The 110,476-nt window shown below is 67.6% G+C and carries 111 protein-coding genes, 2 tRNA genes and 2 pseudogenes (2 of these 115 cut by a window edge); 57 read left to right on the top strand and 58 right to left on the bottom strand.

The features are described 5' to 3' along the window. Positions 1-2,854: the 5' portion of a hypothetical protein gene (locus AC3IS2_RS01670; RefSeq protein WP_489198941.1), read on the bottom strand. It extends 356 nt beyond the left edge of the window; 2,854 of the gene's 3,210 nt are visible here — the first part of the coding sequence; its start codon is at positions 2,852-2,854; the stop codon falls past the left edge of the window. 433 nt (positions 2,855-3,287) lie between these two features. Here AC3IS2_RS01670 and AC3IS2_RS01665 point away from each other — a divergent pair, with 433 nt between their 5' ends. Genes AC3IS2_RS01665 through AC3IS2_RS01645 form a run of 5 tightly spaced genes read left to right on the top strand, consistent with a single transcriptional unit; the run spans position 3,288 to position 7,754 of the window. Next, entirely contained in the window at positions 3,288-3,959 is a 672-nt protein-coding gene (locus AC3IS2_RS01665; RefSeq protein WP_489198940.1) for a PepSY-associated TM helix domain-containing protein, read from the top strand. Between the two features lie 24 nt (positions 3,960-3,983). After that, positions 3,984-4,496 carry a DUF2271 domain-containing protein gene (locus AC3IS2_RS01660; RefSeq protein ID WP_489198939.1) on the top strand — a complete coding sequence of 171 codons (513 nt, stop codon included), beginning with the start codon at positions 3,984-3,986 and terminating at the stop codon, positions 4,494-4,496. A gap of 11 nt (positions 4,497-4,507) precedes the next feature. Beyond that, positions 4,508-5,302 carry a DUF4198 domain-containing protein gene (locus AC3IS2_RS01655; RefSeq protein WP_489198938.1) on the top strand — a complete coding sequence of 265 codons (795 nt, stop codon included), beginning with the start codon at positions 4,508-4,510 and terminating at the stop codon, positions 5,300-5,302. Next, positions 5,272-6,378 carry an FAD:protein FMN transferase gene (locus AC3IS2_RS01650; protein WP_489198937.1) on the top strand — a complete coding sequence of 369 codons (1,107 nt, stop codon included), beginning with the start codon at positions 5,272-5,274 and terminating at the stop codon, positions 6,376-6,378. The genes AC3IS2_RS01655 and AC3IS2_RS01650 overlap by 31 nt, the downstream gene beginning before the upstream one ends. A 2-nt stretch (positions 6,379-6,380) precedes the next feature. Further along, entirely contained in the window at positions 6,381-7,754 is a 1,374-nt protein-coding gene (locus AC3IS2_RS01645) for a sulfite reductase subunit alpha (RefSeq protein WP_489198936.1), read from the top strand. 33 nt (positions 7,755-7,787) lie between these two features. On the opposite strand, the gene AC3IS2_RS01640 is transcribed toward AC3IS2_RS01645, so the two are convergent. The 4 genes from AC3IS2_RS01640 to AC3IS2_RS01625 form a co-directional block, all read right to left on the bottom strand. Further along, positions 7,788-8,465, bottom strand: a complete 678-nt coding sequence (locus tag AC3IS2_RS01640) for a Fe2+-dependent dioxygenase (protein WP_489198935.1) — start codon at positions 8,463-8,465, stop codon at positions 7,788-7,790. Positions 8,466-8,556: 91 nt separating this feature from the next. Next, positions 8,557-10,842 carry a TonB-dependent receptor gene (locus tag AC3IS2_RS01635; RefSeq protein ID WP_489198934.1) on the bottom strand — a complete coding sequence of 762 codons (2,286 nt, stop codon included), beginning with the start codon at positions 10,840-10,842 and terminating at the stop codon, positions 8,557-8,559. A gap of 137 nt (positions 10,843-10,979) precedes the next feature. Beyond that, entirely contained in the window at positions 10,980-12,191 is a 1,212-nt protein-coding gene (locus AC3IS2_RS01630; protein ID WP_489198933.1) for an NAD(P)/FAD-dependent oxidoreductase, read from the bottom strand. 102 nt (positions 12,192-12,293) lie between these two features. Continuing rightward, positions 12,294-12,473, bottom strand: coding sequence for an endonuclease domain-containing protein (locus AC3IS2_RS01625; RefSeq protein WP_489200073.1), 180 nt, complete (start codon positions 12,471-12,473; stop codon positions 12,294-12,296). A gap of 249 nt (positions 12,474-12,722) precedes the next feature. On the opposite strand from AC3IS2_RS01625, the gene AC3IS2_RS01620 reads away from it, so the two are divergent. The 12 genes from AC3IS2_RS01620 (at position 12,723) to glk (ending at position 24,932) form a co-directional block, all read left to right on the top strand. Then, positions 12,723-13,022, top strand: coding sequence for a YerC/YecD family TrpR-related protein (locus AC3IS2_RS01620; protein ID WP_489198932.1), 300 nt, complete (start codon positions 12,723-12,725; stop codon positions 13,020-13,022). A gap of 9 nt (positions 13,023-13,031) precedes the next feature. Continuing rightward, entirely contained in the window at positions 13,032-13,913 is an 882-nt protein-coding gene (hisG, locus tag AC3IS2_RS01615; protein ID WP_489198931.1) for an ATP phosphoribosyltransferase, read from the top strand. Further along, positions 13,913-15,220, top strand: a complete 1,308-nt coding sequence (hisD, locus tag AC3IS2_RS01610; RefSeq protein ID WP_489198930.1) for a histidinol dehydrogenase — start codon at positions 13,913-13,915, stop codon at positions 15,218-15,220. The genes hisG and hisD overlap by 1 nt, the downstream gene beginning before the upstream one ends. Continuing rightward, on the top strand, positions 15,217-16,650 hold the full coding sequence (hisB, locus tag AC3IS2_RS01605; protein WP_489198929.1) for an imidazoleglycerol-phosphate dehydratase HisB: 1,434 nt from the start codon (positions 15,217-15,219) through the stop codon (positions 16,648-16,650). Before hisD ends, hisB begins: the two co-directional genes overlap by 4 nt. Before the next feature lie 166 nt (positions 16,651-16,816). Continuing rightward, positions 16,817-17,434 (top strand): imidazole glycerol phosphate synthase subunit HisH, encoded by a 618-nt coding sequence (gene hisH / locus AC3IS2_RS01600; RefSeq protein ID WP_489198928.1) that lies wholly within the window; start codon positions 16,817-16,819, stop codon positions 17,432-17,434. Continuing rightward, complete coding sequence (gene hisA / locus AC3IS2_RS01595) at positions 17,431-18,165, top strand: 1-(5-phosphoribosyl)-5-[(5-phosphoribosylamino)methylideneamino]imidazole-4-carboxamide isomerase (protein ID WP_489198927.1); 735 nt, start codon at positions 17,431-17,433, stop codon at positions 18,163-18,165. Before hisH ends, hisA begins: the two co-directional genes overlap by 4 nt. Next, positions 18,162-18,929 (top strand): imidazole glycerol phosphate synthase subunit HisF, encoded by a 768-nt coding sequence (hisF, locus tag AC3IS2_RS01590; protein ID WP_489198926.1) that lies wholly within the window; start codon positions 18,162-18,164, stop codon positions 18,927-18,929. The genes hisA and hisF overlap by 4 nt, the downstream gene beginning before the upstream one ends. 148 nt (positions 18,930-19,077) lie before the next feature. Next, entirely contained in the window at positions 19,078-19,719 is a 642-nt protein-coding gene (gene hisIE, locus AC3IS2_RS01585) for a bifunctional phosphoribosyl-AMP cyclohydrolase/phosphoribosyl-ATP diphosphatase HisIE (RefSeq protein WP_489198925.1), read from the top strand. Between the two features lie 46 nt (positions 19,720-19,765). Beyond that, positions 19,766-21,217: a glucose-6-phosphate dehydrogenase gene (zwf, locus tag AC3IS2_RS01580; RefSeq protein WP_489198924.1), complete on the top strand. Its 1,452-nt coding sequence runs from the start codon at positions 19,766-19,768 to the stop codon at positions 21,215-21,217. A gap of 183 nt (positions 21,218-21,400) precedes the next feature. Then, entirely contained in the window at positions 21,401-22,129 is a 729-nt protein-coding gene (gene pgl, locus AC3IS2_RS01575) for a 6-phosphogluconolactonase (RefSeq protein WP_489198923.1), read from the top strand. Next, positions 22,129-23,964: a phosphogluconate dehydratase gene (gene edd, locus AC3IS2_RS01570; RefSeq protein WP_489198922.1), complete on the top strand. Its 1,836-nt coding sequence runs from the start codon at positions 22,129-22,131 to the stop codon at positions 23,962-23,964. The genes pgl and edd overlap by 1 nt, the downstream gene beginning before the upstream one ends. Further along, positions 23,964-24,932: a glucokinase gene (gene glk, locus AC3IS2_RS01565; RefSeq protein WP_489198921.1), complete on the top strand. Its 969-nt coding sequence runs from the start codon at positions 23,964-23,966 to the stop codon at positions 24,930-24,932. The genes edd and glk overlap by 1 nt, the downstream gene beginning before the upstream one ends. A gap of 38 nt (positions 24,933-24,970) precedes the next feature. On the opposite strand, the gene AC3IS2_RS01560 is transcribed toward glk, so the two are convergent. From AC3IS2_RS01560 to AC3IS2_RS01540, 5 genes are all read right to left on the bottom strand, one after another. After that, positions 24,971-25,354 (bottom strand): hypothetical protein, encoded by a 384-nt coding sequence (locus tag AC3IS2_RS01560; protein ID WP_489198920.1) that lies wholly within the window; start codon positions 25,352-25,354, stop codon positions 24,971-24,973. Continuing rightward, complete coding sequence (gene hmgA, locus AC3IS2_RS01555; RefSeq protein WP_489198919.1) at positions 25,351-26,658, bottom strand: homogentisate 1,2-dioxygenase; 1,308 nt, start codon at positions 26,656-26,658, stop codon at positions 25,351-25,353. The genes AC3IS2_RS01560 and hmgA overlap by 4 nt, the downstream gene beginning before the upstream one ends. A gap of 87 nt (positions 26,659-26,745) precedes the next feature. Continuing rightward, a complete protein-coding gene (locus tag AC3IS2_RS01550) occupies positions 26,746-27,879 on the bottom strand; it encodes an acyl-CoA dehydrogenase family protein (protein WP_489198918.1) in 1,134 nt (377 codons plus the stop codon). Positions 27,880-27,883: 4 nt separating this feature from the next. After that, complete coding sequence (locus AC3IS2_RS01545) at positions 27,884-29,068, bottom strand: acyl-CoA dehydrogenase family protein (RefSeq protein WP_489198917.1); 1,185 nt, start codon at positions 29,066-29,068, stop codon at positions 27,884-27,886. Positions 29,069-29,129: 61 nt separating this feature from the next. Next, positions 29,130-29,387, bottom strand: coding sequence for an Lrp/AsnC ligand binding domain-containing protein (locus AC3IS2_RS01540; protein ID WP_292035696.1), 258 nt, complete (start codon positions 29,385-29,387; stop codon positions 29,130-29,132). 48 nt (positions 29,388-29,435) lie between these two features. Here AC3IS2_RS01540 and AC3IS2_RS01535 point away from each other — a divergent pair, with 48 nt between their 5' ends. Together AC3IS2_RS01535 and AC3IS2_RS01530 are read left to right on the top strand one after the other, a co-directional pair. Then, entirely contained in the window at positions 29,436-30,266 is an 831-nt protein-coding gene (locus tag AC3IS2_RS01535; protein ID WP_489198916.1) for an alpha/beta hydrolase, read from the top strand. Positions 30,267-30,350: 84 nt separating this feature from the next. Next, positions 30,351-31,034, top strand: coding sequence for a bifunctional 4-hydroxy-2-oxoglutarate aldolase/2-dehydro-3-deoxy-phosphogluconate aldolase (locus AC3IS2_RS01530; protein ID WP_489198915.1), 684 nt, complete (start codon positions 30,351-30,353; stop codon positions 31,032-31,034). Between the two features lie 200 nt (positions 31,035-31,234). On the opposite strand, the gene ppa is transcribed toward AC3IS2_RS01530, so the two are convergent. Then, positions 31,235-31,792: an inorganic diphosphatase gene (gene ppa, locus AC3IS2_RS01525; protein WP_489198914.1), complete on the bottom strand. Its 558-nt coding sequence runs from the start codon at positions 31,790-31,792 to the stop codon at positions 31,235-31,237. A 138-nt stretch (positions 31,793-31,930) separates the two neighbouring features. Here ppa and AC3IS2_RS01520 point away from each other — a divergent pair, with 138 nt between their 5' ends. Further along, positions 31,931-32,617 (top strand): DUF599 domain-containing protein, encoded by a 687-nt coding sequence (locus AC3IS2_RS01520; RefSeq protein WP_489198913.1) that lies wholly within the window; start codon positions 31,931-31,933, stop codon positions 32,615-32,617. A gap of 314 nt (positions 32,618-32,931) precedes the next feature. Here the strand turns inward: AC3IS2_RS01520 and AC3IS2_RS01515 are convergent, their stop codons facing one another. After that, the gene (locus AC3IS2_RS01515) at positions 32,932-33,771 is read right to left on the bottom strand and encodes an N-formylglutamate amidohydrolase (RefSeq protein ID WP_489198912.1); all 840 of its coding nucleotides are present in this window, start codon (positions 33,769-33,771) and stop codon (positions 32,932-32,934) included. A 126-nt stretch (positions 33,772-33,897) separates the two neighbouring features. Here AC3IS2_RS01515 and cpdR point away from each other — a divergent pair, with 126 nt between their 5' ends. Next, the gene (cpdR, locus tag AC3IS2_RS01510) at positions 33,898-34,254 is read left to right on the top strand and encodes a cell cycle two-component system response regulator CpdR (protein WP_105562479.1); all 357 of its coding nucleotides are present in this window, start codon (positions 33,898-33,900) and stop codon (positions 34,252-34,254) included. Between the two features lie 114 nt (positions 34,255-34,368). After that, a tRNA-Val gene (locus tag AC3IS2_RS01505) sits at positions 34,369-34,443 on the top strand. Between the two features lie 160 nt (positions 34,444-34,603). Here AC3IS2_RS01505 and AC3IS2_RS01500 read toward each other — a convergent pair. Beyond that, entirely contained in the window at positions 34,604-34,774 is a 171-nt protein-coding gene (locus tag AC3IS2_RS01500; protein ID WP_489198911.1) for a helix-turn-helix domain-containing protein, read from the bottom strand. Between the two features lie 144 nt (positions 34,775-34,918). Here AC3IS2_RS01500 and AC3IS2_RS01495 point away from each other — a divergent pair, with 144 nt between their 5' ends. Then, positions 34,919-35,653, top strand: coding sequence for a hypothetical protein (locus tag AC3IS2_RS01495; protein WP_489198910.1), 735 nt, complete (start codon positions 34,919-34,921; stop codon positions 35,651-35,653). Positions 35,654-35,761: 108 nt separating this feature from the next. Here AC3IS2_RS01495 and AC3IS2_RS01490 read toward each other — a convergent pair whose 3' ends face one another. Further along, entirely contained in the window at positions 35,762-36,349 is a 588-nt protein-coding gene (locus AC3IS2_RS01490; RefSeq protein WP_489198909.1) for a hypothetical protein, read from the bottom strand. Between the two features lie 152 nt (positions 36,350-36,501). Beyond that, entirely contained in the window at positions 36,502-37,047 is a 546-nt protein-coding gene (locus AC3IS2_RS01485; protein WP_489198908.1) for a hypothetical protein, read from the bottom strand. 65 nt (positions 37,048-37,112) lie between these two features. Between AC3IS2_RS01485 and AC3IS2_RS01480 the strand changes: the two genes are divergently transcribed. The 3 genes from AC3IS2_RS01480 (at position 37,113) to AC3IS2_RS01470 (ending at position 38,070) form a co-directional block, all read left to right on the top strand. Further along, complete coding sequence (locus AC3IS2_RS01480) at positions 37,113-37,439, top strand: helix-turn-helix domain-containing protein (protein WP_489198907.1); 327 nt, start codon at positions 37,113-37,115, stop codon at positions 37,437-37,439. 116 nt (positions 37,440-37,555) lie between these two features. Next, on the top strand, positions 37,556-37,870 hold the full coding sequence (locus tag AC3IS2_RS01475; RefSeq protein WP_489198906.1) for a hypothetical protein: 315 nt from the start codon (positions 37,556-37,558) through the stop codon (positions 37,868-37,870). After that, a complete protein-coding gene (locus AC3IS2_RS01470; protein WP_489198905.1) occupies positions 37,867-38,070 on the top strand; it encodes a hypothetical protein in 204 nt (67 codons plus the stop codon). The genes AC3IS2_RS01475 and AC3IS2_RS01470 overlap by 4 nt, the downstream gene beginning before the upstream one ends. Positions 38,071-38,184: 114 nt before the next feature. On the opposite strand, the pseudogene AC3IS2_RS01465 reads toward AC3IS2_RS01470, so the two are convergent. The 12 genes and pseudogenes from AC3IS2_RS01465 to AC3IS2_RS01410 form a co-directional block, all read right to left on the bottom strand. Next, positions 38,185-38,358: pseudogene (locus AC3IS2_RS01465) on the bottom strand (integrase); the annotation flags it as partial. 502 nt (positions 38,359-38,860) lie between these two features. Next, positions 38,861-39,526: a JAB domain-containing protein gene (locus AC3IS2_RS01460; RefSeq protein WP_489198904.1), complete on the bottom strand. Its 666-nt coding sequence runs from the start codon at positions 39,524-39,526 to the stop codon at positions 38,861-38,863. Continuing rightward, positions 39,483-39,953, bottom strand: a complete 471-nt coding sequence (locus AC3IS2_RS01455) for a hypothetical protein (protein ID WP_489198903.1) — start codon at positions 39,951-39,953, stop codon at positions 39,483-39,485. Before AC3IS2_RS01455 ends, AC3IS2_RS01460 begins: the two co-directional genes overlap by 44 nt. After that, a complete protein-coding gene (locus tag AC3IS2_RS01450) occupies positions 39,950-40,330 on the bottom strand; it encodes a hypothetical protein (protein WP_489198902.1) in 381 nt (126 codons plus the stop codon). Before AC3IS2_RS01450 ends, AC3IS2_RS01455 begins: the two co-directional genes overlap by 4 nt. Before the next feature lie 16 nt (positions 40,331-40,346). Beyond that, a complete protein-coding gene (locus tag AC3IS2_RS01445; protein WP_489198901.1) occupies positions 40,347-40,763 on the bottom strand; it encodes a helix-turn-helix transcriptional regulator in 417 nt (138 codons plus the stop codon). A gap of 350 nt (positions 40,764-41,113) precedes the next feature. Continuing rightward, positions 41,114-41,740 (bottom strand): tyrosine-type recombinase/integrase, encoded by a 627-nt coding sequence (locus tag AC3IS2_RS01440; RefSeq protein WP_489198900.1) that lies wholly within the window; start codon positions 41,738-41,740, stop codon positions 41,114-41,116. A 102-nt stretch (positions 41,741-41,842) separates the two neighbouring features. Then, on the bottom strand, positions 41,843-42,295 hold the full coding sequence (locus AC3IS2_RS01435) for a hypothetical protein (RefSeq protein WP_489198899.1): 453 nt from the start codon (positions 42,293-42,295) through the stop codon (positions 41,843-41,845). 254 nt (positions 42,296-42,549) lie between these two features. Beyond that, positions 42,550-43,302, bottom strand: a complete 753-nt coding sequence (locus AC3IS2_RS01430; protein WP_489198898.1) for a DUF4956 domain-containing protein — start codon at positions 43,300-43,302, stop codon at positions 42,550-42,552. Positions 43,303-43,324: 22 nt separating this feature from the next. Continuing rightward, on the bottom strand, positions 43,325-44,374 hold the full coding sequence (locus AC3IS2_RS01425) for a hypothetical protein (RefSeq protein WP_489198897.1): 1,050 nt from the start codon (positions 44,372-44,374) through the stop codon (positions 43,325-43,327). 11 nt (positions 44,375-44,385) lie between these two features. Continuing rightward, the gene (locus AC3IS2_RS01420; RefSeq protein ID WP_489198896.1) at positions 44,386-45,516 is read right to left on the bottom strand and encodes a metallophosphoesterase; all 1,131 of its coding nucleotides are present in this window, start codon (positions 45,514-45,516) and stop codon (positions 44,386-44,388) included. A 677-nt stretch (positions 45,517-46,193) separates the two neighbouring features. Beyond that, positions 46,194-47,099: an esterase/lipase family protein gene (locus AC3IS2_RS01415; RefSeq protein ID WP_489198895.1), complete on the bottom strand. Its 906-nt coding sequence runs from the start codon at positions 47,097-47,099 to the stop codon at positions 46,194-46,196. Continuing rightward, positions 47,099-48,469, bottom strand: coding sequence for a hypothetical protein (locus tag AC3IS2_RS01410; protein ID WP_489198894.1), 1,371 nt, complete (start codon positions 48,467-48,469; stop codon positions 47,099-47,101). The genes AC3IS2_RS01415 and AC3IS2_RS01410 overlap by 1 nt, the downstream gene beginning before the upstream one ends. Positions 48,470-48,869: 400 nt before the next feature. Between AC3IS2_RS01410 and AC3IS2_RS01405 the strand changes: the two genes are divergently transcribed. Continuing rightward, the gene (locus AC3IS2_RS01405) at positions 48,870-49,460 is read left to right on the top strand and encodes a thioredoxin family protein (protein WP_489198893.1); all 591 of its coding nucleotides are present in this window, start codon (positions 48,870-48,872) and stop codon (positions 49,458-49,460) included. Between the two features lie 239 nt (positions 49,461-49,699). Here AC3IS2_RS01405 and AC3IS2_RS01400 read toward each other — a convergent pair whose 3' ends face one another. Genes AC3IS2_RS01400 through AC3IS2_RS01390 form a run of 3 tightly spaced genes read right to left on the bottom strand, consistent with a single transcriptional unit; the run spans position 49,700 to position 51,402 of the window. Next, entirely contained in the window at positions 49,700-50,314 is a 615-nt protein-coding gene (locus tag AC3IS2_RS01400) for a DUF1190 domain-containing protein (protein ID WP_489198892.1), read from the bottom strand. Between the two features lie 5 nt (positions 50,315-50,319). Further along, positions 50,320-50,733: a DUF350 domain-containing protein gene (locus AC3IS2_RS01395; RefSeq protein ID WP_489198891.1), complete on the bottom strand. Its 414-nt coding sequence runs from the start codon at positions 50,731-50,733 to the stop codon at positions 50,320-50,322. Positions 50,734-50,754: 21 nt separating this feature from the next. After that, entirely contained in the window at positions 50,755-51,402 is a 648-nt protein-coding gene (locus AC3IS2_RS01390; protein WP_489198889.1) for a DUF2491 family protein, read from the bottom strand. 135 nt (positions 51,403-51,537) lie between these two features. Between AC3IS2_RS01390 and AC3IS2_RS01385 the strand changes: the two genes are divergently transcribed. The 4 genes from AC3IS2_RS01385 to AC3IS2_RS01370 all read left to right on the top strand — a co-directional run bounded on the left by AC3IS2_RS01385 (position 51,538) and on the right by AC3IS2_RS01370 (position 57,642). Then, positions 51,538-52,233: a YjfI family protein gene (locus AC3IS2_RS01385; protein ID WP_489198888.1), complete on the top strand. Its 696-nt coding sequence runs from the start codon at positions 51,538-51,540 to the stop codon at positions 52,231-52,233. A 16-nt stretch (positions 52,234-52,249) separates the two neighbouring features. Then, a complete protein-coding gene (locus AC3IS2_RS01380) occupies positions 52,250-52,996 on the top strand; it encodes a PspA/IM30 family protein (RefSeq protein ID WP_489198887.1) in 747 nt (248 codons plus the stop codon). A 3-nt stretch (positions 52,997-52,999) separates the two neighbouring features. Then, entirely contained in the window at positions 53,000-54,166 is a 1,167-nt protein-coding gene (locus AC3IS2_RS01375; RefSeq protein ID WP_489198886.1) for a glutathionylspermidine synthase family protein, read from the top strand. Between the two features lie 395 nt (positions 54,167-54,561). Continuing rightward, complete coding sequence (locus AC3IS2_RS01370; protein ID WP_489198884.1) at positions 54,562-57,642, top strand: DUF3857 domain-containing protein; 3,081 nt, start codon at positions 54,562-54,564, stop codon at positions 57,640-57,642. Here the strand turns inward: AC3IS2_RS01370 and AC3IS2_RS01365 are convergent. The 6 genes and pseudogenes from AC3IS2_RS01365 to AC3IS2_RS01340 form a co-directional block, all read right to left on the bottom strand. After that, positions 57,643-57,955 (bottom strand): annotated as a pseudogene (locus AC3IS2_RS01365) (IS3 family transposase); the annotation flags it as partial. It abuts the gene before it with no gap. A 135-nt stretch (positions 57,956-58,090) separates the two neighbouring features. Next, positions 58,091-58,525, bottom strand: coding sequence for a DUF805 domain-containing protein (locus AC3IS2_RS01360; RefSeq protein ID WP_489198883.1), 435 nt, complete (start codon positions 58,523-58,525; stop codon positions 58,091-58,093). A gap of 23 nt (positions 58,526-58,548) precedes the next feature. Further along, positions 58,549-61,503, bottom strand: a complete 2,955-nt coding sequence (locus tag AC3IS2_RS01355; RefSeq protein ID WP_489198882.1) for a hypothetical protein — start codon at positions 61,501-61,503, stop codon at positions 58,549-58,551. 6 nt (positions 61,504-61,509) lie between these two features. Continuing rightward, positions 61,510-61,947: a hypothetical protein gene (locus tag AC3IS2_RS01350; RefSeq protein WP_489198881.1), complete on the bottom strand. Its 438-nt coding sequence runs from the start codon at positions 61,945-61,947 to the stop codon at positions 61,510-61,512. 26 nt (positions 61,948-61,973) lie between these two features. Continuing rightward, complete coding sequence (locus tag AC3IS2_RS01345; RefSeq protein ID WP_489198880.1) at positions 61,974-62,420, bottom strand: DUF3617 domain-containing protein; 447 nt, start codon at positions 62,418-62,420, stop codon at positions 61,974-61,976. Between the two features lie 74 nt (positions 62,421-62,494). Next, a complete protein-coding gene (locus AC3IS2_RS01340; protein ID WP_489198879.1) occupies positions 62,495-63,187 on the bottom strand; it encodes a hemerythrin domain-containing protein in 693 nt (230 codons plus the stop codon). A gap of 149 nt (positions 63,188-63,336) precedes the next feature. On the opposite strand from AC3IS2_RS01340, the gene AC3IS2_RS01335 reads away from it, so the two are divergent. From AC3IS2_RS01335 to AC3IS2_RS01320, 4 genes are all read left to right on the top strand, one after another. Then, complete coding sequence (locus tag AC3IS2_RS01335) at positions 63,337-63,807, top strand: pyridoxamine 5'-phosphate oxidase family protein (RefSeq protein WP_489198878.1); 471 nt, start codon at positions 63,337-63,339, stop codon at positions 63,805-63,807. Beyond that, positions 63,807-65,147, top strand: a complete 1,341-nt coding sequence (locus AC3IS2_RS01330) for a GAF domain-containing protein (protein ID WP_489198877.1) — start codon at positions 63,807-63,809, stop codon at positions 65,145-65,147. Before AC3IS2_RS01335 ends, AC3IS2_RS01330 begins: the two co-directional genes overlap by 1 nt. Positions 65,148-65,238: 91 nt before the next feature. After that, a complete protein-coding gene (locus tag AC3IS2_RS01325; RefSeq protein WP_489198876.1) occupies positions 65,239-65,979 on the top strand; it encodes a LytTR family DNA-binding domain-containing protein in 741 nt (246 codons plus the stop codon). A 109-nt stretch (positions 65,980-66,088) separates the two neighbouring features. Continuing rightward, on the top strand, positions 66,089-66,553 hold the full coding sequence (locus tag AC3IS2_RS01320; RefSeq protein WP_489198875.1) for a YybH family protein: 465 nt from the start codon (positions 66,089-66,091) through the stop codon (positions 66,551-66,553). Positions 66,554-66,939: 386 nt separating this feature from the next. Here the strand turns inward: AC3IS2_RS01320 and AC3IS2_RS01315 are convergent, their stop codons facing one another. From AC3IS2_RS01315 to AC3IS2_RS01250, 14 genes are all read right to left on the bottom strand, one after another. Further along, positions 66,940-67,344, bottom strand: a complete 405-nt coding sequence (locus tag AC3IS2_RS01315) for a MerR family transcriptional regulator (protein ID WP_489198874.1) — start codon at positions 67,342-67,344, stop codon at positions 66,940-66,942. A 22-nt stretch (positions 67,345-67,366) separates the two neighbouring features. Continuing rightward, the gene (locus tag AC3IS2_RS01310) at positions 67,367-69,397 is read right to left on the bottom strand and encodes a TonB-dependent receptor plug domain-containing protein (protein ID WP_489198873.1); all 2,031 of its coding nucleotides are present in this window, start codon (positions 69,395-69,397) and stop codon (positions 67,367-67,369) included. A gap of 39 nt (positions 69,398-69,436) precedes the next feature. Further along, positions 69,437-70,111, bottom strand: a complete 675-nt coding sequence (locus AC3IS2_RS01305; RefSeq protein WP_489198872.1) for a cation efflux transmembrane domain-containing protein — start codon at positions 70,109-70,111, stop codon at positions 69,437-69,439. Positions 70,112-70,186: 75 nt separating this feature from the next. After that, the gene (locus AC3IS2_RS01300) at positions 70,187-70,978 is read right to left on the bottom strand and encodes a hypothetical protein (RefSeq protein ID WP_489198871.1); all 792 of its coding nucleotides are present in this window, start codon (positions 70,976-70,978) and stop codon (positions 70,187-70,189) included. A 122-nt stretch (positions 70,979-71,100) separates the two neighbouring features. Beyond that, the gene (locus AC3IS2_RS01295) at positions 71,101-72,657 is read right to left on the bottom strand and encodes a TonB-dependent receptor domain-containing protein (protein ID WP_489198870.1); all 1,557 of its coding nucleotides are present in this window, start codon (positions 72,655-72,657) and stop codon (positions 71,101-71,103) included. A 51-nt stretch (positions 72,658-72,708) separates the two neighbouring features. Continuing rightward, positions 72,709-74,775 (bottom strand): phytase, encoded by a 2,067-nt coding sequence (locus tag AC3IS2_RS01290; protein WP_489198869.1) that lies wholly within the window; start codon positions 74,773-74,775, stop codon positions 72,709-72,711. Positions 74,776-74,867: 92 nt separating this feature from the next. Continuing rightward, on the bottom strand, positions 74,868-75,557 hold the full coding sequence (locus AC3IS2_RS01285; RefSeq protein ID WP_489198868.1) for a response regulator: 690 nt from the start codon (positions 75,555-75,557) through the stop codon (positions 74,868-74,870). 10 nt (positions 75,558-75,567) lie between these two features. Next, on the bottom strand, positions 75,568-78,237 hold the full coding sequence (locus AC3IS2_RS01280; protein ID WP_489198867.1) for a DUF4118 domain-containing protein: 2,670 nt from the start codon (positions 78,235-78,237) through the stop codon (positions 75,568-75,570). After that, positions 78,237-78,824, bottom strand: a complete 588-nt coding sequence (gene kdpC / locus AC3IS2_RS01275) for a potassium-transporting ATPase subunit KdpC (RefSeq protein WP_489198866.1) — start codon at positions 78,822-78,824, stop codon at positions 78,237-78,239. Before kdpC ends, AC3IS2_RS01280 begins: the two co-directional genes overlap by 1 nt. Then, positions 78,824-79,591 carry a TorF family putative porin gene (locus AC3IS2_RS01270; RefSeq protein ID WP_489198865.1) on the bottom strand — a complete coding sequence of 256 codons (768 nt, stop codon included), beginning with the start codon at positions 79,589-79,591 and terminating at the stop codon, positions 78,824-78,826. The genes kdpC and AC3IS2_RS01270 overlap by 1 nt, the downstream gene beginning before the upstream one ends. A 32-nt stretch (positions 79,592-79,623) precedes the next feature. Further along, positions 79,624-81,687, bottom strand: coding sequence for a potassium-transporting ATPase subunit KdpB (gene kdpB / locus AC3IS2_RS01265; RefSeq protein ID WP_489198864.1), 2,064 nt, complete (start codon positions 81,685-81,687; stop codon positions 79,624-79,626). 12 nt (positions 81,688-81,699) lie between these two features. After that, positions 81,700-83,412, bottom strand: coding sequence for a potassium-transporting ATPase subunit KdpA (gene kdpA / locus AC3IS2_RS01260; RefSeq protein WP_489198863.1), 1,713 nt, complete (start codon positions 83,410-83,412; stop codon positions 81,700-81,702). 16 nt (positions 83,413-83,428) lie between these two features. Next, a complete protein-coding gene (locus AC3IS2_RS01255) occupies positions 83,429-83,515 on the bottom strand; it encodes a potassium-transporting ATPase subunit F (protein WP_327020087.1) in 87 nt (28 codons plus the stop codon). Positions 83,516-83,728: 213 nt separating this feature from the next. Then, entirely contained in the window at positions 83,729-84,607 is an 879-nt protein-coding gene (locus tag AC3IS2_RS01250) for an MBL fold metallo-hydrolase (protein ID WP_489198862.1), read from the bottom strand. A gap of 71 nt (positions 84,608-84,678) precedes the next feature. Between AC3IS2_RS01250 and AC3IS2_RS01245 the strand changes: the two genes are divergently transcribed. The 5 genes from AC3IS2_RS01245 to AC3IS2_RS01225 all read left to right on the top strand — a co-directional run bounded on the left by AC3IS2_RS01245 (position 84,679) and on the right by AC3IS2_RS01225 (position 88,651). After that, positions 84,679-84,999, top strand: coding sequence for an ArsR/SmtB family transcription factor (locus tag AC3IS2_RS01245; protein ID WP_489198861.1), 321 nt, complete (start codon positions 84,679-84,681; stop codon positions 84,997-84,999). An 11-nt stretch (positions 85,000-85,010) separates the two neighbouring features. Beyond that, positions 85,011-85,544, top strand: a complete 534-nt coding sequence (locus AC3IS2_RS01240) for a rhodanese family protein (protein ID WP_489198860.1) — start codon at positions 85,011-85,013, stop codon at positions 85,542-85,544. A gap of 2 nt (positions 85,545-85,546) precedes the next feature. Further along, positions 85,547-86,317, top strand: coding sequence for a sulfite exporter TauE/SafE family protein (locus AC3IS2_RS01235; protein ID WP_489198859.1), 771 nt, complete (start codon positions 85,547-85,549; stop codon positions 86,315-86,317). A gap of 189 nt (positions 86,318-86,506) precedes the next feature. Beyond that, entirely contained in the window at positions 86,507-87,262 is a 756-nt protein-coding gene (locus AC3IS2_RS01230) for a Crp/Fnr family transcriptional regulator (protein WP_489198858.1), read from the top strand. A 27-nt stretch (positions 87,263-87,289) separates the two neighbouring features. Continuing rightward, entirely contained in the window at positions 87,290-88,651 is a 1,362-nt protein-coding gene (locus AC3IS2_RS01225; RefSeq protein WP_489198857.1) for a transporter, read from the top strand. Between the two features lie 43 nt (positions 88,652-88,694). Here AC3IS2_RS01225 and AC3IS2_RS01220 read toward each other — a convergent pair whose 3' ends face one another. The 4 genes from AC3IS2_RS01220 to AC3IS2_RS01205 all read right to left on the bottom strand — a co-directional run bounded on the left by AC3IS2_RS01220 (position 88,695) and on the right by AC3IS2_RS01205 (position 91,260). Then, a complete protein-coding gene (locus AC3IS2_RS01220; protein ID WP_489198856.1) occupies positions 88,695-89,276 on the bottom strand; it encodes a hypothetical protein in 582 nt (193 codons plus the stop codon). Between the two features lie 5 nt (positions 89,277-89,281). After that, positions 89,282-90,016, bottom strand: a complete 735-nt coding sequence (locus AC3IS2_RS01215; protein ID WP_489198855.1) for a C39 family peptidase — start codon at positions 90,014-90,016, stop codon at positions 89,282-89,284. Then, on the bottom strand, positions 90,013-90,366 hold the full coding sequence (locus AC3IS2_RS01210) for a hypothetical protein (RefSeq protein ID WP_489198854.1): 354 nt from the start codon (positions 90,364-90,366) through the stop codon (positions 90,013-90,015). The genes AC3IS2_RS01215 and AC3IS2_RS01210 overlap by 4 nt, the downstream gene beginning before the upstream one ends. An 84-nt stretch (positions 90,367-90,450) precedes the next feature. Continuing rightward, positions 90,451-91,260 carry a hypothetical protein gene (locus AC3IS2_RS01205; protein ID WP_489198853.1) on the bottom strand — a complete coding sequence of 270 codons (810 nt, stop codon included), beginning with the start codon at positions 91,258-91,260 and terminating at the stop codon, positions 90,451-90,453. 369 nt (positions 91,261-91,629) lie between these two features. On the opposite strand from AC3IS2_RS01205, the gene lepA reads away from it, so the two are divergent. Then, positions 91,630-93,438, top strand: coding sequence for a translation elongation factor 4 (lepA, locus tag AC3IS2_RS01200; RefSeq protein ID WP_489198852.1), 1,809 nt, complete (start codon positions 91,630-91,632; stop codon positions 93,436-93,438). 206 nt (positions 93,439-93,644) lie between these two features. Beyond that, on the top strand, positions 93,645-96,497 hold the full coding sequence (locus AC3IS2_RS01195) for a M16 family metallopeptidase (RefSeq protein WP_489198851.1): 2,853 nt from the start codon (positions 93,645-93,647) through the stop codon (positions 96,495-96,497). A gap of 61 nt (positions 96,498-96,558) precedes the next feature. Here AC3IS2_RS01195 and AC3IS2_RS01190 read toward each other — a convergent pair whose 3' ends face one another. Continuing rightward, positions 96,559-96,987 (bottom strand): hypothetical protein, encoded by a 429-nt coding sequence (locus AC3IS2_RS01190; RefSeq protein ID WP_489198850.1) that lies wholly within the window; start codon positions 96,985-96,987, stop codon positions 96,559-96,561. Between the two features lie 150 nt (positions 96,988-97,137). Between AC3IS2_RS01190 and AC3IS2_RS01185 the strand changes: the two genes are divergently transcribed. The 5 genes from AC3IS2_RS01185 to AC3IS2_RS01165 all read left to right on the top strand — a co-directional run bounded on the left by AC3IS2_RS01185 (position 97,138) and on the right by AC3IS2_RS01165 (position 101,009). Further along, positions 97,138-97,470, top strand: coding sequence for a hypothetical protein (locus tag AC3IS2_RS01185; protein WP_489198849.1), 333 nt, complete (start codon positions 97,138-97,140; stop codon positions 97,468-97,470). A gap of 1 nt (position 97,471) precedes the next feature. Continuing rightward, the gene (locus AC3IS2_RS01180; protein WP_489198848.1) at positions 97,472-97,765 is read left to right on the top strand and encodes a hypothetical protein; all 294 of its coding nucleotides are present in this window, start codon (positions 97,472-97,474) and stop codon (positions 97,763-97,765) included. A gap of 47 nt (positions 97,766-97,812) precedes the next feature. After that, positions 97,813-98,085, top strand: a complete 273-nt coding sequence (locus AC3IS2_RS01175; protein ID WP_489198847.1) for a hypothetical protein — start codon at positions 97,813-97,815, stop codon at positions 98,083-98,085. A gap of 72 nt (positions 98,086-98,157) precedes the next feature. Further along, the gene (gene cobT, locus AC3IS2_RS01170) at positions 98,158-100,041 is read left to right on the top strand and encodes a cobaltochelatase subunit CobT (RefSeq protein ID WP_489198846.1); all 1,884 of its coding nucleotides are present in this window, start codon (positions 98,158-98,160) and stop codon (positions 100,039-100,041) included. Beyond that, positions 100,038-101,009: an esterase-like activity of phytase family protein gene (locus AC3IS2_RS01165; protein ID WP_489198845.1), complete on the top strand. Its 972-nt coding sequence runs from the start codon at positions 100,038-100,040 to the stop codon at positions 101,007-101,009. The genes cobT and AC3IS2_RS01165 overlap by 4 nt, the downstream gene beginning before the upstream one ends. Before the next feature lie 241 nt (positions 101,010-101,250). Here the strand turns inward: AC3IS2_RS01165 and AC3IS2_RS01160 are convergent, their stop codons facing one another. Genes AC3IS2_RS01160 through AC3IS2_RS01150 form a run of 3 tightly spaced genes read right to left on the bottom strand, consistent with a single transcriptional unit; the run spans position 101,251 to position 103,021 of the window. Continuing rightward, a complete protein-coding gene (locus tag AC3IS2_RS01160; protein WP_489198844.1) occupies positions 101,251-101,841 on the bottom strand; it encodes a demethoxyubiquinone hydroxylase family protein in 591 nt (196 codons plus the stop codon). A 22-nt stretch (positions 101,842-101,863) separates the two neighbouring features. Beyond that, entirely contained in the window at positions 101,864-102,403 is a 540-nt protein-coding gene (locus tag AC3IS2_RS01155; protein WP_489198843.1) for a disulfide bond formation protein B, read from the bottom strand. 36 nt (positions 102,404-102,439) lie between these two features. Beyond that, a complete protein-coding gene (locus AC3IS2_RS01150; RefSeq protein ID WP_489198842.1) occupies positions 102,440-103,021 on the bottom strand; it encodes a YqaA family protein in 582 nt (193 codons plus the stop codon). 192 nt (positions 103,022-103,213) lie between these two features. Here AC3IS2_RS01150 and hppD point away from each other — a divergent pair, with 192 nt between their 5' ends. The 10 genes from hppD to AC3IS2_RS01100 all read left to right on the top strand — a co-directional run. Next, positions 103,214-104,302: a 4-hydroxyphenylpyruvate dioxygenase gene (hppD, locus tag AC3IS2_RS01145; RefSeq protein ID WP_489198841.1), complete on the top strand. Its 1,089-nt coding sequence runs from the start codon at positions 103,214-103,216 to the stop codon at positions 104,300-104,302. Continuing rightward, a complete protein-coding gene (locus tag AC3IS2_RS01140; protein WP_489198840.1) occupies positions 104,303-104,488 on the top strand; it encodes a hypothetical protein in 186 nt (61 codons plus the stop codon). 147 nt (positions 104,489-104,635) lie between these two features. Further along, complete coding sequence (locus tag AC3IS2_RS01135) at positions 104,636-105,715, top strand: isoaspartyl peptidase/L-asparaginase family protein (protein WP_489198839.1); 1,080 nt, start codon at positions 104,636-104,638, stop codon at positions 105,713-105,715. Continuing rightward, positions 105,712-106,080, top strand: a complete 369-nt coding sequence (locus AC3IS2_RS01130) for a cupin domain-containing protein (protein ID WP_489198838.1) — start codon at positions 105,712-105,714, stop codon at positions 106,078-106,080. The genes AC3IS2_RS01135 and AC3IS2_RS01130 overlap by 4 nt, the downstream gene beginning before the upstream one ends. 10 nt (positions 106,081-106,090) lie before the next feature. After that, positions 106,091-106,561: a methyltransferase family protein gene (locus AC3IS2_RS01125; RefSeq protein WP_489198837.1), complete on the top strand. Its 471-nt coding sequence runs from the start codon at positions 106,091-106,093 to the stop codon at positions 106,559-106,561. Next, on the top strand, positions 106,552-106,842 hold the full coding sequence (locus AC3IS2_RS01120; RefSeq protein ID WP_489198836.1) for a hypothetical protein: 291 nt from the start codon (positions 106,552-106,554) through the stop codon (positions 106,840-106,842). The genes AC3IS2_RS01125 and AC3IS2_RS01120 overlap by 10 nt, the downstream gene beginning before the upstream one ends. 67 nt (positions 106,843-106,909) lie before the next feature. After that, complete coding sequence (locus AC3IS2_RS01115; RefSeq protein WP_489198835.1) at positions 106,910-107,917, top strand: fumarylacetoacetate hydrolase family protein; 1,008 nt, start codon at positions 106,910-106,912, stop codon at positions 107,915-107,917. A 136-nt stretch (positions 107,918-108,053) separates the two neighbouring features. Then, positions 108,054-108,138: transfer RNA gene (locus tag AC3IS2_RS01110), tRNA-Leu, on the top strand. Between the two features lie 193 nt (positions 108,139-108,331). Next, positions 108,332-108,895 (top strand): TetR/AcrR family transcriptional regulator, encoded by a 564-nt coding sequence (locus AC3IS2_RS01105; RefSeq protein WP_489198834.1) that lies wholly within the window; start codon positions 108,332-108,334, stop codon positions 108,893-108,895. Continuing rightward, positions 108,892-110,476: the 5' portion of an MFS transporter gene (locus tag AC3IS2_RS01100; protein WP_489198833.1), read on the top strand. Its footprint extends 104 nt past the window's final position; only the first 1,585 of its 1,689 coding nucleotides appear in the window; the start codon lies at positions 108,892-108,894; its stop codon lies beyond the right edge, outside the window. Before AC3IS2_RS01105 ends, AC3IS2_RS01100 begins: the two co-directional genes overlap by 4 nt.

Raw genomic sequence — 110,476 nt, 5'->3', positions numbered from 1 at the left:
GATAGATCTCGTCCTCGCGGTCGATCTGTCCGAAGCGTTCGCGCCAGCGCCCGAAGATGGCACGCGCCGCCTCTTCGTTGGTGAACATCAGGCCGATGATCGGGGGCGCTTTCGGGTCATTGCTCATGTAGAGCGCGCCGCGCCAGCCCGCCTGGTTCCAAAGATGATAGTCGATCACCGACCGCATCTGGACGTCACGGTGGCTGGCGTCCTTGACCCACGCTTTCTTCCGCTCTTCGGTCGCTTCTTCCGGCGCCGGATCAACGTCGTCTTCCTGCTCTGGCAGCTTGAGGCGTTCGATCTTGGGACGCTCGCTCTGGAGTGGATAGGTCTGCTGCACGACCTCCTGCCAGTCCGTGATGCTCGCCAGGCTCTGCGAGAACATGCGATGATAGCTGTTGCCTGTGACTGCGATCATAGAGATCCGGTCGAACACCGCCTCATCGTCCGCCAGCTTCGTGACGACATCCTTGCTGTGCATAACGCACGTCGCTGCCATCGCCATGAGCGCAACATGGGTGAAGAAGCGAATCGCCACCGCCGAGCCGTCGTAGTCGAGGTGCGACATCCCGCGCGGCCACTTCACGGTCGCGGTCAAGCGGGCTTCATCAATGCGCAGGGACGGTTTCTTGATCCGGTCGGCCTCGGCGATGGAGATTTCAAAGCGCTCTGTGTGGGGATGCACTTCGAGCTCAAAGCCTGTCGCGAAACAGGCTTCGATCGCGGCGACAACCGCCTCGGCAATGAGCGTCATGGCCGCCGAGCCATCGAACGCCACATCGACGACCATGCCCATGACGGTCGCCTGAAGGTTTCTCCGGCTACCCGTGTTCGTGATCAGCGGACCGCGGATGTCATTGGAAACCGGCTGGCTGGCGAGCATCGTGAGGGTCGCCGCCGCCCCCTTGTCGGTCTCGTCGGGTGGCAGCGATCCGTCTGCCCGTAGGACGCTCTCGTAGCCCGTGATGTAGAGCAGCGACGTGCGGGCCATGATGAGGCCGAGCGCTTCAAGGACGTCGGGGAGGCTTTCGAGCTTTGCAAGGTCCGCGGGCTCGGTATTCAGGAAATGACTGCCGAGTGCGAGGTCGAGCGTCGACAAGGCTTCTTTGAGCCGCGTCTTGGACTCCTCGTCGAGTGGAAGCGTCGCCAGGCAGCCATTCAACATCTGCACGGCGTGGAGGAAGTCGGGGATGTAGCGCAGCTCGAGGCTGATCCACGCGAGGAGTTCAAGCGCCGGAACGATCCGAACGTCGAGCTCGCTGTCGGCCTCACCCTCGATGACAATCGACGCGGTCGCGAAGATGCAGGTGGCCCGCGCCGCCCACAGAAGCCCGGCACTGCGATAGGCCCGCGTGAGTAGAAAGAGCGCAGCAATCAGCGGGCCGGCGTATTCCTTCTTCGTCAATTGGCGCGCGGCCTTGCCGAGGAGCCTGATCATCTCGAACTTATCGTCGAGGCTCAGCTTCTGCGCGCGGCGGAGAAGAAGCAGCGCGCCTTCGGCCGAGCCCGTGCGCTCGCTGATGAACGCCGCGGCCTCTTCGATTAAGGCCGTGTAGGCTGGGTCATTGCCTGCGGGGATCGCCATGACCTCGATCAGCCGGACGAACCCGCGGGCGTCGAACTCGCCGAGGGTTCGGGCACGCGCGAGAATATCGGAGTATTGCGGCCAGAGGAGGGAGAACGCATCCGGGTCGCGGGCAAGGAGCGCGGCGTTGAAGTGGCCGTGGAGTCGCAGTGACTCGCACTCGAGGGCGTTGTTCGGCCGCACCTTGTCGCCGATCAGCTCGTCGAGACGGGTGTAGAGGCGCGACAGGCGCTCATCGAGCTTGCATTCCTCCTTGGTGAAATCTTCGTGGAGGACGGCGTTGATCAGCATCTGGACGAGGTTCGACAGGAACTCCAGGTTCGCGGCGTTGTCGTCGGTGATGATCAGCGCCTCAATGGCGTCGTAGTGGGAGTTCAGGTGCGCGATGTCGTCGAACCACCAGACGGCGGTCCATAGCGCCTCGTAGCGCGCCTCCATCTTCTGCCGCGTGGTCCCGTGTGCATCCGCGAGCCTGACCGCGCGGGCGAAGCGGCCCTCGGTCTCGAACCGGGGCTTCTCCAGCGAACGGGAGAGCTTCGCTGCGACCAGCGCTTCGGCCACTTCCTGGATGCGCATACCCGCGAACGACGCCGGATCCGCGAGGGACTTCTCGATGTCTTCGAGCTGGCGGCTGCGGGAATAGTCGTTGGGGCCGAGCGGCGCGCCCGCCAAGACCTCTTGGCCGACATGGAGGTAGTTGAACGCTAGGTCCTTGCGGTCGTACTCGATGACCTGCTGCATGATCCACGACCGATCGTGGATGATGACCTCGAAGCCGTGCTCGGCAGACAAGTCCTGTTCGATCTTGGCGCGGGTCTTCGCCTTCGCGAAGCGGCTGGTGACGAAGAACACGCGCTTGTAGCCGCGCTTGGTGCCCGCGATGCCCGCGACGTCGCTCTTCACCTTCGCGGCCCAGTCAGCCTTCGCGCTGAACGCGAACGCCCATTTCTCCCGGCCCGCGTTCGGCTCGCCGACAAAGCTGCGGATCGCGATCTCGTCCGCCACGGGCAGCGTCTCGCTGTCGGCCTTGCTGTCGCCACCGCCATCCGGGCCCGTCTGAGGGCGGAGGTTGGGACAGATCGCGCGTTCGCAGAGCTTCCGGCAGAAAATCTCGAAGTCGTGGGTCTGGTTGCGGGCGGTGATGGTTTCGAGGTGATGGTCCAACACGGGGCCGTCGAGGACATAGGAGATCCGTCCAACCGTGTCGGAGTAGTTTTCCGGCCGAGCGCCGCGCATATAGGTCGACGGCGACATCTTCGGTTTTTTCATCCCGCGCCTCCCCTCCTAATGCTTCAGGCAGCTGGAACAACAGTGGAACATCCACGAGTGCCGTTTCGCAAGTCCCGGCGACATTTTGCCTGTGGACCATCCGCGCGACCTAGAGCAGGGACACCAACTTCTCGCGACACGTAGCGGGCATTCCGAACCGCCGCTTTGAGTCAGAAGCGGACGCTCCGCGCCCATTTGCAGGCGCCCCGCTGTTTCACAGGTTAAGGCTGTCGCAGAGGTATTGAGGCAACAGATCGCGGTACGACGTTGAATAAACGGCCAACCGTCGGCCCTCGTCGGCTCGGCCCCGTCCGTTTCGACAGCCTTAGCTGGAAAACATGACAGTCTTAACTTGCGGCGACATACTGAACCGCGACATTCCGACGCCCAAACGGTATTGCAAATCGTTCGCAGAATATGGCACAGCCATATTGTGACCGAAGCCGCCGCCCCCTCTCCCCGGACCGCCAAGCCTGCAAAGGCCAAGGCCGCGCTGAACGCCAAGCGGTCGTTCTGGCTGAAGCAATTGCACAGCTGGCACTGGATCTCGGCGGCGCTCAGCCTGGTCGGCATGATCCTGTTCGCCGCGACCGGCATCACCCTGAACCACGCGGCGCAGATCCCAGCCGAGCCGGTCGTGAAGGAAGCGACGGCGACCCTGCCCGCGCCGCTGCTGGCGCGTCTGGCCGACTTCCCCGCCGAGACCACCGATCCCGTCCCCGCCCCCGTCGCGCGATGGGCCGCCGAGGCCTTCAAGGTGCAGGTGGACGGCAAGCCGACCGAGACCACGGCGGACGAAATCTATGTCGCCCTGGCGACGCCCGGCGGCGACGGATGGCTGACCATCGACCGTTCAACCGGCGAGGCCGTGCACGAGAAGACCACGCGCGGCTGGGTCGCCTACCTCAATGACCTGCACAAGGGTCGGAACGCCGGAAAGGTCTGGTACTGGTTCATCGACGTCTTCGCCGCAGCCTGCGTGATCTTTTCCGTCACCGGTCTGGCCCTGCTGTGGCTGCACGCCCGCGGCCGTCCCTCGACCTGGCCCATCGTGGCCCTGGGTCTGCTCATTCCTGTCGTCATCGCCCTTCTGTTCATCCACTGACCCTTCACTGACGAGCCTCCCCAAATGCGTAAGCTTCCCCTCGTCCTGACCGCTGCCGGCCTCGCCGCCGCACCCGCCGTGGCCAGCGCCGCCGACCTGACCGTCAGCGTCGAGCTGCCGCGCATCGCCAGCGCCTCCTATCACCGCCCCTATGTGGCCGTGTGGATCGAGAAGCCGGACCAGACGACGGCGCAGACGCTGGCCGTCTGGTACCAGCAGACCCGCAACAACGAGGGCGACGGCAAGGACTGGCTGAAGGACCTGCGCACCTGGTGGCGCAAGGGCGGCCGCGCCATGACCATGCCCGCCGACGGCGTGTCCGGCCCGACCAAGGCCCCCGGCCGTCACGCGGTGACCGTGCCCGCCGCCCGCCTGCGCAACCTGCCCGCCGGCCAGTACAACATCGTCGTCGAGGCGGCCCGCGAACTGGGCGGCCGCGAGGTCGTCCGCGTGCCCTTCCGCTGGGGTGCAGCCAACACCGCCGCCGGAACCGGCTCCACCGAACTGGGCGCCGTTCGCGTCGCCGTGACCCGCTAGGACCTGAGATCATGAAAAAGACCCTCGCCTTCCTGTCGCTCGCCGCCGTCCTGGCCGCGCCGCTGTCGGCCCAGGCGCACCGCGCCTGGCTGGCTCCGACCTCGACCGTGCTGTCGGGCAATGACGCCTGGGTCGGCTTCGACGCCGGCATGTCGAACGGGGTCTTCATCCCCGACCACGCCGCCATGCGTCTGGCCGGACTGACCATCACCGCCCCGGACGGCCAGGCGGCTCAGGCCGAGAACGTCACTCAGGCCAAGTACCGCTCCAGCTTCGACCTGCACCTGTCGCAGCCTGGCACCTATCGCGTCGCCAACGTCGGCTCGGGCTTCATGGCCAGCTACAAGCAGGGCGGCGAGGCCAAGCGCTGGCGCGGCGCCGAGGCCGACTTTGCGACGGCCATTCCGGCCGACGCCACCGAGGTCGAGGCCGTCCGCACCGACAGCCGCACCGAGACCTTCGTGACGCTGGGCCAGCCCACCGACCTGAAGACGGTCGGCAAGGGTCTGGAACTGGCCCCCGTCACCCACCCGAACGACCTGGCCGCCGGCGAGGCCGCCACCTTCAAGCTGCTGAAGGACGGCCAGCCCGCCGCCAATGTCGAAGTGACCATCGCCCGCGGCGGCACCCGCTACCGCGACAACCCGGAAGAGATCACGGTCAAGACGGGCGCTGACGGCGCCTTCACCGTGACCTGGCCGGAAGCCGGTCTCTACTGGCTGGGCGCCTCGGTGCGCACGGCGGGCGTGAACGGCCAGCCCGGCTCGAACGCCTCGTGGAACGGCGCGCTGGAAGTCCTGCCCTGACCACGACACGCTCCAGCTCGACCCCGCCGCCGCTCCAGATCGGAGCGGCGGTTGAAGGCCGTCAGGACAACCGCGTCCTGATCCCGCCGACCGCGCGCGCGCCGGAACGGCCGCCCAGCGACCTGATCTGGTCGCTGGCGGGTACGAGCATGGGCACCACCTGGTCTGTGCGTCTGGTCCCGCCGCCGGGCGTTTCTCAAGAGACGTTTCAGGCGGCGATCGAGGCGGAGCTGGCGCGCGTCATCGCCCTGTTCAGCCCGTGGACGCCGAACAGCGAGATCAGCCGCTTCAACAACGCCCCGGCGGGAACGTGGGAGCTGTCGCCGGACTTCTGGTCGCTACTGAACGCGGCGCTGGATCTGGCCGACGACGTCAACGGCGCGGTCGATCCGACGCTGGGGGCGCTGGTCGATCTGTGGGGCTTTGGTCCGCCGGGACCGCGCGATCCGCTCAATCCCCTGCCCGCCGACGACGAGATCGAGGCGGCGCTGGCCGTGTCGGGCTGGCAGAGGCTGCGGCTGAACCGCGACGCGCGGGCGGCGGTGCAGGCCGGCGGGATGAAGCTGGACTTCTCGGGCATCGCCAAGGGTCACGCGGTGGACCGGGTCTCGGCCCGCCTGACCGAAATGGGCGCGACCTCGCATCTGGTCGAGATCGGCGGCGAACTTCTGGGGCGCGGCGTCAAGCCGGACGCCCAGCCCTGGTGGGTCGAGATCGAGGCCGCGCCCGGCTCGCCCGCGCCGCACACGGTCGCCGCCCTGTTCGACATCGCGGTCGCCACCTCGGGCGACTGGCGCCGCGCCTTCGTGCATGAAGAACGCCTCTATCCGCACACCCTGGACGGCTCGACCGGGCGGCCGGTGGACAATGGACTGGCGCAGGTCACGGTGTTTGACGCCTCGGCCATGCGCGCCGACGCCTTCGCCACAGCCCTGATGGTGCTGGGGCCGTTCGACGGGCCGGAGTTCGCCGAGGCCATAAAGATCGCGGCGCACTTCGTCGAACGGACCCCGCGCGGTCTGGTCGAGCGGATGAGCCCCGCCTTCGCCGCCATGATGGACGAAGAAGAAGCCTGATCGTGACTGCTGACGGAACCCGCTGGCTGTGGACGGCGCTCGCCGTCGCCCTGTGGCTGGGCCTGATCGGCCTGACGGTCTGGCGCGTGCGGGCTGCTGCACGCAAGGCCGCCGAACAGGCGCGCGCGCTGGCCGAGGCGGCGGGCGACGACGCCGTGCTGATCGCCTTCGCCAGCCAGACGGGGTTCGGCGAGGAACTGGCCTGGATGACCGCGCGGGCGCTCGGCGACGGCGGCGTCGGGGCGCGGATCACGGCCTTCAATGATCTGGATGTGGAGACGCTGAAGGGCGCGCGGCGCCTGCTGGTCGTGGCCTCGACCACCGGCGAGGGCGACGCGCCGGACGGCGCCGCCCGCTTCGTGCGGCAGGTGATGAAGGCCGAGGCCGACCTGTCGCATCTGTCCTATGGATTGCTGGCGCTGGGCGACCGGTCCTATGACGCCTATTGCAGCTTCGGCCACGCGGTCGGCGACTGGCTGGAGCGCAGCGGCGCCGAGACCCTGTTCGACCGGGTCGAGGTCGATAACGGCGACGCGGGCGCGATCCGTCACTGGCAGCATCAGTTGAACCAGCTGACCGGCTCGACCGCCGCCCCCGACTGGACCCCGCCCGCCTATGATCGCTGGCGTCTGGTCGAGCGAGCCTTGCTGAACGCGGGCAGCCCCGGCGGCGAGGCCTGGCATCTGGCCTTCGAACCCATCGACCATGCGCCCGACTGGGCCGCCGGCGACATCGCCGAGGTCGGCCTGCCCGCGCGCGACGGCGAACAGCCGGCCAGCCGTGAATACTCGGTCGCCTCCCTGCCCTCGGACGGGCGGGTCGAGTTCTGCATCCGCCTGATGACGCAGCCGGACGGCACGCCAGGTCTGGCCTCAGGCTGGCTGACGCAGGGCGCGCAGATCGGCGACGAGGTGGCCATGCGGGTGCGCGCCAACCGCGGCTTCCACGCCCCGCCGTCGGAAGCCCCCGTCATCCTGATCGGCAACGGCACGGGGATCGCGGGCCTGCGCGGGCATCTGAAGGCGCGGGCGCAGCACGCCGAGACGGGCGGGGCCTGGCTGCTGTTCGGCGAGCGGACGCGGGCGCACGACGCCCTCTACGACGCTGACCTGCAAGCCTGGCTGGCGTCGGGCGTCCTGACCCGGCTGGACCGCGCCTTCTCACGCGACGGGGATCAGAACCGCTACGTTCAGTCGCTGGTGGCCGAACACGCGCGGGAGGTGGCCGACTGGGTTGATCGCGGGGCCTATGTCTATGTCTGCGGCAGTCTGGAAGGGATGTCCAAGGGCGTTCACGCGGCGCTGGAGGCGGCCCTGGGCGAAGAACGCCTCACGCGGCTGACCGACAGCGGGCGCTATCGCCGGGACGTTTACTGAAGGAACGGCCCCTCTCCCGCCGGGAGAGGGTTGCTATACCTCAGACCAACGGCGCAGCAGGTTGTGATAGAGGCCGGTCAGTTCGATGACGGCCTGATCCTTCGGCCCCTTGTCCAGGTTCACCCGCTGGGTGGCGACGTCGAGGCGGAACAGGCTTTCGCGGTCGGCGTCGTCGCGCACCAGGCTTTGCAGCCACATGAAGCTGGAGACGCGCGCGCCGCGGGTGACGGGCGTGACCCGATGCAGGCTCTTGGACGGATAGAGGACCAGGTCGCCGGCCGGCAGCTTGACCGACTGGCTGCCGTACATCTCCTCGACGATCAGTTCGCCGCCGTCATAGTCCTCGGGTTCGGACAGGAAGAGGGTGGCCGACAGGTCGCTGCGGATGCGGACATCCCCACGCTGGCGAATGGCGTTGTCGACATGGACGCCGAACTCGCCGCCGCCCTCGTAGCGGTTGAACAGGGGCGGAAAGATCGTGTGCGGCAGGGCGGCCGAGACGAACATGGGATTGGCGTTCAGGGCCTGGACGATCAGGGCCGAGACTTCCCGAGCCGCCGCGCTGTCCTCGGGCAGTTGCAGGTTCTTCTTGGCGGCAGCCGACTGATGGCCCGAGGTCATGTTGCCGTCGGCCCAGGGACCGGCGTCGAGGGTCCGGCGCAGGGCCGCGACTTCGGCCTTGGTGAAGACGTCGGGGATGTGCAGCAGCATGGCTCTCTCACCGTAGAACGCATCGGCCCCGCCGCTCAGGAGAACGACGGGGCCGACATGATGGCGCGAAACGCGGTCGCCCAGTAGGGGCTTAGTAGCGGACGTTCAGCGTCAGGATGGCCGAACGGCCCGGCGCCGGGTCGGCGTGGTGAACGCCGTTGGTGCGCATGATGTATTCCTCGTCGCCCGCGTTCTGGACGTTCAGCTGCAGCGAGGCGCGGTCATTGATCTCATACGAGGCGAACAGGTCCACGCGGGTGTAGGCCGGCGCGTAAACGCGGTTGACGCCGCCGCCGGCCCCGCCCTGGTTGCCGCCCCAGGAATCGGAAACGTAGTAGACGCCGCCGCCCAGGCTCAGCTTAGGCAGGAGGCGGTAGGTGGTGAACAGGCTGGCGCTGTGCTCCGGCGTATTGGCCAGTTGCAGCCCCTCGTTGACGGCGCCGTTGACCAGTTCGGAATCCATCCAGGTGTAGCCGCCGAAGACCTGCCACTTGTCGGTGACATTGCCCGAGACGCCCAGCTCCAGGCCCTGAACCTCGACCTCGCCAGCCTGCTCGTACTGACCCACATCGACCAGAATCGCCGCATTCTTGCGGGTCAGGTGGAACAGGGCGCCGCTGAGGGCCAGACGGTCGTTGAACAGGTTGGTCTTAGCGCCGATCTCGAAGCTCTGGGTCTCTTCGGGGTCCAGCAGTTCAGTCGCCAGATTGCCCTGGCCCAGGCCGTTGCCGGCGTTCTGATCCCCGGCCGAGATGGTCGGCGGCGTCGAGGAGGTGGCGTAGGAGGCGTAGAGGCTGCTGCTCGCCGTCGGCTTGTAGACCAGGCCGACCTGATAGTTGACGAAGTCCCAGTCGCCGCTGCGCGGGGTCAGGGTCGGAACGGCGGGCGTGCCCACGTTCACCCAGTCGGCGCCCTCGACCGAATAGTCGTCCCAGCGCAGGCCGAGGTTGAGGATCCACTTCTCGCCGAACGCCATCGAGTCGAAGGCGTAGACGCCCAGGGTGTCGGTGGTGTTGTGGCTGACGTTGCCGCGCGTGATCGTGCCCGTCCAGGGATCGTTCGGGTTGGGGTTATAGACCGGGGTGCAGTCGAAGCCGGTCAGCGGCGCCGGGCAGGCCGTGCCGGTCAGGGTCATGACAATATAGGAGGCGTTGCGGTTCTTTTCGCGCGACAGCTCCAGGCCCATGTCGAAATTGTGCTTGATCGCGCCGGTCGTGAACGAACCGTGCAGATCGGTGACGTTGGCCAGGGTCTCGGCCGGGTTCCAGCGCGACTTGGTGCCCCGCTTCATCCACCAGACGCCGTTGACCAGCGCCGCGCCGGGGGTGGGCTTCGAATCGAACCGGCCGCCGTCGCCGGGATTGGTGACGACATAGTCGTTCAGCGTCTGCGACCAGCGGGTGACGTTGCGGATCGCCAGCGCATCGCTGAAGCGGTGATCGACGGCCAGGGTCAGGGTGTCGACCGTGTTGGTCAGATAGTCGCGCGCCTTCAGCCCGTAGAAGCTGTCGTAGGGCACGTCCAGGATGCCGCTGTCGGTCGGCCGATTGGCGGGGGCGAAGATCTTGTTGAACAGCGGGATGCCGTAGTCGGGCATCTGGTCGCTGTCGAGGTGGTAGTAGCTGGCGGTCACGGTGGTCGGCGTGCCGAGACCCGCGGCGATCGAAGCCCCCACGCCCCACTTGTCGAACTCGACCGAGTCGCGGCCGGCGACGTCGCCCTGCGAGGCCATGAGGTTCAGGCGCATGGCGGCGGTCGGGCTGACCTGCCAGTTGGCGTCCACCGTGCCGCGCGCATAGTCATCCGTGCCGGCGCCGGCCGAGCCGTGAACGAAGTTGGTCAGGCGCGGGGCCTTGGAGCCCAGGTTGATGCTGCCGCCGCCCGAGCCGCGGCCCGAGTAGACCGAATCCGGGCCCTTGATGACTTCGATCTGTTCCAGGTTGAAGACTTCGCGCTGCTGGCCGCCGCTGTCGCGGATGCCGTCGACGAAGATGTTGTTGCCCGAGGCCTGGCCGCGGATGAAGGGACGATCGGCCAGGGGCTGGCCGCCTTCGCCGGCGCCGAAGGTGATGCCCGGCGAGGTGCGCAAAATGTCCTGCAGCGAGGTGGCGGCGGTCTGTTCGATGATCTGCTGCGGGATCACGGTGACGGCGCGCGGCGTGTCGACCAGGGGGGCGACGAAGGTCGGGTCCTTGGGCTCGCGCTTCACGCGGTGGCCGTTCACGTCGATGGCGCCCAGGTTGGTGGCGTCCTGGGTCACATCCGCCGTCGCGATCGGCGCCTCGTCGGCGGCCAGAACGGGCGAGGCGCACAGCATGCCGGCGGCGCTGGAGGCGAACAGAAGCGCCTTGAGGGCGGAAGAACGAGCGTCGGACATGGGGGGAGGAACCAGTCGGTAATGTTGCGAGGCGGTCGCAATATCACCTTATTCCCACACCGCAAGTGACTCTGCGAATAAATCGCAATTGAGGCGCCAAAGTCACGCCGACCGGCCGTCCCCGGACGAAAACGTCCTCAGCTCGCCAGGGCCACGCCCTTCATCGACACGGCGGGATCGGCCAGCAGGGCGGCGTCCACCGGCGTCGCCTTGCCGATCAGCAGGCGCCCGCCCATGAATTCGGCCGGCGCATTGACCGCCTCGACGCAGACGATGCGGTCGCCGTTCAGATGGAAGACGGCGAAGGCGCCCGTCGCCGGGTCGCCGCGCACCACCTGTCGATCGGCGTCGAAGGGCAGGCCGGCGATCTGAAGTTTCACATCGTACTGGTCCGACCAGAACCACGGCACTTCCGCCGCCGGGGCCGGGCGGCCGACGATGGCGGCGGCGGCCTGCTTGGCCTGTTCCAGGGCGTTGGGCACGCTTTCCAGCCGGTGCATCCGCCCGCCGTGGGCCGGGAGGGGCCGGTGGGTCACGTCGCCGATGGCGTAGATGGCGGGGTCGCTGGTGCGGGCGGTCTCGTCGACCACCACGCCGTTCTCGCAGATCAGACCGGCGGTCCGCGCCAGGGCTTCGCGCGCCAGGGCGCCGACGCCGACGAGGATGGCGTCGGCCGCGATCAGGCTTCCGTCGGCCAGCCGGACGCCGCCGTCCTCGAATCCCGAGACCTCGGCGCCGGTCAGGATCTCGACGCCGTGCCGGCGGTGGAAGTCGGTGAAGAAGGTCGACAGGGTTTCCGACGCCACGCGCGCCAGCACCCGGTCCATGCGCTCGATCACCACCGCCTCGGCGCCCAGGGCGCGGGCCGAGGCTGCGGCTTCGAGGCCGACATAGCCGCCGCCGACCACGGCCAGCCGCTTGCCAGGGGCCAGCACGGCCTTCAGCCGTTCGGCGTCCTGGAGCGTACGCAGCTCCAACAGGTCGGGCCGGTCGGCGCCCGGGATGGCCAGTTTCCGCGCCATCGAGCCTGTGGCCAGGATCAGCACGTCGTAAGGCTCGACCGTCCCGTCGGCGAAGGCGACCGTCTTGGCCGACGCGTCGATGGCGGTCGCCGTGACGCCGGTGCGCAGGTCGATGGTCTGCTCGGCGTAGAAGCTCTCGGGGCGCAGCAGCAGGTCCTCCAGACCCGCCTCCCCCTTCAGCCAGGCCTTGGACAGCGGCGGCCGCTGATAGGGCGCCGCCGCCTCCTCGCCCGCTAGGACGATCTCGCCCTCATAGCCATACTGCCTCAGCAGCGCCGCCGCCGAGCCCCCCGCGTGTCCCGCGCCGATGATCAGAACCTTGGTCATAGCCAGACAGATAGAGCGGAGAGCAGTCAGTGGCGAGTGGCGAGATGCGCGCTTTTTCCTCCCCACTCGTGGGGAGGGGGACCGCGTAGCGGTGGAGGGGCGTTACCGCCCCGTCGCGTGCTGGATGATCACCGCCAGAACCCCGCCCAGATGATCTCGCACATCCGTCGCTCGCACGCGCATGACCTCCACGCCTTGCGTCGCCAGCCATCGCGTCCGCTGCTCGTCATGTGCGATCTGGCTTGGTTCATCGTGACTCGCTCCATCGACTTCAACCGCCAGACGCGCGGCATGACAGTAGAAGTCGACGAAACTTCAACCCTTCGAGGCCGCCCGCCTTGAGCTGCGACCACAGCCTCGCCTCCGGCGGGGTCAGGGCCCGACGCATTCCAGCAGCGCGTCGATAGGTTTCAATGCTCGGCGCCATAGCCCCTCCACCACTTCGTGGTCCCCCTCCCCACAGGTGGGGAGGAAAAGGAACCGGCTCGGACGGGTTGACCGTTCCATTGTTACAGCATAATGGAACACGCCATGAGCACCGACCCTGCCAAGATCGCCCTGCTAGACGCCCTGCTTTCGCTGCAGACGCGGGCGGAGGCTGACGCCTTTCTGGCGGACCTGTGCACCCCCGCCGAACTGCGCGCCTTTGCCGAGCGGTGGCAGGTGGCGCGGCTGCTGGACGGCGGGGACAAGACCTATCGCGAGATCGCGGTCGAGGCCTCGGCCAGCCCGACAACCGTGGTGCGCGTCGCGCGTTCCCTGAAGGACATGCCGCACCAGGGCTATCGCCTGGTGCTGGACCGCCAAAAAACGCCTTCTGGCCAAGCCTGAGTTGAGATCATGAGCACCGTGCAGGGGCGGCTACGCATCGCCGTCCAGAAATCCGGCCGTCTGGCCGAACGCAGCCTGGACCTGGTCCGCGACGCAGGGCTTCGCGTCATCAAGGGCAACAACGAACTGCTGTATCGGATCGAAAACTATCCGATCGACCTCTTGCGGGTACGCGACGACGACATCCCGACCTTCGTGGCGGACGGGGTCTGCGACCTCGGCATCGTCGGCGAGAACGTGCTGGAGGAAGGCCGCAACGGCGGGCCGAACGCCGAGGTGGTCATGCCGCTGGGCTTTGGCCGCTGCACGCTGAAGATCGCCGTGCCGCCGAGCCTGGACTACGCCGGACCGCAGTCGCTGGACGGCCTGCGCATCGCCACGTCCTATCCGAAGATCCTGCGTCGCTTCCTGAACGACCGCGACGTGCGCGCCGACATCGTCACCATGCGCGGCGCGGTCGAGGTCGCCCCCCGGCTGAAGCTGGCCTCGGCCATCTGCGATCTGGTGTCGACCGGGGCCACGCTGGAGGCCAACGGCCTGACGGCCAAGGAGACGGTGCTGGACAGCCAGGCCGTGCTGATCAAGGCGCCGGCCGCGCCCGAGGCCGGGCTGCAACACCTGCTGGACAGCATCATCGAGCGGATGGCGGGCGTGGTGTCCTCGCAGGGGGCCAAGTACGTCATGCTGAACGCGCCGCGCTCGGCGCTGGATCAGATCACCGCCATCCTGCCCGGTGCCGGGTCGCCCACCGTCATGCCCCTGTCGGGCCGAGACGACGCCGTGGCCGTCCACGCCGTCTGCCAAGAAGCCGTCTTCTGGGAGACGTTGGAGAAGCTGAAGGCGGCGGGGGCTTCGGCCATCCTGGTCCTGCCGATCGAGAAGATGATGTGATGAAGCGTATCGACTGGAACAAACTGGATGCCGCCGAGCGCAAGGCCGCGCTGGCCCGCCCGCAACGCCGCACCGAGGGCTTCGTCACCAGCGTGGTGCGCGAGATCTTCGACGACGTGCAGGCGCGCGGCGGTCAGGCCGTGACCGACTGGGCGATCAAGCTGGACGGGGCGGCCCCGCGCCGCGTGGCGATCACCGAAAAGGCCGCCGCCGAGGCCCGCGCCGACCTGCCGCCCGCCGCCGCGCGCGCCCTGCGGGTCGCCGCCGACAACGTCCGCGTCTTCCACGAGGCGACCCGGCCCGAGGACACCGCCTTCATCGAGACCACCCCCGGCGTGCGCTCCAAGCTGGTCTGGCGGGCCATCGGCTCGGCGGGCCTCTATGTGCCCGGCGGCACCGCGCCCCTGTTTTCGTCCCTGCTGATGCTGGCTGTTCCGGCGGGCGTGGCCGGGGTCCGGCGGCGCGTCGCCGTCACGCCCCCCTCGAAAGATGGGTCGGTCCACCCGGCCATGATCGTCGCCGCCGCCGAGGCCGGTCTGGACGAGCTTTGGCTGCTTGGCGGGGCCCAGGCCATCGCCGCCCTGACGTTCGGCGTCGACCTGGATGAAGGCGTCATCGAACCGGTCGACAAGCTGTTCGGACCCGGCAACGCCTATGTGGCTGAGGCCAAGCGCTATGCGTCAAGCCTGCCCGGCGGTCCGGCGCAGGACATGCCGGCGGGGCCGTCCGAGTTGCTGATCATCGCCGACCGCGACGCCGACTTCGAGATCGTCGCCGCCGACCTGCTGAGCCAGGCCGAACACGACGCCGACGCCCAGGTCATCCTGGTGTCCGACAGCGGCACGGCCCTGAACGAGATCGTCGCCGAGGTGGAGCGTCAGGTGGAGACCCTGCCCCGCGCCGCCGTGGCCCGCGCCTCGCTGGCCGAGGCCCGCGCCATCCGCGTGGCCGACATGGCCGAGGCCTGCGCCGTTGCCAACCTCTACGGCCCCGAGCACCTGTCCATCCAGGCCGAGGACGCCGAACTGCTGGTCGAGAAGATCACCGCCGCCGGGGCCGTCTTCGTCGGTCAGTGGGCAGCCGAGACGCTGGGCGACTACGCCGCCGGCCCCAGCCACGTCCTGCCGACCGACGGCGGGGCGCGGACGCTCGGAGGCATCACCACCGCCAGCTTCATGACCACCATGTCGGTGCAGACGGTGACCCAGGCCGGCGCCGCCGCCCTGGCCCCCGTCGCCGCCCGTCTGGCGCGGATGGAGGGGCTGGAAGGCCACGCCCGGGCGGCTGATCTGAGGACCGAAGCGTGACCCTGCCCGCCCCCTATCCGCCGCTGGTGTCGGGCGGCGAAGGTCTGGACCGCTATCCGGCCGATCCGACGGCGCTGGCCGCCCGATTGGCCGAGCTCTACAGCGTCGCCGCCGATCAGGTGCTGCCGCTGCGCGGCCTGACGCACGGGCTGGAACTGGTCTGGCGTCTGGCCGCCCGCGACGGACTGAAGGTGCAGGCGCCGGACGCCGAGCCCTATCAGGGGCTGGCGGCGCTCTACGCCCGTCCGACCGAAGGGGCGGACGTCGCCGCCGTGGTCATCCGCGCCCTGGGCTCGCCTGAAGCCGTGGCCGAGATGGCCGAGCGCGTCGCCCCTGCCCTGCTGGTCGTGGACGAAGGTCTGGTGGAGTTCGCCGAGGCGGCGTCCGCCGCAAGCGTGGTCAAGGACCACGCCAACCTGATCGTTCTGCGCAGCCTGTCGCTGGCCTATGGGCTGGCCGGGGCGCGGGTCGGGGCCGCCGCAGCCCAGGCCCAGACTCTGCTGCGGCTGGCGAGCGTGCTCGAACCCTACGCCCTGCCCGAGGTCTCGGTGCGGCTGGCGCTGCAGGCGCTGGACCCGTCGCGGATGATCGAGACCGCCGAGCGCATCGACGGCGTGCGCCGCGAGCGCGCCCGCGTCGTTGAGGCCCTGTCGCGGCTGATGCCGCTGGAGGCCGGGGTCGGGCCGGTGATCATCGCCCGGCCCTCCGATCCCGCAGCCGTCATCGCCGACCTGCGCCGCTTCGGCCTGAGCGCCGACGCGGCGGGCGAGCGCGTGCGCCTGCCGGTGTCGCTGAAGCCCGAGGTCAACGACCGGCTGCTGACAGCCCTGGGCGCCGTCGCGCCCAAGGTTCGCCGCACCCGCGTCGGCCAGGCCGTGCGCGATACGAAAGAGACGCGCATCGTCTGCGCCGTCGATCTGGACAGCGCCGGGCCGGTGACCATCCACACCGGCGTCGGCTTCTTCGACCACATGATCGAACAGGTGGCGGCGCACGGCGGATTTTCCATCCGTCTGTCGTGCGAGGGCGACCTGCACACCGATCCGCACCACACCATCGAGGACAGCGCCATCGCCCTGGGTCAGGCGCTGAAACAGGCGCTGGGCGAAAGGAAGGGCATCGCCCGCTACGGCTTCGTCCTGCCGATGGACGAGGCCAATGCGGCGGTCTCCATCGACCTGTCGGGCCGGCCCTATCCGGTGTTCGAGGGGACCTTCGCCACCCCCTTCATCGGCGACTACCGCACCGACCTGACGACCCACGTCATCCGCTCGCTGGCCGAGAACCTGGGCGCGGCGATCCACGTCACGGTCACCGGCGACGACGACCACCACAAGACCGAGGCCGTGTTCAAGGCCCTGGGGCGCGCGCTGAGGCAGGCCATCCGCGTCGAGGGCGACGTGGTGCCGTCGACCAAGGGGGTGCTGTGATGAGCGCCGCCTTTTCGATCCTCCCCTGCGGAGCGGGGGAGGGGGACCGCGCAGCGGTGGAGGGGGCAGGCCCCACACGCTGCGACCAGATTTCGCCCCCTCCACCATGCTGCGCATGGTCCCCCTCCCCCGTCGCTATGCGACAGGGGAGGATCGGAACCGGCTCATGAAGGAGGTCACCCTGATCGGTTACGGCTCGGGCAATGTCGCCTCGGTGCGGTTTGCGCTGGAACGGCTGGGCGCGCGGGTGCGGATCAGCGCCGACCCCGCCGACCTCGACGAGGCCGAGCGGATCATCCTGCCCGGCGTCGGCGCTGCGGGCTATGCCATGCAGCGGCTGAACGCGCTCGGTCTGGTCGAGCCTCTGCGTCAGTTCCAACGGCCGCTGCTCGGCGTCTGCCTAGGCCAGCAGCTGCTGTTCGAGACCAGCGCCGAGGACGAGGACACTGAGAACGGGGGCGCCGACCTGCTGGGCCTGATCCCCGGCCGGGTCGAGGCCATCCTTCCCGCCCCATCGCGGCCGTCGCCGCACATGGGCTGGAGCCGTCTGAGCCTCCGTCGCCCCGATCCCCTGCTGGAGGGGATCAAGGACGGCGACTGGGCCTATTTCGTGCACGGCTTCGTCTGCCCCGACGGTCCGGCGACGATCGCCGCCGCCGACTACGGCGTGCCGGTGCCCGCCGTGGTCAACAGCGCCAACCGCTGGGGCTGCCAGTTCCACCCGGAGCGGTCGGCGGCTGCGGGGGCGCGTATCCTGAAGAACTTCCTCGAGTTGCCCGCATGATCGTCTATCCCGCCATCGACCTGAAGGACGGCGTCTGCGTGCGGTTGATGCACGGGCGGTTCGATCAGGTGACCCGCTATGACGAGGTCCCGGCCGCGCGTCTGGCCGCCTTCGCCGCCGAGGGCGCCGCCTGGGTCCACATTGTCGATCTGGACGGCGCCGAGGCCGGTCGCGCCATGCAGCACGGCCTGATCGGCGAACTGGCGGCATCAAGCGCGGTCAAGATCCAGTCGGGCGGCGGCGTGCGGTCCGAGGCCGATGTCGAACGGCTGCTGGCAGCCGGCGTCAGCCGCGTCGTCGTCGGCTCGCTGGCCGTGACCCAATCCGACGCGGTGCTGGCCTGGCTGGACCGCTTCGGGTCCGAACGCATCACCCTGGCGCTGGACGTCAAGTATGAGGACGGGGTTCCGGTGCCGGCGCTGAAGGGCTGGACCCAGTCGGCGGGGGTCGATCTGTGGACCGTGCTGGAGCGCTATCCGTCCGACCTGCTGACCCATGTGCTGATGACCGACGTGGGCCGCGACGGCGCCCTGAGCGGGCCTAACCTCGACCTGCTGGGCGAGGCCCTGGCGCGTCGGCCGGAGCTGAAGATCCAGGCCTCGGGCGGGGTGGCGTCGCTGGACGACCTGACCGCCGCGCGCGATCTGGGCTGCGACGGCGCCATCGTCGGGCGGGCCATCTATGAGGGCCGCTTCACCGTGGCCGAAGCGCTGAAGGCGGTCGCCCAATGACGGCGAGACGCATCATCCCCTGCCTGGACGTCAAGGACGGGCGGGTGGTCAAGGGCGTGCGCTTCGAGGGCCACGTCGACATGGGCGACGCCGCCGAACTGGCCGCGCGCTATCGCGATCAGGGCGCCGACGAACTGGTCTTCTACGACATCACCGCCAGCCCCGAGGGGCGGACGCTGGACTATGGCTGGGTGCAGGACATCGCCCGGCTGCTGGACATCCCCTTCTGCGTCGCCGGCGGCATCCGCACGGTGGAGCAGGCGGCGCGCTGTCTCGACCACGGGGCCGACAAGGTGTCGATCAACTCCCCCGCGCTGGAGCGCCCCGAACTGATCGGCGAGATGGCCGCTCGGCTGGGTCGGCAATGCGTCGTCGTCGGCGTCGACAGCGCCTTTCAGGACGGCGAGTGGCGGGTGCACAAATACACCGGCGATCCGAACGCCCGGCGCGGCGCAGGCAAGCTGACCATGGACTGGATCGTCGAGGCGCAAGAACTGGGCGCTGGCGAGATCGTGCTGAACTGCATCGATCAGGACGGGGTGCGGCGCGGCTATGACGTGGCCCAACTGGCCGAGGCGCGGCGGCGGCTGACCATTCCGCTGGTGGCCTCGGGCGGGGCGGGCGCGGTCGAGCATTTCCGCGATGTCTTCCTTGAAGCGGACGTGTCGGGCGCCTTGGCCGCCAGCGTCTTCCACTCGGGCGCGATCGCGATTCCCGATCTCAAACGTTACCTCGATCAGGTCGGGGTGGAGGTGAGGCTATGACCGCCCTCCTCCCGCTCATCCCCGCGGAGGCGGGGACCCAGGGCTTTGGCGACAAACGCCGCCTGCTGGGTTTCGCAGACAAGGCCGCCGTCCGTCAGATGGCTCAAACCTGGGTCCCCGCCTCCGCGGGGATGAGCGGATCAAATTCATGAGCCTCGACATCAGCAAGATCGACTTCGCCCAACTGGACTTCGCCAAGGGGAACGGCCTGATCCCCGCCGTGGTGCAGGACGCCGACACCCTGCAGGTGCTGACGCTGGCCTATATGGACGAGGCGGCGCTGCGCGAGACGCTGGACAGCGGCCAGGCCACCTTCTTCTCGCGCTCGCGCGGCGGGCGGTGGAGGAAGGGCGAAACGTCCGGCGATTTCCTCAATGTGGTCTCGGTGACGCCCGACTGCGACGGCGACGCCGTGGTGGTGAAGGTGCGCCCGGTCGGCGCCGCCTGCCACCTGAACCGCGTCAGCTGTTTCGGCGACGAGGACGCGCCGGGGCTGGGCCGCATCGGTCGTCTGGAGCGCACCATCCACGTCCGCGCCCAGGCCGACCCCAACGACAGCTGGACCGCGCGCCTGATCGCCCAGGGGCCGAAGCGCGCGGCGCAGAAGGTCGGCGAAGAGGGCGTCGAGACGGCCCTGGCGGGCGCCGCGGGCGACGAGGCGGAACTCGCCAGCGAGTCGGCGGATTTGATCTATCACCTGCTGGTCCTTCTCCATGCGCGTAACATGGTGTTTCAGGAAGTGCTGGACGTCTTGGCGCGCCGCGCGCAACCGGCCAAGGACGATAGCTAGGCCGTAAGGCGAAACCCCGCGCGTCGGGGGCACGGAGGAAGCGCGAATGGCGGCTCTCATTCTGTTCGGCGGAGGCGGCGACCTCGCCATGCGGATGCTGCTGCCGTCGCTCTACTTCCTCGACCACGACGGCCTGCTGCCCGAGGGGCTGAAGATCATCGGCGCAGCGCGGTCCGAGGAAAGCGCCGAGGACTATGTCGCCAAGGTCCATGAGGCGGTGAAGGCCCGCGCCGAGGCCGACGGCGGCTGGAACGAAGCCAGCTGGGCGCGCATGGCCGCCCGCCTCGACTATCTGGCCGTGGACGCCACCAATCCCGACAGCCTGGCCCCGTTGAAGGCGAAGTGCGGCGACGAGGAGGTGACGTCGTTTCTGGCGGTCTCGCCCTCGCTCTATGGTCGCATCGTCACGGCGATGAAGGCGGCGGGCCTGGCCGAGAAGAACTGCCGCATCGTGCTGGAGAAGCCGGTCGGGCGGGACCTGGCCAGCTTCCGCGAAATCGACGACGCCGTGGCCCACGCCTTTGACGAGCGTCAGGTGTTCCGCATCGACCACTATCTGGGCAAGGAGACGGTTCAGAACCTGATCGCCCTGCGTTTCGGCAACACCATCTTCGAGCCTTTGTGGAACAACCTGACGGTCGACCACGTCCAGATCACGGTCGGCGAGACCGTCGGGGTCGGCGACCGCTGGCCCTATTACGACGAATACGGCGCCCTGCGGGACATGCTGCAGAACCACATGCTGCAGCTGTTGTGTCTGGTGGCGATGGAGCCGCCCAGCGACCTCGACCCGGACTCGGTCCGCAACGAGAAGGTCAAGGTGTTGCGCAGCCTTCGCCCCGTCACGCCGGAGGAGGTCGAACGCGTCACCGTGCGCGGCCAGTATGTCGCGGGCGAGGTCGAGGGCCGGCCAGCGAAGGCCTATCAGGACGAACGCGGCCAGCCGTCCGACACCGAGACCTTCGTCGCCGTCCGCGCCGACATCGACAACTGGCGCTGGGCGGGCGTGCCCTTCTTCATGCGCACCGGCAAGCGGCTGCGGGAGAAGCGCACCGAGATCGTCATCCAGTTCAAGCCGGTGCCGCACTCCATCTTCGGACACGGCGAGGTCAGCGCCAACCGCCTGATCATCGAACTCCAGCCCGAGGAAGACATTTCCCTGTCGGTGATGAACAAGAAGCCGGGGCTGGATCAGCGCATGCAGTTGCAGCCGATCAAGATGAGCCTGTCCTGGGGGCAGGACGGCAGGGACGCCGCCCCGCCGCGCCGCCGCATCGCCTATGAGCGGCTGCTGCTGGACGCGCTCAAGGGCGACTCCACCCTGTTCGTGCGCCGCGACGAGGCCGAACAGGCGTGGAAATGGGTCGATGAGGTGTCGGAGGCCTGGGACGGCGCCCGCTTCAAGCCGCTGGGCTATGTCGCCGGAACCTGGGGGCCGGAGACGGCGGACCTGCTGCTGTCGCGGACCGGCCGGAAGTGGAACACGCGCGATGAGTAGAATGGCACATAAGCCCTCCCCTCGAGGGGGAGGGTTGGGAGGGGTGAAGGCACGTCGCTTCCCGCTTCACGCCGGAGGGCTCTGCGGGTCGTTCAGCGCCGCCTCGCGCGCCTCTTTCTTCGCCGCCCTGCCGACACCCCGTCCCCCGACCCCTTCCCCCTCGAGGGAAAGGGGAGGCATGTCATGACCCAAACCCTCATCGAAACCTTCCCCGACAAGGCCGCCTGGGCCGAAGCCGCCGCCGCGCGCCTGGCCGAAACCCTGGGCGCGGCCGTGCTGGACAACGGCAAGGCCGTGTTCGCGGGCGCGGGCGGCTCGACCCCGACGCCGATCTACGCCGACCTGGCCTGCATCGACCTCGACTGGTCCAAGGTCGTCGCCACCCTGGTGGACGAACGCTACGTGGCCGAGACCTCGCCCGACTCGAACGCGGCCTTGATGAAGCGGACCCTGCTGACCGGCCGGGCCTCGGCCGCGCGCTTCCTGCCCCTCTATTCCCCCGCCGTGACCGTGGACCGCGCCGCCGCCGAGGCGTCGAAGGCGCTTGCATCCTCGATTGGGGCCGCAGAAGGCGGGCGCCTCGACGCCGTCCTGCTGGGTATGGGCGAGGACGGCCATATCTGCTCGATGTTCGCCGACAGCCCGACGCTGAAGACCCTGCTGTCGCCGGATCTGAAGCCCGCCGTCTATGGCGTGCCGCCGGGCCGCGACGGTCTGGCGCCGGCGCAGGAACGTTTGTCGATCAACCTGCCCTATCTGGCCTCGGCGGAGCGGGTGGTGCTGGCCCTGACCGGCGCCGCCAAGCGCGCCGTGTTCGAGCGCGAGGCGCAGGGCGATCCGAAGACCCATCCCATCGCCGCCCTGATCGCGGCGAAGGCTCCTCTTGAAGTGCTTTGGACGGAGGCCGCCTGATGGCTCCCCCCCTGAACCCGGTGGTGGCCGAAGTCACCGCCCGCATCGTCGAACGCAGCCGCGCGACCCGCGCCGACTACATCCGCCGCATGGACGCCGCCCGCGACAGCGGCGCCGGGCGGGCCAAGCTGTCCTGCGCCAACTGGGCCCACGCCTTCGCCGGCCAGACCGTGGCCGACAAGCTGACGGCCATGACCGGCGCCCAGCCCAATGTCGGGATCGTCACCGCCTACAACGACATGCTGTCGGCGCATCAGCCGTTCGAGCGCTTCCCCGGCGTCATCCGCACGGCCGTCCGCGAGGTCGGCGCCACGGCCCAGGTGGCGGGCGGAACCCCGGCGATGTGCGACGGCGTCACCCAGGGGCGCCCCGGCATGGAGCTGTCCCTGTTCAGCCGCGACGTCATCGCCATGGCGACCGGCGTGGCCCTGACCCACGACGCCTTTGACGCCGCCATGATGCTGGGCGTCTGCGACAAGATCGTGCCGGGCCTGTTCATGGGGGCGCTGGCGTTCGGCCATCTGCCGGTCGTCTTCGCGCCCGCAGGACCCATGCCGTCGGGCATTCCCAACGCCGAGAAGGCCCGCGTCCGCGCCCTCTACGCTCAGAACAAGGTGGACCGCGCCACCCTGCTGGCCAGCGAGATCGGCTCCTATCACTCGCCCGGAACCTGCACCTTCTACGGCACGGCCAACTCCAACCAGATGATGATGGAGATCGCCGGCCTGCATATGCCCTCGACCGCCTTCGTCCACCCGGACACCGGCCTGCGCGACGCCCTGACCGCGGCGGCCGCCAAGCGCGCCGTCGAACTGGCTCGGTCGGGCCAAGGCCGCATGGCCGACGTCGTGTCGGAAAAGACCATCGTCAACATGATCGTCGCCCTGCTGGCCACTGGCGGCTCGACCAACCACGCCATCCATCTGGTGGCCATGGCGCGGGCGGCGGGGGTGCTGATCGACTGGACCGACATGGACCAGCTGTCGTCGGCGACGCCGCTGCTGGCGCGGATCTATCCCAACGGCTCGGCCGATGTGAACGCCTTCCAGGCGGCGGGCGGCACGGCCTTCGTGACGCGCGAACTGATCCAGGCGGGCGTCCTGCACAACGACGTGACCACCATCATGGGTCGGGGCATGGAGCCCTATTTCCAGGAGCCCTGCCTGATCGACGGCGAATTGGTCTGGCGCGACACGGTGGCTGAAAGCCTCGACCTCGACATCCTGCGCCCCGCCTCCGACCCGTTCCAGAAGGACGGCGGCCTGCGGCTGGTGCAGGGCGACCTGGGCCGGGCTGTGATCAAGGTCTCGGCGGTCAAACCCGAGCACCGCATCGTCGAGGCCCCCGCCGCCGTGTTCGAGACCCAGGAAGACGCCTTGGCCGCCTTCAAGGCCGGAGCGCTGGATCGCGACGTGGTCGTGGTCCTGCGCTTTCAGGGGCCGCGCGCCAATGGGATGCCGGAACTGCATTCCCTGTCGCCCGCACTAGGCGTGCTGCAGGACAAGGGGTTCAAGGTCGCCTTCGTCACCGACGGCCGCATGTCGGGCGCCAGCGGCAAGACCCCCGCCGCCATCCATGTCAGCCCCGAGGCGCTGGCGGGGGGCCCTCTGGCCCATGTGAAGGACGGCGACGTCATCCGCCTGGACCCCGAAGCCGGGGTGCTGACCACCGTCGGCGGGATCGACCTGAGCGCCCGTCCGGCGGTCCAGCGCAGCCCGGCCCACGCCGACGCCAGCCGCTGGGGCTATGGCCGCGAACTGTTCGGCGCCTTCCGCCACATCGTGACCGCCGCCGAACAGGGCGCCACGGTCTGCTACGCCCGGCGCGACGTGTGATGGCCGGCCTGACCCTTCTGGTCGGGGATGTCGGCGGCACCAACGCCCGCTTCGCCCTGGCCCGGAGGGTCAATGGCCAGATCGTGCTGGACCACCACCAGAGCTTCCCCGCCCACGAACACCCGACCTTCCTTGGCGGGGTGAAGGCCTATCTCGACGGCTGCGCGGTCAAGCCGTCGGGCGGGGTGCTGGCGGTGGCCGGGCCGGTGACGGAGGGGGCTATCGACCTGACCAATTCGCCGTGGGCGGTGTCGGAGGGCGAACTGCAGACCCTCGGCCTGAACCCGGTCAGGCTGATCAACGACTTCGAGGCCCTGGCCTGGGGCGCGCCCGTCGTGCCGGAGGATCAGTTGGCCTCGCTGGGCGGGCCGATGAGCGGCGATCCGCACGCCGCCCTCGCGGTGCTCGGTCCCGGCACCGGCTTCGGCGTCTCGGCCCTGGCGCGCGACCGCCACGGGCGCGAGATCGCCCTGCCCAGCGAAGGCGGCCATGCATGCTTCGCCCCCGACGACGCGGTCGAGGACGAGATCCTGCGCATCCTGCGCCGCCGCTACGGCCGGGTGTCGATCGAGCGGCTGATCTGCGGGCCGGGCCTGCTGAACATGCACCGGGCCCTGGCCGAGATCGACGGGCGCGAAAGCCGTATCGACGACCCGGCAGAGATCACGGAAGCGGCGCTAAAGGACCCGAATACGCCCTGCGGCGCGACGCTCGCGCGGTTTTGCGCCATCCTCGGCGCCGTGGCCGGAGACGTGGCCCTGACCCTGGGGGCACGCGGCGGCGTCTATATCGCCGGCGGCATCGCCCCGCGCATCCTGCCCTTCCTCAAGGCCAGCCCCTTCCGCGAACGGTTCGAGCGCAAGGGCCGGCTCCAGCCCTATATGCAGGCCATCCCGACCAAGGTGATCCTGCACAAGCAGGCCGCGCTTCTGGGCGCCGCGCGGGTGGCCTTCAATGAGGCGGGGTGAGCTTTCGATCCTCCCCTGCGCAGCGGGGGAGGATCAGGTCAGTCGATGCAGAGCGTCGGCTCGGCCTTGCCGTCCTTGACCGTGGTGCGGCAGCCGAAGCGGTTGCTGTCGGCCTGACAGGCGCCGACCGCGCGGGCGCCGGGGGCTATGCCGCTGTTGCCCGCGATCTCGCAGTCACCCTCGCATTGCGAGGCGTCGGTGCAGCGCTTGCCCGCGTCGGCGTATTTGACCACGCACTGCCAGGACTGCATCCGCCCGACCTGCTGCATCTCGCCGCCGCGCGCCGTGCAGGACGAGGTCGTGACCGTCATCTTCGGCGGCTCGGGCTCATCAACGGTCGGGACTGCGGGCTCGGGCGCGGGCGTCGGCGAGCAGGCCGCCAGAGCCACACCGGCGGCGAACAGCAGGGCTTTCAGCTTCATCCGACCTGTCCCTTCTCGAACCCGGTCCAGCAGTCGTCGTAGTCGAGCTGCATCAGCGGCGTCTTCTCGGCCCAGGCCGTGGTGCGGATGGGCATCCGCGTCTCGAACATGAAGGCCAGGGTGTTCTCGATCTTGTGCGGCTTCAGCTCGGCCTGGGTCGCGCCGTTCCAGCTGGCTTGATCGGGACCGTGGCCGCTCATGCGGTTGTGCAGGGAGGCGCCGCCGGGGGCGAAGCCGCCCGCCTTGGCGTCGTATTCGCCGAACACCAGCCCCATGAACTCGCTCATGACGTTGCGGTGGAACCACGGCGGCCGGAAGGTGTCCTCGGCCACCATCCAGCGCGGCGGGAAGATGACGAAGTCGCAGTTGGCCGTGCCGGGCGTGTCGCTGGGCGAGGTCAGGACGGTGAAGATCGACGGGTCCGGGTGGTCGTAGCTGACCGTGCCGATGGTGTTGAACCGCGCCGTGTCATAGCGATAGGGGGCGTAGTTGCCGTGCCAGCCGACCACGTCCAGCGGACTGTGGCCAAAGGTGGTGGCCCACAGCAGGCCGCCGTATTTCTGCACGCACTGGGTCGGGCGGTCCACGTCCTCGAACCAGGCGACCGGCGTCTCGAAATCGCGCGGATTGGCCAGGCCGTTGGAGCCGATGGGACCAAGGTCCGGCAGGCGGAAGGGCGAGCCGTAGTTCTCGCAGACATAGCCGCGGATCTCGGCACCGCTGGGGCCATCCACCTCGACGCGGAAGCGGACGCCGCGCGGAATGACGACGACATGGCCGGGCGCGGCCTCGATCACGCCCATCTCGGTGACGAAGCGCTGCGCCCCCTCCTGCGGCACGATCAGCAGCTCGCCGTCGGCCGAGTAGAAGACCCGGTCGGTCATCGACCGGTTGGCGACATAGAGGTGGATGCCCACGCCCACGCCGGAATCGGCGTCGCCGTTGCCGCCATAGGTGGTCAGGCCCTCGACCCAGTCGGTCGGCTGGTCCGGCATGGACAGGGGATCCCAGCGCATCCGGTTGGGGTTGGGCGGGGTCTCGGTGAAGGGACCTGAGCGCACCCGTCCCTGAGCGAAGGGCTGATACGGCCCGTGCTGGGCCGAGGGCCGCAGACGGTAGAGCCAGCTGCGCAGATTGTGATCGCGCGGCGCGGTGAAGGCCGCGCCCGACAGCTGCTCGGCATAAAGGCCCAGGGCCGGGCGCTGCGGCGAATTCCGCCCGACCGGCAGGGCGCCTTCGACGGCCTCGGTGGCGAAATGATTGGCGAAGCCGGTCTGATAGGCGGGCGCGTTGGATCGCGTCATGTGGTTTCTCCCTTGCAGGAGGTTTAGCGGGCGAACCGCACGCCGTCATCCCGGCCAAGCTCAGCTTTGCCCTGGATCAAACAAGCGTCAGAACCCCTGGCTGCGCGCCAACCGCTCGGCGTGGAAGCCTGCGTCGCCGAGCAGTTCGTTCAGGACGCGCACCCGCTTCATGAACAGGCCCACGTCGAACTCGTCGGTCATGCCGACGCCGCCGTGCATCTGGACCGCCTCCTGCACCGCCAGTTCGGCGACGCGGCCGGCCTTGGCCTTGGCGATCCCGGCGGCGGCTTCCGCGTCGGGGCGGCCCGCGTCGATGGCCTGAAGCGCGGCCAGGCTTGCAGCCTTGGCCAGCTCCAGCTCGGTGAACAGGTGGGCGGCGCGGTGCTGCAGCGCCTGAAACTCGCCGATCAGCTTGCCGAACTGTTTGCGGGTGCGCAGGTATTCGAGCGTCACCTTGAAGGCCTGATCCCCCGCCCCGACCAGAGAGGCGGCGGCGCAGGCCCGGCCCAGGGTCAGGGCGGCGTCCAGCGGCCCCTGCCCCTCGCCCACGGCGCCGATCACGGCGTCGGCGTCCACCACCACGTCGGTCAGGGTGACGCGCGCAGCGTTATGAGCGTCGACCATCACGGTGCGTTCGACCGCGACGCCCGGCGTCTGGGGGTCGATCAGGAAGAGGGTCAGGCCGTCGTCTGCCCCATCTTCCTGAATTCGGGCCGCGACGATCAGGACGTCGGCGACGTGGCCGTCCAGCACGAAGCCCTTGGCGCCGTTCAGTTTGAAGCCGTTGCCGGCGCGTTCGGCCCGCGTGGTGATCTTGGCCGGGGCGTGCTTGGGGCCTTCATCGACGGCGAGGCTGAGGATGGCCTCGCCCGCCGCGATCCGGCCCAGCCAGGTCTTCTGCGCCGCCGAACCCGCCGCCTTCAGCACGCTTGCGGCCAGCACCGACGAGCCCATGAAGGGCGAGGGCGTCAGGGTGCGGCCCAGGCTCTCGGCGATGACGCCCGCCTCGACGGCGCCGAGGCCCGATCCGCCGTTGTCCTCGGGAATGACGACGCCCGCGAAACCCATCTCGCCAAAGGCCCGCCACAGGTCGCGCGAGACGCCGTCGGGGTCGCGGCTGTCGCGCAGTTTCCTTAGGTGCGCGATAGGTGCGTGTTCGTTCAGGAAGCCGTCGGCGGCGTCCTGCAGCATGGTCTGCTCTTCGGTCAGGATCAGGGGCATGGGCTCAGGCTCCCGGCAGCAGCAGCAGGTGTTTGGCGATGATGTTCAGCTGGATTTCGCTGGTGCCGCCTTCGATGGAGTTGGCCTTGGTGCGCAGCCAGTCGCGCGCGGCGGCGCCGTCCTTGGAGCGTTCGCCCTCCCATTCCAGCGCGTCCGAGCCGCCCGCCGCCATGACCAGTTCGTGGCGGCGCTTGTTCAGTTCCGAGCCATAGTATTTCAGCATGGAGGCGATCGCCGGATGGGCCTGCTTGGCCTTCACCTGATCCCCCACCCGCTCCATCGCCAGACGGAAGGCGGCGGCGTCGATGTCGTAGTCGGCGATGCGGGCGCGCAAGGACGGCTCGTCCAGCCGCCCGGCCTCGTCCACGCCGAGCGTATCGACCGCGACCTGCCCCAGGGGGCGGCCGACGCCCGTGTCGCCCATGGCGCCGATCATGGTCCGCTCGTGCGCCAGCAGGGCCTTGGCCACGTCCCAGCCGCGGTTCAGCGTCCCGACCAGGTTCTCCTTTTCCACGCGCACGTCGTCGAAGAAGGTCTCGCAGAAGGGCGACTTGCCGCTGATCAGCGTGATGGGGCGGGTGCTGACGCCCGGCGTCGCCATGTCGAACAGGACGAAGCTGATGCCCAGGTGCTTGGGCGCCTCGGGGTCGGTGCGCACCAGGCAGAAGATCCAGTCGGCCTGGTCGGCGTAGGAGGTCCAGACCTTCTGGCCGTTGACGATCCAGTGGTCGCCGCGATCTTCGGCGCGGGTCTGGATCGAGGCGAGGTCGGAGCCGGAGCCGGGCTCGGAATAGCCCTGACACCAGCGGATCTCGCCGCGCACGATGGGCGGCAGGAAGCGCTGCTTCTGTTCCTCTGAGCCAAAGGCCAGCAGCGCCGGGCCGAGCATCCAGATGCCGAAGCTGGCCAGCGGCGCCTGCGCCTTGAGGCGGCGCATTTCGGAGGCCAGCACCTTGGCCTCCTCGCGGTTCAGGCCGCCGCCGCCGTAGGCGCTGGGCCATTCCGGGGCGGTCCAGCCGCGCTCGGCCATGCGCTCCAGCCAGAGCTTGTGCGCCGGGGTCTTGAACACGGGGTTGCGGCCGCCCCAGACATAGTCCTCGTCGCCGTCGCGCGGCCCGCGCACCTCGGCCGGGCAGTTGGCCTCCAGCCAGGCGCGCGTCTCGGCGCGGAACGTCTCCAGATCGGCCATGCCGCCCTCCCCTGCGTTCGTCGTGGCAGGGAGGCTAGCCGGTCTTTTTTGGAAACGGAACCTACTTCTGGCTGGGCAGGAAGGGCGAGAAGGTGATGACGGTGAAGGTGTCGCGGATGTGGGGGCGGGTCTGCACCTGCTTGGTCACAAAGGTGCCGATGTCGGCGTCCTTGGGCAGTTGGAACTTGGCGAGCAGGTCATGCTGGCCCGAGGTCGAGTAAACTTCCGACACGTTTTCAACATTGTCGACCAGATCGGCGGCGACATCGTTGGCGTAGCCCAACTCGCATTTGATGAAGACGAAAATGGCGGTCATCATGGTCGGAACCTCCCGTTCAAGCGGAGGTGCATAGCGGATGGAAACGGCATGGGTAAGGCTCCGGCGACACTGACGGCCCCTCCAGTCGATTACGAGGCGGCCTACAACAATCGGGAACGGGTGCCGGGACACCCGGCGATCCTGAAACGATGGCGAGAAGATTCGGCCCGCGTCATCGACGCCCTGAGGCCGGAAACCGTCGAATATGGTCCCGGCGAGCGGCAAAGGATGGAGTGGTTCGACGCCGGTTCCGGCGCGCCGACCGCCATCTTCATCCACGGCGGATACTGGCAGGCGCTGGACCGGGCCTGGTTCGCCTGGGTGGCGCCAGCCCTGCTGGATCACGGAATCAGCGTGGTCATCCCCGGCTATGACCTAGCCCCGGCGGTCAAGGTCGGCGCCATCATCAGCCAGATGCGCCGGGCCACCGAACTGGTGCGCGACCGCACCGGCAAGCGGCCTCTGGTCTTCGGCCATTCGGTCGGCGGGCATATGGCGGCCTGCATGTTGTCCGAGGGCCGGGCGCGCGCGGCCCTGGCGATCTCGGGCGTGTTCGACGTCGAGCCGCTGATCCACACCACGCTGAACGCGGCCCTGGGTCTGGACGCGGCCACGGCGCGGGCGCTGTCGCCGATCCACTGGCCCGCGCCCAACGGCGGGGCGCCGGGCGGGCGGGCGCTGGACTGCTGGGTCGGCGGGGCGGAAAGCAACGAGTTCATCCGCCAGAGCCGCCACATGGCCGCCGAGTGGGGCGGCAAGGGCGCCGACACCCATGTCGAGGTGCTGGACGGGCTGGACCACTTCACCATGCTGGACCCGCTGGCCGACAAGGACAGCGGCATGGTCAAGCGGCTCGTGACCCTGGCGACCGCCGAATAGCTTACCAGGCGTGATCCCGGCGTCCCTTGACGCCGGGCGCGCCGAGCGCCGATCTGCGGGTCTGAACGCCCCGAAGGAGACCCCATGCGCCCCACTCAGCGTCACGACCGCCTCAGCGTCCTGACCGCCCTGCAGACGCAAGGGGTGGTGCCGGTCTTCTATCACCCCGACCCGGAGGTCTGCGCCGAGGTGATCCGCGCCTGCGCCCGCGGCGGGGCCAGGGCCGTCGAGTTCACCAACCGCGGCGACTTCGCCTGGGAGACCTTCACCGCCCTGTCGAAGCAGTTCGCCCGGACCGATCCCGACATCATCATGGGCGTCGGCTCGATCCTGGATGCGCCGACGGCGGCCCTCTACCTGGCCTCGGGCGCGCGCTTCGTCATCAGCCCCTGCCTGGTTCCCGAGGTGGCGCAGGTCTGCAACCGCCATCAGGTGGCCTATGCGCCGGGCTGCGGCTCGGTGCGCGACATCTCGGAGGCGCAAGGACTGGGCTGCGAGATCGTCAAGCTCTTCCCCGGCGCCGCCGTCGGCGGGCCGGACTTCGTCAAGGCGGTGCTGGGGCCGATGCCCTGGACCAAGATCATGCCGACGGGCGGGGTCGATCCCGACGAGGCGTCGATCGCCCAATGGTTCGGCGCCGGCATCGTGGCGGCGGGCATGGGGTCCAAGCTGATCACTGAGGCGGCGATCCAGGCCAGGGACTGGGCCGGCATCGAGGCCAAGGTGCGCCAGACGGTCGAGGCCATCGCGGCGTTCCGGGCTAGCTAATTGCCGTCATCCCGGACGCCTCGCAGAGGCGATCCGGGACCCAGACCTCTGCTTTGACCACCGCAGGCGGCCGCATGAGCCGCCGCCTGGGTCCCGGGTTCCGCTGCGCGGCCCCGGGATGACAGCAAAATGCGGAGACAAAGAAAAAGGCCCCGCCGGTTGATCCAGCGGGGCCTTCTCTATTCAGAATCGGAAGCGCCTCAGGCGGCTTCGGCGGCGGCCTTGGCCAGCTTGGCCTGGTGGGCGGCCATGCCGGCGGCGATCAGCTCGGCGGCTTCGCCGGCGTCGCCCCAGCCGTTGACCGTGACCGACTTGCCCTTCTCCAGATCCTTGTAGCGGGTGAAGAAGTGCTCGATCTGCTCGATCAGGATGGCGGGCAGCTGACGATAGCTGGAGACCTCGGTGTAGTAGGGGTTCAGCTTGTCGACCGGCACGGCCAGGATCTTTTCGTCGCCGCCGGCTTCATCGACCATCTTCAGCACGCCGATGGGGCGCGAGCGGATGACGCAGCCCGGCACGACCGGGGTCGGGTTCAGCACGATCACGTCGCAGGGATCGCCGTCATCCGACAGGGTGTGCGGGATGAAGCCGTAGTTGCCCGGATAGTACATGGCGGTGTGCAGGAAGCGGTCGACGAACAGGGCGCCCGAGGCCTTGTCCATCTCGTATTTGACCGGCAGGCCGCCTTGCGGGATTTCGATGACCACGTTGACGTCCCAGGGGGCGTTGGGGCCGACCGGAATGGCTTCGATGTTCATGATACGCTCTTATTGCAGGTGCGAACGGGGAGTTGGGGCGCGTGATAAGCTTTGCGTCGCCGAACAGCAAGCTTCAGGGCGGGCTTTCTGCGGCGTTCGCCCTTGCTCCATAGGCCCGACTGAAGGCATCAACAGGGCATGACCCTGCTCGACTGGATCGCCCTCGCCCTCTTCTTCACGGCCTGGCTGGGCTATGGGCCGCTGCTCAAGCTGATCGCGCGGCGCAGCGGATCGCTGAACGACGACATGCTGATCGTCCGCGACAGCTGGATGACGGCCATGACCCACCGCGAGATGCGGCTGATCGACAGCCAGTTGATGGGGCATTCGATCAACTCGGCCTCCTTCTTCGCCTCGACCAACCTGCTGCTGATCGCGGCGGTGGCCGGCATCCTGTTCGGCGGCGAGAACGCGCTGCGCGGCTTCGCCGCGGTCGGGGCCGAGGCGGTGCCGACCAAGATCCTAGAAGCGAAGCTGGCCCTGGTCCTGGTCTGCCTAGCGCGCGGCTTCCTCGATTTCATCTGGTCGCTGCGGCAGATGAACTACGCCCTGGCCCTGATCGGCGCGGCGCCCGAGATCCATTCCGAGACCGACAAGGTCGCCTATGGCCACGCCGTGGCGCGGGTGCTGAACCCGGCCCTGGGCGGTTTCAGCCAGGGGGTGCGGGGCTACTACTTCGCCCTGGCGGCGGCGGCCTGGCTGTTCGGCCCGCTGTGGCTGGGCCTGGGCGTGATCTCGGCCTTCAGCCTGCTGGTCTGGCGCCAGGCCGGGTCGCCGGCGGCGAGGGCCGTGCGGGCGGCGCGACGGCTGCTGGAACGCGGCTAGAGCGAAATCGGTTTTGACGCCGTCGCGTCCAAACTCGGACATTCGCGCCAGCACCAGACTCTGGCCCGATCCTGGTCATATTGCAGCCGCGAACGATTCGTGCCCGCTCACAGGTTTCCGTCGCGGAACAACGAAACGGATTTCCGTAACAGCCTGTGATCGCAGGAGGATAGTCAGCGCTTGAAATTTTGTGCGCTGCAACCTAACTTGGCTTTCGACGCCTCCGGGCGTCATGCCCTTCCTGGGCGTTTCCTCCCTATAGACTTTATATGCCGCGCCTCCGGGCGCGGCTTTTTTTTGGTCCGCAGAGAGGCTTAGACGGCGAAGTCTTCGCCCAGGGCCGCGATCACCCGTTTCAGCCCCGACCGGCAACGCCCCCAGCCGACCGAGGGCGCGCTCGCCGCCTCGTCCCAGTAGAGCCGCCGGTTCAGTTCGATCTGGATGGCCTCGAAGCCCTCGTCGGGCCGCCCCCAGATTTGAGTGGCGTATCCGCCCGCATAGGGCCGGTTCAGCGCCACACGCCAGCCCATCGCCTCGAACAAGGCCCGCAGACGCCGCGTCAGCTCGGCCGCGCAACTGGTCCCGTGCCGGTCGCCCAGCACCACGTCCGGCCCGTTCGGACCCGTGGCCCGCGACGGCATGGAATGCCAGTCGATCAGGACCGCCCGCCCGCAGCCATCGCGCGCCGCCTGCATCAGCTCGCCCAGGGCCGCATGATAGGGGGCGTGCGCCCGCTTGATGCGCCCCCTCGCCTCCTCCAGCGTCAGGCGGCGGTCGTAGAGCGGCGTCCGGTCCCCGGCCAGACGCGGAATGACGCCATAGCCGGCCAGGGTCTTCAGCCCCGGCGGCGGTCCTTCCGGGCAGTCGGCGATCAGGGCCGGGTCCAGTTCGTCCGGCGCCCGGTTCAGGTCGACGTAGGCCCGCCCGATCCATCCGGCGATCAGCGCCGCCCCCGCCGCCGCGGCCCCGTCTAGGAGCCGGTCCACCGCCGCGTCCTCGGCGCTGCGCAGCGAGGCTTCCGACAAGCCCTCGGCCGCCCCCATGTCCTCGGGATAGACCGCGCCCGAGTGGGGCGAGGCGAACACCAGCGGCGTCGTCCGTCCAGGCTGGGCGGGCGTCAGGCTGAAGGTCGCGTCGGTCGGCGCAGGGTTCATGGCTTGGCCATAGACTGATTTATCCTCGACCGCCCCCTCTACGCGCTCGCCCCAAGGGGGATTTTCACTGCGAGTTTACAGATGCCGGCCTAGGCTCCGATCCGGTATTCAAGGACTTGACCCCGCATGGCGCGTATTCTGCTGGCCGAAGACGACGGCTCGCTTCGAGGCTTCCTGACCCGCGCGCTGGAACGCGCCGGCCACGCCGTGGTGGATTGCGAGAACGGCGACGACGCAATCGACGCTCTGGAGCAGGGTCCCTACGACCTGCTGCTGACCGACATCGTCATGCCCGGCGCCGACGGGATCGAGGTCGCCCGCGTCGCCGCCGTGCGCCAGCCCGGCATCCGCATCATGTTCATCACCGGCTTCGCCGCCGTGGCCCTGTCGGCCGCCCAGGCCACGCCCCAGGCCAAGGTCCTGTCCAAACCCGTCCACCTGCGCGACCTGGTGAACGAGGTCGAACGCATGATCGCCGCCTAACGAAAAAATACGAAAAAAGAAGACACAAGCCTCTTGCGGCCCCCGCGAACTGCGGGTTATAGACGCCGCCTTCCCGCCCACCGACACACCAGTCGGACGGGCCGCAGAACAGGCGGACGCGTAGCTCAGCGGGAGAGCACTACGTTGACATCGTAGGGGTCACAGGTTCAATCCCTGTCGCGTCCACCATTCTTTTCAAGCAGTTATAGCCTACCGGCCACCCCAAGCGGTGCTGACTGCCCGTGTTTCGCCCAAGAAACGCTCACTTGCGCCTCCCCACGACATGAAGCCGCCTGACCGTTGAGGCTCCCCTCACGGTTTAGCGTCAGCGCCGCATCGGCGCCGCGCCCTATTCCAGATCGAACAAACGCCCCGGCTGCACACCGAGCGCGTCCGACAGCTTCACCAAGAACGCCAAGCTGGGGTTTTCCTCGCCGCGCTCGATCCCGGCGAGATAGCGCATAGCCATGCCGGCCTCGTGGGCGAGCGCCTCCTGGCTCAGCCCCTTGGCCTTCCGCAATCGCCTGATATTCGCGCCGACTCGATCTTCCCACCGCATGGGTGCATGGGCGCCGACAGCCGCGTTCGGCTCTAGGAACTATCTTGCCTAACTTTCTGGCAACGCTTGGTAGGCAAGATAGACCCCATTCAGAAGGAGTCGGGCATGTCCGAGCGGTATCGTATTCGTATGGTTCAAATCGCGATGGCAGGGGCCATCGCCGCGGCCTCCATCGGCATTGCCTCACCCAGCAGCGCCAGAGGGAATCCGGAAACCTGCGCCTATAGAGAGGCGCGGTTGGCGCAGGCCTGCCGCACCGATCCAGACATCCGCCAATTCCTGCGCGATCCTGCAAACGCTGGCGTGGAGACCTACATGGCGATCCCGCCTGTCGTTCGTGGCTGGGAACCCGGCGAAGAGGAAATGGTGCTCGGGATGCTGCGAGGACAACCGCAACGCCAGCCTGCGTCTTCCACCGCCTTGCAGAACGCCCCGGTCGGCGGGCCGATGGCCCGGATCGATCGCCTGGCATCCGGTGAGTATGACCGTCAGATCGCGGCTGAGCGCGCCCGAACGCCCAGAGTGAACTGGTCTACGGCTCAAATCCGCACCGCAGCCCGCAGCGCCGTCACAGATCAACTGCGCGACCCTGGCTCGGCACAATTCCGAAACGTCCGGAGGCATGTGAACAGCCTCGGAACGACAACCTTCTGTGGCGAAGTGAACAGTCGCAATGTTTACGGCGGAATGACCGGCTTCAGACGCTTCCACTCCGGCGTCACTGATCGCGGAGAAGCGTCCGCCCGCATCAATGACGAAGGCGGTCTTATCGGGACGGTGTTTGAAGCAACGTGGGAGCGGAGTTGTGACGGCGTTACGGGGACGTCGACGCCGTTCTGATAGCCTCCAGAGCCACCGGCGCCGTTGACCGCAATCAGCGGCGCCGACTGAAAGCGTTCCGCACCCCCTCCATGTGATCAGGGCAGTGGTGACCATAGACACGGCGGATCAGGGCCTCGCTGGTGAACGTAAACCCCGCCACGCCCCAGGTGGACACCCCTTCGCGCAACAGCCAGGTGATGCAGGTGTGCTTGAGCGTGTGCGGCGTGACGTCATCATCCAGTTGGGCAAGCCGACGAGCGGACCGAAGCCCGTCTTTTGACGCTGAATGATCTCACCGGCGTATTCGCAAGGGCCGTGGATCGTCAGACGACGCCAGCGCAGCAGGTGCGGCAGCAAACGCTTGGGAATGGCGCAAGGACGGCGCCGCTTGCGCGTCTCGCGCTCCGACTTGCCCCGTCGATAGATGCGGTTGTCCTGAAGATCGACGGAACCGGCGTCCGCGTTCCGCGCCCAGCGCAGGCCCAGAACCGCCGCATGGCGCGTGCCCGTGTACAGGGCGATCAGGATAAAGCGAGCGACGTGATAATTCGGCGCCCCCACGCGCTTCCAGCCAGTCACACGCCCACTGCGATCAAAGCCTTCAGGCGCGAACCCCAGTGCGCCCCGGACCAGACGCGCCGCCTCGTCACGCTTCAGCCAGCGCGCCTCCTGGAGTTCTATGGTGGGCTTCAGCACAGGGATCGGCCGGTCCATCCGACCGGCCTTCCAAGCGTAATTCAGAGCAGCCGACAGAGTGTCCAGTTCCCGCTTGGCGGTCGCCTCCGTCACAGGGCGCTTGCCGATAGCGCCTCGGGTGCGCGCACGCACATAGGCCTTGCAGCTTTCAGCGTTGACCCCGTCGCAGGTCAGGTCGGGAAGGCCGCCACCTTGGCCCATTCCGCGCCGACGCGGCCTTCCTGCGCCGCCTTGCGTCGAACCTCGGCCAACAGAAGTTCCCGCTCGAGGTAGGCCGCCAACCGGACGTAGTCCTCACGGCGCTGGTCCACGGACCGGACCGCGCGCTGAATCAGCCCTTCGACATCCAGCACCCCTTTGAGCCGGTTCGCCTTGTCGGAGATGACGCGCGTATTGCCTCGCACATAGCCGAGGCCGGGCCGGATGCGATCCAGCGACGGCGAATACGCCGAGCGCATCTCGCCGATGACGATCGGCACGCCCAAGGCAGGACAAACCGTCGGCACGACGACGTCGCTCACACGCAAATTGAACGGCAGGCCCCGCCGAACAGCGCGTCGGCGCGCGCGACTGTGCAGAGCGACGGCTGGCTTCAGTCTTCGCTGGGTCTTGAGGTAGTCGCGCATATAGGCGGCGTTGCAGGACGGGCAGGTCGCACGTTGAAGACGCTCGCCATGAAGTGGGCAGACAGAGTTAGGCGGATCATAAACCGACATGTAAGACTCCTTCTTCAGAATGAGTCCACGAATTCAAAATTGGGCTAAAGAGTCAAATTGAATCCATGAGCATTCCCCGAACAAAACCGGCTGATCACCCCACCGGGGCGCAACTGCGCGCCGCCCGAGGCCTGGTGAACATGTCCGTTCTGGACCTCGCCGAGCGCACCGGGTTGGCGCCGAACACGATCAAGCGCGCCGAGGGGGACAACGGGCCTGCGCCCGTCAACTCCGCGAACGCCAAGCTGATGGTGGCGACGCTTCAGGCCGCCGGGGCGGCCTTCCTGCCGGCCGAAGGCGACATGGGCGCCGGCGTGCGACTGGCGACGCCCTCGCAGCCGGCCCTGACGCGGCGCCGGACCCGCGCAAATCCGGCTGACGTGACTCCCTGAAAGGAGTCACGAAATTCATCCGCGTCGCTCTAACCCAGACACCGCCTGAAATTCAGAGTCACTTTAGTAATCAACAGTGACTCTAGCCGCCTCGGTTAACAGAGGAGCGTGTCGAAATGGATTATGAAAGGACCGCGCAGGGCATCACCTACCGAGGGATACGCCGTGCTTTTAAGGACGAAGCAAACGCCAACCCGGATTTCGTGGCGCGCATCGACAAGGCGTTGGGCGGCAGTTTCATCGGCCTGTCCCAGGGTGCCTTCATGAAGAACCAAGGGACCGATCTGCATCTGATCGTCCAGCGCCCCGACGAAAGCGAAGGCCAGGTCTGGCTTCGTGTCGAGATCGACAAGATCATCGCCAAAGGGGTGATGGACATGGAAAGGAAGCCAAAGGTGAAAAGCACCGTGAAGGCCCCGACCGCCAAGTGACCATCGCGCCCAAAATCTGGTTTCATCACACCGGCAACGCTGAAGAAGTCGAAAACCGTCTAACCTTCGAAAAGCTGATGAAAATCGCTTCACCGACGTTTGACGAGGCTCTTGAGGCTGGCATCGATCGCGCGGACCGGTCTTTCGCCGAACTGATGAGGCCGAAATTGAATCTGCCATGGTGGGCGGTCGCCAAGTAGGTGGGGGCGTTTAGGCGTCGGCCCTATCAGCCGTTACCGGTCGGCATAACGCTAGGGAGCTGATATTGGTCCCTGCCACGAAGCAGACCTTGTGGCGACGCTGGCTGCGATGACTAGCTTGGAATCCAGAGCGCAGTTAAACATGGCAAGGTCCCGGACTCTCCTCGCTACCTTGAGCTGCTGCCTAATCGCCCAGATGTGTTTCGGCTTGAGCGGAGCCTTGGGGCCGATCAGTCGACCGGCGTTCCATGGGCGTTTCGGTGGGATGAAAAGGTCAGACTGGCGCATGGCCTACCTCGGTTGAGGCACCGCCCCAGCCAGTCATTCAACTCCAATCCTGGCTACTCGACACGGTCCGCGATCGCCTGAGCGTAAGGCACGACATAGAGCCTAACACCCAGATAACGTGACATCCTGCTCATGGAACAAAGGCCCACTCGCCCCCTCGGGCAAAAGCTCAACGGCACGCTTCAAAAGAGCTGACAAGATCAGACCCAGGTCACGATCCGCCGCGAGGTTGGCATTGTAGACAATATCCTGCACCGCCCGGAACGTCTGAGGAAGGCTCGCACCTGCCACCGGCTCAGGACACTCGGACCAGTCGCGATCGAACGGCGCCTGAGGATAGCGCTCCCGAAACGTCCGTTCATTCAATGTACGCAGACATCGCGATAGTCCATGAACGGTCCAGCCAGACGGCAGGACATCCGGCTGACTTGCAGCGAACCCGGCGACAAGACCGACAGTCCGGTCCGAGACAACGCACACCGACATCTTTTACCCTCGTGGATTAATGTAGCCGGATCAGGCCCAGTTGCCTGAAGGAGGCGTACTCGCCTGTAGCGCCGATGATCACGTGGTCATGTAAGGCGATGCCCATCACCCTGCAGGCCTCTGCAATCTCCTTCGTCAGACTCTTGTCCGCCTGCGAAGGCTTTACGTTGCCTGACGGATGGTTGTGGGCCAGCACGATGGCGGACGCTCCGACATCCAGCGCCCGATGAATCACCTCTCGGACGTACATCGGCGCGTGATCCACTGTCCCCCTGCCTGCCACTTCATCCTTGATGAGGGCGTTCCTCTTGTCGAGAAATAGGATCCGCGTCTGTTCCTTGATCTCGTACTGAAGACTCGCCCTCAGATATGAGATCAGAGCCGGCCAGGACGACAGGAGCCTTCTGCCGTCCACACGCTGTTGCAGCGATCGGGCAGCTATCGCCGAGCATATGCTGACGTGCCGGACAAGGCCCTGACCATCCTGACCTTCGACCGCGGCACGGTACAGCCTCCCCGGCGAGGCCGAGAAAAGGGCGCCGAGCGTGTCGAACTCACCGACCAGCTTCGCCGCCAGCCTCTCTGCCCTGAATGGCTCAACCGCTGTGATGAAGGCCTGCAAAAGCGACAGGTCTCCTTCAGTCCAGACCGTATTCAGATCCGACGCGATGACTTGCGTCATGATTTCCCCGTCCATCAGCCATCTCCCTGAAGCGACGGTCGGCCATGGCTTCCCAAACCCCTCCGAAGATTGTGAGGCTGATGAGCGTCCACAGCGTCAGTCGTACCGCCACGCCCGTCCATATGGTCAGGTCCGGGGACAGGAAGGGTAGAAGATGAGTGCAGACGATCAGGAGTTGAAGCGCCGCCGCGAGAACCAGCCACCAGCGCGTCGATCGCGCGCTGAGTCTCCACAGCCCGACAAACAGCGCGAGATTGAGACCAGCCAGGCCCACCCTCCAGCTCGAGAGCTGGAGGGGCTGAAGCCATGGCTCCAGAAGCATGTAGGCGGCGATCATGGCTGCGGCGTACCGCTCGACGCGGGCGCCTTTCCAGACCAGCAGGGCAAGGCCTGCAATATTGAGTGACCATAGAAGGTATCCGATCAAACCATCGCCTCTCTCTCCGGCTCCCCCTGCAGAACTTTCCGGATCGGGGTTTCCGGACCATTCTCGGCCGGTTTGGTTTCGGACGGACCCAGGCGCGTCAGCGCAAGTCCGAGGCCCTCGGCCGCCTTGTGCAACCGGTCATGCGTCCGGATCGCCTGCCCCCTGGCGTCCAGAACGGCCCCCATCGCGCCATGCAGGCTCAACAAGGCTGTATGGCCGTACCCAGCGGAAAGCGCCGCCACGCGACGACCCTCGATCATGCTGATCGAAAGCTGATTGGCCTTCAGGAAGGCCTGATCAAGAGCATGTTCGAAGTCGATGAGATCGTGAGCGACGATGGTTCCGATCGTCGTGACCTTGTCGGTGTGTTTACGCATGGCGAGAGCCCCTTCTTCATCGCCAGCTCAAAAGCGTCTCGACAACCCCGAACACCATCAGACCTATGGCGAGGATGGCGCCAACAGCGATCGCCATCCCCAGGGCCAGGAGAACGATGAGGACCAGTTTTGGTCCTCGCCACCCGGCCGTCGTACGCCATTGCCCCAGCCCCGAATACACGCCGAACGGCGTTTTGGGATCAAGAGCGCTAATGCTGTAATCGAAGGCGACAGACGCCTCGCTGACACCCGGAGCAGGACCGTTTTCGTCAGGCCCCGCCATGCCGCCAAATCCGTCTGACGGAAACTCCGTCAGCAACTCCAGAGCCTTTTTGCGGCTGGATACGCCGAGCTTGCGCTTGGCTTCCCTGATATGATTTTCAACGGTGTGCGGCGACAGGCCGAGCTTTCGGCCGATCTCCTTGTCGCTCATGAAGGCGGAGAGCTTCAGGCACTCCACCTGCCTATGAGACAGCCTTTCAGGCATCGACCGCTCCCCTGTACCTGCAGGAAGTAATGCGTCGATGCCCCGAGTCGTCTAGCGAACTCGCCCCACAGGCGGCCTATTGTTGTTTACAATTATGAACCACGCCCAGCGGCGTCACCCAAGAGCCGTCGAGGATCTAGAGGCGGGCGGGCGTCTGCGGAACCTTTAGGCCAAAAATGCGCCAGCAGCGGACATGGGCACACCGCCCAAAAGCAGACCTTTGGCGCTCGATGGCAAGGTGCGCTGTCGTCCCTTCGGCAATGTTCGTCGGGCCCGTTTCGGGCCCGACGAACACGTCACAGATCGATCTGCTCTGACATCTCCAAAGCGTCATCGACCTCGATGCCGAGATAGCGCACTGTACTCTCGAGCTTCCGGTGACCCAGGAGAAGCTGACAAGCCCGAAGGTTTCCGGTCTTCTTGTACACGAGGGAGACCTTCGTGCGTCGCAGGCTATGGGTCCCATACCCATGCGGTTCGAGATCGATCATCCGAACCCATTTATCAACAAGCCGCGCGTATTGTCTGGTGCCGATATGTTGCCCTGGCCGACTCCTGCTCGGAAACAACCAGTCATCTTCACGCTGCGCACGAAGACTCAACCACGCTGCGATCGCATCGCGCGCTGGCTCCGTGATCTCGAAGGGCACAGGCCTCCCTGTCTTCTGCTGGATGACGATTGAACGCTGGCGAAGCGCGCCGGCCGGCGCCACGTCACTGACACGGAGCCTGACAAGATCACAGGCGCGCAGCTTGGAATCCAGGGCGCAGTTGAACATGGCAAGGTCCCGGACTCTCTTCGCGACCTTTAGCTGCTGTCGAATAGCCCAGATGTGCTTTGGCTTGAGCGGCGCCTTGGGGCCGATCAGTCGGCCGACGTTCCATGGGCGTTTCGGTGGGATGAAAAGGTCAGACTGGCGCATGGCCAACCTCCGTTGAGGCACCGCCCCAGCCAGTCATTCAACTCCAATCTTGGCTACTCGACACGGTCGGCGATCAGCTGAGCGTAAGGCGCGACATGGAGCCTAATTTCCCGATGCCGTGACATCCTGCTCATGAAACAAGGACCCACTCGCACCCTCGGGCAAAAGCTCAACCGCCCGCTTCAAGAGAGCTGACAAGATCAGACCCAGGTCACGATCCGCCGTAAGGTCCGCATTGTAAACAATATCCTGCTTGGCTTTCTGGACAAGCCAGTTGTAGCGGTAGTGGAAAGGCCCAGTCTCAACGATCCACTGGCGCGTCAGGTCATAGGTGACGGTCGAGGCGTAGAAGTCTTGAAAGGTCTCTTGGACTGCCGCTGGGTCCTTATCGGGGTAGGTGCGAGGGAACACCCCGTCGTCGTCGGCCTTGTCGATGAAGGCCGCACGATGACGGCAGCCGTTCCGGCGACGAGAACGCGCCATGCTGAGGTTCAGACGGATGAAGACGCTGCAGAAATTCAGCTCCGTCCACGCCGCCTTCCACAACCACTTCAACCAGGACCGCCACCTCATCAGGCGATGACGACTACAAAGGCCCGACGCTCGGCCGCCCTGGCCGAATGGACGTCCCTCGCAGCTTGAACCCTGGCGTCCCCTTCCCTGTCCACGCCAACTGGACCAGTTGTCGTTGGACTGACACCACCGCCAGGGTCTGGCGGGCACACTGCTTCCCTCTGAAGAACGTGGCCGCACCGGCGGAAATCCCCCGACCAATTCCGGCCGTCGAGGCGTCAGTACCCTGACACCACCTATTCGACCTCCCAATCGATCTCGCCGTGTACATCGAGAGGCGCCTCTGAAAGCGCGGCATGAACGCTGTCGCGCGTGCCGCTGCGCGGTAGGCGAAAAACGAACTCGACCCGGCCCTTGAGGGCGGCCTTGTGCTCGGCGATCAGCTTGCAGCCCTGCCCCAGCAGCACGCCGCGATAGACGTCGGCGAGTTCGATGACCCGTTCCGGCGGCAATTGCTCGATCTTGATTCGGCAGGCGGGTCGGCTGTCGAACACGTAAATCAGCACGAACGCGAAGAGGGTCGTGATCATCGCGAAGTACGTAAGGCCGAGGCCGGTGATGAGGCCCACCAGCGTGACGACGATCAGGCGGCCGGTGTCGCGGGTGGAGTCGGTGGCGGTGCGAAAGCGCATCAGGCCGCCGATGCCGAAGACGACCAAGCCGACGACCATGCCGAACTCGCGCACGGTTACCCCGATCACCGCGCCGATGAAGGCGTACATGATGCACACCTTCGGCATGTCCGCTTCATGCAGCCGATCAACCGTGCGTGGGGTCCTCGGATGGTAGCCGATCACCGCTCCAAGGACGATCGCCAGGAGCAGCGCGCCGAACGAGTTGGCGAGGAAGTGCAGGTCGAGGATACCGGCCAAGCCGACCGGGCCGGCCCGGCCGACCGGACCCTGCGGCGCGGCGAATAGCTCCTGCGACTGCGCCGACGCAGCGCTAGACGTCAACAGCAGTGACAGAAAGAGCCCCAGCATCTTCATTCTATCGTGCTGTCTCACATCGCTACCCAACGCAGGTCTGCAGCAGCTTGGCGACCTCATCTCGGCTGTCGATCTGCCCGAAGAAGCCGCCGAGATAGGTGGCGGCTTTCCGGCGCGTCTCCTCATCAAGCTGCGGCGCCTCGTCGAGGACGGCGAGCAGCGACGCGCGCCGCGTCTGCAGGTCCGCGACGAACGTCTGCGCCTCCGCATTGTGCCGGCAATAACCGCGATAGCGGCGCACGCGGACGTTGGCGACCGGGATCGCTTCCGGAGGAGTGGCATAGGGCGCGTCGACCATGCCGGCATGGTCAAAGTCGAACGGAACTGGAATGAAGTCGCCGGAGGCGCCCTCCGCGCCAATCAGGCGTGAGTTATGGCAGCACTCGGAGCCGCGCGGCCCCGACCTCATCGACCAGTCGAGGTTGCCGATCAGGGCCTGGAAGACCGCGAAGCGCGCCGCATCGACCGGTCTGAGCTGGGCAGGCGACACCGGGGTCTCGAGCCTGCGCAGGCCGTTGCGGCGCGCCATGTCGTCGACGTCTTCAATGAAGAACCCCAGCCGAGACGTGATCGGACGCCCCTGGAGGTCAATGTAGTCAATGGTGACAAGCCGCACCCTGAAGCTCATGGGCGTCAGCTGGTTGTAGAGGCGGTAGGCTGCGTGCTCGAGCAGGATGTATTGCTGGAAACCCGCCTGTGCCCGACAGTGGGTGACGAGCTTGAGGCGCCGTTGCCCCCGAAAGAGCGAGGTGGCGGCGGGCCTTTCCGTGAACTCGACGCGCAAGGGCGGGAACGAACAGACATCTTTCCGGCGCCGTGTGATGCCGCGAGCCGACAGGGCGATCCGGTGCGTCTCGGGCGTAGCTCCCTGCACGCTGAGCGATGCCTCGACGACCCGGTCCGACTCGGGCGGGTCACGCACCACCGACATCACCGGCCCGGTTATGGCCAGGCGGATCGGGTCGTTGCTCGTGAACAGCGGGGTCGGAGGCGCCGCCGCGTAGGCCGGCGCTCCGACGAGCAGCAGGGCCAAGGCCGCCCTGAAAAGTCCCATCAGCAGCGGCGCGCGCATCGGGCTCTTCCCTATTGTCCAGGAGGCGGACGGTCGACGACGTGTGGGACCAGGTTTCCGTCGAGTATTTCGAGATAGGTGAGCTTGCCGCCGTAGACGGCGGAGATGCCGGTATCGATCCGCACTAGTCGCCCGCCGTGAAGCACCGCGATGCCGGATACGATCGGCGTGTGGCCGATGACGATCCGCTGCGCGCCCTGAAGCGCGAGAAGCTGGTCCAGCTGCTCCGCGACGGACAGCGGCGGCGCTGGCTGTGCGCTAGCTGTAGAAGGGGGCGCTTCGCTTGCGCCTGCTTGGGCGGCCGGCGCCTCGCTTTGGTCGATTTGGTAGCCGGGCCCTGCACCTCCCTCCGTCGCTGCGAGATGACGGCACCAGAGCGGACCTGTCTCATCATTGATGATAGACTCAGGCAAGGTCGCGCGCACAGCGAGCGCGGCGGCGACCTCCCTGTTGATCTCGGCGACCGGCATGCTCGCGTAGCGCCCGCACAGCCCGCCATGCACGAACAGCGTGCCGTCGAGCAGCACGACCGCGGGATTGCCGACGACCCAGCGGCCGATGGCGCCGTTCGGGGCCCAGGCCGCCTGGCGCTCGATCATGCCAAGCGGCGTGGCGCCGATCACAGCCGCCTTGATCGCCTCCGGCGTCGCGTCGGGGTTCTGCGCCCGGTACTCGACCTCGAGCGCGGCCCTGTTCCGCTCGTAGGCCTCTTCGCGCCGCCTGGCCGACTTGTTGTCGACGAAGGCTGCATAGTCGCTGGCTGGCACGTAACGTAGGTCACCGGTGAGGTTCATCGCCTCGTGATTGCCGACGAGCGCGATGACGCGGCCGCGGCGACGCAACGCTTCGCGCTGCAGCCGCATCAGGTCCTGGATGATCCTCCGCGAATCCGGGCCGCGATCGACGACATCACCTACCTGGACTAGCACCGTGTCGCCGCCCGCCCAGCGGCCGCGCCGGTCGATCAATCCGGCCGCTGCGGCGACGGTGCGCCATGCGGCGAAGTCGCCGTGCAGGTCGCCGATCGCGACGATGCGGTGCAGCCTCCCAGGTTGTCCTACAGCGAGCGGCGCGGAGAACGCCAGCGCCAGCGCCAGCGCCAGCGCCAGAATCCAAAGCCGCGTCCACGCCCGGGCAGGCATGCAAATCTCCTGGCCGCCCGCCGATCGCGGACCATCTCCGCCGCCCCTCACGAGGACAAACGCATCGCACTCGTTCACATTAACGGGCATCCGGCTCATAAGTTTCGGGGGACTGGCAGGAAATCGCAATGTTCATGGCGCAGTTCCGTCAGTTTGCCGCAGATACGCCCACCAGGCCTTGATGGATCGATCCCGGGGCTTGAACGACGCAACCGTGCCCAAAGCGGGCGTTGGCTTCCAGTTCAGTCCGCTGGAACAGCCTGAGCCAGTTCGACCTGCGGTTCACGGCGTTCCGGCCATCGCACGACAGGGGGAGCAGACGTGAAAAGCCCCGCGGCTTTTGGCGGCGGGGCTTTTGGTATTTGGGTGCGGGAGCAGGATTTGGACGATACCTCACACCTGCGATCCGCTCCATGGCGTAACTACGCTGGCGGCGCTCAAAACCCCCATCGCGCCATCAGCGGACATTGCCTGACCGGCCGCAAGCGGACATCCTGCTTGTCGATCCTCAGGCTGGATCAAGGCGGTAACAGTCAATTTCCGTCGGCTTGGTCAAATCTCCGCTTCACACCAGAAGGAGACACAAGCCTCGCTCGAAGGCCCTTTTTCGCGAAAGTCGATCCCGCCAATTTCCCACCGATCATGACCCCGGACCCGCCGGCTGTGCGCTGTTGACTTCAGGAGCGGATGTAGCGTCGGTCCGCGTGCCTTGGCAGATACGTCCAGTCCTCGGTGTCGAGGAGGTCCGCAACGAGGTCGGCGATCTCCTGACTGTCGAGGACGGTCATGTGATCGCAATCGTGCGCCTGATGATGCCGCGCATGCAGTCGCGTAGGGTCAAGCCTGTGGCCGTCGGCGTGATCGATCTCGCTGAAGGGGGCGTTCTGAGGATCGGCAATGTTGCAGCTCTTCTCAGTGACGATGCCGTCGTGCGGTCGGTGCATACGAGAGATCAGAGGCACGAGATTCGCGATTCCGATCGCGCCAGCCGCGGCGCCCATGAGACGCGATCCGGTCCTCCAAGCCTCGCGGTGCTCGTGAAAATAAAGCGCAGGGACGCTGGCGTAGCGCTTTCCGGCGATCCGCCGGGCCACGCCGTTACGATCCCGAAGCTCCATCATCAACCGATCCGCTCGGGTCAGATCGAGCAATCCCTGGCGGGGGGAGAAGGCCGTGATGAGGCGGCTAGCCGCCATGATCGCTTGGCCCGCGACGGCGAGCTGCGCCGTGCCGATCGCGCCCGCGTTGGGGGTCGCCAAGGTGACGATGGTGCCCAGCCCCCCATGCACGCACCGCGCAGCGGCGAATCGACTGACCAAGCCGCCCATGCTGTAGCCGACCAAGCTGACTTTCTCGTAGCTGGTCAGCCTTTCGACCTCCCGTGCGAGCGCAGTTCCGTTCGAGGAGATGGACTGCGTCCAGTCATAGTCGAACAGATGAAGGTCCAAATGACCTGCCGCGCCAAACAACAGGTCGGCAAAGGGCTTCAGGGCCGCCGCTGACTGGGTGATGCCGTGGCTCAGCACCACGGCATGATCACCGGAGGAGCCGCGATAATGTCGAAGGCGAGGGGTCTTCGGCATCAGTTTTCATCCTCGCCAATGCGCACCCTTCGGGGCGACGGCAGAGCCGGCGTCCCAGACAGATCACCCCAGAACTCCACGTTCGTCTCGCGTCCAAGCAGCCGTTCGGTCGCGGCCGAATATTGCGGCGTGAATTCATATTCGACCGGGAGCTCGACGCGATCGTCGGTGGGGCTCAGACCGAGAATCGGCCAGGGATCTGGCATAGGCCCGGGCTCTGGTTTCGCCCGACCGAGGAGACCGATCCGGATCGTCTCCACGCCCGAGCGCAGCGCGGGCGCGATATCCACCCGCGCCCAATTCGTTCCGTTCCTGAACTGGCCGGCGTCGCTGATCGATGAGGTCACCGGATCGTCTCCCGCGCCGGGCAGGACGGCTCCGCCGTCGATGGCGTTTGGTCCGATCCAAGCGAGATGCACGAACTCGGGCTTGGCGTATCCCCGCGCCTCCCGCCAAGGCGAGCGCGGCAGACGCCAAGGCACACTGATCGCCTCGACGAGGAAGGCGTCGTCCAGAGCGCAGCCCAGACCCGACAACACCTCGTCCGGCCGTGGATCCAGGGTCAGCAGCTCGGGACCCCGGACACCCGAGCTTCTCAGTTCGGGGATCAGAATGGTGGTCCCGGCCGAGAGGCCGGACCCCGATGTGAGGCTGGCGATGCCGGCCGCGTCTGCGACCGCGTTCACCAGCGGCAAAATCTTGGCCCCGCAGCGGATCTCCAGGCTGGCCAGGGCGAAGCGGAGCTGGTGCCGGACTTCAGTCCGTATCGACTGGTCCGTCTCCTGGAAGCGCAGCAGGGCTTCTTCGAACGCCCGCAGGTCGATCTCGCACTCCAGCCCCCGCGCCTCGAAGTCCGCAGCTATCTCGAGCGCCTCGACGGCCCGCCAGAGATTATGCGCCAAGTCGCCACTATACGCAGCCTCTTCGCGGGGCTGGGCAAGGCGAATCCGGCCCGACTGCAGGTCCGACAGGGCACTCGCGCTCGCCCGCACCGGCTCGTTCAGACCGAACCTGAAGCTGCGAAGCGGCGCGGGGCTCGTCTGCCCCCGCTGCCGACGCAGTCCGCGCGCCCGGCTTTCCGATCTGACGATCCAGCGGCACCAATCGCCAAACGGAACCGCGGTCCGCACGGCGGCCTCCAAGCTTCCGGACAGACTATCCGGGCCGGAATGTTCAAGGGTGACTGCATCGGTGAAGGCACAATAGGCGGGCAGGATGCGCAAGGGCGCGCCGCGCATGAGGTCGATCGCCAAGCGCGTGGCCGCCCCGCCCGTCAGGATCAGGCGAACGCCGAAGCGCGCGGCGACCTCTCCCAAGCCGTCAAACGGCGAACCGTCCTCGAGCGGATCGTCTTCGAACGGTTCAGCCATTAGCGATCGCCCTGCTCCACTGCGACGCGGCTACCACTTGGCTTTAAGGCAGGCTCCGCCGTCCACCCTATTCCATAGCCAGCCCGCCGAGGTCTTCAAGCAATGAATATTTGATTTGCGGGGGGGGGCGTCGACGACACAGTTGATGAGACGTGCGAAGGATGGCCGCACCGGGTCTAGCTTCCTCTGTGATGGCTGAAGCCGCCACTTGGCGGGCGCTCTTGGCTCATCAGCGTCTTTGCGCCAATATCGGACATTAAGACCACGCCCCAAAAAGGACGTTTGACCACAACTACGACCGCGAAAAATGGGGCGGAGCGACTCCACGACACACCGACCTGTTGCTCAATATCGGGGGGCGGCCCGGAACGCGACCATAGCTTGACCGATCACTGAATTCGTGGCGAAGCGGGTCAAAGGCAAGGGTGCATCGCGCGACGGTTCGCCGCTGGCCGCGTTGCCCATGGGAGATTGCCCAGTGAAACAAATTCCGCTGATCGTCTTGGCGACCCTGGCCGTGACGGCGTGCGCTACTGCGTCTGCACCCGCACCCGCGCCCGCAGTAGCGCCGAAGCCGGAGGCACGCTCCTATCACGTGAGCGACAACGCCTCCGCCGACTTGGACGCTGCGTTGGCGCGCGCCAGACAGTCGGGCAAGCGCGTTCTGCTGGTGATGGGAGCCAACTGGTGTAGCGACAGCCGCGCCCTCGCGGGTTGGCTGGCGACCGATCGCTTCGCTGAACTCATCGAACGCAAATACGAGCTGGTCTTCGTGAACATTGGGATGCCCAAAAGCGGTGACGGACACAATCTGGGCATCGCCCGTCGCTTCGGCCTTCCGGAGTTACCTGGCCTGCCGAACGTACTGGTGCTTACGAGTGAAGGGGTTCTGGTGAACCCGACGACCGCAACCAGCTGGCGAAATGCCGAGAGCCGTACGGGTGATGCGATCTACGAGGAGTTGGCGACCCTGGCCGATCTGAGAACCTGACCCGGCAAGAGGGTTCGGTCCCCTAAGTTCGCTGGCGAACCCGGTGGCGAAGACCGCCGCTGCAGGCGTCGCGCGCCTGTCGTTGAGCAGGTCATTGGGTCATTGCCCGAAACCGAACCTTAAAACGGCGCCGGCTGCGATGGCCACTTCAGGCTGCGCCCGAGGCATGCCCCTAAACCGTGAAGCCGTTCTCGTCGAACGGACGGGACAAATCGCGTCGCACATCCGCAATTGCGATCTTAACCGCCGTAGCCGCGTCCGCCGCCGCCGAAGCCGCCCCGCGAAACGACCGTGGTGCGGCTCTGCACCCGGCTCGGGGCCTGACGCGCGACGTCGCCGTGCTCGCGGGCGTTGGTCAGGGTCTTGCCGGTGCGATAGTCGCGGTAGGCGTAGCCGCCGCCGTAGCCGTTGGAATACTGGTTGTCGCGATCGCGATACATCGGCCCGCCGCCGCGATAGCGGCCGCCGTCCAGCATCTGGCCGATGACGAAACCGGCCAGCAGCGGCGTGAAGAAGGAACCGCCGCCGCTGTGGTTCGGCTGGCACTGTGACGGGCCCCACTGGCCCTCGCATTCGGATTGGGTCGCATAACGCGGCGCGGTCTCGGCGGCGGCCTTCTGGGCTGCGGCCTGAGCGGCGTCGCACTCGGCGTCCGAGATGTCGTTGGCGGCGCGGCACTCGTCCAGCGAGGTATAGACCTGAGCCGGTTCGGGCTCGGGCGCCGCGACCTGGGGCGAGCCGCAGGCGGCCAGCGAGAAGCTGGCGGTGGCCATCAGGCTGCTGACGTGCAGGACGCGCGAACGCTTCATCCGGCGCATCGTCGAAGTCTGCGGCAGATCTTTCGGATCGGTCATCGCGGTCACGCCGTCATGCAGGCGGCGTTCAGCAGCCCGACGCCGATGGAGATGGAGGCCAGATAGATGGCCGCCGCGATCTCGCCCGCCTCGATACGGACCACCAGATTGCGGAAGGCCAGGCGGCTGATGACGACGAAGGCTGCGATCTGGATCACGCCGGCCAGCAGGGCCCATGCGGCGAACTCGGCCAGGCTGACCGTGTGCGACAGGGCCGAAGCCAGCGGCAGGATATAGCCGATCAGCGCCCCGCCCAGGGCGATGGCGGCGGCCGGGTTGCCCTCCCGGATCAGGGTGCGCTCATGATAGGGCGTGACCCACTGGTAGATCAGCTTGAACGCCAGGGTGAAGGCGCCCGCCGCCGCGAAGGCGATCAGGAAGGCGATCGCCCCCTGCTGAAACGTGAACCAGTCGAACATCTTGCATCTCCCCAAGCGCCGTCAGGCGCGGAACTCGGCCATTTCCAGCGGAATGCCGATCATGATTTCGTGCGTCGTCTCGCCGCCCTCGGGCTGCTGCTCCAGGGCGATCATCAGTTCGCGTCCGCCCGCCAGATCGCGTCCGTACAGCATACAGGTCTGGAAGATCTTCGCGTAGGGCGTCGTCGCCGCGCGGTCGTCCCAGATCGTCTCCCACAGGGTCACCGGCGGCTGTATGGCGTCGCTTTCGGCGAACCAGAAGCGCGGATAGTCGGGCAGGTCCTCGGCCGCGCCGTGAAACACCGGCGCCGACAGCCGGTCGCGCCAGATGCGGCGCTCGCGCTCGCCCGGCGGATAGGCCGAGGTCCAGGGTATGAACAGGCTGAAGTCGTAGCTTTCCGCCCCCGCCTCGTCGTCGCTCATGGCCTGAAGCATGACGTGGTCGTCGGTATAGAAGCGGTGGACGAACTGCCCGCCGTCCAGGCTGACTAAGCCCTGAGCCGTGATGTCCAGCACGTCGCGGTCGAGGGTGAAATGGGTCTCGTCGCCCAACCGACGCCAGGCCAGCGGGTCCAGCGCCACGGTGCGGCCCACGGTGATGTTGCGCACGGTCGCCAGACGCGACGCGGGCTCGACCTTGTCCGATTTTCCGAAAAGCTTCTTGAACATGGGCGACTATCTAGGCCTGCTGCGGACGGACTGCGAGCGAACTGAGACGATGCGACCGAATGATGCGGATCATGGATTGAAATTCCGTCCTGCATTGCCCGATGTCAAGCGTTCATGTTACGCATTACATGAAACATGACCAAGCCCCCATCGCCCTCCTCCGCCGCGACCGACCGCATCCGTGCGTGGCGTCAGGCGCGCCGCGAGGCCGGGCTGGTCAAGCTGGAGCTCTGGGTGCCCGAGGCCGCGCGCGACGACGTGAAAGCCGCCGTCCGCGCCATCGTCACCGATTCCACGCGCGGCCCTCCCCTTGCCGGTCTTGGTCTTGCCGGCCGACCGCGCCGCCCCACTTCTGATCCCATCACTTCTGGAGACGACCACCACATGGACGCCGTGATCGAAACCCCCTGGACCGTGCCCGCCATCAAGGCGGCGCTGGACGCCTCGGCCCTGCTGCGCGAGGGCGAGATGACCCTGCGCGTGCTGGAAGGCGCGGACGCCGTGCTGCTGGCCACCATGCATGAGTACGGCGACCTGCCGGTCTATCTCAGCGTCGGCGGCGCCCAGATCGTCTGTTCGGTGCTGCTGTGGCCGGTCGCCGAACAGGCCGACCGCCATGCCTTCAACGAGTTCCTGCTGAAGGCCCAGCGCGTGGTGCCGCTGTCGAACTTCGCCATCACCAACGTCGGCGGCGAAGACGTCTATGAGCTGATGGGCGAGCTGTCGTGCAAGACGACGCTGCAGACCATTCTGATCGAGTTGCGCACCCTGGCGGAAAACGCCATCGACGCCACCGAACTGCGTGAAACCTTCGGCGCCGACGCCGCCTGATCCCGGAGACCAGCCCATGTCCATGCTCAGAAAACTCTCCGCCCTGTTCCGCGGCACCGCCCATGACGCAGCCCAGGGCGTCGTCGACGCCAACGCCCTGAAGATCCTCGACCAGGAAATCCGCGACGCCGACAACGCCCAGGGCAAGGCCCGCGACGACCTGGCCGGCCTGGTGGCCCGCCGCCGGATGGCCGAGAACGAAATGGCCAGCTTCCACGACCAGATCGGCAAGTACGAAAACTCGGCGCGCTCGGCCCTGGGTCAGGGCAAGACCGATCTGGCGCGCGAAGTCGCCGTCCGCATCGCCGAACTGGAAGTCGAAATCACCAGCCGCGGCCCGCTGATCGAGGACATGAAGACGGCCGAGGCGCGCCTGCGCACCGCCATCGCCTCGACCGACCAGAAGATCGAGACGCTTCGTCGCGAGATCGACATCGTCAAGGTCAACGAGTCCGTCCAGCGCGCCCAGACCTCGGTCGCGCTGAACTCGGCCGGCGCCCAGTCGCGCATCGGCTCGGCCGCCGACAGCCTGCAACGCATCAAGCAGCGCCAGGCCGTTCAGGAAGAAAAGCTGCGCGAGAACCAGGCGCTGGAAGACCGCCGCACCGGCGCCGATCTGGACGCCAAGCTGCGCGACGCCGGCATCCTGCCCGGCCATTCCTCGGCCGACGACGTCCTGGCCCGCCTGACCCAGAAGGATGTCACCATCGTCACCCCGCGCATCGGCCAATCGTCGCCCGTCGCGGACAAGGACCCGGCCTGATCCATGCAGCGTCTGCGCTTTGATCCCCGCCCCGACTGGGACACTCAGGCGGAAAGCCTCGGCTTCACCTGGCGTCACACCGGCGGCGAACTCTACTGGGACGAGACCGCCGCCTACGCCTTCTCGATGGCCGAGGTCGAGGACGGGATCGAAGCGCCGACCGAGGAACTGCACGGCTTCTGCCTCGACCTGGTCGCCGAGGCGGTCCAGTCCGAGCGGCTGATGGAGCAGCTCGACATCCCCGAGCCCATGCGGGACTACGTCGCCGACAGCTGGAAACGGGACGATCCGTCGCTCTATGGCCGCTTCGACTTCGCCTACGACGGAACCGGCCCGGCCAAGCTCTACGAGTACAACGCCGACACCCCGACCAGCATCTATGAGACGGCGGTCTTCCAGTGGCTGTGGCTGGAGGATCAGATCAAGGCGGGCGTCCTGCCCGCCGACGCTGACCAGTTCAACAGCCTGCACGAGAAGCTGGTCGACCGGTTCCGCGCCATCTTTCCCGACGGCGGCTTCGTGCATTTCAGCTCGGACGCCGACTTCGTCGAGGACCGCCAGACCGTGCGCTTCCTCGAAGACCTGGCGCGTCAGGCCGGGCTGGACCCGCAGTTCGTCGCTCTGGAGCAGATCGGCCTGAACGCGGACGGTCAGTTCGTGGATCATGAGAACTGGATCATCCAGGCCCTGTTCAAGCTCTATCCGTGGGAGCAGATGCTCCGCGACGACTACGCCGCGCCGCTGCCGACGGCGGGCGTGACGGTGCTGGAACCGGCCTGGAAAAGCCTGCTGTCCAACAAGGGCATCCTGCCCCTGCTGTGGGAACGCCACGCGGGCCACCCCAACCTGCTGGAAGCCTATTTCGAGGACGACCCGGCCCATGCGGCCCTCGGCTCGTCCTACGTCCGCAAGCCCCTGTTCTCGCGCGAAGGCGCCAATGTCGAACTGATCGAACAGGGCCGCAGTGCAGCCGAGATCATCGACGGCGGCTATGGCGGCGGCCGCTGGATCCGTCAGGCCCTTTGCAACCCGCCCAGTTTCGACGGCAATCACGTCATCGTCGGCTCCTGGGTCGTGGGCAATGAGGCCGCCGGCATGAGCCTGCGCGAAGACACCAGCCTCATCACCCGCAACACCTCGCGCTTCCTGCCGCATTTCATCAGGGGTTAGCCCGCCACCTTGAACACCGAATTTCAATAAGGTCTGGGCAGCGCCAGAATCGGTCGTTGCAGCTCCACCCGATAGGCGACATTCCGATCTTCGCACCTACGTCCGTTTCGTGCGAGGAGCCTGGGCGCCTACGCTAGTCTCTGACACGACGCTACTCAGCAGCTACAGCCTGTCGCACGCCGTCAACTTCGTGAGGCCGGCCTACCTGGTCGTCAGCCTCGGGTGGACCCAGCTTCTACCGCAGCCGAGTTTTCTGCCGTGATGGCAAGCTGGTCGCCAGCGTCGCCAAAGAAGGCCTGATCCGCAAACCCGCGCCCAGGGAAGAGAAAACCCTATTCCCTGCCCTGCCGGTCTGCTACGCAGATTGCAGCGATACGCGAGCGGGATAAATCGTGTTGAAAAACAAGCTGATACTAGCCGCTTTGGCCTGGTTGCTAAGCACTTCCGCCATGGCAGGCGAAACGATCTTGCGCGGTCCCGCGCCCGACTGGATTCCGGTAGTTGCGCCGCATCTGTCCAACAGGCCGGACACCTCATCTCAGCACGTCCGCTATGAAGTGGTCGAAAGCCATGTGCGCGCCTTCGGCGCCCATACCGAAACCTATGTCCGTATGCGGCTGCGAGTGCTGTCACCCTTGGGTCTGCAACAGGCTTCGCAACTGGGACTGGAATGGAACCCGGCCTTGCAGACGCCTACTGTTCACCACGCCCGCATCATCCGCGCGGGTGAAACCTCCGACATTCTCGACAAGGCCGACTTCACCATCCTCCGTCGCGAGGCAGCACTGGAGCAGTCGCTGCAGATCAATGGCGTTCTGACGGGCGTTCTGGTGAATCCCGACATCCGCGTCGGCGACACCATCGACTTTGCCTATTCCGTCCGCACGCAGTTTGACGTCTTCAACAACCCGCTCGAAGCGCTGGCCTTTTCCTACTCCCCGCTCCCTGTAGATCTGGGCGCGACGACTATCAGCTGGCCCGCATCGATGAGAGTGCAAACCCGCGCCGGACGCCATGCCACCGTTCCCCCGATCACCCAGCAGGGCGACTTCAAAGTCCTGGTCAATCGCATGACCGACGCCGAAGGGGAAACCTATCCAGACACCATCGCCACCCGCTCTCTTCCCGACTATGGCTGGCAGATCAGCAGCATCCCGCAATGGGCCACTATCGCGGACCACATCCGCCCCGCCTATGATCAAGCCAGCGCCCTGCCCGACGCCGCCGATCTGGCCGCGCACGTGGCGCGGATAAAGTCCGAGCACGCGACCCCCGAAGCCCGCGCCCTGGCGGCGCTGCGACTGGTTCAGGACGAGGTGCGCTATATGGCCCTGACGCTCGGCGAGGGCGGCTGGCTGCCAACCTCGGCCAGTGAAGTCTGGGCAAGGCGTCAAGGCGACTGCAAGGGCAAGACCGTGCTTCTGGTCGCCCTGCTGAGAGAACTGGGTATCGACGCGGTTCCCGTGCTGGTGTCCTCGAAGAACCTGCCGCTCGACAAATATCTGCCGATGGTCGGCGCGTTCGACCATGTGATCGTGAAGGCGCGCATCAATGGCCAGACCTATCTGATGGACGGAGCGCGTATTGGCGATCGCAGCCTGACGCCGGACGTTCCACTGGTTCACGAATACGTTCTGCCCATCGTGGAGCGTGCCCGTTTGGAGCAAATCCCGCTCAGACTCCCGCCGCGCCCGACGGGTACGATGCATGTCGAGATCGACTTTTCCGACGGCATCTACAGCCCTGCGCGCGTTACGTTGACCGATATCGACCGGGGCGCCAGCGCCACTGAAATGCACGCCGGCGTGGCACAGGTCCCTGCCGCTGAACTGACCCGCTTGTATGACGAACGCTGGAACCAATTCCTGAAGGATTACGGTCAGATTTCGGACCTGAAGAGCCAGTGGGAATACCGCGAAGACACCCACGAGTTTGTCGCCAGCGCGACGGCTCGCGTCGTCTTCGACTGGAGCGACGGACCGGTCGATATCCCCCTGGCCCACGTCACGTGGAAGGGCTTTGAACCGCACAAGGACGAGAGGTTCAAGGACGCCGATTATGGCAAGAGCTTCCCCAGTTCGTCTTCATTCCGCACCACCGTCATCCTGCCCGAAGGCGAGGACGTCGTTGACCTGTCGGTCCAGCCTTATGAGGTCGAGGCTGGCGCCACCCGCTATTTCCGCACCATCCAGCGCAACGGCAACCGGCTGGAGACGGATCGTGGCTCGATTACTCTGCGCCCCTATGCCACTGCGGTGGAAGTCCAGACCGAGCAGGCGGGCATGGACAGCTTCAAGGACCTGAAGGCCACCATGCAGGTGAAGCGAGGCTACACCCTGACTGCGGCGGACCATCAAACCCTGACAACGGCCCCCGAGGGCAATCCGGAGGCCGCCCTGCGTCGCGGTTATGCCCTTCACAACGAAGGCGACTATGCCGGAGCCATCGCCCAGTTCGACGCCGCCATTGCGGGCTTTACATCGCCCCATGCCAACGCCTTGGCCAATCGCGCACTGGCCCATCTGGCGCTGAACGATCTGGAAAAGGCCCGCGCCGACATCGCTGCGGGCGATGCAGCCGATCCGGACGACAGGATCCTGTTCCACGCGAAGGGGCGTCTGGCCGAAATCGAAGAAGATGATCTGGAGGCCGTTCTGGCCTTCACCGGCGCCCTCCGCTCGTGGCCCGAGAACACCCACGCCCTTTACCGCCGCGCCGCCGCCTATGAGCGAATGGGCCAGGCCGCCCGCGCCCTCGCTGATCTGGAGCGGATCACCACCCTGCAGCCGCAGGACAATGGCGCCAAGACCGCGCTGGCGACCCAGTTGCTCCGAATGGGCCGCGCCAGACAGGCCTACGAGCAGTTGGATCTGGTGGCGCAGTCCATCGGCTACGCCGACGCCAAGGTCCCGATGTTCGTCGGCATGGCGCAGTCTTTGGCGTCCAGCCTCAAGGGCTCGGATCCTGCCAAGGCCGAGGCGGCGCTGACCGACGCCCTGTCGGTCGAAACCGACTTCCCCGCCCTGCTGGTCGATCGCGCGGGCATCCGCGAGATGCAGGGCGACAGCCGGGGCGCCGCCGCCGATATGGCGCGCTTCAAGCAGTTGACCCGCATCAACCTTGATGATCCCGCGCAGGCTTGCGTCTCGCAGGCCCTTTTTCGGCACAGCCGCGATGTCGCACTGACCATGTGCGACAAGGCCATTGAGCGGAAAGGGAACGACGCCGCACTCCACATGCGGCGCGGGTATCTGCTGTACGTCCTGAACCGCGAAAGTGAGGCCGTCGCCGCCTATCTCACAGCGACGGAACTGGATCCGTCCAACCAGCAGGCCAAATACGGTCTAGGCAAAATGCTCAAGGACACCGGGCGAGCTGCCGAGGGCGATGCCCTCATGGCCGCGGCATTGAGCTCCGATCCGAACGCCAACGAAGACTATGACACCCCTCTGCTCGAGGTCCGCGTCAGCGATTAAGCCAGAAAGTGAGTGCGGCCCGCGGATGATATAGTCCGGCGACGCAGCTTTCTGACGCGTGATCGAGGCCGAAGAATAGACATTCGTTGAATAGTTCGTCGCATCCCCTCGTGGGAGTATTCCACAATGCCGTTCCAGGTCGGCTTGCCCGGCGACGGAATGCCCGTCGACGCCTTGATCCTGCACCAGTCCGGGAGGGCTGTGGACGTGAACTCCGTACCGTTGTCGCCTAGATCATAGCAGGACGGTCTCGCCGAGCGATCAGCGCTGTCATCGCAGGCGCGACATGACGTCCCGAGATCGAGAGGTCAGGGCAGGTTCAACGAGGACCACCGTCCACACAGATCGATCGCGCGTCACCGAAGCGGCGCACTGGGCGCGTCTGACGCTTGAACCGGCCAGGCGGCCAGAGCGGTCGCGACCGCCAGGACGACAGTTGCCTGACGCATCAATTCGCGTAGCTCGCCACCGCCCCGTAGTCGTTCGGCTGAAGATCGCCAGGCTTTGCGGCGACCCAGATCAGAAAGCCAAGGGAGATAAGCAGGGCAATGAAGGACAGCCCTAGCGTCAGGCCCGCGCTGGCGAAGGCCACGCCCATGGTGGCGACGTTCGAGGCGGCGATCGCCGTGAACAGGGACAGGGCGGTCGAGCCGGCGGCGGGAAGGATGGCGATGAGCGCCAGCAAGCCCGGACGACCGAAATCGTGCAACCGCTTCACCAGCAGGCTGGTCCACGGCACGATCAGCCCCAGGGACACGCACAGGCCGATGAGCGGCAGCAGGCTCGCCAACAGGCTGACGCCTATCAGCACGGCCGCGCCGATGCAGAAATCCTTGCGGCCGATGCGGCCGTCGACGGAGAGAAAGAGGGGCAACCAGTTCATGGGTGTTTTCTCCAGTGAGCGGCTCAGCGGCCGGCGGTGAAGACCTGTTCGATCGAGCCGTCGCTGATGGTCATCGGACCGGAGACCGGCGCCTCGAACAGATAGCGCAGGCGGGCCTCGCTGCCGGGCTCGATATAGACAAGCAGGGGAAGCTCCGCGGCCCGGGGACCCCGGATCGGATAGAGGGCGGAGCGGGTCGTGATCCTGCCGCCCTCAGGGCCCTGAGCGCTGATCTTGATCCAGCCCTTGGAGGTGGTCCGCACCCGGTCGCCCGGATTGCGAAGGGTCAGGAACACCTCCATGCGGCCGTCTCGCCCACGGGCGACGCCGTCGATGCGGACATCCAGTTCGCTCAGCGCCTTGAACCCGCCCGAACCGGCCCCCGCCGCCGGGGAAGCGGCCTGACCGACCGTTACGCCGGAAACGTCGAACACGATCGACTTGGCGTCGCTCTCTCGAATGGCCACCGCGCTCAACGGCGAGACCGGCGACGCGGGGTCCATCACGAAGCGGAAGCTGAACTCGTCGCCCGGCGCGACCACCGGCGTCGCGCTGAACGACTCCGGCGCGTTGGACGTCGCGCGCCAGATCTGGCTCTCGCTGACGCCGACGCCGTCGATGTCGGTCATCACCGCCTTGAACACGCCCGCGCCGATCGAACGATTGGACTGGGTCGTATTCTTGACCGTGAGGAAGACGTGCACCGAGCCGTTGCGGGCGGCGACGGCGCGGTCGAAGCGGACGTCGAAATCCTCCAGCTCATGGAAGACCCCGGCCTGGGCCACAGGCCGTCCAGGCGACGCCGGCTGCGGCGCCGGAGTCTGGGCAGGCGTCTGGGCGGGCGGCGAGGCGGGCGAAGGCGCGGGTTGGGGCTGCGGCGCCTGGGCCGCGACGCGCTGTCCGTTCCAGTTGGATTTGCTCGTCATGCCTTGCCCCTGCGAGACGCCGGTGAAGGTCTGGCGCTCGGGATCGAAGGTCAGCACGACATCCGAACGATGTGCGGCATAGAGGGACACGCCGGTCAGGACGCCGGCCTGGCCGCCGTCACGCAGCTCCAGCCGGTCGCCTTCGCGTTCGGAACCCTCGCTGTCCCGAACCATCAGACGGCCGCGCAGCACGCCGTCCTGATCGACCTTCAGCGTCACCCGCCCATAGGTCGTCACCCAGTCGCCGGCGAACGGGGCGAGATCCTGCGGCGGGGCCGTGGGCGCGGGCGCGCCTTGCCCCTGATCCTGCCCCGCGATCCAGGGCTTCTCGCCGACCTGATTGAGGAAAAGAATGCGATAGGCCGAACCGCCCTGGGCGGCGAAGGCCGGTTGCGGCGCGCCCCCGCCCTGCCACTGGTTGCCCGCATCAAGCGACCGAATCCAGCCGAGCATCAGATTGCGGAACTGCCCGGGGTTCTCGCCCATGACGGCCCCCTTGGTCCCCAGTTCGCGCTTGAGCTGCGCCAGGCCCTCGTCGCCCAGAAGCATCAGCTTGGTCAGTTGGACCGTGTTGAAGGCCGGGGGCAGATCCTCGATCTTCCACTTCTGCGACGGGTTCTGATAGGCCGTGTCGTCGATCTTCAGATAGTCGCGGTTGAAGGTCGCCAGGTCGATCTGATGATCGCTCTCGCCGCCGTGGCCGCCGCCGGGCCGGGTCATGACCTCGTCGAAATGGGTCTCCGGATTCTTGAGATAGTCCGCCCATTCGTCGGCAGTCCGCCCGCTGACGCCCTTGATCAGAAGATCCATCGGCGCCTGCATCATGGCGCGCAGCGCCTCGCGCGCCGGCGGCGGCAGGATGGCGTCGATGACCCCGGAGATGAAGGCGGCCGTAGCCACCACGGCGTCCGGCGTGCCCGCCATCGAGGCCAGGTGGTCGACCACATACTGGTCCATCACCGCCTTGGCGCGCGCCATGTCGGACCCGCCTTCATTGTAGACGATGGCCTTGGCGATCTCGTGGCTGACCGCCGGGAAGGCCGCCAGACCGTCGTCGATATCCTTGATCCAGGCGCGTTTGTATTCGGCGACCGGACCGTGCAGCGTGGCGTAGGCGATCCGCTCGGGGCCGCCTCTGGCCATGCGCTGACGGTCATAGGTCTCGACCTGGGTCTGAAGGCCGTTGCGCAGGGTCGAGAAGACGAAGGGGATCGACCGGGTCGTCCCCTGCCCCTTCATCAGCTTCTGCTCCAGAACGCTGCCGGGCCGCGCGTAGGTCAGCTCCTGATAGATGAAGCTCTCCACGCCGGCGATGCTGGTCTGGTCCTGGGTGATGGTTCCACGATAGGTAGACCGGGTGGTGACGCGCTCGTCCAGCCCGAGATCGTCGCGCTTGCGCTGGTTCGCCGGCGCGCCGCTGGTCACGGTCGAGGACACGGCGCTGACGGTCGAGGGTGTGCGCTTGCCGATATAGCCTTCCAGAACCAGGTGCTTGACGGCGTTGGTCGGGTCCGGCGTCAGGGCGAATTCGCCGCCCGCGAAATGGTTGACGAAGGTGTGGGCGAAGACGTCGCCGGCGGCGTGGGTCAGGTAGCCGAGCGTGAAGGCGCGCACCTGAGGGCTGCTGGAATCGACGAACCCGCGCTGCCAGAGGTGGCTGAGCCAGGCGTTGGAGCCGCCCGCGCCGTGATCAACGGCGTCAGCCGCTTCCGGGTGGATGACCTGCTGGCCGGTCAGGATGTCGGGATAGGCGTCGGGGCCCAACACGCCGGCGCGGAATTGCTGCGGGGCCGCGCGCAAGGCCGCGAGGATGGCGGGATCGACCGGAAACTCGCCCAGGACGCCCACGATCCGGCCCGTCTGATAGTCGGTCTGATAGATCGTCACCTTGTCGTTATCGAGCGCGTCGCGCAGGACTTCTTCGGCCAGGTAGATGTGGGTCTTGGGCTTCCAGGCATAGGCGGGCGCCGCCGGAAGCGAGGCCAGGACGGCGATGCCGCAGATGCCGCTGATCAGGGCGCGTCGGGCGCGCGAGGGTCGGAACAGAGCCATGAAATTCTAGTTCCAGGCTTCCGCTTCCGCCGGCGGCGGCGCTTCGGTCGCGGCAGCGGCGGCGCAGGCCTCGGACCGTGCATCTCGCGCCGATCGCGCCATGTTCATCGCCACGCCGGCGACGGCCGCGGTCGCCCTGGCGGTGCGTGCGTCGCGTCGTGCGCCCGGAATGGCGGCGACGGCGCTTGCGGGATCGCCGGACAGAAGGGCCGCAGCCGCCTGTCCCTCGGCCGAGGGGCCGAGTTGAGCGACCAGGGCCTGGCCGAGGCCGGCATCCCTCGCCGCCGCAAGCAGGCCGCCGAAGGGGTTGCGCCGAGGCGGCGGCGCCTCGCTGGGGCAGCCGTCGGGCTGGCGGACTTGCCTCTCGGCCGACGATTGGGCCTGGGCCGGCACGGACGAGACGAGGAAGGCGGCGAGCATCGCCGCCGCACGGACTGCGGTCATGATTTCGATCCTTGCTGGAGGGAGGGTCAGCGCGCGCTGGCCGGGCAGGCGGCGGCGATGCGGCGGCTGCTGGTCGTCACGACGACGTCGATCGGCGTCCCGCCGACCATGCTCCTCGAGTTCAGGCTCAGGCTGAACGAGGTGGGGGTGTAGGTTCCCGTGTTGCGGAACGTGGTCCGCACCCCCTCGTTGACGCAGGCGCCGACGAAGGCGAACCGTCCGCCGCCGATCTGCCTTTGGCTGAAGGTGCAGCGCCCCTCGGTCATCTCGGCCAGAACGCGTTCAAGCGGGCGGGCCCTCGTCTCGGCGGGGGTCAGGCAGTCGCGCTTCTTCTCCACCTCGGGATCGCCCGCAAATCGCGTGACGGTCTCGTAGTAGCCGGGCGTCATCACCGTCTCCCCGGCGGCGCTGGCGGCCAGAGGGGCGGCGAGCAGGGTCGCAAGCGCGATCAGGGCGAGTTTGGTCGTCTTCATGGTTTTTCTCTGGATCAGGGGACAGGCGGACGTCGGGCGAGCCCGCGCGCCGCAGGCAAGGCGTCGCCGCAGGCTCAGGCCGCGAGGTCGAGCCGCCGCAGTTCGGCGAAGGCGTCGTCGGAAAGAGCGGGACGCGCGGCCAGTTCGATGACCGCGGCATAGGCCTCGGGCGGTGCCCCGGCCTTCATGCCGCTCAGCAGTCCGATGCGCTCGGCCGGGTTCATGGCCGGAAGCATCACCCGCATCATGGCGATGTTGTCCTCGGGCGTGAGCGTGGCGATGATCTGCATCTCGAGATCAGCGAGTTGTTCGTCGGTGAACAGGGCGCACAACAGGGGCCAGATCTCGGTCTCCTCATGCGCCATGTGCTCGAGGTCCTCGGCCACGAAGGTCGAGAAGGCGAGGTAGAGCATGCGGCCCTGCGTCGGGCGCTGGTCCGGCGTGGCGGCCTCGAGGCGCTCGATCGCGGCGATCAACCCGGCCAGACGGCTGCGGTGCTGCTCGTGCTGGTCGTTCAGGGCCAGGAGGTAGGCGGGCGCCGAGGCCAGAACGGCGTGAATGAACACCTCCTCGTGGCGAAGGTGTTTCGCCGCGATCGCGAGATGGGCGCGAAGATCGCCGAGCAACTGGCGCGGGCTGTCGGCGTAGTCCGCCTGGCCCAGACGAATGAGCATCTGGGAATGGGCGAGGCGCAGCCCCTTGTGAACCGGGCCATAGATGTCCCATCGGCGCGTCGCCGTGGATGTTTGGAAATCCTTGCTGAACATGATGTCTTTCCGCGGAGCAACCAGTGGGGGCTTGGTGTTGGCGCTCACCTAGAGACCGGGGGCGGACGGCTCATCCTAAATGCTTCCTAACGGCGAACGACGTTCCTAAAAGAACCCTATGGCTGGCGGATCTCAGGCGGAGGCGACGAGTGATTGATGCTGAATTGGCCGCCTTCATCGAGGGGCCTGTCATGATCGTGTTCAGCGCCGCCGACGCTGCGGGACGGCCCATGATCGGACGCGCGACAGGCGCGCGCTGCGCCGACAGCGGCGAGGTGGACCTCTTTGTGTCGCGCGCGCGGTGGCGCGAGGTGACGGACGATCTGAGGGTCGGCGCCCAGGTCGCCGTGACCTTTTCACGCCCCGCCGACTATCGAACCTTCCAGATCAAGGGCGTCCTAACCGCCCTCACGCCCACGGAGCCCGCGGACGTCGCGGCTGCGGCGCGATATATCGAAGCCGTCACAGGGTCGCTTCTGGAGCTCGGAGTGCTCCAGCCTCAAGTGGACCAGTGGCTGGCGTGCGACGACCCGATCACCCTGAGGCTCCGCCCCGGCGCGGTCTTCGCCCAGACGCCCGGGCCGGGCGCCGGCGCGCAGTTGTCGAGCGCCCTGCTATGATGGCGCTGACCAGAATCCGCGACTGCTTCGAGGGCGTCATCCCCTCGATCGTGGCGACCCTGGACGCCGAGGGCGTGCCGAACGTGTCCTACCTGTCGCAGGTCCACCTGGTCGACGACGCCCACGTCGCCCTGTCCAACCAGTTCTTCTCCAAGACAGCCGACAATGTCAGGGCCACCGGCCGCGCCACGATCATCGTGGTGAGCGGCCGATCAGGCGCCCAGTACAGGCTGGACCTCGCCTTTGAGGCCTCGCTCACCACCGGCGACGTCTTCGACCGCATGGCCGCCCAACTGAGCGCCATCAGCACCCAGCAGGGCGCGGGCGAGATCATGAAACTCAGGAGCGCCGAGCTCTATCGCGTCGAGGCTTGTCGCCCGCTCAAGGGGCCGACGTCTGCGCCCCTCGTCGCACAGGCCGCGTCCCATCCGAAAGCCGACGAACGGCTGGCCCAGGCCGCGCGCCTGAGCGCCGCCCTCGGCGCCGAGAGCGACGCCGACGCCATGGTGGATCGCGTGCTGGAGGGCCTGGTCTCCGATTTCGGCTTTTCCAATGCGATGGTCCTGGCCGTGGATCCGGCCGAAGGGCGCCTGACCACCCTGGCCAGTCGGGGATACCCGATCGGCGGGGCGGGATCGGAAGTGGCGCTGGGCGAAGGCGTGATCGGCATCGCCGCGATCAGCCGACACCCGGTGCGGCTGAGCGACATGAGCAGGGGACGCCGCATGGCGGCGGCGGTTCGGGCTTCGGCCCATATGGACGCGGATCGCTACATCCCCCTGCCGGGTCTGGCCGAACCTCAAAGCCAGTTGGCCGCCCCCATGATCAGCCGGGGAAAGACCTATGGGGTGATCTTCACGGAATCCCCCGACCGGTTCCGATTCGGACCCGACGACGAAGCGGCGCTCACCCTGATCGGCGGGCAACTGGCGGCTTGCCTCCGGCTGGCCGACAGGGAAGCCGGCGATCTGCCCCCCGAACGCCCCGGCCTCCAGCAGCCTCGCTCGGGCGCGCCGTTCAGGGTCAAGCTTTTCGCCTACGACGACAGCCTGTTCATCGACGACGCCTATGTCATCAAGGGCGTGCCTGGTCGGCTGCTCTTTCATTTCCTGCGCCTCTACGCCGAGAGCGGGCGCTGCGACTTCACGAACCGCGAGGTCCGACTGGAGTCCGCGTTGCGGCTTCCCGATCTCAAGGACAACCTCGAGACCCGCCTCATTCTCCTGCGCCGGCGCCTTGAGGAGCGGCAAACGCCCGTGCGCCTGTCGCGTCCGGGGCGCGGTCAGATCCGGCTGGAGGTGGAGGGAAGCCCGCATCTGGAGTTCATCGCCGACAACTAGCCGCCCGACATTTCAGGTTGACCGCCTCCCCTCGCCCGGTGTCTAGCCGACGAACATCGGTCGTGCGACGAACCGGCCTGGGGGTGAGCGAATGACGCAAGAGCCGAAACGCTGGGCGGTCAGAACCGGGCTCGTCGCGGCCATCGGCGTCGCCCTCGGCTTTCTTGGACCGTTCGGCACCTATGCCGACCTGACGCCGGTCGAACGCTATGCCTACTGGATCGGACTGACGCTTCTGATGTGGCTGCAGGATCTGGCGGCCTTCTGGGCGCTGCGGCGCGCCGATCGCGTGCGCGCCCTGCCGATCTGGCTCCAGGCCGCCCTCGCGGCCCTCGTCGGGGCGATCCCGACCACCTTTGAAGTGGCCTACGTCGAAGGCCTGCTTCGCGTGGGCGGCGTGCTGACGCCGATCTCCCTGCTCGAGACCTTCTGGAGCGTCGCCGTCGTTTCGCTGGCCGTCTTCGTCCCGCTGGTCGTTCTGGGAGACGCCCGGCGGTCGGGCGCGGCGACCGCCCCCGAGTTGACACGTCGCCTCCCGCCTGAACTCGGCGCCGCCGTCATCGCCCTCTCGGCCGAGGACCACTATCTGCGGGTCTATACCGAGCGCGGCGACACCCTGATCCACTATCGCTTCTCGGACGCGGTCCGCGCCCTGGGCGCCGCCGGGGTGCAGGTCCATCGTTCCTGGTGGGTTGCGAAGAATGCAGTCGAACGCATTGAACGAGAAGCCAGCCGCCACGTGCTGGTTCTGATCGGCGGCTTTCGCGTCCCCGTCAGCCGCACCTACGGGCTGGCGGCCCGACAGGCCGGACTGCTACCCGAACGCGAGTGACACTCGCGAAAACGCTCCGGATTCCGCGAAAGTCGAGTTGTCGGCGACGGGCTGGCGGCGGCATTGGCCCGCACCCCGATTGCCCACACCCGATTGAAGGAGAATTTCGATGAAGATGATCGTTGCAGCGACCTGCGCCTGGGCCCTGACCGCCGCCGCAGCCCAGGCCGCGCCCGCCGGCCCGGAAGACGAGAGCGCGCTTCGGGCCCTGGCCGCCTCGGTCGATGGAGCCTGGGACCGCAAGGATGTCGACCTGATGGCCAGCTACTATTCGGATGAAGCCACGCTGCTCGTGGGGGGCGCGAGCCAACTGCAGCAGGGGCGGCCCGCCGTGCAGGCCTATTTCCGGCAGGCGTTCGCCCAGAGGCCTGGCGTCATGCGTCACGTGAGCGAGTTCCGCAGCATCGACATGCTGGGGGCGGACGTGGCGATCACCGATATCCAGGTCCGCGTCGAAGCCCAGCAGCCGGACGGCGGCTGGAAGGAACTGCGCCGCTTTGACAATCTCTCGCTGGCTGTCCGCGAGGGCGGCGCCTGGAAGCTGCGCGTGGTGCGTGCCTATCCCGTGAACTGATCATCCAGGGCGGCGCTCGGGTCCTGCCCGGACGCCCTCTCCTCAAAGCGGACATCCCCAACCGCCGCAGCGAGTCAAAAACGGCCTCTCGGACAGGTTCCAATCTCGCGAACTGGTAGGCCCGCGATTGGCCCAAGATAAAGTGACAATCCCTGCTTGTAGGAAGTCTTTCAGAGGCTAATGAAACCGGCAAGCTACTGAAAATGCATAAAATGTCCACGTTGACATCGTAGGGGTCACAGATTCAATCCCTGTCGCGTCCACCATTCTTTTCAATCACTTAGGTGATTGAGGCACTCCTCCCCCAAAGCGCCCCCGGAAATGCACGAGCATTGAGCGTTCAAGCTCGGCTTGCTGGGGCGACGTCAGACCGTGTGAAGGGCCGCTCAGCGCCGATCTGCCGGCCCCAGCGCCTCGATGATCAGGCAGTCAGAGATCGTGCCCTGGCGGCACTGGGACAGCAGGGCGCCGAGTTCGCGGCGCAGGGCCTCCAGATCGGCGATCTTGCGCTCGACCTCGGCCAGGTGCGCGCGGGTCAGTTCATCGACCGTGGCGCAGGACTGGTCGCGCCGATCCGACAGACTCAGCAGGTCGCGCACCTGTTCGATGGAGAAGCCCAGGTCGCGGGCGCGGCGGATGAAGGAGAGGCGGTTCAGCTCCGCCTCGCCATAGACGCGGTAGTTGCCCGCCGTGCGCGGCGGGGCCGCCAGCAGACCGATCCGCTCGTAGTAGCGGATCGTCTCGACCTTGGTGTCGGTCCGCCGCCCCAGTTCGCCGATGCTCAGCGCCATTACGGCCTCTCCGTTTCCCGCCTCAGTGTCCGCCGCCGAACCGCAGACGCATCCCGCCGTTGACGGTAAAGCCGTCGGTCGGCCCCCAGGCCTCGGTCGTCCAGCGGCCGTCGGCGGCGCGTTGCGGCAGCAGCAGGGGATCATGCCGCGTCTGGCGCACGTTCAACAGGTTCTCGGCGTTGAGGAACAGGCTGACGCGCCCGAAGATGATCTCGCCCAGCAGGCCGACCTCGACATAGGACGGGCTTTCGCTGCGATAGGGATTGTCCTCCAGCGACTGCTTGCCTGTGTAGTAGATTTCCAGACCCAGGCGGCCCCGGTCGTGCTCCTCCCACATGGCGACGAAGCCCGCCGTGTGGCGCGGCGTCACGGGGGTGTCGCGGCGAGCGAAGCCGTCGTCGTCCGGCTCGGTCGCATCGACGAAGACGTAGCTGCCGGTCAGGGTGAAGGGCGCCTGGCGATAACGCAGCATCGCCTCGGCCCCGCGCGTCCGGGTCACGCCGTCGACATTGATCAGGCGGACCCGATCCACGCCGTCGTCCACCGCCCGGACGGCGTCGTCCAGATCGGAGCCGAACAGGGTCAGGTTGGCCTCGATCCGCCCCCGGCGATAGCCGACGTCCAGCGAGGCGGTGCGGGCCACCTCCTCCTTCAGCCCGTCCAGCGGCTCCAGCCGCGACAGGCCCGTCGCCTCGGTCACGTCGACGAAGGGCGTGGGCGCGAAGAAGCCCTGGCCCACCGAGGCGCGCACGGTCCAGGGGCCGGGCCGATACAGCATCGACAGGCGCGGACTGAACTGGCCGCCGTATTGGCTGTGATGGTCCCAGCGCGCGCTGCCCGCCAGGGTCAGGTCGTCGCTCAGCTCATGCTCGACTTGAGCGAACAGGCCGGGGACCGTGTAGGTGTAGTCGAAGCTGGCGAAGGTGTCGGAGCGATAGGCGTCGACCTGAACCGCCGCGCCGGCCAGCCAGGTCGTGGCGCCGGCCTCGGACCCCAGCGCCGCTTCCAGGAAGCCGGTGTCATGGCGGTCCTGCTCGAACACGTCGCCGAACTGGTGGTCGTGGGCCTGGGTCATGGCCGAGGCGCGGACGTGGGCCGAGCCCCCATTGAGCGCTGAATGGGCGATCGGCAGGCGGGCGACCAGACCCGCGTCGAAGCGGTCGGTGTCCTGGGCCTGGACGAAGGGGCGGCCGTCGGGCGCGGTGCGGCCCGGCTCGGTCCCGCCGCTGCGGCTCTCGGTCATGGCGCCGACCGTGACGAAGGCCTCGCCGCCGTTCTCGCCTTCCCAGAACAGGCGGGGGCGCAGCGACCAGCGCTCATAGGCGGCGATGTCGCTCCAGCCGTCGCCGTCCAGATCCTGGCGGCTCTGGCGGTGATAGCCGCCGACGATCGACCGCCCCCACGCCCCCTTGAACGGGGCCGAGGCGTAGGCGGTCAGGTCCTGTCCGTCGCGGCTGGTGATGTTGGCCAGAAGCTCGGCCTCGACCGCATCGCCGGGACGACGCGACACCAGGTTGATGACGCCGCCCAGAGCCGACGGACCATACAGCGCCGAGGCCGCGCCCTTGATCACCTCGACCTGGCCCAGGTCGGTCGGCGGAATCTGCAGCACGCCCAGCGACGACGCCTGACCGCCATACAGGGGCAGGCCGTCGGCCAGAAGCTGGGTGTAGCGGCCGCTCATCCCCTGCATGCGGATGTTGGCGGCGCCCAGGGCCGGCGATGTGACCTGCACCCGCACCCCGCCGGTCTCGTTGACCAGCATGGCGATGTTGCCGGGCGTCATCAGCAGCTTTTCTTCGATCTCCTCGCGGCCGATGACCTCGACGCGGATCGGCTCGTCCTGAATGCGGCGGCCCGAGCGGGTGGCCTGGACGATGACGTCCTCGACCTCGGTCGCCTCGTCGTGCCCATGCTCATGCTCCTGCTCGTCCTGGTGTTCAGCGTCCTGAGCCAGGGACGAAGGCGCGGACAGGCCGACAGCCAGGGTCGCGGCGACCGCGGCCAGAACCGCGCGGCGGCCGTTGCGTAGCGAAACGAAGGAAGAGGACACGAAGGCTCCAGAGGTCTTGAAAACAGGACAGCCGTCCGGTCAGGCGACCGGCTTGTGACGGGATCCGTCTTTGAACAGGCGCGGCGCGGGGGTCGCCTTGGCGGTCTTCAATTCGGCGCGGGCGTGGCGAATCACCAGCCAGCCGCCCTGCAGCGCCAGCCCGGCCATGACGGCGGCGACCAGCAGATCGGGCCAGCGCGTGCCCGTGCCGAACACGCCCAGCGCCGCCAGCATGACCGCCAGATTGCCGATCGCGTCGTTGCGCGAGCAGATCCAGACCGACCGCATATTGGCGTCGCCCTTGCGGAAGCCGAACAGCATGGCGGCCGTCGCGAGGTTGGCGATCAGCGCCGCCAGCCCGATCACGCCCATCACCTGCGCCTCGGGCGTCTCGCCGCGCCAGACGCCCCACAGCGTCATGGCCGCCACCCAGCCGCCGAAGGCCAGCATGGTCGCGCCCTTCAACAGCGCCGCCCGCGCCCGCCAGGCCAGGGCCAGACCCACGACGCCCAGGCTGATGCCGTAGTTGGCGGCGTCGCCCAGGAAATCGAGCGAATCCGCCTGCAGCGACGCCGATCCCGACAGCAGCCCGGCGACGCCTTCGACCGCGAACATGCCGGCGTTGATCGCCAGCGCCAGCCACAGCGCCCGTCGCCAGCGCCCCGCCGGGGGCCGGTCGTCGTCACACAGGTCGTCGCCGCAACAGTTCGCCATAGTGAGGCCATGCACCCTGAAGCCGCTACAGGGTCAAGCGTGACGTCGTCCGTGCCGTGCAGAGCGAAGGCGCGATCAGGCGTAGCCCAGCAGCTGACGCAGCCCGGGCGCATGGAAATCGACCAGCCGCTTCTGCTGTTCGGGCAGTTCCGAGGGGAAGGCGACCCCCTCTGGCAGCATGAGATTCTCCCGCGCCGTGCGGCTCAGCTTTCGATCCGAACCGACGCGAACCCGCGCCCGCCAATCGGTCGGCAGGTCGATGCCGCAGGCGGCCAGCAACGCACGGAAATAGGCCTCGGACGACGGAGCCTCAAGGTCCGCCAGCGCGGCGAGAATGTCCTCGTAGCGGACCAGATGCACCCCCGTCCCCAGCCAGGCGGCGGCGTTGTGCGTATAGACGTCGGCCAGGGCCGGGGTCTTGCCGTGAAGACCGAAGATCATGAAGTTCAACAACATATCCGCGTTGAACACGCCCGACTTCAGATGCTCGAGGTTGTCCTGATGGAAGGCGTCGGACACGAAGAACCGCGCCCGGGCCAGAACCCAGTCGTAGGGATCCCGCACCAGCAGCACGTGCCGCGCGGTGCGCACATTGGCGACAGCCTGGTCGCTGAACAGCAGATGCGCCGCGCAAAGTCGGGGGGCGTGCGGATTAAAGGCCTCCAGATGGAGGTGCATGTTCGGGATCTGCACGAAGTCCCGATCATAGTGCTGCTCGACCGGCACGAACATCCGGACGATGTTGCGCAGCAGGTGCGTCCCGCCCTTCGGCACGCTGTTGAGAAGCACCGGCTGGGCCAGGGGCGTTTGCGGGAAACGCGCCACCTCCGCGTCCAGCGTGTCCTTGATGCCCGTGATGATCGCCATGCTTCCCCCGTGCCCCGCACGCTGTTGGTCACGCAGAATGCCGCCTGCGGAACAGTCTGAAAATTAGAAAGAGGGCGGCGAGGAACCCCGCCGCCCTCCTCTGGTCCGGCCTTAGCGCGGGATCAGAACGACTTGCTGACCCGCACGAAGACGCGGCGGCCGTAGTAGGCCTCGGTGTATTGCGACGCCAGGACCGAGTTCCCGATGGTCGAATATTCGCCGATGATGGTCGACGCCGCCGGCGGCTTTTCATCGAACAGGTTGGCGACGCCGCCGATCAGCTTCCAGTCGTCGAACTGGTAGCTCAGCGAGGCGCTGTGGAAGCCGGTGAACTCAGCCTCAGCCTTCACCTCGACGCGGCGGCCGTCGATGGTGGTGAAGGGCGAGCCGTTGCTCTCGAGATATTCGCCCAGGCTGGACTGGTTGCCGATCCAGTCGAAGCCCCAGAAGGCCGTCCACGGACCGCGCGAGAAGCTGGCGTTGATGTTGCCGACCAGTTCCGGATAGCCGACCTCGCCCAGCGGATCGTCGAAGTTGTCGGCGAAGGTCGCGGTGAAGTTCTCCAGCGTCCAGGTGGTCTGGCTGTCGAGCGTCAGTTCGCCCCACGGCGTGTCGGCGACATAGCGGGCCGTGAAGTCCAGGCCGCGGTTCTGCTGCTCCGCGATGTTGATGAAGCTGTCGCGCACCTGGGTGATGCCCAGGGTGCGGTCACGATCGAACTGGTTGCAGATCGGATCGGTCGGGAAGTTGTCCGACAGATAGCAGGCCGACAGGATGCCGGCGGCGCCCAGGTTCGTGACCTGGTTGCTGATCTTGATGTCGAAATAGTCGACCGCCAGGCTGAGCCCGGTTTCGGGCGGGGTGATGACCAGGCCCACGACCGTGGCCTTGGAGGTTTCCGGCGTCAGCACGCCCAGGCCGCCGCCCGTGACCACCTCGGCCGAAGCGTTGCCGCCGGTGAAGTCGCCGGCCACGCCGCCGCCCGGACCGGCCGGATTGGTGCAGTTGTCGTACACCTTCTTCGTGACGGAGCCTTCGGCCAGACGCAGGTCTAGGTTCAGGCAGGGATCGATGTTCCGCTGACCGGCGAAGCTGGTCTGATCGGCGAGGTAGAGCTCGAACAGCGCCGGCGCCCGGAACGAGGTGCCGTGCGTCGCGCGGAAGCGGACGGCGTCGTTCACAGCCCAGTTCAGCCCGACCTTGTAGGTCGAGGCGTCGCCCGACGTCTTGGTGTCGGTGTAGCGACCCGACAGCGACAGATCGAGAGTCTGGATGAAGGGCAGGTCCTTCAGGACCGGCACGCCCAGTTCGACATAGGCTTCGCGCGTGTCTTCCGAGCCCGCGGTGATGCCGGCGCCCGTCAGGCCCCAGCTGTTGTCGGCCAGGGTCACTTCGCCGGGCGTGTCGTTGATCTCGTCACGACGGACATGGAAGCCCAGCGCCAGCCCCAGCGGACCGGCCGGCAGTTCGAACAGATTGCCGCCGATCGAGCCTTCCAGATAGGTCTGCTCGTACAGGGTGTTGCCGGTTTCCGTATCGAACAGGAAGGCGCGTTCTTCCGCCGTCATCGCGCCGCGCAGGACGCGGGGATCGGCGAAATTCATGTCGATGCACTTGCGGCCGCTGACGGGCAGGTTGGTGCCGACGCAGCTGGCCGTCTTCCAACTCGTCGACGACACCGCGTCCTTCAGGATCACGTCCGAGGAGTAGTCGCCGTCCCAGCCGATGGCCTAGGGCCGCACCTCCAGCCCCAGGGCGTCGGCGATCGACTTCCACGGCACGTATTTGAAGTTCTGGTTCTCGCCGGGCAGGACGTTGCGGCCGTCCTGGGCGATCAGGGCGCCGTGTTCGAAGCCGGGGCCGAGGTTGCGGCTGGTGACGTCCAGGCCGTCGGTCTCGGACACGCCGTCGATGCCGCGCGCGCCGTCGGCGACGACGATGAAGGAGCCGAGATAGGCCTGATCGCCCTCGCGGCGGAAGACGGCGTAGCTGTCGTTGCCCTGGCTGGAGGCGACCAGATAGCCGCGCCCGTCGCCCAGGTCATACAGGCCGACGCCTTCCATATCGTCCTTCAGCGCCGGGTTGTCGGTGATGCGGGCGATCATGGTCATGGCCGAGCCGCCGTCCGGTTCGGCCGACAGACGCCACAGGCCGACGTCTTCCTCGGCGACGTAGAGCTGACCCGTCGCGTCGTCGGCGACGCAGCCCTCGACCTGGCTGGAGAAGACGAAATCGCGTACGCGAACCGCGCGGACCTTGCCGTTGCCGGCGTCGACCAGTTCCCACTGGCGCTTCTCGCCGTTGGAATCATTGATGAAGACATAGGTCCGGCCGCTGCGGGCCGAGCGATACATGCACTGGCCGTAGGGGTCGCCCTGCCCCGTCGGCTGGACGCCGTCGGCGATGTTGATCAGCCGCCGGGCCTGAGTGTCGAGGCGATAGATGGCGACGGCCTTGTGGGTCCGGTCGCTGGCCGTGACCAGGATCACCGGCTGGCCGCCCAGCATGAAGCCTTCGCGCAGGTCGACGTTGTTCATCTTGCCGTCGGGCAGGTGCTGAAGAACGCGCCCCTGCATGTCGTAGAGGTTCAGCCCGGCCTTCTTGTCCGTGCCGATGATCAGGCTGTTCGCCGGATTGTTCGGATCGGCCCAGATGGCCAGATCGTCTGCGGCGTCGCCGGGACTGCCCACGGGGATGGTCTCGGCCACGGCGACGACGGCGGGGAAGCGCGGCGCGGCGACCGCGCGCGGGTCCTGCGGCGCACCCGCCGACAGGTTCAACGCCCCGGTCAGGGCGGCGATCGACGCCAGCTTGTAGTTGGCGCCTTCGGGCGCGTCTTCGTCCGTCACCAGCAGAGCGCCTGAGGGCAGACCAGCCAGAGGCGCGCCGACAGCCTGCAAGGCGCCCGGCTCCTTGACCGCCGCGCCGCCGCGTCCCGTCAGGCTGGCGGCGCCGAGGAAGGCGTCGTCGGCGCCGTGGTCATAGACGAACAGCCGCCCGCTGGAGGCGTCGGTCGCGATCAGATAGCGCGCGCCCGGCCCGCCGTCATAGAGGGCCAGCGAGCCGCTCTCTTCGCTGATCCGGCCCAGACGCGCCGCGTCGATCAGGGTCGGGGCGGCGTCGGCTTCCGGGTCGCCGTTGAAGCGCCAGACGCCGACCGCCTGCTGCGAGGCGTAGAGCTGGCCCGTGGCGTCGTCGGCGACGCAGTACTTGATCTTGGACGGCAGGTTGATGCGGCGCGCCGAGCGGGCGTCCACCCGGCCCTCGGCGTCGGCGTAGAGCAGCAGTTGTTCGATCTCGCCGCCGTCGCCCACGGCCACGGCGTAGAGGCCGCCGTCGCTGGCGTTGCGCAGCAGGCAGACATCCTCGACCGCAAAGCCCAACGGCACCGACCGCGCCCCCACCTCGACCGGCGCGCCGTCGCGCATGGCGAAGAAGCGCAAGGCGTTGTCGGTCCTGTCGGTCGCGACCAGCAGGGTCTCAAGCCGGCCCCTGATCGGGAAGCCGTAACGGACATCCAGCCCGCCGGCCTCGCCCGCCGGAACCTGACCGAGCCGCCTGCCCGTCAGATCAAGGACTTCCAGGCCGTTCAAGCCCGCCGCCGACACCAGGCGATTGTTGCGGGCGTCGGCGTCCAGCACGATCACCCCGCCGCCGGCCGCGCCGTGCGAGGCCGTGTCGACGGCGGCGGCCACGACCGGAGCCGCGGCGTCCTGGGCCGCAGCGGCCCCGCTGATCGCCAGCGCCAGCACGATTGCGCTGCCCGCCAGAAGACAGCCCGTCAGTCTGTTCGTCATGGTCGCCGTCCCCACAGCCGTCGGCGCCGCTTGCGCCCCGCGCGGGCAGTAGGGATGTTGTGCGAAGAATACGCGACGATCGCCCGACGTCTTCAGGCGATCAGGCGGTAGCCCACGCCCGGCTCGGTGGCGATCAGCCGAGGCTGGGCCGGGTCGGCCTCCAGCTTCTGGCGCAGTTGGCCGATGACGACGCGCAGATACTGGGTGTCGTCGGCGTGGGCCTTGCCCCAGACGGCGGTCAGCAGATCGCGGTGGCCGACCACCTTGCCGGCGTTGCGCGCCAGATGGGCCAGGACGTCGTATTCCTTGGGCGTGACGCGCACGGCGTCGCCCGCGCGGGTGATCAGGCGGCGCTCCAGGTCGATGACCACCTCCCCCGCGGTCAGCGGCCCGGTCGCCTCGACGCGCGGCGCAGCTTGCCGCAGGTTGGCGCGGACGCGGGCCAGCAGTTCGCCGACGCCGAAGGGCTTTTCGACATAGTCGTTGGCGCCCAGGTCCAGGGCCGCGATCTTCTCGGCCTCCTTGTCGCGCGCCGACAGGATGATGATGGGGCCGGCATAGAACTCACGGGCGCGGGCCAGCACGTCCTTGCCGTCCATGTCAGGCAGGCCGAGGTCCAGAACCACGGCGTCGGGGCTCCACAGGGCGATGCCGCGCAGACCCTCCTGGCCGCTGTCGGCGCGGCGCGGCTCATAGCCGGCGGCGTCCAGCGCCGGGGACAGAAAGCGATGGATCTGGGGCTCGTCGTCGATGACGAGAATCTGGGGTCGGACGGCGGCCATGCGGCGGACCTTAGAGCAGGCTCGGGTGGGTGACGACGGCCTTGGGCAGGCTGATCAGGATGCGGGTGCCTTTTCCGTCCTGGATCGGGCTGGCGGCGGCGATCCGGCCGTTCATGGCCTCGACGAAGCCCTTGGCGATGGCCAGGCCGAGGCCCGCGCCCTTGGTGCGGTCCGACGGCTCCTCCATGCGGCGGAACTTGTCGAACACCCGCTCCAGCTCGGCGGTCGGTATGCCCTTGCCCTCGTCCTCGATGGAGATGACCACCGAGCCCCGGTCCTCGTAGGCGGCCAGTTCGACGGTCGAGCCGTCAGGACTGTAGGCCACGGCGTTTTCCAGGATGTTGACCAGGGCCTGTTCCAGCAGCCCCTGATCGACCATGACCAGGCTGAGCTGGGCCGGGAAGTCGCGGGTCATTTTCCGCTGACCCAGACGCCGCGCCACCCGCTTGCCCGCCGCGTTCAGCACGTCGCGCACATCGACCCAGTCGGCGCGGATGTTCAGGCCGCCGCCCTCCAGCCGGGTCATGTCCAACAGATCGCCGACATAGCGGCTGAGGCGCTCGGCCTCCTCGCGGACCGACAGCAGCAGATCGGCGCGCACCTCGGGCGTCAGCTTGTCGCCCAGATCGATCAGGGTGGTCGAGGCGCCCAGCACCGTTGACAGGGGCGTCCGAAGGTCATGGCTGACCGAGTTCATCAGCGCGCCCCGGAAGCGATCCGTGCGGCGCAGGGTCTCGGTCTCGACCGCCTGGCTGGCCAGATCGGCGCGCTCGACGGCGACGGCGCCCTGATCCAGCAGGGCCAGGGCCAGCTTCTCCTCGTCCGAACCGGGCGCCAGGGCCGCAGCCTCGATGCCCGCCACGCCCGCGCGGTCGCGCACGCCCTGCAGGGGCCGGAAGGTCCAGCGCGCCTGCGGCAGGGTGCCGGTGCCGTGGCCGGCCGGTTCACCCTTCTCCCAGGCCCAGCGGGCGGCGGCCATGGCCTCGGCGTCCAACGGCGCCTTGGTCGGCGCCCCCGCGATCAGGGTCAGTTCTTCGTCCACGGGCAGCAGGACCACGGCCCCGGCCCCGGCTGCGGCGGCGGTCTGTTCCGCCAGGATGCGGGCGGCGGTCGCGCGGTCGCCCACGCCGGTCAGGCGCTGGCTGGCGGCCAGCAGGGCCGAGACCGCCGAGGCCCGGCGCTGGGCCGCCTTCGCCTGTTCGCGCACCCGCCCGGCCAGAACCCCTGTCGTCAGGGCCACGGCCCAGAAGACGATCAGGGTCAGGACGTCGGTCGGCGAGCCGATGGCGAAGCTGTAGCGCGGCTGCAGGAAAAGAAAGTTGTAGGTCAGGAAGGCGACCGTCGCCGCCGCCAGCGCGGGACGCAGCCCATAGAGCACCCCCGCCGCCAGCACCGCCGACAGGTAGATGACGCCCAGATCGACCCGCTCGAACGTGCGGTCCAGCAGCAGGGCCAGAGCCGTCGCCGCGACGACGCAGGCCGCGCCGACGGCGTAGCCCCGCCAGCCTCCGGTCAGGCGGACGCGCGGCTCGCGCGGCGTCTTGTGCTCCGGCTCGACCCCGTCGGTGACGACATGGACGGCGACGCCCCGCGCCTGACGCAGCAATTCCGCCGCCAGCGATCGGCCCAGCCATTCGGACAGGCGGCTGTCGCGGCCCTTGGCCAGGACGATCTGGGTGACGTTGTTCTGATGAGCGTAATCCATGACGGCGCGCACCACGTCGTCGCCGCTGAGGACCACGGTGCGCCCGCCCAGTTGTTCCGCCAGTTTCAGCGCGTCCGACAGCTTGCCCGCCGAACCGACGCCGTGCCGCGCGCCCGAGGGCCGGTCGACGTGGGCCACGGTCCAGGGCGCGTCCATCATCATGTCCGACAGCCGCCGCCCGGCGCGGACCAGGGGCGCGGCCATGGCGTCGCCGGCGATCAGCACCAGGATCCGCTCGCCCGCCGCCCACGGTCCCTGCACGCCCTGCTCACGCAAGCGGGCCACCAGTTGATCGTCCACCGTCTGGGCCGCGCGGCGCAGGGCCAGTTCGCGCAGGGCCGTCAGGTTCTCGACCTTGAAGAAGTTGTCCGAGGCCAGCCGCGCCGTCTCGGGCACATAGACCTTGCCCTCGGCCAGGCGCTTGCGCAGCTCCTCGGGGGTGATGTCCACCACCTCGATGTCGTCGGCGCGCGACAGGGCGCTGTCGGGCACGCTCTCGCGCTGGCGCACCTTGGTGATGCGCAGCACCACGTCCGACAGGCTCTCCAGATGCTGGACGTTCAGGGTGGTCCAGACGTCGATCCCGGCGTCCAGGATCTCCTCCACGTCCTGCCAGCGCTTCGGATGGCGCGAGCCGGGGACGTTGGAGTGGGCGTATTCATCGACCAGCAGCAGGCCCGGGCGGCGCGCCACGGCGCCGTCGATGTCGAACTCCAGCAGGGTGCGGTCGCGATAGGCGATGGGGCGCCGCGCCATGACCTCCAGCCCGCGCAGCAGGCTCATGGTCTCCTTGCGGCCGTGGGTCTCGACCACGCCGACGACGACGTCGTCGCCTTCCGCTTTCCGACGACGGGCGGCGCGCAGCATCTCATAGGTCTTGCCGACCCCGGGCGACATGCCCAGAAAAACCTTCAGCCGCCCACGCTTGCGCGGGGCGGCCGGGGTCTTGGTCGTCGGCGCGATAGGCGGCGCCATCAGCCCTCCGCGGCGGGACGCGCGAAGCGAGCGTCCAGCGCCATATTGGTCAGCAGCACATTGACGCGCGGCTGGCCCAGCACGCCGAACGTTCGGCCTTCGACATGCTGCTCGATCACCTTGCTCACCTCTTCCACCGCCACGCCGCGCGCCTGGGCGATGCGGGCAGCCTGAAGCTTAGCGTAGGCCGGAGAGATATGCGGGTCGAGACCCGAGGCCGAGGTCGTCACGGCGTCGGCGGGAACCGCCGTCGTGCCGGCCTCGGCCCGCAGCGCGTCCGCATCCGTCTTGACCCGCTCGATCAGGTCCGGGTTCAGCGGGCCGAGGTTCGACCCTGACGAGGCCGAGGCGTCATAGCCGTCGCCCGCCGCCGAGGGACGCGGATGCAGATAGACCGGCGCGGCGAAGCCCTGGCCGACCAGGGCCGAGCCGACGACCTTGCCGGCCTTGTCCCGGACCAGGCTGCCGTCAGCCTGCTCCGAGAAGGCGACCTGAGCCACGCCCGTTACCGCGAACGGATAGGCCACGCCCAGAACGCCGGTGAACAGGGCGATCATCACGATCGCCGGACGGATGTGGTTCAGCATCAGAAGGTCGCCTTCAAGCTGGCTGCGACGCGGCTGTCATAGACGGCGCCGAAGTCGTGTTCGTCGGTGTCGAAATAGCGGACGTCCAGCGCCAGATGGTCGGTCAGCTGATAGGCCGCGCCCAGGTTCCAGGTGGTGTAGTCGAAGTCGGACGACACCCACTGACGCCCCACCGCCGCCGAGATGGTCCATTTGTCGGCGGGGCTGATCGCGCCGTTGATCTCGGCATAGGTCGCCTCGTCCTCGGACGCGCCGAAGAAGTCCGGCGAGTAGTAGATCGCCGCGCCCAGGGTCGCCGGGCCGACGGCGCGCGAGGTCGCGGCCTTCAGCTCGACATAGTCGTAGTCGGCGCCGTCCGGCTGGCCGGCGTAGAAATAGCTGACCACGCCGAAGTCCCAGTTGAAGCCGCCGAACTCGGGCCGGATCCCGGCGTAGAGGTCGATCTCGGCGTCGGTGTCGGCGTCGCCGGCGAAGGAGACGTTGCCGGCCCAGGCCCCGGCGTAGAAGGCTCCTTGCGTCACATCGACCCCGGCCGAGACAGCCGGATCGCTCTCGGTCTGGCTGACGCCGCGGAAGACGTAGTCAGAGGCCACGGCGGCGTTGAAGGCGAAGACAGGGCCGGTCTTTTCAGCCGCCGCATCCGGGGCCGCGTCCTGGGCCTTGGCCGGGGTGCTGCACAGGCCCAGGGCGATGATGGCCGCCAGACAGGCGCCGCCGAACAGGGCGTCGTTGGAGCCGGACGCTTTGGAGAGGTTACGTTTACGCATGAGAGTTTCCTTGGTCGCGCTCAGGTCTGGCTTCAGGCCAGGCCGAGGGCGGAGATGACGATGTCGATGAGCTTGATGCCGACGAAGGGCGCGATCAGACCGCCCAGGCCGTAGATCAGCAGGTTGCGGCCCAGCAGTTTTCCGGCCCCCACGGCGCGGTATTTCACCCCGCGCAGCGCCAGCGGGATCAGGGCGATGATGACCAGGGCGTTGAAGATGACCGCCGACAGGATGGCGCTCTCCGGGCTGGACAGCTTCATCACGTTCAGCGCCGCCAGCGACGGCAGGCCGACCACGAACATCGCCGGGATGATGGCGAAATACTTGGCCACGTCGTTGGCGATGGAGAAGGTGGTCAGGGCGCCGCGCGTGATCAGCAGTTGCTTGCCGACCTCGACGATCTCGATGACCTTGGTGGGGTCGCTGTCGAGATCGACCATGTTGCCGGCCTCGCGGGCGGCCTGGGCGCCGGTCTGCATGGCCACGCCGACGTCGGCCTGGGCCAGGGCCGGGGCGTCGTTGGCGCCGTCGCCGCACATGGCGACCAGACGGCCCTTGGCCTGTTCGGCCTTGATCAGGCGCATCTTGTCCTCGGGCGTCGCCTCGGCCAGGAAGTCGTCGACCCCGGCCTCGGAGGCGATGGCCGCCGCCGTCACCGGGTTGTCGCCGGTGATCATGACGGTGCGCAGACCCATGCGGCGCAGGTCGGCGAAGCGCGCCTTGACCCCCGGCTTGACCACGTCCTTCAGGTGGATGACGCCGACCAGGACGTCGTTCTCGGTCACGGCCAGAGGCGTGCCGCCCGAACGGGCGATCCGGTCCACAGCGGCGCGGAACTCGGCGGGCGCGGCGCTTTCGGCCATGCCCAGCGACTTCAGCACGGCGTCGACCGCGCCCTTGCGCCACGAATGGCCGTCCGCCTCCAGACCCGACTGGCGGGTCATGGCGCTGAACGGGATGGTCTTGGCCCCGAAGGGCATGTCGCCCGTCACCCCGGCGTTGCGGCCCAGTTCGACGATGGAGCGGCCTTCCGGCGTCTCGTCAGCCAGCGAGGCCATGACCGCCGCCCGCATCGCCGCCTCGGGACGAACGCCCGGAACGGTGATGACCTCGGTGGCCATGCGGTTGCCGAAGGTGATGGTGCCGGTCTTGTCGAGCAGCAGGGTGTCGACGTCGCCTGCCGCCTCCACAGCGCGGCCCGAGGTGGCCAGCACGTTCACCTTCAGCAGCCGGTCCATGCCGGCGATGCCGACCGCGGACAGCAGCCCCCCGATCGTCGTCGGGATCAGGGTGATGAACAGGGCGCCCAGGACGATGGGGTCCAGCTTGATCCCCGAATAGGCGCCGAGGCCCAGCAGGGTGGCCACCGCGATCAGGAAGACCAGGGTCAGCCCGGCCAGCAGCACCGACAGCGCCAGTTCGTTCGGCGTCTTGCGACGATCCGCGCCCTCGACCATGGCGATCATGCGGTCGAGGAAGGTCGCGCCGGGAGCCGAGGTGATGCGCACCTTGATCCAGTCCGACACCACCGTGGTGCCGCCGGTGACGGCCGAACGGTCGCCGCCGCTTTCACGGATCACCGGGGCGCTTTCGCCGGTGATGGCGGCCTCGTTGACCGAGGCGACGCCTTCGATGATCTCGCCGTCCGACGGGATGACGTCGCCGGCCTCGACCAGGACGATCGAGCCGATCTCAAGCTCCCCAGCCGGGGTCGGCACCACCGTGCCGGTCTTCGGATCGACGATCAGCTTGGCCTTGGTGGTGACGCGGGTGGCGCGCAAGGAGTCGGCCGCCGCCTTGCCGCGCCCTTCGGCGATGCTTTCGGCGACGTTGGCGAACAGGACCGTGGCCCACAGCCACAGCGCCAGTTGGATGGCGAAGCCCGCCGCCTGGCCGCTGGCCACCGCCACGACCGCCGAAGCGGTCGCCAGCAGGGCGACGATCCAGGTGGCGAAGATCACCGGGTTCTTGAGCAGTTTGGTCGGGTTCAGCTTGACGACAGCGTCGCCGAGCGCCCGGCCGAGCATGGCCCCGTTCAGGCCGCCCGCGATGGACGGAGACCGAGGGCTCGACTGATCGAGCGTGACTTGGGTCATTAGATTATCCGATCAGAACCGGGCCACGACCTGGAGCATGTCGAAATGCTCCACGATCGGACCCAGCGAGAGGGCGGGGAAGAACTGCAGGCCGCCGAGGATCAGGATCACCCCGATCAGCAGGCCGATGAACAGCGGGCCATGGGTCGGCAGGGTCCCGGTCGAGGGCGCCAGCTTGGGCTTGACGACCAGGGCGCCGGCGACCGCCAGAACCGCGATGGCGGGAACGAACCGGCCCAGCAGCATGGCCAGACCCAGGGTCGTGTTCCACCAGGGGGCGTTGGCGGTCAGACCCGCGAAGGCCGAACCGTTGTTGCCGGTCGCCGAGGTATAGGCATAGAGGACCTCGGACAGGCCGTGCGGCCCCTTGTTCAGCAGACCGGCCAGGGCTTCGGGCAGGACCGCCGCCACGGCAGAGAAGCCCAGCACCGACAGAGGCACGACCAGCACCGCCAGCATGGCGAACTGGATCTCGCGCGCCTCGATCTTCTTGCCCAGGTATTCAGGCGTGCGGCCGACCATCAGACCCGCCACGAAGACCGCCAGCATGGCCATCAGCACCATGACGGCGATGCCCGAACCGATCCCGCCGGGCAGGATCTCGCCCAGTTGCATCAGGAACATCGTCACCGCGCCGCCCAGCGGCATATAGCTTGCGTGCATGGAGTTGACCGAGCCGTTCGAGGCGCCGGTCGTCTGGGCCGCCCAGGCGACGGAAGACGGGACGCCGAAGCGGACCTCCTTGCCCTCCATATTGCCGGCCGAGGCATCGACGCCAGCGGCGACAACGGCCGGGGCCGGCTGCATTTCGATGGCGTAGAGGGCCGAACCGGCGGCGCCCAGCAGGATGACGGCGGCGACGGCCAGGGCGCGAACGTCGCGCTTGGCCAGGACGCTGCGGCCGAAGGCGAAGAAGGCCGCCCAGCCCAGGACGTTGATGCTGATCGCCGTGATCAGATTGGTCAGCGGCGTCGGGTTCTCCAGCGGGTGGGCCGAGTTGGCGTTGAACACGCCGCCGCCGTTGATGCCCAGTTGCTTGATGGCCAACTGGCTGGCGGTCGGGAACAGGCTGATCGTCTGCGATCCGCCTTCCAGGGTCGTCGCATCGGCCGAGGCCGCCAGCGACTGAACCACGCCGAGACCGGCCAGAACCACCGCGACGATGAAGGCGATGGGCAGCAGGACATAGAGGCTGGTGCGCGTCAGATCGGCCCAGAAGTTGCCCAGCCCCTCGCCGCGATTGGCGATGAAGGCGCGGGCGAGCGCGGCCGCGATGGTCGCGCCGGTGGCCGCCGAGACGAAGTTCTGCACCGTCAGGCCGACCATCTGGCTGAAGGTCGAGACGGTGGTTTCGCCGCCATAGCTCTGCCAGTTGGTGTTGGTCACGAAGCTGACGGCGGTGTTGAAGGCCAGGTGCGGGCTGAGGCCGTCAAACCCCTGAGGGTTCATCGGCAGGACGCTCTGCAGACGCAGCATGGCGTACAGCAGGATAAAGCCCGCCAGGTTGAAGGCCAGCAGGGCGCCGGCATAGCCCAGCCAGCCCTGGCTGCGCGTCGGATCCACCCCGGCGGCGCGATAGAAGAGGCCTTCGACCGGCTTCAGCACCGGGTCCAGCCAGGTGCGTTCGCCGTTCCAGACGCGCGACATATAGATGCCGATTGGCCAGCCGAGCATGACGGCGAGGCCGATCGTCAGGGCGATTTCCGCCCAACCTTGAATATTCATCTTGAGGCGGCTCCGCTCAGAACCGCTCAGGGCGCAGCAGGGCCGCGACCATGTAGCCGGCGATAACGAGGGCGCCGGCGCCCCACAGGACGTTCAGCAACATCGTCACAACCTCTTCAACGCAACAGCGAGGGCGGCGAAGGCCAGGAAAGCCCCGCCGCCAATCGCCAGAAAGATCACATCGGCCATGCCGAAAGCCTCCAGCTCAGTTAGGGCCGGAAAAGACGCCTTCGGGGCGTAAGCAAGCCATGCGGAAAGCGGAGCCGCGCATAAGGCGCGCATAAGGAGACGCTGGCGCGCCCCCTCGCCGGTCGCCCTAGATGGCGTTCAGCGGCGTCTTCAGGAAACGTCGGCCCGACGGCTCGGGCGGCGGCAGGGCGCCCGCGCGGATATTGATCTGCAGCGCCGATAGGATCAGCTGCGGCGGGCTGAGGCTCGCGTCGCGCGCCTCGCGCATGGCGACGAAATCGTCCTCGGAGCGGCCGTCGCCGACATGGATGTTGCCGGCCCTTTGCGCGCCCACCGTCGTCTCCCAGACGAAGGCCTCGCGCCCCTGGGGCAGGTAGTCGTGGCCGACGAAGACGCGCGTTGCGTCCGGCAGGGTCAGCAGCCGCTGAATCGAGCGATACAGGGTCCGCGCGTCGCCGCCGGGGAAGTCGCAGCGCGCCGTGCCGTAGTCGGGCATGAACAGGGTGTCGCCGACAAACAGGGCGTCGCCGATCCGATAGCTGACGCAGGCCGGAGTATGGCCGGGCGTATGCAGGACCTCGACCTCCAGCTCGCCCAGCCGGAAGCGGTCGCCGTCGGCGTAGGTCTCGTCGAAGACGCTGGCGTCCGGCGTCACGTCGGCGGCCTCGAACAGGTCGCCGAAGGTCTTCTGCACCTGCTTGATCTTCTCGCCGATGCCGATGGGGACGCCGGCGCGGACGCGGATAACGTCGGCGCCCGTCAGGTGGTCGGCGTGGGCGTGGGTCTCCAGCACCCGCTCCAGCCGCAAGCCCTGTTCAGCCACCAGCGCCAGAAGACGATCCACCGATCCGGTCGTGGTGCGCGCCGCCACCGGATCGAAATCCAGCACGGGGTCGATAATGGCCGCCGCCCCGGTTGCGGGATCGGCCACCACATAGCTGACGGTGTGGGTCGCCGGGTCGAAGACGCCGACGACGTGTGGAACGGACGATGCGGTCTGGGCCATGTGACGAGCTCCTTGCAGCGCCCTGTATATTAGATATTGCTAATTTAGCAATGACGCATATATTGCCCGCCATGATCACACATAAGCCCATCGGACTGGAGCAGTTCCAGCAGAGCGCCGGAGAGGCGACGCGCCTGCTCCGGTCGCTGTCGAACGAGCATCGGCTGATGATCCTGTGCCGGCTCGGCGACGGCGAGATGCAGGTGTCGCAGCTTCAGGCCTGCGTCGGCCTGTCCCAGTCCGCCCTGTCCCAGCATCTGGCCCGCCTGCGCGAGGACGGGCTGGTCGAGACCCGCCGGGACGGCACCGCCGTCTTCTACCGCATCAATGATCCGGCGGTCCTGAAGGTGATCGCCGTCCTGGCCGACATCTACTGCCCGGCGCAGCCCTGAAGGACCCAAGCATGACCACCCTCATCCCCCTGTCGCCCGCCGAGGTCGCCGCTCGCCTGAAGTCCGGCGCCGCGCGCCTGATCGACATCCGCGAAGCCGACGAATACGCCCGCGACCACGTCGTCGGCGCCCTGCCCGCGCCCCTGTCGACCTTTGAGACCGCCCGCCTGACCCTCGCAGCGGATCAGGACGTCGTCTTCATGTGCCGCAGCGGCGCCCGGACCGGGGCGAACCGCCAGCGCCTGGCCGACCGCGTCGCCAGCCCCGTCTATGTCCTGGACGGCGGCCTGGACGCCTGGAAGAAGGCCGGCCTGCCGACCCGCGTCGACGCCAAGGCGCCGCTGGAGCTGATGCGCCAGGTGCAGATGGCGGCGGGCGGCCTGATCCTGCTCGGCGGTCTGCTGGGCGTGACGGTTCACCCGGCCTTCTGGGGGCTGAGCGCCTTCGTCGGCGCGGGCCTGTTCGTCGCCGGGGCCACCGGCTTCTGCGGCATGGCCCGCCTGCTGGCGCTCGCGCCCTGGAACCGCGCCCTGAAGAGGCGCTGAACATGGAAGCGGCTCAGCTGGCGCTCGCCGTTCTCAGCGGCGGCGTGGTCGCCCTGTTCCTGACTATCTTCGGCGGCGGCGGATCGGTGCTGGCTGTGCCCCTGCTGCTCTATGTCGTCGGGGTGCGCGATCCGCACGTCGCCATCGGCGTCTCGGCGGCCGGGGTGTCGCTGAACGCCCTGACGGCCCTGGCGGGTCAGGCGCGGGCCGGTCGCGTGCGCTGGCCTTGCGCCCTGACCTTCGCCCTGTTCGGCGCGAGCGGCGCCTGGTTCGGGTCCTCGATCGCCAAGGCGATCGACGGCGAACGCCTGTTGCTGTTCTTCGCCGTCGCCATGGCCGTCGTCGGCCTGGCCATGCTGCGCCCCGCCCAAAGCGAGGGCTCGTCGGCGGTGCGCCTGTCGCCGCGCCTCGCCCCGCGCGTCGCCCTGTCGGGCGCCGGGGTCGGGGCCGTCGCCGGCTTCTTCGGCATCGGCGGCGGCTTTCTGATCGTGCCGGGTCTGATGAGCGCGACTGGCATGACCCTGGCTCTGGCCCAGGCCGCCTCGCTGGTCAGCGTCGCCGCCTTCGGCGCCACGACGGCGGTCAACTACAGCCTGTCGGGCCTGATGTCCTGGCCCCTGGTCGCGGCCATGACGGTAGGCGGCGTGGCCGGAACCGCGCTCGGACTGCCCGTCGCGAAACGACTCGGCGCGAACGCGGCTCTGGGCCGCCGCCTCTTCGCCGGCCTGATTATCGTCGTCGCCGTCTACGTCGCGGCCAAGGCCGTCTTCTAGGGCTGCGACGCGCGCCGCCACGGCGCCCGAACCACACCATCTCACGGAAATATATGTTTCTTCCGCCCTCGCGGAACAGCGGCGCTTGACGACCGTTTGCCCCCCCGGAGGAGCGCCGGATATGTATTTGGCGAGGGAGAGGCGATGTGCGGCCGGAGGGTGGCCGCCACGCCAGACAGGTTGCACGGCATGACGTCGCGGACCATCAGCGTACGACGCAGCTTGGCCGTGCCCGCGGACCTGGCCACCCTCCGGATTCTCAACACCGCCGCGCGCCTGTCCGAAGAGGAGCGCGCCCTGGTGCGCCGGCTGTGCGTGTTCCAGGAGGTGATCGCAGCCGGCGAGGCCTTCACCTCGGAAGGGCGCACGGTGACGCCGCGGCTGATCATCAGCGGCTGGGCCTGCCGTCAGCGCACCCTGGCCGACGGGCAACGGCAGATCTTCGGCTTCCTGCTGCCCGGCGACGGCCTGGGCCTGAGCGCGGACCCGCGTCCGCTGGACGAGACGACGACCGTGGCCCTGACCCGGGTGGAGTGCGTCGACGCCGTCATGCTGCGAGAAATCCTGGCGCTGCAGGACCCCCGGCACGACCGACTGCGGCGGGCGCTGGCCACGGCCCGTCGCTACGAGGACGCCTGCCTGCTGAACCACGTGGTGCGGCTGGGGCGTCAGTCGGCCCTAGCCCGGATCGCCCACCTGCTGCTGGAGCTGCGCGACCGCCTGCAGCGGGCCGGCCTGTGCAACGGCGACCGGATGCACCTGCCGCTGACCCAGGAAATGCTGGCGGACGCGCTGGGCCTCAGCCTGGTGCACGTCAGCCGAACCCTGAGCCAGATGAAGCGCAACCAGCTGATCACCATGCAGAACGGCTGGCTGACCCTTCTGGACGAAACCTACCTCCGGACCGCCTGCGACTACGGCGCCGACTACCCCGTCCTTCATTGATCCCTGCAAGCATAGAGAGAGAGCGTCATGATTCAGCATCGTCCTTCGCCTCAGCAGCGCGACAAACGCCGCTCTCGCCCAAAGGGAACGCGCGCCGGCCTGCTTCTGGCGTCGGTCGCCGCCGCGGCCCTGATCACCCCCGGCGCCGCCCTGGCCCAGGACGCCGATCTGGCCGCACGGGTGGCCCGGCTGGAGGCCTTGGTTCTCGACCAACAAAAACGCATCGAGGCGCAGGATGCGCTTCTGGCTGAACGCGCGGCCGGCGTCGCGCCGCCGGCCGGGATCCCTGAGTCCGATGTCGATCCGCGCTGGCGCGTCCAGACCGACCCTTCGGGCCGCGCGGTGTTCGGCGATCGCGACATGGCCGCCCTGAGAGCCGGCCAGGCGGCCGGCCAGATGGCGGCCAACGGGCAGCCCCAGACCGCCCCCGCGCCGGCAGGCGCCCCGCCGGTGGAGCCGCCGTTGCTGCAAGCGCGTCGCGAACAACTGGCGGCCATCCCCGAAGGCATCGCCGTGCTGAGCCGCCCCGGCAAGCTGTCGGTCGATCTGGCGACCGAATACACCCGCTCCAGCTCCAACCGCCTGGTCTTCCGCGGCATCGAGATCGTGCCCGGCGTCCAGATCGGGGTGATCGAGGCCAATGAAGCCGACCGCGACGCGGGCGTGGCGAACTTCGCCGCCAAGTACGGCCTGACCTCGCGCATGGAGGTCGAGATGCGCGGCTCCTATGTCTGGCGCAACGACACCATCACCACCGTCCAGCAGCGCGACGAGGCCGTGACCCGCACCATCGACCTGAGCGGTGACGGGATCGGCGACATCGAGGGGGCCGTCCGTTATCAGATCAACGGCGGCGAACGCGGCCGGCCGATCTTCATCGCCGGCCTGCGGGTCAAGAGCGACACGGGCGAGGGCCCCTTCGACATTCCGCGCGACGAGTTCGGCGTGGCGACCCGGCTAGCCACCGGCTCGGGCTTCTGGGGCGTCGAACCCAGCGTCAGCTTCCTCTTCCCCAGCGACCCGGCGGTGATTTACGGCAGCCTCAGCTACTTCGCCCACCTGCCGCGCGACATCAACAAGGTCGAGAACGAGATCCACATCGGCGAGGTCGATCCGGGCGACGCCATCGGCATGGCGATCGGCTTCGGCTTCTCGCTCAATCCCAAGTTCTCGTTCTCGCTGGGCTACAAGCACAGCTACATCCGCCCGACCTCAAGCGAGTTGAACGACACCGTCGAGAAGTCCGATCCCCTGCAGGTCGGCGCCCTGCAGTTCGGCATGTCCTACCTGCTGACCGAGCGCTTCAGCCTGAACGGCAACTTCGAGTTCGGGGTGACGGAAGACGCGCCCGACATGCGCTTCGTCCTGCGCGTGCCGATCATCTTCTAAGGCCGCGACCGGCCTCCGCTCCCCCCGGGGGGAGCGGAGGCCGTCAGCGACCCAGAGCGCCGACCAAGGACGTATTGAGGTCGTAGGTGATCTGCGCCGCGCGCTGTTGGGCGCTGCTGGCGCTCTGCATCGCCGCCAGGTCCGGCAGGTACAGGTTCAGCTCCATGTCCTGCCGCAGGTTGCGGTTGTTGGCGCTGTTGACGATCAGATTCTGCAACTGGCCGCTCGTCACATTGTGGATCAGAGCCGTCGCGCCATTGCCGTCGACGAGCGCGACGCCGCCACTGGTTCCGGTGATTCCGCGCAGATCGATACCGTTATTCAACAATGACGTCATCGCTGAAGCCAGATCCGTCACCCCCGGCACGTCGCCGCGAATCTGTTCGGTGACCGCCCCCTTCGGGGTCCAGGTCAGCTGGGTCTGCAGCGCCAGCTTGTTGTCGATGTAGGAGCGGATCACCACGCCGAAGCCGAAGGTGAAGCCGTTGGTGGTGATGAAGCCGCCGCGCAGGCCCGACAACTCCTCATCGGAAAGCGGCTGCGGCTCCGCCATCGAGGCCGTCGCCATGAAGGCAGGCGCCAGAACGGCCAGGACAAGCAACAAAAGGGAACGGGCGCGTCGCATGATCGTCACCTCAAATACGGATCGAGAGGGAAGCGCGTCACGACTTGATAGAGCGGCGGCAGTTCCCGCGTCAGTTCCGCCAGGGAATTGTTCGGCAGGGCCTGGCCAAGACGCGGTCGGTTCCACGGAATCCATTCGGCCGCCTGGTTGAACCGATCGGCCGGCTCGCGGACCACGAAGGCGACGCCGTTCCACATCGCGGTGAACTGATCGCGGCTGTAGATCTTCAGCCCGAGCGCGGGATCGCCGATCAGCACGCGACCGTCGTCGTCGCCCTTGAACACCACGAAATGCTTGTAGCCCTCGGTGTCGACCATGACGATCGCGGGCTTTTTCATACCCGCCAGATCGTCCAGCGAGAGCCTGAAACCGTCCGCCTGATAGCCGCTGTTTTCAAGAAACCGCTTCATGTCGAGCAGGGAGAAGCCGACGCTCCGGATCTGCTCCTGGTCGCCGGCGGCGTACATGGTGCGGAACACCTGCTCCTCGCCGATGTCGCGGTCGTAGTGATAGCGCAGCAGGGTGGCCAGGGCGGCCGAGCCGCAGCTGAAGTCGTAACGTTGACGGACCACCGTGCGGAACGGGATGTCGCGGTAGCTGACGACACTGATCCGGGACGGAGCCGGCCCGTTGCTGAGAAGCACATCGGCGCCCGCAGGCGCCGCACACAACCAGGCCGCACACAAGGCCGCGAGCGGCAGGCCCAGGCCGCCGCGGGAACTGGAACTTCTGCGTTTCACGGCGTCGGCCCCGTCGTCACGATGTTGATGGTGATCGCACCTTGAAGATTGTTGTTGTGGCCGGTGTTCATGACGAAGTTGCCCACGCCGTTGTAGCCGGCGAAGGCGCCGGCGCCGATCGTGATCGCGCCGGAGCCGACCGTGTTGGCGTTGACGCTGTTGCCGCTGTTCGTGGCCTTCAGAAGCTGGTCGCTGGCCACGATGACGCTGACGCCCTGTCGGCCGCTCAGGTCATGAAGTTGCGACAGGTCCAGGGGCTGGGCCGCCGAAGGCGCCGCAACCGCCGGAACTTGAGGCGCAGGCGGCGAAACAACCGAAGGCGGGGGAGCGGGATCCGCGCCGGCGAACAAGAACGCGGCTGTTAGAAGAACAAGCATGGCTTCCTCCCAAAAGAACATCGGCGGCCGGTGAACCCGGCCGCCGACATTGGACGCTTAGTTGCCGCCGCCGTTGCCGAAGGTGACGTTGGCGTTGGCGGCGACCGCCGTCGCCGCCTGACTGATCGAGGCCATGCCGGTGTTGTTGCTCGCGGTCTGAATGCCCGCGAAGCCGGCGAAGGCGCCGTTGTCCTGAGTGATGTTGCCACTCCGGATCCGGGCGTTCTGATCGCCCTTGTTGTCTTCATCCATGTCGAACTTGACGTTGCTCACGGAGGCGCCGAGATCCTGGTTCGTCAGCGCAACCTTGACGTGCCAGTTGGTGGTGTTGAACGAATCGTCGATCGAGTTGTCGGTCTTGGTGTTGAACGAATCGTCGATCGAGTGGTCGTCCTTGCTGTTGTAGGAATCCTTGGTGTTGTAGGAATCGTCGTTCTTGGTGTTGTAGGAATCGTCGGTCTTGGTGTTGTAGGAATCCTTGGTGTTGTAGGAATCGTCGTTCTTCGTATTGTAAGAATCGTCGATCTTGGTGTGTTCCGAATTGTCGGTGTTCTTCGAATTGTCGTTGAACGAGTCATCGACCTTGATGTCGGTGTTCTTCGAATTGTCGTTGTTGGAATCTTTGGTGTTGAAGGAATCGTCGATCTTCACATTGTCCGAATTGTCGGTGTTCTTCGAATTGTCGTTGAACGAGTCATCGACCTTGACATCGAGATTCTTGGAATTGTCGTTGTTGGAATCGTCGGTCTTGGTGTTGAAGGAATCGTCAACATCAACCTTGGTGTCATTCTTCGAATTATCGTTGAACGAATCGTCGATCTTGGACGGACCGTCGTCGCCGCCGTTGAAGGACTTAGCCTCGGTCATCGTCGCAAACGTCAGCACCCCCAAGAGAATTGCTGCCGAACTCATCAATTTGGCACGCATAGCATTAGCCTCCAGATCAAAATGGATACGGAGGTTCCTCCACCTCCGGACAATCCAATCGCTCTGAACAGCCGTCGTTCCGCATTTTCGCGGCAGGGAAAACGGCCTGAAAACGGACATTCTTCGGCCGCTCCCCCGACATTGAACGTCAATTGTTATGGCGGTTGCCGGCCGACGGGCTTCGGATCAGATCATTTGATCGGGCGATCACCCGGAATAAACTTCAGCGACCGCCGCACTTCGTCACAAGCACCCCCGTTCGCCCTGTGCATGGCGTTCGGACGCTGCGGATGCTAAGCGCGCCGGACCATGACGACGCCCCCTATCGAACGCATCCGCAATTTCTCGGTGGTCGCCCACATCGACCACGGCAAGTCCACGCTGTCGGACCGGCTGATTCAGCACACCGGCGGCCTGACCGCGCGCGAAATGTCGGCGCAAGTCCTTGATAACATGGACATCGAGAAGGAACGCGGCATTACCATCAAGGCGCAGACCGTGCGCCTGCACTACAAGGCCCAGGACGGGCTGGACTATGTGCTGAACCTGATGGACACGCCGGGCCACGTCGACTTCGCCTATGAGGTGTCGCGCTCGCTGGCCGCCTGCGAGGGCTCGCTGCTGGTGGTGGACGCCTCGCAGGGCGTCGAGGCCCAGACCCTGGCCAATGTCTATCAGGCGATCGACAACAACCACGAGATCGTCCCGGTCCTGAACAAGATCGACCTGCCCGCCGCCGAGCCCGAGCGCGTGCGCACCCAGATCGAGGACGTCATCGGCATCGACGCCTCGGACGCCGTCATGGCCAGCGCCAAGTCGGGCATCGGCATCGAGGACGTGCTGGAGGCCATCGTCACCCGCCTGCCGGCGCCCAAGGGCGACATCAACGCGCCGCTGAAGGCCATGCTGGTCGACGCCTGGTACGACCCCTACCTGGGCGTGGTGCTGCTGGTGCGCGTCTTCGACGGCGTGCTGAAGGCCGGCCAGCGGGTGCAGATGATGCAGTCCGGCTCGACCCACCTGGTCGACCGCGTCGGCGTCTTCCTGCCCAAGAACACGCCCGTGGACCAGCTTGGCCCCGGCGAGGTCGGCTTCATCACCGCCCAGATCAAGGAAGTGGCCCACGCCGCCGTCGGCGACACCATCACCGACGAGAAGAAGCCGACCGCCGAACCGCTGAAGGGCTTCAAGGAAGTCCAGTCGGTGGTCTTCTGCGGCCTGTTCCCGGTCGACGCCGCCGACTTCGAGGACCTGCGCGCCGCCATCGGCAAGCTGCGCCTGAACGACGCCAGCTTCACCTTCGAGATGGAATCCAGCGCCGCCCTTGGCTTCGGCTTCCGCTGCGGCTTCCTGGGTCTGCTGCACCTGGAGATCATTCAGGAGCGCCTGAGCCGCGAGTTCAACCTGGACCTGATCGCGACGGCCCCCTCGGTCGTCTACAAGATCCAGAAGCGCGACGGGACCGAGATCGACCTGCACAACCCGGCCGACCTGCCCGACGTGATGCAGATCGAAAGCATCGCCGAGCCGTGGATCAAGGCCACCATCCTGACCCCCGACGAATACCTGGGCGGCGTCATCAAGCTGTGTCAGGACCGCCGCGGCACCCAGATCGAGCTGTCCTACGTCGGCAGCCGGGCGCTCGTGGTCTATGAGCTGCCGCTGAACGAAGTGGTGTTCGACTTCTACGACCGCCTGAAGTCGATCTCGAAGGGCTACGCCTCGTTCGACTATGAGCTGACGGACTACAAGGTCGGCGATCTGGTCAAGATGAGCATCCTGGTCAACGCCGAGCCGGTCGACGCCCTGTCGATGCTGGTCCACCGCGGCCGCGCCGAGACGCGCGGACGCGGCATGGTCGAGAAGATGAAGGAGCTGATCCCGCCCCACATGTTCGTCATCCCGATCCAGGCGGCCATCGGCGGCAAGATCATCGCCCGCGAAACCGTCCGCGCCCTGCGCAAGGACGTGACCTCCAAGTGCTACGGCGGCGACGCCACCCGCAAGAAGAAGCTGCTGGAGAAGCAGAAGGCCGGCAAGAAGCGCATGCGCCAGTTCGGCAAGGTCGAGATCCCGCAGGAAGCCTTCATCGCGGCCCTGAAGATGGACGAAGATTGATCCTCCTCTGAGGCATTCAGAAAACCTGGAAGGGCGGAAGGCGATGCTTTCCGCCCTTCTTCATGTCGCCAGGCTGCAAGGTCGCAGCGCTGTTCGAGAACCGCCGCCCAACATGAACAATTGTTCACATATCATTGCGCCGCGTTGCCGTGCGGGCAAGCGCGGCTAAGGTCCGGCCCAACATCATCTGTTGGGGACTGAAACTCATGCGCCTTGCCGCCTCATCCGTCGCCCTGGCCGCCCTTGTGGCCGTCGCCTCGCCCGTTCTGGCCCATGCGCCCGCCGCCGCACCGGCCGCGGCCGCACCCTCGGCCGCGCCTCTACGCGGGGCGCCGGTGTCGGAGCTGGTGGCCCGCGTCGATATTCCATGGAAGCGCTTCCAGCTGGACAACGGCCTGACCGTGCTGGTGCACGAGGACCGCAAGGCGCCGGTGGTGGCGGTGTCGGTCTGGTACAATGTTGGGTCCAAGGATGAACCCAAGGGGTCGACCGGGTTCGCCCACCTGTTCGAGCATTTGATGTTCGGCGGGTCGGAGAACTCGCCCTCCAGCCACATCCAGACAATGAATGCGGCCGGGGCCACGGGCCTGAACGGCACGACCTGGTTCGACCGCACCAACTATTTCCAGACGGTGCCGACCCCGGCGCTGGACTACACCCTGTATCTGGAATCCGACCGCATGGGCTATCTGCTGGGGCAGGTCAGCCAGGAGGTCCTCGACCTGCAGCGCGGCGTCGTCCAGAACGAGAAGCGCCAGGGCGACAACCAGCCCTATGGCCTGACCTACTACGCCACGTTGGCGGCCCTGTTCCCCGAGGGGCACCCCTATCGCCACTCGACCATCGGCTCGATGGCCGACCTGGACTCCGCCAGCATGGAGACCGTGCGCGACTGGTTCCGTGAGAACTACGGCCCGAACAACGCCATCCTGGTCCTGTCGGGCGACATCGACGAGACCAAGGCCCGCGAGCTGAGCCAGAAATACTTCGGCGCCATCGCGCGCGGCCCGGTCAACACCCCCGCAGCGGCGCCCATCCCGACCCTGGCGGCGCCGGTCGAACAGGTGCTGCACGACCGTGTGGCGCAGACCCGCATCAGCCGCACCTGGACGGTGCCGGGACTGGGCGACCCGGACTCGGTGCCGCTGAGCGTCGGCGCCTCGGTGCTGGGCGGCCTGGCCAGCTCGCGTCTGGACAATGTTCTGGTGCGTGACGAACAGATCGCCTCCAGCGTCTCGGCCGGCAACCAGATGTTCCAGCGCGTCAGCATGTTCAGCTATTCGGCCATGGTGAAGCCAGGCGCAGACGCTGACGCCGTGGCGCGCCGTATGGACGCCGTGCTGGCCGATCTGATCGCCAACGGTCCGACCCAGGACGAGATCGACCGCGTGGTGACGCGCTTCGCCTCGCAGCGCATCCAGGGCTTGGAAATGGCCAACGGCAAGGCCTCGGTTCTGGCCGAGGGCCAGCTGTATGCGAACGATCCCGACTTCTACAAAAAGGAGCTGGCGGCCTACGCCGCCGTGACCCCGGCCCAGGTTCAGGCCGCGATGAAGAAGTGGCTGAGCCGCCCCGTCTATAGCCAGATCGTCAACCCGGGCGAGCGCGAGGCCTATGTCGACGCCGCCGCCGCGCCGTCGGGCGCCACCCCAACCCCGGCCGCGCCGATCCAGCGCGTGGCCCGCGAGGCGACCCCGGCCATCGGCCAGGTGTCCAACGTCGACTTCCCGGCGGTGGAGCGCGCCGCCCTATCGAACGGGATCGAGGTGGTCTACGCCCGCTCGACCACCGTGCCGGTGACCCGCGTGGCGCTGGAGTTCGACGCCGGCGTCGCCGCCGACCGCGCCGACCGCCTGGGCGCCCACACCCTGATGCTGAACGTCATGCAGGAAGGCACGACGACGCGCGACTCCAAGGCTCTGGCCGAGGCGCAGGAACGTCTGGGCGCCAGCGTCTCAGTCGGCTCGTCGATGGACCGCACCACCGCCAACCTGTCGACCGTGACCACCAACCTGCAGCCGTCGCTGACCCTGTTGTCGGACGTGGTGCGCAATCCTGCCTTCGCTCCGACCGAGGTCGAGCGCCTGCGCGCCCAGCGCCTGGCCGGTCTGGCCAACGAAAAGACCCAGCCGGCCGCTCTCGCCGGCCGCGCCCTGCCGCCGCTGATCTATGGCGAAGGCCACCCCTACGGCCGTTCGGCCAGCGGCACGGGCGACGAAGCCGTGGTCCGCAGCCTGACGCGCGCCGATCTGGTCGCCGACCACGCCGCTTGGATTCGCCCGGACAACGCCAAACTGTTCGTGGTGTCGGATCTCCCGCTCAGCGAACTGAAGCCGCAGTTGGAGGCCGTCTTCGGCGACTGGCGCGCACCGGCGACGCCCAAGGGCGCCAAGACGTTCGGCGCCGCCCTGCCCCAGACCACGGCCCGCATCGTCCTGATCGACCGGCCGCAGTCGCCGCAGTCGCTGATCTACGGCGGCCAGGTGCTGCCGGTGTCGGGCACCGATGATCTGCTGACCCTGACCACGGCCAACACCGTGCTGGGCGCCGACTTCCTGTCGCGGATCAACGCCGACCTGCGCGAGACCAAGGGCTGGTCCTATGGCGTGCGCGGCAATGTCAGCACGCTGCAGAACCGCTCGCCCTACATCGTCAACGCCCCGGTCCAGGCCAACCGCACGGGCGAGTCGATCGCGGCCCTGATCGGTCAGTACGAGCGCTTCCTCGGCGCCGACGGCGTGACCAAGGCCGAGCGCGACCGCACGGTGCTGGGCGACACGCGCGGCCTGTCGGGCAGCTATGAGACCTCGGCCCAGGTGCTGGGCGCCCTGCGCTCCAACGCCCTCTATGGTCGTCCGGACGGCTATCAGGAGACGCTGGCCGGCCGCATCAACGCCCTGACGGCGGAACAGATGGACGCTGCCGCCCGCGCCGCCATCAAGCCGGCCGACTTCGTCTGGGTGGTGGTCGGCGACGCCTCGGTGGTCAAACCGCAACTGGACGCGCTCGGCCTGCCGGTCGAGGTGCGTTCGGCCACGGCCCCGACAACGGCCCAGTAAGGCCAATCAGCCGAGAAGAACGGAAAGGCCGGCGGGGCGACCCGCCGGCCTTTTTCGTCGCCTATCGCTTTTTGAAGCGCGCCGCGTCGGCGGCGAGGCCCGCGCCCCAGTCGGTCGTGGGATGATCCGGCTCGGCGACGAAGGGCAGTTCGCCGGCGACGCCGCGCACGGCGAGCGCCAGAGGCAGGGCGTAGTGGGGCATGAGACGCAGGGCCTTCCTGCGCTTGTCCGTCACGTCCCAGCCCAGACCTTCGAAGGCCTCGGCCAGATCGGCGCCGGTCAGGCGGTGGATGTCGTCCCAGTCGTCGGGAAGAGAGACGGCCTCGGCCGCGTCGCCGGTCAGGCCGAACAGGGTGCTGGTCAGGGCGTCGATCTCGAGGAATTCGTCGCGGGCGTCGGGATCGGCGTAGCGCGGCTTCATCAACGCCTTCAGTTCCAGATCATCGACGCCGGGCAGGTCGATCAGGCGGCGCAAGGGAGCATTGGTCATGGCGCCCTGTAGCACGACCGACGACGATTGGCCGCTTACGCCTGCGGGTCGAGGCCGCGCTGACAAGCGGGGCCATTCGGATAACGGTGTTGCCACAAATGGAAACGACGGGCAGGATGATCGCCCGTTCTCTGCGTGCTGGAGCTCGCCATGCTGATGATCACCGTCGCCGCCCTGGCCCTGCTGGGCGCCCCCGCCGTCCAGGATGAGGACGGCGCTCGCCCGCGCGTCGCCTCCAGCACCCCGTCGCGCGCCATCTCGGCCCGCGCCCCGAGCGTGCCGGACGGCCCGACGCGCACCGTCTGCCGACGCGAGCGGGCGATGGACAGCAACATCATGCGCCGCGTCTGCCGCCAGGTGCCGGTCAACAGCGCAGGCCGCGAACTGATGTCAGGCGATTATATGCGGCAGATGCAAAGCATCGGGCTGAATTCTTCTGATGGCCCTCGTCCGCGACAGCCCGGCGGCCGCCCGGTCAACTGACATGCTGATCACCCTTTTCGCCCTCACGCTCCTGTCCCAGTCCTCCGAAGTGACGGAGGTCGCGCCGGTGCGCCCCGTGCCTGCGCCCCGCGCGCCGGCGCGCGTGATCACGGCCCGCGCCCCGACCCTGCCCGACGGCCCGACGCGGGTGGTCTGTTCTCGTGAACGGGCGATGGACACCAACATCCAGCGCCGCGTCTGTCGGCGCGTGCCCGTGAACAGCAGCGAACGCGAACGCATGGCCAGCGACATGATGAAGGACATGCAGCGCCTGGGGACCCTTCCCAACGACTGACGTCCCGGCCCTGATCGCCCCCCGTAAGAAAGACAGAAACCTCTCAGATGTTCATGATCCTTGTTGCGTCGCTTGCCGTCCTCTCCCTTGATCCGGCCGCCGCGCCGGCAGGCCGTCCCGCCAGCCCGCCCGTCGCCGCCGCCCCGACCGTTCCGCCCAGCGCACAGACGCGCGAAGTCTGCCGTCGGGAGCGTGAGCCGGGGTCCAATCTGTCGCAGCGCGTCTGCCGTCAGGTCCCGGTGAACAGCGCCGCCCGCGACCGCTCGGCAGGCGATCGCCTGCGCGAATCCCAGGGCTCACGGACGCCGCAGAACTTCTAGAACAGCGGGCTTTTCGCGCCCCGAGGCCGGCCGCCCCCTTTCCCCGCGCGCGGGGTGGTCTATGTGTGGGCCATGGCCGCCGCAGAGACCCCCGTCGAGACCTTCAAACGCGCTTTGGCGAACGCCGCGCGAGCCTTGGCCGAGCAGGCCGAGCTGGAGGTCAACTTCGGCTCGGACGGCCCGCGCCTGTCCAACGGCGTCCTGACCCTGCCCCATCCGCCGCGTGATCCGGGCGCGCCCGAGAGCGCCGCCCTGCGCGGGCAGGCCGACCGGCTGGCGCTTCGGCTGGCCAATCACGACGAGGGGCTGAACGCCCGGCTGCGTCCCGTCGACCAGACGGCGGCCGAGGTCTTCGACGCGGTCGAGCAGGCAAGGGTCGAGGCGATCGGCGCGCGCGAGCTGAAGGGCGTCCGCAACAATCTGAACGCGGCGCTTCTGACCCGGCTGGAGAAGTCGGGCGCGCTGCGGGCCGAGGCTGAACGGGTGCCGGTGGCCGAGGCCGCCGCGCTTCTGGTGCGCGAGCGGCTGACGGGCGAGCCCGCGCCGGACGGGGCCAAGACCATGCTGGATCTGGTCCGGTCCAATCTGGAGCTGAAGGCGGGGGCCGAGCTGGACGCCCTGGCCGCCGTCGCCGACGACCAGACGGCGTTTGCGGCCAAGCTGAAGGACGTGCTGCGGGCGCTGGACCTCGATCCCGGCGACGGCCAGGCCGAGGACGCTGACGACGAGGAGGGCGAGGACGAGCCCGACCAGTCGCAGCAGGACACGCCCGACGAGCAGGAACAGGAAGAAGAGGACGGCGGCGAAGGCGGCCAGTCGCTGGAAGGCACGGCCGACGACCAGTCCGCCGAGGACGAGCGCCAGACCCGCCCCGACGGCGCCCCGGCCGATCCCGACGGCGAAGCGAGCGACGACGGCCCCGAACTGAACGAGGGCGCCCTGCCCAACCGTCAGGACAGCGTCGACGACGGCCGCGCCATCAACGCCTACCACGTCTTCACCAGCGCCTATGACGAGACCATCGGCGCCGAGGAGTTGTGCGATCCGATGGAACTGGACCGGCTGCGGTCCTTGCTGGACGCCCAACTGGCGACCCTGTCCAGCGTGGTGTCGCGCCTGGCCAACAAGCTGCAGCGCCGCCTGATGGCGCAGCAGAGCCGCAGTTGGTCGTTCGATCTGGAAGAAGGCGTGCTGGACACGGCGCGCCTGACCCGCGTCATCACCGATCCGACCAGCCCCCTGTCGTTCAAGATGGAGAGCGAGAGCCCGTTCCGGGATACGGTCGTGACCCTGCTAATCGACAACTCCGGCTCGATGCGCGGGCGGCCGATCATGGTGGCGGCGGTCTGCGCCGACATTCTGGCGCGGACGCTGGAGCGGTGCGGGGTCAAGGTCGAGATCCTGGGCTTCACCACCCGCGCGTGGAAGGGCGGGCAGTCACGCGAGGCCTGGATCAGCGCTGGCAAGCCCGCCAACCCGGGCCGCCTGAACGACCTGCGCCACATCATCTACAAATCGGCGGATGCTCCGTGGCGCCGGGCCAAGAAGAACCTGGGCCTGATGATGCGCGAGGGCCTGCTGAAGGAAAACATCGACGGCGAGGCCCTGACCTGGGCGCACGAGCGGCTGCTGGGCCGCACCGAGTCGCGCCAGATCCTGATGGTGATTTCGGACGGCTCGCCGGTCGACGATTCCACCCAGTCGGCTAATGCGGCTCTCTATCTGGACAAGCATCTGCGTCAGGTCATCGAGCAGATCGAGACGAAATCGCCGGTCGAGCTGATCGCCATCGGCATCGGCCACGACGTCACCCGCTGGTACCGCCGCGCCGTGACCATCGTCGACGTCGAGCAACTGGCCGGCGTCATGACCGAGAAGCTGGCCGAACTGTTCGAGGCCAAGCCCAAGGCTGTGGCGAAGACGCCCCCCAGGACCTTGGGGAAACGCGCGGCGTGAACCGGCGGATCTATGTCGCGGCTCTGGCGGCGCTGACGCTGGCGGCCTGCGCCAGCGCTGTCGTGACCTCGCAACCGTGGACGCCGACGCCCGAGGCGGACGGCTGGAGCCCGGTCAGCGCCTCGACCCGCGCGGTCGGGCTGGGCCTGCCTGGGGCGGCGGTGCTGGGCAAGGGCGTGCGCTATGCCGGGGGCGTGACCGTTCTGGCCGGGATGGACTCGCCGCTGCACAGCCTGTCGGACCTGAAGCTGACCGGCGACGGCGGCTTCATCGCCGTGTCCGATGTCGGCGATCTGGCGCGCGGGACGCTGGCGCTGGACCGGAACGGGCGACTGATCGGGCTGGAAGGCCTGCGCGTGCGCCGCCTGACCCTGACCGACGGGACGCCGATCAGCCAGAAGGCCGAGGGCGACGCCGAGGGGTTGGCGATCACCACGGGCGGCGACCTGCTGGTCAGCTTCGAGCGCGACCACCGCATCTGGAACTATGGCCCCCTGGCCGCGCTCCGGGCGCCCGAGGCGGTGCGGCGGCCCGACTTCCCCTTCGCCGAGAACGACGGGATGGAGGGGCTGGCGGCCTCGCATGAGGGATGGCGGGCGGCTGGCGAATCCGGCGGTGTCTGGGACTGTTCCGCCGCGCGCTGCGTCGTCGCAGCCGCGCCGCCCGGGACGCCCATCCCCGACGGCGACTATCGCATCACCGGCATGGACCGCGACCCGGCGGGCGGCTGGTTCGTGGTGCAGCGCTCCTATCGCGCCCCCGTCGACGTGCGGGCGCGGGTGCGGCGCATGGCGGCGGACGGGACGCTGGGTCCGGTGCTGGTTGAGCTGAAGCTGCCCGGCACGACGGATAATTTCGAGGGGATCGCGGTGGAACGGCGGGGCGCGGGGACGCGGCTCTACATCCTGTCCGACGACAATTTCAACGCCGTGCAGCGGACGATGATGCTGGCGTTTGATGTGAGGTGAACCTTCTCCCCTTGGGGGAGAAGGAAGCTCGCATCGCGAGCTGACGACGGGTGGGGAGTAAGGGAACTCGCTACCCCAGAATCCGCTCATCCCGGCGAAGGCCGGGATCCAGATTGTAAGGCGCGCGGCTGACAGCAGATGACGCAATAGCGCCGTTTGAAGCCGGCACCTCAGTCATATGATCTGGATCCCGGCCTTCGCCGGGATGAGTGGGGTAAAGCGTGGTGCGCGTAACGGAAGATCAGATCCGTTCGCTGATCTTGATCGCCGCCTTGCAGCCGACCTTGATGACGCTGCTGAGCAGGCGGTAGGCCGGGGCTTCGCGGCTGCCGTGGGCGATGGCGTGGTCGTGGTGGGCCAGTTCCTCTTCGCGGAACTTGGTCAGTTCGGCGGCCAGTTCGGGGTCGCGTTCGCGGATTTCCTCGATCTGGTCGGCGTAGTGCTGCTCGATGACGCTCTCGACCGCCTCGGTGCAGGCGTGGGCGGCCTTTTCCGAGATCAGGGCGGTGCCGGCGCCGAGCGCCGTGGCGGCCAGTTTCCACAGCGGGATCATGGCCGTGGGGCGGACGCGGTTCTCAGTCAACAGGGCCTCGAAGCGGGCCAGGTGAACGGCCTCGTGGCCCTCCATCTCGGTCAGGTCGGCGGCGATGGCGGCCTTGCCCTTGCGGCCTTCCAGCACGGCGCGCTGGGCGCGGTAAATGTGGACGGCGGCGAACTCGCCCGCGTGATCGACGCGCAGGATTTCCGCCATCCGGGCCTTGCTCTGGCCCACGCCGGGGCGCGCCAGGGGGATGCGGCGGGCGGCGGCGACGGTGTCGGATGCTTCGGTCATGATCGCCTCTTTGCGCCCCTCTTTACCCTCTGGGGGCGCGTGCGTCCTTGGGACGTTTCGCCGCCAGCAGGCTGAAGATCGCCAGGGCCAGCGAGATGAGGAAGTTCCAGCCGGCCATCGAGATCCCGAACAGGCTCCACGGCACGGCGTCGCAGCCGACGATGGGTTTGATCTCGGCCGTGCCGTCGGCCAGGGCGGCGAGGCCGCCGAGGTCGATGGCGGTCGTCGGCGCGGCCATGCAGGTCGCCGGCAGCGCCCACCACTTCAGTTCGCCGCCCGCGTGGAAGCCGGCCGTGATCGCGCCGGTCAGGAAGACGGCGGCCAGCAGGAAGGAGGCGATGCGCGGCGTGCCCCGGCTGGCGCGGCTGAGCACGGCCCAGAAGGTGGCGGCGCCGGCGATGGCCACAGCGGCCCAGTAGACCTCGCGCTGCTTGAGGCAGAGGTTGCACGGCGCCAGGCCCCCGAACCGCTCGAAAGCGTGGGCCGCGGCCAGCATGGCCAGAGAGGCCGCCAGCGCAAAGGCGGTCCACCAGCGGGTCAGGAGGAGGTAAAGGCGCGACATGGCGCCTTTCTTAGACGCAGCCGAGGCCGGCGTCGATCAGTGTCCGATCAGCTTGACCGCAAAGAAGGCGCCGACCAGCAGGACGATGAAAAGGACGGTGAACAGCGCCAGCCGCTTCTCGATGATCGCCAGCATCGGCTCGCCCCAGCGTTTCAGCACGACGGCCACCAGGAAGAAGCGGGCGCCGCGCGTGACGACGCACAGGGCGACGAACAGGGCCAGATTGAACTGGAAGATGCCCGAGGCGATGGTGATCAGCTTGAACGGAATCGGCGTCAGACCCTTGATCAGGATGACCCAGGCGCCGTGCTGCTGGAACAGGGCCTTGGAGGCTTCAAAGGTGTCGGCCTTGCCCAGCAGGGCCAGCATCCACATGCCGACCGGCTCGAGGAAATAGCCGATGGCGTAGCCCAGCAGACCGCCCAGCACCGAGGCCAGGGTGCACACCGTGGCGTAGAAATAGGCGCGCTCGGGCTTGGCCAGCACCATGGGCGCCAGCATGACGTCGGGCGGAATGGGGAAGAAGGAGCTTTCCGCGAAAGACACGATCGCCAGCGACCGGGTCGCGTGACGGTGGCGGGCCAGGGAGAAGACCCAGTCATAGAGCTTGCGAAGCATACAGGCGTCCCGGTTGAGCCTGCGGCTCTAGCAGGCCGAAACGCCGCGCGCATCCGTTGATCGGCGGCTGCGACACCGCAACGTGTGCCGTTTCAGTTCAACCCCGCCTTGCGCGCTACGGGGGGCCGCCATTAGGTTCCGCCCCAATCGGCGGCTGAAGTCGCCCCCAAAGACAGTGAGAGGAGACGCGCCATGCAGGACGCCGCCGCCAAACTCGACCAGGAAAACCCGCTGGGCGTGGACGGATTCGAATTCGTCGAATTCACCGGCCCCGAACCGGAAGCCATGATCGCCCGGCTGGAGCTGATGGGCTTCACCCAGACCCATGTGAACCCGACCACCGACGCGGTGCGCCTGAAGCAGGGCGACATCACCATGCTGGTCAACCGCACGCCCAAGGGTCAGGCGGCTGACTTCGCCCGCGACCACGGCCCTTCGGCCAACGGCATGGCCTTCCGCGTCGCCGACGCCAAGGCCGCCTATGAGGGCGCGCTGGAACGCGGCGCCCGCAAGGCCGAGGGCGTGCACGGCGGGGCGCTGGGGAACGACTACCCCTACATCCTGCAGGGCATCGGCGGCAGCTTGCTGTATGTCATCGACCAGTATGGCGAGCACGGCTCGCTCTATGACGCCTGGGACGAGATCGAGGGCTGGGAAGAGGCCGAGCGCAAGAACTCGATGGGCCTCGAGATCCTGGACCACCTGACCCACAATGTCCGTCGCGGCGAGATGCGCACCTGGTCGGGCTTCTATGGTTCGGTCTTCAACTTCGAAGAGCAGAAGTATTTCGACATCAAGGGCAAGGCGACCGGCCTGTTCTCGCAGGCCATGATCGCGCCGGACCGCGCCATCCGTATCCCGCTGAACGAGAGCCAGGACGACAACTCGCAGATCGAGGAGTTCCTGCGTCGCTACAACGGCGAGGGCATCCAGCACATCGCCCTGACCACCGAGAACATCTACGAGACGGTCGAGGCCATGAAGGCGCGCGGCGTGGCCTTCCAGGACACGATCGAGACCTATTTCGAACTGATCGACAAGCGTCTGCCCAACCACGGCGAGGACGTGGAGCGGATGCGCAAGAACCGCATCCTGATCGACGGATCGGACGAGGAAGGCCTGCTGCTGCAGATCTTCACCCAGGACACCTTCGGCCCGATCTTCTTCGAGATCATCCAGCGCAAGGGCAACGAGGGCTTCGGCAACGGCAATTTCCAGGCCCTGTTCGACTCGATCGAGCTGGACCAGATCCGTCGCGGCGTCATCAAGGTCGACGCCTGAATGAAGGTGCGGCCGCCACATTGGCTGCCCTGGCTCGGCCCGCTTCTGGCGGCCGGGGCCGGGGCGCTGGCCGGGGAATACTGGCTGGGGGGAGGCTTCTGGGTGGTGCTGCTGGCGGCGCTGGTCTGCGGCTTCGCCCCCATCCTGGCCTACCGCGTCTGGAAACGCCTGCACCATAGACGTTAGGCTTTTTCCTCCCCACTCTGTGGGGAGGGGGACCACGAAGTGGTGGAGGGGCTTGCCCGCTCAAAGCGGCCCCTCCGTCTCGTCGGCTGCGCCGCCGATCCACCTCCCCACGCAGTGAGGAGGAGAAACACTAGGGGAGAGCTTGAGATGAAATCCATCCTGACCGCCGCCGCCGCCCTGGCCCTTCTGGCGTCGCCCGCGCTCGCGCAAGACGCCCCGAAGTGGTCGCTGGCCATCCACGGCGGCGCGGGCGTCATCGAGCGCGCCGAACTGTCGCCGGAACGCGACGCCGCCTATCGCGCCGCGCTTCAGACGGCGCTGGACGCCGGCTCGGCGGTTCTGGCCAACGGCGGCTCGGCGCTGGACGCGGTCCAGGCCGCGGTTCAGTCGATGGAGGACAACCCCCTGTTCAACGCCGGGCGCGGCGCGGTCTTCACCGCCGCCGGCAAGAACGAACTGGACGCCGCCGTGATGAGCGGCGTCGACCGGACCGCCGGGGCCGTGGCCGGCCTGACCCGCACCCGCCACCCGATCGCGGCGGCCCGCGCGGTGATGGAGCAGTCCCCCCATGTCATGCTGATCGGCGAAGGCGCCGAGAGCTTCGCCGCCTCGGTCGGGCTGGAACAGGTCGATCCCAGCTTCTTCTTCACCGAGAGCCGCTGGCAGGCCCTGCTGAAATCCCTGCGCGCGTCGGGTCAGCCCCTGCCGCCGCGCCCCGCCGGCGCCCCGCCTGAGCCGTCGACGCTGGCCCGGCCGGTTCCGCTGGCCTCGCTCAACGAAGCGCCGCTGGACGAGCGCAAGTTCGGCACCGTCGGCGCCGTGGCCCTGGACAGCCAGGGACGCCTGGCCGCCGGCACCTCGACCGGCGGCATGACCGCCAAGCGCTGGGGTCGGGTCGGCGACGTGCCGGTCATCGGCGCCGGGACCTACGCCTCCAACGCCGACGGCTGCGCCGTCTCGGCCACCGGCTCGGGGGAGTATTTCATCCGCGCCACCGTGGCCCGAGACATCTGCCAGCGCACCTCCGTCGGCATGACGGTTCAGGCCGCCGCCGACGCCGAGATCGCGGACGTCGGCTCAATCGGCGGCGACGGCGGCGTCATCGTCATGGGCAAGGACGGCGCCGTCGCCTTCTCGATGAACACCTCGGGCATGTATCGCGGCGAGGCCGGTTCGGGCCGCACGTCGCGCGTCGCCATCTACGCCGACGAAGAAGCCCCGCGATGACCGGAGCGGTCGTCGATCTGGAGCAGAAGTTCGGCGGCTTTTCCGACCACTGGCGGCCGCGCGTCGCCGCCCAGTTGAACGGTCAGGACGTGCGGCTGGTCAAGGTCCAGGGGGTCTTCCCCTGGCATAGCCACACGGACGCCGAGGAAATGTTCCTGGTCTGGAAAGGCCGCTTCCGGGTCGAGTTCCGCGACCGGATCGAAACGCTGGCGCCGGGCCAGTTCATCGTCGTGCCGCGCGGCGTTGAGCACCGCACCGCCGCCGACGAGGAGGCCGAGGTGATGATCTTCGAACCCTCCGAGGTCATCAACACCGGCGACGCCCCGCCCTCTGAATTCACCGCGCCGACGGGCCAGACGATATGATCCAGACCCTATGAGCCACCGCGACCATCCGGGCGTCATCGCCCCGCCGCCGCTGATCTATCTCGGCTTCCTGCTGGCCGGGTTCGGCATCGGACAGCTGGTCAGCGAGCCGTCGCTGGGCCTGGCGGTCGAGGTGCGGCGCGGCCTGGCCTTTGTTCTGGTGGTCGGCGGCCTGTGCCTGGACGGGATCGCGGCGGGGACCTTCCGCCGTCTCGGCACCCCGCCCGAGCCGTGGAAGCCGACGACGGCCCTGGCGACCGGCGGCCTCTATCGCTACAGCCGCAACCCCATCTATGTCGGCTTCGCCATCACCTACGCCGGCTTCGCCGTGGCGATGGACAGCCCGGTCGCGCTGGCCCTGCTGGCGCCCTGCCTGATCGTCGTCGACCGCTTCGTCATCGCCCGCGAGGAGCGTTATCTGACGGACAAGTTCGGCGCCGAATACCAGGCCTACAAAGGAAAGGTCCGCCGATGGCTGTGACTCCGAATCGCCCCGCCCCGCACGCCGACGAGCTGTCGGAAATGGCCATCGAAGAGCTGGACGCCGCCTGCGGTCTGCTGTGGGTCGAGATGAAGGCCATCACCCCCTGGGGCGACGTCTATGAGGGCATGGCCCCGTCAGGCCGCGCGGTCGAGATCGAGCGCCGCTACCTGTGGGCGCATGAGCCCGCCGGGGCCATCGCCGTCGAGGTCGAGGTGCGCGACCCGGCCCTGCGCACCGGGGCCGAGGCCCGCGCCGTCATCTCGCCCCCGAACAGTTGATCGACCAGCGGCTTCACGGCCGCCGACGCCGCTTCCCAACCGCCTCGCCCCGGACTAGCTTCGCCCTATGAAACTCGCCTCGCTCAAGCACGGCCGTGACGGCCGCCTCGTCGTCGTCTCCAATGACCTGAACTGGTTCACGGACGCCTTTCTGATCGCCCCGACGCTGCAGGCGGCGCTGGATGACTGGGCGCGTTGCGAGCCCCTGTTGCGAGCCCTGGCCGAGAGCCTGGAGCACGAAGCCGTGCCGCGCGGCCGCTTCCACGAGCGCGACGCCGCCGCCCCCCTGCCCCGCGCCTATCAGTGGGCTGACGGCTCGGCCTATGTGAATCACGTCGAACTGGTGCGCAAAGCGCGCAACGCCGAAATGCCGGCGACCTTCTGGACCGACCCGCTGATGTATCAGGGCGGCTCCGACCACTTCATGGGGCCGCGCGACGCCATCCCGCTGAAGGACGAAGCCTGGGGCTGCGACCTGGAGGCCGAGATCGTGGTCGTGACCGGCGACGTGCCCTTGGGCGCCACGCGCGAAGAGGCTCTGGCCTCGATCCGTCTGGTCGGTCTGGTCAACGACGTGTCCTTGCGCAACCTCATCCCCGGCGAACTGGCCAAGGGTTTCGGCTTCGTCCAGTCCAAGCCGGCCAGCGCCCTGTCGCCCGTCTTCGTCACCCCGGACGTGCTGGGCGACCGCTGGAAGGACGGCAAGCTGTCGGGCGCCCTGGCGGTGCAGCTGAACGGCAAGGACTTCGGTCAGGCCGACGCGGGCGTCGACATGACCTTCGACTTCGGCGTGCTGATCGCCCATCTGGCCAAGACCCGCGCCCTGATCGCCGGATCGATCATCGGCTCGGGCACGGTGTCGAACAAGGGCGCCGACGGCGGTCCCGGCAAGCCGGTGGCCGACGGCGGCCTAGGCTATTCCTGCATCGCCGAGGTCCGCACCGTCGAGACCATCCTGACCGGCGAGGCCAAGACGCCCTTCCTCAAGCACGGCGACACCGTCCGCATCGAGATGCTGGACGACAAGCACCACACCATCTTCGGCGCCATAGAACAGACGGTCCAGCCGGCCTGATCCCGCCGCCCCGAGCGTTGTCCGCCGCAAGGGCGGGCGACGCTTCGGACGGCGCTCCGGGTTTTTTCCTGAACCCGGAATCCGTCGATTGACCCGGCGAATTCCGCCGCTAGATTGCGCGGCCTCCCAGACCTGTGCGGGTGTGGTGGAATTGGTAGACGCGCTGGATTCAAAATCCTGTTCCGAGAGGAGTGCCGGTTCGAGCCCGGCCACCCGCACCACGTCTGGATGAACGCCTGTCGGCGCCATCCCCTTACCCTCCGACATCGCCATCGACCGGAACGCAGCCTTAGCCGTTCTGGCGCATTCCGCTTGGCGAGGAGGAGGATGCTGCACGCCTGGCACACAGCGAAACAAAGAATGAGTTCGGTCACTCTTGATTAAGCGGACACAAGTGTCCACTTGGCGATCTCCATGACCCGTCCCCTGAGAAAAGACGCCGCCGAACGACGCGAGGCCCTGCTGAAGGCCGCCGCCGAAGCCTTTGCGCGCGACGGGCTGGACACGCCCCTGCACGTCATCGCCGAGCAGGCGGGGGTGGGACGGGCGACGCTTTATCGCAACTTCGCCGACCGGTCCGAGCTGGCCCTGGCGGTGTTCGTGGGACAGATCGACGATCTGCATGAACGCACCCAGGCGCGGCTGGACGATCCCGAGGTCTTCCTGTGGTTCCTCGGTCAGATGGTCGAGCTGATGATCCAGAGCGCGGGTCTGTCCAGCGCCATCCGCGACCTGAGGGACGAGGCCCTGACCCCGATCCGCACCGGACTGAAGCGCGCGGGGGCCGAAGCGCTGAAGGTGTCGCAAGCTGCGGGCCGGGTGCGGCCCGACCTGAGCGTCGAGGACACCCGCGTCCTGGCCTTGATGCTGGGCGCGCCGTCGCGCACGGTCGGGGCCGCTGACCGGGATCAATTGAGCCGCCGGGCGCTGGAGCTGGTGCTGGACGCCGTCCGGCCGCAGGGGGGCGTCAAGACATGAGCCGCCGCGACTGGCACCTGCCCTGGGACGAGTATCTGGCGACGCTGAAGCCGCACGAGCGGCCGGTCCTGCCCGGATCGCCCGCCACGCCGGACCATTCGACGCCCATGCGCTGGGCCTATGCCGCCGTCGGCATCCTGGTCGCCCTGACCGGCAGTCTGGGCAATGCGGCGGTGACGGCCAACATTCCCCAACTGGCCGGATCGCTGGGCGTGACCACGACCGAGGCGGCCTGGCTGCCGGTCGTCTTCGTCATGACCAACGCCTGCATGAACCTGCTGCTGGTCAAGTTCCGCATGCAGTACGGCTTGCGGCTGTTCACCGAGATCGTGCTGATGGTCTTTCTGGCGACGGCGGCGGCGCACCTGTTCCTTGAGGACTTCGGCTCGACCCTGGTGGTGCGCGGCGTCGCCGGGATCGCGGCCGCCGGCATGTCGACCCTGGGCATCCTCTACATCATCCAGGCCTTCCCGGCGCAGCACCGGCTGAAGGGCATCATCATCGGCGTCGGCCTGTCCAGCCTGGCCATTCCCCTAGCGCGGCTGGGGGTCGGGCAGTTGCTGGATCACGATCTGTGGCGGGCGGTCTATATGTTCGACCTGGGACTGGTGCTGGTCGCCCTGCCCGCCGTCTTCGCGCTGAAGATGCCGCCGTCGCAGCGGGTCAAGACCTTCGAGAAGCTGGACTTCGTCACCTTCGCCCTGTTCGCGCCGGGGGTGGCCCTGCTGACCGCCGTCCTGGGGCTGGGGCGGATCGTCTGGTGGACGGAAGCCGCCTGGATCGGCTGGGCCCTGATCGGCGCCCTGATCCTGCTGACCGCCGCCGTGGTCATCGAATACAACCGGACCAATCCGCTGATCGACCTGAGGTGGCTGGCGGGCGGCGACATCGTGCGGCTGTTGCTGGCCATCCTGCTGGTGCGGATCGTCCTGTCGGAACAGACGACCGGCGCGGTCGGCTTCCTGCAGCAGATGGGTCTGGTCAATGACCAGATGCACGGCCTGTTCTGGGTCATGCTGTTCGCCACGGCGGCGGGGACGGCGGTCAGCGCCCTGACGCTGAACCCGATGAAGCTGTGGAAGCCCATCTCCATCGCTCTGGCTTTGATCGCGGTCGGCGCCTTCATGGACAGCGACGCCACGGTCCTGACCCGGCCGGTGAACCTCTATCTCAGCCAGGCCCTGCTGGCCTTCGCCGCCGCCTTCTTCATCGGTCCGACCATGATCATCGGCTTCGGCAAGGTGCTGCAGGGCGGAGGCAAGAACCTGATCAGCTTTATCGTCGTCTTCTCGATCGGCCAGAACATTGGCGGCCTGATGGGCTCGGCCCTGGTCGGCACGATCCAGACGATCCGCGAGAAATACCATTCCAACCAGTTGAGTGAGAGCATCAACCTGGGCGATCCCGACGTCGTCCTGCGGCTGCAACAACTGTCGGGCGCCTATGCCCACGTCATCGGCGATGCGGCCCAGAGACAGGCCCAGGGGCTGAAACTGCTGCAGCAGCAAGTCAGCCAGCAGGCCCAGGTGCTGGCCTACAACGACGTCTTCCTGCTGATCTCGGGGGCCGCCGCCGTCGGCG

The sequence above is a fragment of the Brevundimonas sp. KH_025 genome, from assembly GCF_057839885.1.
This window is presented reverse-complemented; position numbering and strand designations above follow the sequence as displayed.

What these genes read in the sequence shown, in the direction of transcription:
- AC3IS2_RS01255 (WP_327020087.1), bottom strand. Translation starts at nt 83,515, where the DNA reads ATGTTGCTGAACGTCCTGTGGGGCGCCGGCGCCCTCGTTATCGCCGGC.
- AC3IS2_RS01250 (WP_489198862.1), bottom strand. Translation starts at nt 84,607, where the DNA reads ATGGCCCAGACCGCATCGTCCGTTCCACACGTCGTCGGCGTCTTCGAC.
- AC3IS2_RS01140 (WP_489198840.1), top strand. Translation starts at nt 104,303, where the DNA reads ATGAAGGTGCGGCCGCCACATTGGCTGCCCTGGCTCGGCCCGCTTCTG.
- AC3IS2_RS01620 (WP_489198932.1), top strand. Translation starts at nt 12,723, where the DNA reads ATGAGCACCGACCCTGCCAAGATCGCCCTGCTAGACGCCCTGCTTTCG.
- AC3IS2_RS01490 (WP_489198909.1), bottom strand. Translation starts at nt 36,349, where the DNA reads ATGGACCGGCCGATCCCTGTGCTGAAGCCCACCATAGAACTCCAGGAG.
- edd (WP_489198922.1), top strand. Translation starts at nt 22,129, where the DNA reads ATGGCTCCCCCCCTGAACCCGGTGGTGGCCGAAGTCACCGCCCGCATC.
- AC3IS2_RS01320 (WP_489198875.1), top strand. Translation starts at nt 66,089, where the DNA reads ATGAAGATGATCGTTGCAGCGACCTGCGCCTGGGCCCTGACCGCCGCC.
- AC3IS2_RS01660 (WP_489198939.1), top strand. Translation starts at nt 3,984, where the DNA reads ATGCGTAAGCTTCCCCTCGTCCTGACCGCTGCCGGCCTCGCCGCCGCA.
- AC3IS2_RS01155 (WP_489198843.1), bottom strand. Translation starts at nt 102,403, where the DNA reads ATGTCGCGCCTTTACCTCCTCCTGACCCGCTGGTGGACCGCCTTTGCG.
- AC3IS2_RS01540 (WP_292035696.1), bottom strand. Translation starts at nt 29,387, where the DNA reads ATGATGACCGCCATTTTCGTCTTCATCAAATGCGAGTTGGGCTACGCC.
- pgl (WP_489198923.1), top strand. Translation starts at nt 21,401, where the DNA reads ATGACCCAAACCCTCATCGAAACCTTCCCCGACAAGGCCGCCTGGGCC.
- AC3IS2_RS01305 (WP_489198872.1), bottom strand. Translation starts at nt 70,111, where the DNA reads ATGGCGAACTGTTGCGGCGACGACCTGTGTGACGACGACCGGCCCCCG.
- AC3IS2_RS01420 (WP_489198896.1), bottom strand. Translation starts at nt 45,516, where the DNA reads ATGCCTGCCCGGGCGTGGACGCGGCTTTGGATTCTGGCGCTGGCGCTG.
- hisIE (WP_489198925.1), top strand. Translation starts at nt 19,078, where the DNA reads ATGAGCCTCGACATCAGCAAGATCGACTTCGCCCAACTGGACTTCGCC.
- AC3IS2_RS01655 (WP_489198938.1), top strand. Translation starts at nt 4,508, where the DNA reads ATGAAAAAGACCCTCGCCTTCCTGTCGCTCGCCGCCGTCCTGGCCGCG.
- glk (WP_489198921.1), top strand. Translation starts at nt 23,964, where the DNA reads ATGGCCGGCCTGACCCTTCTGGTCGGGGATGTCGGCGGCACCAACGCC.
- kdpB (WP_489198864.1), bottom strand. Translation starts at nt 81,687, where the DNA reads ATGACCCAAGTCACGCTCGATCAGTCGAGCCCTCGGTCTCCGTCCATC.
- AC3IS2_RS01390 (WP_489198889.1), bottom strand. Translation starts at nt 51,402, where the DNA reads ATGTTCAAGAAGCTTTTCGGAAAATCGGACAAGGTCGAGCCCGCGTCG.
- AC3IS2_RS01360 (WP_489198883.1), bottom strand. Translation starts at nt 58,525, where the DNA reads ATGAACTGGTTGCCCCTCTTTCTCTCCGTCGACGGCCGCATCGGCCGC.
- AC3IS2_RS01410 (WP_489198894.1), bottom strand. Translation starts at nt 48,469, where the DNA reads ATGGCTGAACCGTTCGAAGACGATCCGCTCGAGGACGGTTCGCCGTTT.
- AC3IS2_RS01340 (WP_489198879.1), bottom strand. Translation starts at nt 63,187, where the DNA reads ATGTTCAGCAAGGATTTCCAAACATCCACGGCGACGCGCCGATGGGAC.
- AC3IS2_RS01355 (WP_489198882.1), bottom strand. Translation starts at nt 61,503, where the DNA reads ATGGCTCTGTTCCGACCCTCGCGCGCCCGACGCGCCCTGATCAGCGGC.
- AC3IS2_RS01475 (WP_489198906.1), top strand. Translation starts at nt 37,556, where the DNA reads ATGGATTATGAAAGGACCGCGCAGGGCATCACCTACCGAGGGATACGC.
- AC3IS2_RS01160 (WP_489198844.1), bottom strand. Translation starts at nt 101,841, where the DNA reads ATGACCGAAGCATCCGACACCGTCGCCGCCGCCCGCCGCATCCCCCTG.
- AC3IS2_RS01195 (WP_489198851.1), top strand. Translation starts at nt 93,645, where the DNA reads ATGCGCCTTGCCGCCTCATCCGTCGCCCTGGCCGCCCTTGTGGCCGTC.
- kdpC (WP_489198866.1), bottom strand. Translation starts at nt 78,824, where the DNA reads ATGCTGAACCACATCCGTCCGGCGATCGTGATGATCGCCCTGTTCACC.
- AC3IS2_RS01285 (WP_489198868.1), bottom strand. Translation starts at nt 75,557, where the DNA reads ATGGCCGCCGTCCGACCCCAGATTCTCGTCATCGACGACGAGCCCCAG.
- AC3IS2_RS01150 (WP_489198842.1), bottom strand. Translation starts at nt 103,021, where the DNA reads ATGCTTCGCAAGCTCTATGACTGGGTCTTCTCCCTGGCCCGCCACCGT.
- AC3IS2_RS01520 (WP_489198913.1), top strand. Translation starts at nt 31,931, where the DNA reads ATGACCCTGCTCGACTGGATCGCCCTCGCCCTCTTCTTCACGGCCTGG.
- AC3IS2_RS01105 (WP_489198834.1), top strand. Translation starts at nt 108,332, where the DNA reads ATGACCCGTCCCCTGAGAAAAGACGCCGCCGAACGACGCGAGGCCCTG.
- AC3IS2_RS01550 (WP_489198918.1), bottom strand. Translation starts at nt 27,879, where the DNA reads ATGCCCCTGATCCTGACCGAAGAGCAGACCATGCTGCAGGACGCCGCC.
- cpdR (WP_105562479.1), top strand. Translation starts at nt 33,898, where the DNA reads ATGGCGCGTATTCTGCTGGCCGAAGACGACGGCTCGCTTCGAGGCTTC.
- hisD (WP_489198930.1), top strand. Translation starts at nt 13,913, where the DNA reads ATGAAGCGTATCGACTGGAACAAACTGGATGCCGCCGAGCGCAAGGCC.
- AC3IS2_RS01515 (WP_489198912.1), bottom strand. Translation starts at nt 33,771, where the DNA reads ATGAACCCTGCGCCGACCGACGCGACCTTCAGCCTGACGCCCGCCCAG.
- hisG (WP_489198931.1), top strand. Translation starts at nt 13,032, where the DNA reads ATGAGCACCGTGCAGGGGCGGCTACGCATCGCCGTCCAGAAATCCGGC.
- AC3IS2_RS01130 (WP_489198838.1), top strand. Translation starts at nt 105,712, where the DNA reads ATGACCGGAGCGGTCGTCGATCTGGAGCAGAAGTTCGGCGGCTTTTCC.
- hisF (WP_489198926.1), top strand. Translation starts at nt 18,162, where the DNA reads ATGACGGCGAGACGCATCATCCCCTGCCTGGACGTCAAGGACGGGCGG.
- AC3IS2_RS01395 (WP_489198891.1), bottom strand. Translation starts at nt 50,733, where the DNA reads ATGTTCGACTGGTTCACGTTTCAGCAGGGGGCGATCGCCTTCCTGATC.
- AC3IS2_RS01560 (WP_489198920.1), bottom strand. Translation starts at nt 25,354, where the DNA reads ATGAAGCTGAAAGCCCTGCTGTTCGCCGCCGGTGTGGCTCTGGCGGCC.
- AC3IS2_RS01415 (WP_489198895.1), bottom strand. Translation starts at nt 47,099, where the DNA reads ATGCCGAAGACCCCTCGCCTTCGACATTATCGCGGCTCCTCCGGTGAT.
- hisH (WP_489198928.1), top strand. Translation starts at nt 16,817, where the DNA reads ATGAAGGAGGTCACCCTGATCGGTTACGGCTCGGGCAATGTCGCCTCG.
- AC3IS2_RS01450 (WP_489198902.1), bottom strand. Translation starts at nt 40,330, where the DNA reads ATGCGTAAACACACCGACAAGGTCACGACGATCGGAACCATCGTCGCT.
- AC3IS2_RS01640 (WP_489198935.1), bottom strand. Translation starts at nt 8,465, where the DNA reads ATGCTGCTGCACATCCCCGACGTCTTCACCAAGGCCGAAGTCGCGGCC.
- AC3IS2_RS01545 (WP_489198917.1), bottom strand. Translation starts at nt 29,068, where the DNA reads ATGGCCGATCTGGAGACGTTCCGCGCCGAGACGCGCGCCTGGCTGGAG.
- AC3IS2_RS01135 (WP_489198839.1), top strand. Translation starts at nt 104,636, where the DNA reads ATGAAATCCATCCTGACCGCCGCCGCCGCCCTGGCCCTTCTGGCGTCG.
- AC3IS2_RS01330 (WP_489198877.1), top strand. Translation starts at nt 63,807, where the DNA reads ATGGCGCTGACCAGAATCCGCGACTGCTTCGAGGGCGTCATCCCCTCG.
- AC3IS2_RS01280 (WP_489198867.1), bottom strand. Translation starts at nt 78,237, where the DNA reads ATGGCGCCGCCTATCGCGCCGACGACCAAGACCCCGGCCGCCCCGCGC.
- AC3IS2_RS01120 (WP_489198836.1), top strand. Translation starts at nt 106,552, where the DNA reads ATGGCTGTGACTCCGAATCGCCCCGCCCCGCACGCCGACGAGCTGTCG.
- AC3IS2_RS01230 (WP_489198858.1), top strand. Translation starts at nt 86,507, where the DNA reads ATGACGTCGCGGACCATCAGCGTACGACGCAGCTTGGCCGTGCCCGCG.
- zwf (WP_489198924.1), top strand. Translation starts at nt 19,766, where the DNA reads ATGGCGGCTCTCATTCTGTTCGGCGGAGGCGGCGACCTCGCCATGCGG.
- AC3IS2_RS01480 (WP_489198907.1), top strand. Translation starts at nt 37,113, where the DNA reads ATGAGCATTCCCCGAACAAAACCGGCTGATCACCCCACCGGGGCGCAA.
- AC3IS2_RS01375 (WP_489198886.1), top strand. Translation starts at nt 53,000, where the DNA reads ATGCAGCGTCTGCGCTTTGATCCCCGCCCCGACTGGGACACTCAGGCG.
- lepA (WP_489198852.1), top strand. Translation starts at nt 91,630, where the DNA reads ATGACGACGCCCCCTATCGAACGCATCCGCAATTTCTCGGTGGTCGCC.
- AC3IS2_RS01440 (WP_489198900.1), bottom strand. Translation starts at nt 41,740, where the DNA reads ATGCGCCAGTCTGACCTTTTCATCCCACCGAAACGCCCATGGAACGTC.
- AC3IS2_RS01125 (WP_489198837.1), top strand. Translation starts at nt 106,091, where the DNA reads ATGAGCCACCGCGACCATCCGGGCGTCATCGCCCCGCCGCCGCTGATC.
- AC3IS2_RS01530 (WP_489198915.1), top strand. Translation starts at nt 30,351, where the DNA reads ATGCGCCCCACTCAGCGTCACGACCGCCTCAGCGTCCTGACCGCCCTG.
- AC3IS2_RS01225 (WP_489198857.1), top strand. Translation starts at nt 87,290, where the DNA reads ATGATTCAGCATCGTCCTTCGCCTCAGCAGCGCGACAAACGCCGCTCT.
- AC3IS2_RS01205 (WP_489198853.1), bottom strand. Translation starts at nt 91,260, where the DNA reads ATGACCGAGGCTAAGTCCTTCAACGGCGGCGACGACGGTCCGTCCAAG.
- AC3IS2_RS01460 (WP_489198904.1), bottom strand. Translation starts at nt 39,526, where the DNA reads ATGACGCAAGTCATCGCGTCGGATCTGAATACGGTCTGGACTGAAGGA.
- AC3IS2_RS01630 (WP_489198933.1), bottom strand. Translation starts at nt 12,191, where the DNA reads ATGACCAAGGTTCTGATCATCGGCGCGGGACACGCGGGGGGCTCGGCG.
- AC3IS2_RS01175 (WP_489198847.1), top strand. Translation starts at nt 97,813, where the DNA reads ATGTTCATGATCCTTGTTGCGTCGCTTGCCGTCCTCTCCCTTGATCCG.
- hppD (WP_489198841.1), top strand. Translation starts at nt 103,214, where the DNA reads ATGCAGGACGCCGCCGCCAAACTCGACCAGGAAAACCCGCTGGGCGTG.
- cobT (WP_489198846.1), top strand. Translation starts at nt 98,158, where the DNA reads ATGGCCGCCGCAGAGACCCCCGTCGAGACCTTCAAACGCGCTTTGGCG.
- AC3IS2_RS01485 (WP_489198908.1), bottom strand. Translation starts at nt 37,047, where the DNA reads ATGTCGGTTTATGATCCGCCTAACTCTGTCTGCCCACTTCATGGCGAG.
- kdpA (WP_489198863.1), bottom strand. Translation starts at nt 83,412, where the DNA reads ATGAATATTCAAGGTTGGGCGGAAATCGCCCTGACGATCGGCCTCGCC.
- AC3IS2_RS01350 (WP_489198881.1), bottom strand. Translation starts at nt 61,947, where the DNA reads ATGACCGCAGTCCGTGCGGCGGCGATGCTCGCCGCCTTCCTCGTCTCG.
- AC3IS2_RS01425 (WP_489198897.1), bottom strand. Translation starts at nt 44,374, where the DNA reads ATGCGCGCGCCGCTGCTGATGGGACTTTTCAGGGCGGCCTTGGCCCTG.
- hisA (WP_489198927.1), top strand. Translation starts at nt 17,431, where the DNA reads ATGATCGTCTATCCCGCCATCGACCTGAAGGACGGCGTCTGCGTGCGG.
- AC3IS2_RS01385 (WP_489198888.1), top strand. Translation starts at nt 51,538, where the DNA reads ATGACCAAGCCCCCATCGCCCTCCTCCGCCGCGACCGACCGCATCCGT.
- AC3IS2_RS01240 (WP_489198860.1), top strand. Translation starts at nt 85,011, where the DNA reads ATGACCACCCTCATCCCCCTGTCGCCCGCCGAGGTCGCCGCTCGCCTG.
- AC3IS2_RS01220 (WP_489198856.1), bottom strand. Translation starts at nt 89,276, where the DNA reads ATGCGACGCGCCCGTTCCCTTTTGTTGCTTGTCCTGGCCGTTCTGGCG.
- AC3IS2_RS01300 (WP_489198871.1), bottom strand. Translation starts at nt 70,978, where the DNA reads ATGGCGATCATCACGGGCATCAAGGACACGCTGGACGCGGAGGTGGCG.
- AC3IS2_RS01235 (WP_489198859.1), top strand. Translation starts at nt 85,547, where the DNA reads ATGGAAGCGGCTCAGCTGGCGCTCGCCGTTCTCAGCGGCGGCGTGGTC.
- AC3IS2_RS01190 (WP_489198850.1), bottom strand. Translation starts at nt 96,987, where the DNA reads ATGACCAATGCTCCCTTGCGCCGCCTGATCGACCTGCCCGGCGTCGAT.
- AC3IS2_RS01115 (WP_489198835.1), top strand. Translation starts at nt 106,910, where the DNA reads ATGAAACTCGCCTCGCTCAAGCACGGCCGTGACGGCCGCCTCGTCGTC.
- ppa (WP_489198914.1), bottom strand. Translation starts at nt 31,792, where the DNA reads ATGAACATCGAAGCCATTCCGGTCGGCCCCAACGCCCCCTGGGACGTC.
- AC3IS2_RS01445 (WP_489198901.1), bottom strand. Translation starts at nt 40,763, where the DNA reads ATGAGCGACAAGGAGATCGGCCGAAAGCTCGGCCTGTCGCCGCACACC.
- AC3IS2_RS01635 (WP_489198934.1), bottom strand. Translation starts at nt 10,842, where the DNA reads ATGTCCGACGCTCGTTCTTCCGCCCTCAAGGCGCTTCTGTTCGCCTCC.
- AC3IS2_RS01430 (WP_489198898.1), bottom strand. Translation starts at nt 43,302, where the DNA reads ATGAAGATGCTGGGGCTCTTTCTGTCACTGCTGTTGACGTCTAGCGCT.
- hmgA (WP_489198919.1), bottom strand. Translation starts at nt 26,658, where the DNA reads ATGACGCGATCCAACGCGCCCGCCTATCAGACCGGCTTCGCCAATCAT.
- AC3IS2_RS01180 (WP_489198848.1), top strand. Translation starts at nt 97,472, where the DNA reads ATGCTGATCACCCTTTTCGCCCTCACGCTCCTGTCCCAGTCCTCCGAA.
- AC3IS2_RS01290 (WP_489198869.1), bottom strand. Translation starts at nt 74,775, where the DNA reads ATGACGAACAGACTGACGGGCTGTCTTCTGGCGGGCAGCGCAATCGTG.
- AC3IS2_RS01495 (WP_489198910.1), top strand. Translation starts at nt 34,919, where the DNA reads ATGTCCGAGCGGTATCGTATTCGTATGGTTCAAATCGCGATGGCAGGG.
- AC3IS2_RS01315 (WP_489198874.1), bottom strand. Translation starts at nt 67,344, where the DNA reads ATGGCGCTGAGCATCGGCGAACTGGGGCGGCGGACCGACACCAAGGTC.
- AC3IS2_RS01400 (WP_489198892.1), bottom strand. Translation starts at nt 50,314, where the DNA reads ATGACCGATCCGAAAGATCTGCCGCAGACTTCGACGATGCGCCGGATG.
- AC3IS2_RS01270 (WP_489198865.1), bottom strand. Translation starts at nt 79,591, where the DNA reads ATGCGTAAACGTAACCTCTCCAAAGCGTCCGGCTCCAACGACGCCCTG.
- AC3IS2_RS01380 (WP_489198887.1), top strand. Translation starts at nt 52,250, where the DNA reads ATGTCCATGCTCAGAAAACTCTCCGCCCTGTTCCGCGGCACCGCCCAT.
- AC3IS2_RS01245 (WP_489198861.1), top strand. Translation starts at nt 84,679, where the DNA reads ATGATCACACATAAGCCCATCGGACTGGAGCAGTTCCAGCAGAGCGCC.
- AC3IS2_RS01345 (WP_489198880.1), bottom strand. Translation starts at nt 62,420, where the DNA reads ATGAAGACGACCAAACTCGCCCTGATCGCGCTTGCGACCCTGCTCGCC.
- AC3IS2_RS01325 (WP_489198876.1), top strand. Translation starts at nt 65,239, where the DNA reads ATGACGCAAGAGCCGAAACGCTGGGCGGTCAGAACCGGGCTCGTCGCG.
- AC3IS2_RS01185 (WP_489198849.1), top strand. Translation starts at nt 97,138, where the DNA reads ATGCTGATGATCACCGTCGCCGCCCTGGCCCTGCTGGGCGCCCCCGCC.
- AC3IS2_RS01535 (WP_489198916.1), top strand. Translation starts at nt 29,436, where the DNA reads ATGGGTAAGGCTCCGGCGACACTGACGGCCCCTCCAGTCGATTACGAG.